This window comes from Streptomyces cylindrosporus (assembly GCF_022698165.1).
GTDB lineage: Bacteria > Actinomycetota > Actinomycetes > Streptomycetales > Streptomycetaceae > Streptomyces > Streptomyces cylindrosporus.
Genome location: NZ_JALDAY010000009.1, coordinates 281,320 through 394,893, shown reverse-complemented (window position 1 = coordinate 394,893; position 113,574 = coordinate 281,320). Strand labels below are relative to the sequence as shown.

General features: G+C 71.4%; 100 protein-coding genes (1 of these 100 only partly in view). 42 read left to right on the top strand and 58 right to left on the bottom strand.

Annotated elements, in window-relative coordinates; genetic code table 11:
• Positions 1–100 precede the first annotated feature (100 nt).
• On the top strand, positions 101–772 hold the full coding sequence (locus tag MQP27_RS30205) for a LuxR C-terminal-related transcriptional regulator (RefSeq protein ID WP_242769124.1): 672 nt from the start codon (positions 101–103) through the stop codon (positions 770–772).
• Between the two features lie 51 nt (positions 773–823).
• On the opposite strand, the gene MQP27_RS30200 is transcribed toward MQP27_RS30205, so the two are convergent.
• The gene (locus tag MQP27_RS30200) at positions 824–1,882 is read right to left on the bottom strand and encodes a glycoside hydrolase family 5 protein (protein ID WP_242769123.1); all 1,059 of its coding nucleotides are present in this window, start codon (positions 1,880–1,882) and stop codon (positions 824–826) included.
• Positions 1,883–2,080: 198 nt separating this feature from the next.
• Here MQP27_RS30200 and MQP27_RS30195 point away from each other — a divergent pair, with 198 nt between their 5' ends.
• Positions 2,081–3,130, top strand: coding sequence for a LacI family DNA-binding transcriptional regulator (locus MQP27_RS30195; protein ID WP_242769122.1), 1,050 nt, complete (start codon positions 2,081–2,083; stop codon positions 3,128–3,130).
• Here the strand turns inward: MQP27_RS30195 and MQP27_RS30190 are convergent.
• Positions 3,122–3,934, bottom strand: a complete 813-nt coding sequence (locus MQP27_RS30190) for an SAM-dependent methyltransferase (protein ID WP_242769121.1) — start codon at positions 3,932–3,934, stop codon at positions 3,122–3,124. The two genes, MQP27_RS30195 and MQP27_RS30190, sit on opposite strands and share 9 nt — an antisense overlap.
• Before the next feature lie 25 nt (positions 3,935–3,959).
• Here MQP27_RS30190 and MQP27_RS30185 point away from each other — a divergent pair, with 25 nt between their 5' ends.
• Complete coding sequence (locus tag MQP27_RS30185) at positions 3,960–5,411, top strand: PP2C family protein-serine/threonine phosphatase (RefSeq protein WP_242769120.1); 1,452 nt, start codon at positions 3,960–3,962, stop codon at positions 5,409–5,411.
• A gap of 2 nt (positions 5,412–5,413) precedes the next feature.
• On the opposite strand, the gene MQP27_RS30180 is transcribed toward MQP27_RS30185, so the two are convergent.
• Complete coding sequence (locus MQP27_RS30180; RefSeq protein WP_242769463.1) at positions 5,414–5,857, bottom strand: ATP-binding protein; 444 nt, start codon at positions 5,855–5,857, stop codon at positions 5,414–5,416.
• A gap of 238 nt (positions 5,858–6,095) precedes the next feature.
• On the opposite strand from MQP27_RS30180, the gene MQP27_RS30175 reads away from it, so the two are divergent.
• Genes MQP27_RS30175 through MQP27_RS30165 form a run of 3 tightly spaced genes read left to right on the top strand, consistent with a single transcriptional unit; the run spans position 6,096 to position 8,078 of the window.
• Positions 6,096–6,974, top strand: a complete 879-nt coding sequence (locus tag MQP27_RS30175; protein ID WP_242769119.1) for a Sco1979 family transcriptional regulator — start codon at positions 6,096–6,098, stop codon at positions 6,972–6,974.
• A complete protein-coding gene (locus tag MQP27_RS30170; protein ID WP_242769118.1) occupies positions 6,971–7,228 on the top strand; it encodes a DUF397 domain-containing protein in 258 nt (85 codons plus the stop codon). The genes MQP27_RS30175 and MQP27_RS30170 overlap by 4 nt, the downstream gene beginning before the upstream one ends.
• 43 nt (positions 7,229–7,271) lie before the next feature.
• Complete coding sequence (locus MQP27_RS30165; RefSeq protein ID WP_242769117.1) at positions 7,272–8,078, top strand: SAM-dependent methyltransferase; 807 nt, start codon at positions 7,272–7,274, stop codon at positions 8,076–8,078.
• Here MQP27_RS30165 and MQP27_RS30160 read toward each other — a convergent pair.
• The 5 genes from MQP27_RS30160 to MQP27_RS30140 all read right to left on the bottom strand — a co-directional run bounded on the left by MQP27_RS30160 (position 8,068) and on the right by MQP27_RS30140 (position 12,764).
• On the bottom strand, positions 8,068–8,688 hold the full coding sequence (locus MQP27_RS30160; protein WP_242769116.1) for a hypothetical protein: 621 nt from the start codon (positions 8,686–8,688) through the stop codon (positions 8,068–8,070). The genes MQP27_RS30165 and MQP27_RS30160 overlap by 11 nt on opposite strands.
• Complete coding sequence (locus MQP27_RS30155) at positions 8,685–9,551, bottom strand: carbohydrate ABC transporter permease (RefSeq protein ID WP_242769115.1); 867 nt, start codon at positions 9,549–9,551, stop codon at positions 8,685–8,687. Before MQP27_RS30155 ends, MQP27_RS30160 begins: the two co-directional genes overlap by 4 nt.
• Entirely contained in the window at positions 9,548–10,486 is a 939-nt protein-coding gene (locus MQP27_RS30150; RefSeq protein WP_242769114.1) for a carbohydrate ABC transporter permease, read from the bottom strand. Before MQP27_RS30150 ends, MQP27_RS30155 begins: the two co-directional genes overlap by 4 nt.
• Positions 10,483–11,766, bottom strand: coding sequence for an ABC transporter substrate-binding protein (locus MQP27_RS30145; RefSeq protein WP_242769113.1), 1,284 nt, complete (start codon positions 11,764–11,766; stop codon positions 10,483–10,485). The genes MQP27_RS30150 and MQP27_RS30145 overlap by 4 nt, the downstream gene beginning before the upstream one ends.
• 71 nt (positions 11,767–11,837) lie before the next feature.
• Positions 11,838–12,764 carry a DUF6807 domain-containing protein gene (locus tag MQP27_RS30140; protein WP_242769112.1) on the bottom strand — a complete coding sequence of 309 codons (927 nt, stop codon included), beginning with the start codon at positions 12,762–12,764 and terminating at the stop codon, positions 11,838–11,840.
• A gap of 95 nt (positions 12,765–12,859) precedes the next feature.
• On the opposite strand from MQP27_RS30140, the gene MQP27_RS51090 reads away from it, so the two are divergent.
• On the top strand, positions 12,860–12,985 hold the full coding sequence (locus MQP27_RS51090) for a hypothetical protein (protein ID WP_278196691.1): 126 nt from the start codon (positions 12,860–12,862) through the stop codon (positions 12,983–12,985).
• Positions 12,986–13,026: 41 nt separating this feature from the next.
• Here MQP27_RS51090 and MQP27_RS30135 read toward each other — a convergent pair whose 3' ends face one another.
• Both MQP27_RS30135 and MQP27_RS30130 read right to left on the bottom strand, forming a co-directional pair.
• Positions 13,027–14,646, bottom strand: a complete 1,620-nt coding sequence (locus MQP27_RS30135; protein ID WP_443735758.1) for a cellulase family glycosylhydrolase — start codon at positions 14,644–14,646, stop codon at positions 13,027–13,029.
• 184 nt (positions 14,647–14,830) lie between these two features.
• A complete protein-coding gene (locus tag MQP27_RS30130) occupies positions 14,831–16,039 on the bottom strand; it encodes a hypothetical protein (RefSeq protein ID WP_242769111.1) in 1,209 nt (402 codons plus the stop codon).
• A gap of 108 nt (positions 16,040–16,147) precedes the next feature.
• Between MQP27_RS30130 and MQP27_RS30125 the strand changes: the two genes are divergently transcribed.
• The gene (locus MQP27_RS30125; RefSeq protein ID WP_242769110.1) at positions 16,148–16,360 is read left to right on the top strand and encodes a hypothetical protein; all 213 of its coding nucleotides are present in this window, start codon (positions 16,148–16,150) and stop codon (positions 16,358–16,360) included.
• Positions 16,361–16,370: 10 nt separating this feature from the next.
• Here MQP27_RS30125 and MQP27_RS30120 read toward each other — a convergent pair whose 3' ends face one another.
• Entirely contained in the window at positions 16,371–16,970 is a 600-nt protein-coding gene (locus MQP27_RS30120; RefSeq protein ID WP_242769109.1) for a TetR/AcrR family transcriptional regulator, read from the bottom strand.
• Positions 16,971–16,992: 22 nt separating this feature from the next.
• Positions 16,993–19,053: a galactose-binding domain-containing protein gene (locus MQP27_RS30115; RefSeq protein ID WP_242769108.1), complete on the bottom strand. Its 2,061-nt coding sequence runs from the start codon at positions 19,051–19,053 to the stop codon at positions 16,993–16,995.
• A gap of 192 nt (positions 19,054–19,245) precedes the next feature.
• Here MQP27_RS30115 and MQP27_RS30110 point away from each other — a divergent pair, with 192 nt between their 5' ends.
• Positions 19,246–20,145, top strand: coding sequence for an aminoglycoside phosphotransferase family protein (locus MQP27_RS30110; protein ID WP_242769107.1), 900 nt, complete (start codon positions 19,246–19,248; stop codon positions 20,143–20,145).
• A gap of 7 nt (positions 20,146–20,152) precedes the next feature.
• Here MQP27_RS30110 and MQP27_RS30105 read toward each other — a convergent pair whose 3' ends face one another.
• Together MQP27_RS30105 and MQP27_RS30100 are read right to left on the bottom strand one after the other, a co-directional pair.
• A complete protein-coding gene (locus tag MQP27_RS30105; protein WP_242769106.1) occupies positions 20,153–21,409 on the bottom strand; it encodes an MFS transporter in 1,257 nt (418 codons plus the stop codon).
• Positions 21,410–21,439: 30 nt separating this feature from the next.
• Complete coding sequence (locus MQP27_RS30100; RefSeq protein WP_242769105.1) at positions 21,440–22,120, bottom strand: TetR/AcrR family transcriptional regulator; 681 nt, start codon at positions 22,118–22,120, stop codon at positions 21,440–21,442.
• Between the two features lie 53 nt (positions 22,121–22,173).
• Between MQP27_RS30100 and MQP27_RS30095 the strand changes: the two genes are divergently transcribed.
• Positions 22,174–23,289: an FAD-dependent oxidoreductase gene (locus MQP27_RS30095; protein ID WP_242769104.1), complete on the top strand. Its 1,116-nt coding sequence runs from the start codon at positions 22,174–22,176 to the stop codon at positions 23,287–23,289.
• Between the two features lie 5 nt (positions 23,290–23,294).
• On the opposite strand, the gene MQP27_RS30090 is transcribed toward MQP27_RS30095, so the two are convergent.
• Positions 23,295–24,773: a glutamate-cysteine ligase family protein gene (locus tag MQP27_RS30090; RefSeq protein WP_242769103.1), complete on the bottom strand. Its 1,479-nt coding sequence runs from the start codon at positions 24,771–24,773 to the stop codon at positions 23,295–23,297.
• A gap of 120 nt (positions 24,774–24,893) precedes the next feature.
• Here MQP27_RS30090 and MQP27_RS30085 point away from each other — a divergent pair, with 120 nt between their 5' ends.
• Together MQP27_RS30085 and MQP27_RS30080 are read left to right on the top strand one after the other, a co-directional pair.
• The gene (locus tag MQP27_RS30085) at positions 24,894–25,238 is read left to right on the top strand and encodes a cupin domain-containing protein (protein WP_242769102.1); all 345 of its coding nucleotides are present in this window, start codon (positions 24,894–24,896) and stop codon (positions 25,236–25,238) included.
• 145 nt (positions 25,239–25,383) lie between these two features.
• Positions 25,384–26,523 carry a S1 family peptidase gene (locus MQP27_RS30080; RefSeq protein WP_242769446.1) on the top strand — a complete coding sequence of 380 codons (1,140 nt, stop codon included), beginning with the start codon at positions 25,384–25,386 and terminating at the stop codon, positions 26,521–26,523.
• A 63-nt stretch (positions 26,524–26,586) separates the two neighbouring features.
• Here MQP27_RS30080 and MQP27_RS30075 read toward each other — a convergent pair whose 3' ends face one another.
• From MQP27_RS30075 to MQP27_RS30030, 10 genes are all read right to left on the bottom strand, one after another.
• Positions 26,587–27,189, bottom strand: coding sequence for a sarcosine oxidase subunit gamma (locus tag MQP27_RS30075; RefSeq protein WP_242769101.1), 603 nt, complete (start codon positions 27,187–27,189; stop codon positions 26,587–26,589).
• Positions 27,182–30,373, bottom strand: a complete 3,192-nt coding sequence (locus tag MQP27_RS30070) for a sarcosine oxidase subunit alpha family protein (RefSeq protein WP_242769100.1) — start codon at positions 30,371–30,373, stop codon at positions 27,182–27,184. The genes MQP27_RS30075 and MQP27_RS30070 overlap by 8 nt, the downstream gene beginning before the upstream one ends.
• A 23-nt stretch (positions 30,374–30,396) precedes the next feature.
• Complete coding sequence (locus MQP27_RS30065) at positions 30,397–31,629, bottom strand: sarcosine oxidase subunit beta family protein (RefSeq protein WP_242769099.1); 1,233 nt, start codon at positions 31,627–31,629, stop codon at positions 30,397–30,399.
• The gene (gene glyA / locus MQP27_RS30060; RefSeq protein WP_242769098.1) at positions 31,626–32,921 is read right to left on the bottom strand and encodes a serine hydroxymethyltransferase; all 1,296 of its coding nucleotides are present in this window, start codon (positions 32,919–32,921) and stop codon (positions 31,626–31,628) included. The genes MQP27_RS30065 and glyA overlap by 4 nt, the downstream gene beginning before the upstream one ends.
• Entirely contained in the window at positions 32,918–33,778 is an 861-nt protein-coding gene (locus MQP27_RS30055) for a bifunctional methylenetetrahydrofolate dehydrogenase/methenyltetrahydrofolate cyclohydrolase (protein ID WP_242769097.1), read from the bottom strand. Before MQP27_RS30055 ends, glyA begins: the two co-directional genes overlap by 4 nt.
• Before the next feature lie 22 nt (positions 33,779–33,800).
• Complete coding sequence (locus MQP27_RS30050; RefSeq protein WP_242769096.1) at positions 33,801–36,239, bottom strand: GcvT family protein; 2,439 nt, start codon at positions 36,237–36,239, stop codon at positions 33,801–33,803.
• 217 nt (positions 36,240–36,456) lie between these two features.
• Positions 36,457–37,428, bottom strand: coding sequence for an ABC transporter substrate-binding protein (locus MQP27_RS30045; RefSeq protein ID WP_242769095.1), 972 nt, complete (start codon positions 37,426–37,428; stop codon positions 36,457–36,459).
• A gap of 13 nt (positions 37,429–37,441) precedes the next feature.
• Positions 37,442–39,442: an ABC transporter permease gene (locus tag MQP27_RS30040; protein WP_242769094.1), complete on the bottom strand. Its 2,001-nt coding sequence runs from the start codon at positions 39,440–39,442 to the stop codon at positions 37,442–37,444.
• On the bottom strand, positions 39,442–40,530 hold the full coding sequence (locus tag MQP27_RS30035; protein WP_242769093.1) for a quaternary amine ABC transporter ATP-binding protein: 1,089 nt from the start codon (positions 40,528–40,530) through the stop codon (positions 39,442–39,444). Before MQP27_RS30035 ends, MQP27_RS30040 begins: the two co-directional genes overlap by 1 nt.
• Before the next feature lie 20 nt (positions 40,531–40,550).
• Complete coding sequence (locus tag MQP27_RS30030) at positions 40,551–42,020, bottom strand: aldehyde dehydrogenase family protein (RefSeq protein ID WP_242769092.1); 1,470 nt, start codon at positions 42,018–42,020, stop codon at positions 40,551–40,553.
• Between the two features lie 219 nt (positions 42,021–42,239).
• Here MQP27_RS30030 and purU (MQP27_RS30025) point away from each other — a divergent pair, with 219 nt between their 5' ends.
• Positions 42,240–43,112 carry a formyltetrahydrofolate deformylase gene (purU, locus tag MQP27_RS30025; protein ID WP_242769091.1) on the top strand — a complete coding sequence of 291 codons (873 nt, stop codon included), beginning with the start codon at positions 42,240–42,242 and terminating at the stop codon, positions 43,110–43,112.
• A gap of 60 nt (positions 43,113–43,172) precedes the next feature.
• Here the strand turns inward: purU (MQP27_RS30025) and MQP27_RS30020 are convergent, their stop codons facing one another.
• The 12 genes from MQP27_RS30020 to MQP27_RS29965 form a co-directional block, all read right to left on the bottom strand.
• Positions 43,173–44,012, bottom strand: coding sequence for a methylenetetrahydrofolate reductase (locus MQP27_RS30020; RefSeq protein ID WP_242769090.1), 840 nt, complete (start codon positions 44,010–44,012; stop codon positions 43,173–43,175).
• Positions 44,013–44,015: 3 nt separating this feature from the next.
• On the bottom strand, positions 44,016–45,686 hold the full coding sequence (gene betA, locus MQP27_RS30015) for a choline dehydrogenase (RefSeq protein WP_242769089.1): 1,671 nt from the start codon (positions 45,684–45,686) through the stop codon (positions 44,016–44,018).
• A 138-nt stretch (positions 45,687–45,824) separates the two neighbouring features.
• Positions 45,825–47,201 carry an aminomethyl transferase family protein gene (locus tag MQP27_RS30010; RefSeq protein ID WP_242769088.1) on the bottom strand — a complete coding sequence of 459 codons (1,377 nt, stop codon included), beginning with the start codon at positions 47,199–47,201 and terminating at the stop codon, positions 45,825–45,827.
• A gap of 86 nt (positions 47,202–47,287) precedes the next feature.
• Positions 47,288–48,211, bottom strand: a complete 924-nt coding sequence (locus MQP27_RS30005; protein WP_242769087.1) for a LacI family DNA-binding transcriptional regulator — start codon at positions 48,209–48,211, stop codon at positions 47,288–47,290.
• 42 nt (positions 48,212–48,253) lie between these two features.
• Positions 48,254–49,288 (bottom strand): chorismate-binding protein, encoded by a 1,035-nt coding sequence (locus MQP27_RS30000; RefSeq protein WP_242769086.1) that lies wholly within the window; start codon positions 49,286–49,288, stop codon positions 48,254–48,256.
• 24 nt (positions 49,289–49,312) lie between these two features.
• On the bottom strand, positions 49,313–50,176 hold the full coding sequence (locus MQP27_RS29995; protein ID WP_242769085.1) for a bifunctional 5,10-methylenetetrahydrofolate dehydrogenase/5,10-methenyltetrahydrofolate cyclohydrolase: 864 nt from the start codon (positions 50,174–50,176) through the stop codon (positions 49,313–49,315).
• A gap of 31 nt (positions 50,177–50,207) precedes the next feature.
• Positions 50,208–51,113: a formyltetrahydrofolate deformylase gene (gene purU / locus MQP27_RS29990; protein ID WP_242769084.1), complete on the bottom strand. Its 906-nt coding sequence runs from the start codon at positions 51,111–51,113 to the stop codon at positions 50,208–50,210.
• On the bottom strand, positions 51,110–51,982 hold the full coding sequence (locus MQP27_RS29985) for a methylenetetrahydrofolate reductase (protein WP_242769083.1): 873 nt from the start codon (positions 51,980–51,982) through the stop codon (positions 51,110–51,112). The genes purU (MQP27_RS29990) and MQP27_RS29985 overlap by 4 nt, the downstream gene beginning before the upstream one ends.
• A 122-nt stretch (positions 51,983–52,104) precedes the next feature.
• Entirely contained in the window at positions 52,105–53,448 is a 1,344-nt protein-coding gene (locus tag MQP27_RS29980) for an aminomethyl transferase family protein (protein ID WP_242769082.1), read from the bottom strand.
• 163 nt (positions 53,449–53,611) lie between these two features.
• Entirely contained in the window at positions 53,612–54,505 is an 894-nt protein-coding gene (gene folP / locus MQP27_RS29975; RefSeq protein ID WP_242769081.1) for a dihydropteroate synthase, read from the bottom strand.
• Positions 54,506–54,593: 88 nt separating this feature from the next.
• Entirely contained in the window at positions 54,594–55,994 is a 1,401-nt protein-coding gene (locus tag MQP27_RS51455; RefSeq protein WP_242769080.1) for an NAD(P)-binding protein, read from the bottom strand.
• Positions 55,995–56,263: 269 nt separating this feature from the next.
• Positions 56,264–57,610 carry an aminomethyl transferase family protein gene (locus MQP27_RS29965; protein ID WP_242769079.1) on the bottom strand — a complete coding sequence of 449 codons (1,347 nt, stop codon included), beginning with the start codon at positions 57,608–57,610 and terminating at the stop codon, positions 56,264–56,266.
• Between the two features lie 245 nt (positions 57,611–57,855).
• Between MQP27_RS29965 and MQP27_RS29960 the strand changes: the two genes are divergently transcribed.
• The 3 genes from MQP27_RS29960 (at position 57,856) to MQP27_RS29950 (ending at position 60,848) form a co-directional block, all read left to right on the top strand.
• Positions 57,856–58,470: a TetR/AcrR family transcriptional regulator gene (locus MQP27_RS29960; protein ID WP_242769443.1), complete on the top strand. Its 615-nt coding sequence runs from the start codon at positions 57,856–57,858 to the stop codon at positions 58,468–58,470.
• Between the two features lie 176 nt (positions 58,471–58,646).
• On the top strand, positions 58,647–59,558 hold the full coding sequence (locus tag MQP27_RS29955) for a LysR family transcriptional regulator (RefSeq protein WP_242769078.1): 912 nt from the start codon (positions 58,647–58,649) through the stop codon (positions 59,556–59,558).
• Between the two features lie 168 nt (positions 59,559–59,726).
• A complete protein-coding gene (locus tag MQP27_RS29950) occupies positions 59,727–60,848 on the top strand; it encodes an MBL fold metallo-hydrolase (RefSeq protein WP_242769077.1) in 1,122 nt (373 codons plus the stop codon).
• A 20-nt stretch (positions 60,849–60,868) separates the two neighbouring features.
• Here MQP27_RS29950 and MQP27_RS29945 read toward each other — a convergent pair whose 3' ends face one another.
• The 4 genes from MQP27_RS29945 to MQP27_RS29930 form a co-directional block, all read right to left on the bottom strand.
• On the bottom strand, positions 60,869–62,584 hold the full coding sequence (locus MQP27_RS29945; RefSeq protein ID WP_242769076.1) for a carboxylesterase/lipase family protein: 1,716 nt from the start codon (positions 62,582–62,584) through the stop codon (positions 60,869–60,871).
• Between the two features lie 84 nt (positions 62,585–62,668).
• Positions 62,669–64,066 (bottom strand): alpha/beta hydrolase-fold protein, encoded by a 1,398-nt coding sequence (locus MQP27_RS29940; protein ID WP_242769075.1) that lies wholly within the window; start codon positions 64,064–64,066, stop codon positions 62,669–62,671.
• A gap of 57 nt (positions 64,067–64,123) precedes the next feature.
• The gene (locus MQP27_RS29935) at positions 64,124–65,794 is read right to left on the bottom strand and encodes a carboxylesterase/lipase family protein (RefSeq protein ID WP_242769074.1); all 1,671 of its coding nucleotides are present in this window, start codon (positions 65,792–65,794) and stop codon (positions 64,124–64,126) included.
• Positions 65,795–66,068: 274 nt separating this feature from the next.
• Positions 66,069–66,860, bottom strand: coding sequence for an NAD(P)-dependent oxidoreductase (locus tag MQP27_RS29930; protein ID WP_242769073.1), 792 nt, complete (start codon positions 66,858–66,860; stop codon positions 66,069–66,071).
• A gap of 104 nt (positions 66,861–66,964) precedes the next feature.
• On the opposite strand from MQP27_RS29930, the gene MQP27_RS29925 reads away from it, so the two are divergent.
• From MQP27_RS29925 to MQP27_RS29885, 9 genes are all read left to right on the top strand, one after another.
• Positions 66,965–67,654, top strand: coding sequence for a GntR family transcriptional regulator (locus tag MQP27_RS29925; protein WP_242769072.1), 690 nt, complete (start codon positions 66,965–66,967; stop codon positions 67,652–67,654).
• Between the two features lie 86 nt (positions 67,655–67,740).
• On the top strand, positions 67,741–68,685 hold the full coding sequence (locus tag MQP27_RS29920; RefSeq protein ID WP_242769071.1) for a DUF6282 family protein: 945 nt from the start codon (positions 67,741–67,743) through the stop codon (positions 68,683–68,685).
• Positions 68,686–68,696: 11 nt separating this feature from the next.
• Positions 68,697–69,449, top strand: coding sequence for an ABC transporter ATP-binding protein (locus MQP27_RS29915; RefSeq protein ID WP_242769070.1), 753 nt, complete (start codon positions 68,697–68,699; stop codon positions 69,447–69,449).
• A complete protein-coding gene (locus MQP27_RS51450) occupies positions 69,446–70,306 on the top strand; it encodes an ABC transporter permease (protein WP_242769069.1) in 861 nt (286 codons plus the stop codon). The genes MQP27_RS29915 and MQP27_RS51450 overlap by 4 nt, the downstream gene beginning before the upstream one ends.
• A complete protein-coding gene (locus tag MQP27_RS29905) occupies positions 70,303–71,346 on the top strand; it encodes an ABC transporter substrate-binding protein (RefSeq protein ID WP_242769068.1) in 1,044 nt (347 codons plus the stop codon). Before MQP27_RS51450 ends, MQP27_RS29905 begins: the two co-directional genes overlap by 4 nt.
• A complete protein-coding gene (tcuA, locus tag MQP27_RS29900; protein WP_242769067.1) occupies positions 71,343–72,731 on the top strand; it encodes an FAD-dependent tricarballylate dehydrogenase TcuA in 1,389 nt (462 codons plus the stop codon). Before MQP27_RS29905 ends, tcuA begins: the two co-directional genes overlap by 4 nt.
• Positions 72,718–73,725: a tricarballylate utilization 4Fe-4S protein TcuB gene (gene tcuB, locus MQP27_RS29895; protein ID WP_242769066.1), complete on the top strand. Its 1,008-nt coding sequence runs from the start codon at positions 72,718–72,720 to the stop codon at positions 73,723–73,725. Before tcuA ends, tcuB begins: the two co-directional genes overlap by 14 nt.
• A gap of 1 nt (position 73,726) precedes the next feature.
• Positions 73,727–75,334: a thiamine pyrophosphate-binding protein gene (locus MQP27_RS29890; RefSeq protein ID WP_242769065.1), complete on the top strand. Its 1,608-nt coding sequence runs from the start codon at positions 73,727–73,729 to the stop codon at positions 75,332–75,334.
• Between the two features lie 29 nt (positions 75,335–75,363).
• Complete coding sequence (locus MQP27_RS29885) at positions 75,364–76,746, top strand: MmgE/PrpD family protein (RefSeq protein WP_242769064.1); 1,383 nt, start codon at positions 75,364–75,366, stop codon at positions 76,744–76,746.
• On the opposite strand, the gene MQP27_RS29880 is transcribed toward MQP27_RS29885, so the two are convergent.
• Positions 76,661–78,211: an MFS transporter gene (locus MQP27_RS29880; RefSeq protein ID WP_242769063.1), complete on the bottom strand. Its 1,551-nt coding sequence runs from the start codon at positions 78,209–78,211 to the stop codon at positions 76,661–76,663. The genes MQP27_RS29885 and MQP27_RS29880 overlap by 86 nt on opposite strands.
• 83 nt (positions 78,212–78,294) lie before the next feature.
• Here MQP27_RS29880 and MQP27_RS29875 point away from each other — a divergent pair, with 83 nt between their 5' ends.
• Both MQP27_RS29875 and MQP27_RS29870 read left to right on the top strand, forming a co-directional pair.
• Entirely contained in the window at positions 78,295–78,939 is a 645-nt protein-coding gene (locus MQP27_RS29875) for a TetR/AcrR family transcriptional regulator (protein ID WP_242769062.1), read from the top strand.
• 132 nt (positions 78,940–79,071) lie between these two features.
• Positions 79,072–79,818, top strand: a complete 747-nt coding sequence (locus tag MQP27_RS29870; RefSeq protein ID WP_242769440.1) for an IclR family transcriptional regulator — start codon at positions 79,072–79,074, stop codon at positions 79,816–79,818.
• Position 79,819: 1 nt separating this feature from the next.
• On the opposite strand, the gene MQP27_RS29865 is transcribed toward MQP27_RS29870, so the two are convergent.
• The 9 genes from MQP27_RS29865 to MQP27_RS29825 form a co-directional block, all read right to left on the bottom strand.
• Positions 79,820–80,950, bottom strand: coding sequence for an aromatic ring-hydroxylating oxygenase subunit alpha (locus MQP27_RS29865; protein ID WP_242769061.1), 1,131 nt, complete (start codon positions 80,948–80,950; stop codon positions 79,820–79,822).
• Between the two features lie 42 nt (positions 80,951–80,992).
• Positions 80,993–82,156: an NAD(P)/FAD-dependent oxidoreductase gene (locus MQP27_RS29860; protein ID WP_242769060.1), complete on the bottom strand. Its 1,164-nt coding sequence runs from the start codon at positions 82,154–82,156 to the stop codon at positions 80,993–80,995.
• Complete coding sequence (locus MQP27_RS29855; protein WP_242769059.1) at positions 82,153–82,515, bottom strand: bifunctional 3-phenylpropionate/cinnamic acid dioxygenase ferredoxin subunit; 363 nt, start codon at positions 82,513–82,515, stop codon at positions 82,153–82,155. Before MQP27_RS29855 ends, MQP27_RS29860 begins: the two co-directional genes overlap by 4 nt.
• Before the next feature lie 200 nt (positions 82,516–82,715).
• On the bottom strand, positions 82,716–83,348 hold the full coding sequence (locus tag MQP27_RS29850) for an MBL fold metallo-hydrolase (RefSeq protein ID WP_242769058.1): 633 nt from the start codon (positions 83,346–83,348) through the stop codon (positions 82,716–82,718).
• Entirely contained in the window at positions 83,348–84,433 is a 1,086-nt protein-coding gene (locus MQP27_RS29845; RefSeq protein WP_242769057.1) for an S-(hydroxymethyl)mycothiol dehydrogenase, read from the bottom strand. The genes MQP27_RS29850 and MQP27_RS29845 overlap by 1 nt, the downstream gene beginning before the upstream one ends.
• Positions 84,434–84,551: 118 nt before the next feature.
• Positions 84,552–85,463, bottom strand: a complete 912-nt coding sequence (locus MQP27_RS29840; protein ID WP_242769056.1) for a YceI family protein — start codon at positions 85,461–85,463, stop codon at positions 84,552–84,554.
• A gap of 25 nt (positions 85,464–85,488) precedes the next feature.
• Complete coding sequence (locus MQP27_RS29835) at positions 85,489–86,559, bottom strand: maleylacetate reductase (protein WP_242769055.1); 1,071 nt, start codon at positions 86,557–86,559, stop codon at positions 85,489–85,491.
• Positions 86,556–87,407 carry a dioxygenase family protein gene (locus MQP27_RS29830; RefSeq protein WP_242769054.1) on the bottom strand — a complete coding sequence of 284 codons (852 nt, stop codon included), beginning with the start codon at positions 87,405–87,407 and terminating at the stop codon, positions 86,556–86,558. The genes MQP27_RS29835 and MQP27_RS29830 overlap by 4 nt, the downstream gene beginning before the upstream one ends.
• 19 nt (positions 87,408–87,426) lie before the next feature.
• Positions 87,427–89,175 carry an FAD-dependent oxidoreductase gene (locus MQP27_RS29825; RefSeq protein ID WP_308290013.1) on the bottom strand — a complete coding sequence of 583 codons (1,749 nt, stop codon included), beginning with the start codon at positions 89,173–89,175 and terminating at the stop codon, positions 87,427–87,429.
• A 196-nt stretch (positions 89,176–89,371) separates the two neighbouring features.
• On the opposite strand from MQP27_RS29825, the gene MQP27_RS29820 reads away from it, so the two are divergent.
• Positions 89,372–91,153, top strand: coding sequence for a sigma-54-dependent Fis family transcriptional regulator (locus tag MQP27_RS29820; RefSeq protein WP_242769052.1), 1,782 nt, complete (start codon positions 89,372–89,374; stop codon positions 91,151–91,153).
• Between the two features lie 6 nt (positions 91,154–91,159).
• Here MQP27_RS29820 and MQP27_RS29815 read toward each other — a convergent pair whose 3' ends face one another.
• Both MQP27_RS29815 and MQP27_RS29810 read right to left on the bottom strand, forming a co-directional pair.
• On the bottom strand, positions 91,160–92,383 hold the full coding sequence (locus MQP27_RS29815; protein ID WP_308290012.1) for a hypothetical protein: 1,224 nt from the start codon (positions 92,381–92,383) through the stop codon (positions 91,160–91,162).
• A gap of 78 nt (positions 92,384–92,461) precedes the next feature.
• Positions 92,462–93,376 carry an expansin EXLX1 family cellulose-binding protein gene (locus tag MQP27_RS29810; RefSeq protein ID WP_242769051.1) on the bottom strand — a complete coding sequence of 305 codons (915 nt, stop codon included), beginning with the start codon at positions 93,374–93,376 and terminating at the stop codon, positions 92,462–92,464.
• Positions 93,377–93,626: 250 nt separating this feature from the next.
• Here MQP27_RS29810 and MQP27_RS29805 point away from each other — a divergent pair, with 250 nt between their 5' ends.
• Positions 93,627–94,337: a ThuA domain-containing protein gene (locus MQP27_RS29805; protein ID WP_242769050.1), complete on the top strand. Its 711-nt coding sequence runs from the start codon at positions 93,627–93,629 to the stop codon at positions 94,335–94,337.
• On the top strand, positions 94,307–95,401 hold the full coding sequence (locus MQP27_RS29800) for a Gfo/Idh/MocA family protein (RefSeq protein ID WP_242769049.1): 1,095 nt from the start codon (positions 94,307–94,309) through the stop codon (positions 95,399–95,401). The genes MQP27_RS29805 and MQP27_RS29800 overlap by 31 nt, the downstream gene beginning before the upstream one ends.
• Positions 95,402–95,408: 7 nt before the next feature.
• Here MQP27_RS29800 and MQP27_RS29795 read toward each other — a convergent pair whose 3' ends face one another.
• Both MQP27_RS29795 and MQP27_RS29790 read right to left on the bottom strand, forming a co-directional pair.
• On the bottom strand, positions 95,409–96,578 hold the full coding sequence (locus MQP27_RS29795; protein ID WP_242769048.1) for a PP2C family protein-serine/threonine phosphatase: 1,170 nt from the start codon (positions 96,576–96,578) through the stop codon (positions 95,409–95,411).
• A gap of 114 nt (positions 96,579–96,692) precedes the next feature.
• On the bottom strand, positions 96,693–97,451 hold the full coding sequence (locus tag MQP27_RS29790) for an IclR family transcriptional regulator (protein ID WP_242769047.1): 759 nt from the start codon (positions 97,449–97,451) through the stop codon (positions 96,693–96,695).
• Positions 97,452–97,645: 194 nt separating this feature from the next.
• On the opposite strand from MQP27_RS29790, the gene MQP27_RS29785 reads away from it, so the two are divergent.
• On the top strand, positions 97,646–97,885 hold the full coding sequence (locus tag MQP27_RS29785; protein WP_308290011.1) for a hypothetical protein: 240 nt from the start codon (positions 97,646–97,648) through the stop codon (positions 97,883–97,885).
• Positions 97,886–97,939: 54 nt separating this feature from the next.
• Positions 97,940–98,959 carry a LacI family DNA-binding transcriptional regulator gene (locus MQP27_RS29780; RefSeq protein WP_242769046.1) on the top strand — a complete coding sequence of 340 codons (1,020 nt, stop codon included), beginning with the start codon at positions 97,940–97,942 and terminating at the stop codon, positions 98,957–98,959.
• On the opposite strand, the gene MQP27_RS29775 is transcribed toward MQP27_RS29780, so the two are convergent.
• Entirely contained in the window at positions 98,942–102,865 is a 3,924-nt protein-coding gene (locus tag MQP27_RS29775; protein WP_242769045.1) for a glycosyl hydrolase, read from the bottom strand. The genes MQP27_RS29780 and MQP27_RS29775 overlap by 18 nt on opposite strands.
• Positions 102,866–103,069: 204 nt before the next feature.
• Between MQP27_RS29775 and MQP27_RS29770 the strand changes: the two genes are divergently transcribed.
• The 3 genes from MQP27_RS29770 to MQP27_RS29760 all read left to right on the top strand — a co-directional run bounded on the left by MQP27_RS29770 (position 103,070) and on the right by MQP27_RS29760 (position 106,361).
• Positions 103,070–104,407, top strand: a complete 1,338-nt coding sequence (locus MQP27_RS29770; RefSeq protein ID WP_242769044.1) for an MFS transporter — start codon at positions 103,070–103,072, stop codon at positions 104,405–104,407.
• Entirely contained in the window at positions 104,404–105,852 is a 1,449-nt protein-coding gene (locus MQP27_RS29765; RefSeq protein WP_242769043.1) for an L-fucose/L-arabinose isomerase family protein, read from the top strand. The genes MQP27_RS29770 and MQP27_RS29765 overlap by 4 nt, the downstream gene beginning before the upstream one ends.
• Positions 105,853–105,953: 101 nt before the next feature.
• Complete coding sequence (locus MQP27_RS29760; RefSeq protein ID WP_242769042.1) at positions 105,954–106,361, top strand: VOC family protein; 408 nt, start codon at positions 105,954–105,956, stop codon at positions 106,359–106,361.
• Here MQP27_RS29760 and MQP27_RS29755 read toward each other — a convergent pair.
• Positions 106,348–106,722: a hypothetical protein gene (locus MQP27_RS29755; RefSeq protein WP_242769041.1), complete on the bottom strand. Its 375-nt coding sequence runs from the start codon at positions 106,720–106,722 to the stop codon at positions 106,348–106,350. The genes MQP27_RS29760 and MQP27_RS29755 overlap by 14 nt on opposite strands.
• Positions 106,723–107,011: 289 nt before the next feature.
• Here MQP27_RS29755 and MQP27_RS29745 point away from each other — a divergent pair, with 289 nt between their 5' ends.
• Positions 107,012–107,812, top strand: coding sequence for an alpha/beta fold hydrolase (locus tag MQP27_RS29745; protein ID WP_242769434.1), 801 nt, complete (start codon positions 107,012–107,014; stop codon positions 107,810–107,812).
• Between the two features lie 58 nt (positions 107,813–107,870).
• Positions 107,871–108,734, top strand: a complete 864-nt coding sequence (locus MQP27_RS29740) for an HTD2 family dehydratase (protein WP_242769040.1) — start codon at positions 107,871–107,873, stop codon at positions 108,732–108,734.
• A 13-nt stretch (positions 108,735–108,747) separates the two neighbouring features.
• Here MQP27_RS29740 and MQP27_RS29735 read toward each other — a convergent pair whose 3' ends face one another.
• Positions 108,748–110,460 (bottom strand): IlvD/Edd family dehydratase, encoded by a 1,713-nt coding sequence (locus MQP27_RS29735; RefSeq protein ID WP_242769039.1) that lies wholly within the window; start codon positions 110,458–110,460, stop codon positions 108,748–108,750.
• A 50-nt stretch (positions 110,461–110,510) separates the two neighbouring features.
• Between MQP27_RS29735 and MQP27_RS29730 the strand changes: the two genes are divergently transcribed.
• From MQP27_RS29730 to MQP27_RS29715, 5 genes are all read left to right on the top strand, one after another.
• Positions 110,511–111,335, top strand: coding sequence for an IclR family transcriptional regulator (locus MQP27_RS29730; RefSeq protein WP_242769038.1), 825 nt, complete (start codon positions 110,511–110,513; stop codon positions 111,333–111,335).
• Positions 111,336–111,368: 33 nt separating this feature from the next.
• On the top strand, positions 111,369–111,497 hold the full coding sequence (locus tag MQP27_RS51075) for a hypothetical protein (RefSeq protein ID WP_278196688.1): 129 nt from the start codon (positions 111,369–111,371) through the stop codon (positions 111,495–111,497).
• An 11-nt stretch (positions 111,498–111,508) separates the two neighbouring features.
• The gene (locus MQP27_RS29725) at positions 111,509–112,543 is read left to right on the top strand and encodes a zinc-dependent alcohol dehydrogenase (protein ID WP_242769037.1); all 1,035 of its coding nucleotides are present in this window, start codon (positions 111,509–111,511) and stop codon (positions 112,541–112,543) included.
• A gap of 140 nt (positions 112,544–112,683) precedes the next feature.
• Positions 112,684–113,100: a GNAT family N-acetyltransferase gene (locus tag MQP27_RS29720; RefSeq protein WP_242769432.1), complete on the top strand. Its 417-nt coding sequence runs from the start codon at positions 112,684–112,686 to the stop codon at positions 113,098–113,100.
• 194 nt (positions 113,101–113,294) lie between these two features.
• Positions 113,295–113,574, top strand: partial view of an MFS transporter gene (locus MQP27_RS29715; protein WP_242769036.1) — the start only. The gene runs 887 nt beyond the window's last position; the window shows 280 of its 1,167 coding nt (coding positions 1–280); the start codon lies at positions 113,295–113,297; the stop codon falls past the right edge of the window.

The following is a 113,574-nucleotide window of genomic DNA, read 5'->3' as shown; positions in this document are numbered from 1 at the left end:
GTGATCGAGACCACAACAGAGACGGTGCCGTTTCGATAGCGGCAGGGCTATGCTGCTCTCTAGGTGAACGAAACCGTTTCGTTCAGAGGAGATGCACGCCATGACCTCCGTACTCGTCGTCCATGACCAGTCCCTGCAGCGCCTCGGCCTCCGAATGCTCCTCGCGGCCGAGCCCGATCTGATCGTCGTCGGCGAGACGGCGAGCGCGTTCGAGGCGGCCCGTATGGCCGCCGAGCTCCGGCCCGACGTGGTCGTGATGGGCGGCCGGGCCTCCGACGCGGACGGCGTCGAGGCGATCCGCCGCATCACCCGGCCCGCCGGGCCCGGCGACCACCGCCCGCGCCTGCTGGCGCTGACCCCGACCGACGACGAGTCGTACGCCTACGCCGTCCTGCGCGCCGGCGCCGGCGGCTTCCTCCTCCAGGACGCCACACCCCAGGAACTGTCCGCCGCCGTCCGGGTGGTGGCCGCCGGGGACGCCGTCATCACACCGGGCCTGACCCGCGCGCTCATCGAGACGGTCCGCGAGCAGAAGCCGCTGCGGCGGATCACGCAGGAGGTCGAGCTGCAGACGCTCACCCACCGCGAGCGCGACATCCTGACCGCGGTGGCCTCCGGCTGGTCCAACGCCGAGATCGGCCGGCGCCTGTCCATCGCGCCGACGACCGTGAAGTCCCACGTCAGCCACATCCTCGCCAAGATCGGCGCCCGGGCCCGGGTGCAGGCGGTGGTCTTCGCCTACGAGTCCGGGCTGGTGCAGCCGGCAGCCTGACGGCCGGTCACGGGGCCCACCCCCGTGACCGGCCGTCGGTCGGGATCGGGGTCAGGGCTGCTGGACGGGCTTGCCGCGCCCCCAGCCCCAGGCCAGCCGGTCCGCGCCGGACCGGTTCGTCGTCTCCAGCCACGGCCGGGAGGCGTCGCCGATGAGCTTCTGGATCGAGTACGTGTCGTCGGTGCGCAGACCCGGCCAGTACACCGAGCCCATCCCGAGCTTGCGGAAGGTGTCGGTGTCGGCCTGGATGAAGTTGATCGAGTTGTCGTCCGGGGCGGGCACGTTGTAGTTGAGGCCCGTCGTCATCGGGGCGCCGAACTCGTCCGCGACCGTCCGGCCCGCGCAGTCGCCGAGCCGCTCCTTCAGGTCGGACACCCACTGGTCGTAGGTGGCGTAGCTCTTCCAGAAGCCGTAGTGGTGCAGGGAGAGGTAGGTGCCCTTGAGGCGGGGGTCGGCGCAGACCGTGGTGACGTGGTCGTTGTAGCCGGCGCCGCTGACGAAGACGCGGTCCCGCGGCACGGACGGGTAGGTCGCCAGCCACTTCGCGGCGATGTCGGCCCACTGGGCGTCGGTGTAGCCGTGCGGCTCGTTCATCGGCTCGAAGTAGACCTTCGGGTCGTGCTTGTAGGCCTTGACCACGGTGTCCCACATGGGCCAGTAGGTGGTCTCGTCGTCGATGTAGCCGTCCTTCTTGTCGCCCGTGCCCTCCCAGTAGGACAGGATCACCTTGAAGCCCCGGTCGGAGGCCGCGTCGACGACCCCGCGGTACGACTTCCAGTAGGCGCCGTTCACCGTGTACGGGTTGATGGGCAGCCGCACGGTGTTGGCGCCGAGGTTGGCGCGGAACGCGGAGATGATGCGGCTCGCCTTGGCGTACGTCTGCGCGTAGCTGTCGGAGGTCGACAGGCCGGACAGCTGGAGGTAGTCGTCGGCGAAGTTGTCGCGCGGATCGGCCCAGTTGACGCCCCGGAACTGGCTCGTGCCGGCCGGCGCGGCGGCGGAGGCGGGAGTGCCGGTCAGGGTCGCACCGCCGACCGCGGCGATCGCGAGCGCCACACAGGCGGCGCGCAGCCGGGAGGTGGAGCGTCGGGGGGCGGGGGTCTTGCGCATCGACGTGCCCTTTCAAGAGGTGGCGGCTCTGCGTCGCGTATGTTTACGTAAACATCGAGGGCCTGCGGATCGGATGTTTACGTAAACTCGGCGGCGCCGGAATCCTGGCATTCGCCCCAGCGGCCGTCAAGGCTTCGCACGCGTACCATCCGGTGCACTGCGCAACAGGTCACCCGACTCGGCCCGAAGGAGGCACCAGTGGTGGAACGGGGCGGCTCCGGCGTCCCTGGCGGGCGCCGCAAGCAGCGGGTCTCCATGGCCGACGTCGCCAAGCTCGCGGGCGTCTCCTCGCAGACGGTCTCGCGGGTGTCCAACGGCCATGCCGGGGTGATCAGTTCGACCCGCGAGCAGGTGCTCGCGGCGATGCGTGAGCTGGGCTACCGGCCCAACAGCGCGGCGCGCGCCCTGCGTTACGGCCGGTTCAACACGATCGGCGTGATCCTGTTCAGCCTGGCCTCGACGGGCAACAGCCGTACCGTGGAGGCGATCGCCACGCACGCGGCGGCCGAGGGGTACGCGATCACGCTGATCCCGATCGACGTGCCGACCCAGGACAACGTGCTGGGCGCCTTCACGCGCATGGGCGAGCTGGCGGTCGACGCGGTGATCGTCATCATGGAGATCCATCTGGTCGACACCGGTACGGTCCAACTCCCGCCCGGGGTGCATGTCGTGGTCGTCGACTCGGACGCCGGGGACCGCTACAGCGTGGTGGACACCGACCAGGCGGAGGGCGCGCGCAAGGCCGTACGGCATCTGCTGGACCTGGGCCACCGGACGGTGTGGCATGTGACCGGGCCGGAGACGTCCTTCGCCGGGCAGCGCCGAACCCAGGCCTGGCGCGAGGTGCTTGAGGAGGCGGGCCGTCCGGTGCCGCCGCCGTTGCACGGCGACTGGTCGGCCGAGTCCGGGTACGCGGCCGGGCTCGCGCTCGCCGAACAGGACGGCTGCACCGCGGTGTTCGCGTCCAACGACCAGATGGCGCTGGGGCTGCTGCGGGCCTTCCACGAGCGCGGGCGCCGGGTGCCCGAGGACGTCAGCGTGGTCGGCTTCGACGACATCCCGGACGCCGCGTTCTTCGTCCCGCCGCTCACCACGGTCCACCAGGACTTCGCGGAGGTGGGCCGGCGCTGTGTGCGGGGCGTGCTCCAGCAGATCCGCACCGGGGACGGCTCCCCGCCGGGGACCGACCTCGTGCCGACGAGCCTGGTGGTCAGGGGGAGCACGGCGGCGCCACGGTCAGGGTGACTTCCGGCCGACGCCCGCGTACACCCAGTACTCGGCCGGGTTGTCCGGGATCACGTCGTCCGGGTCGGGGCGCCACAGCGGCACGTGCACCAGGCCGGGCTCGGCGAGCTCGAAGCCGTCGAAGAGGCCGAGGATCTCGTCGTAGGAGCGGGCGGTCACCGGGGAGGTGGCCCGGGAGCGGTACAACTGCCCCACCGCGGCCGCCGTGTCGGGGCGGTCCTGGTTCGTGGCGTGGGACATCGCCAGCCAGCCGCCGGCCGGGATCGCGTCCCGGAAGGCGGCCACGATGCCGGCCGGGTCCTCGTCGGGCGAGACGAAGTGCAGGATCGCGTTCATCAGTACGGCGACGGGCCGCTCGAAGTCGATCAGCTTGCGCACCTGCGGCGAGCCGAGGATGTCGGCCGGGCGGCGGATGTCGGCGTCGACGATCGCCGCGTCCGGGTTGTCGGCGAGCAGGGAGGCGCTGTGGGCCACGGCCACGGGGTCGTTGTCCACGTAGACCACCCGGGCGCCGGGGCTCGCCGTCTGCGCCACCTCGTGCACGTTGCCCTGGGTGGGGATGCCCGAGCCGAGGTCGATGAACTGGCGCACCCCGGCCGCGGCGAGGAAGCGCACCGCCCGGCCGAGGAAGGCGCGATTGGCGCGGGCCAGCGTGCGCACCTGGGGGTCGATGGCGGAGAACGCCGCCACGGCCTCCCGGTCGATCGCGAAGTTGTGCTGCCCGCCCAGCATGGCGTCGTACATCCGGGCCACGCTCGCCTTGTCGGGATCACTTCCCTGCCCCGGACCTGCGAAGTCGGGCATTCAACATCCCTTCCTGCGCCGGACATTGACGCATCATCATATAGTTGCGTGCGACGCGCGGCGCGGCGCGCCAGTTGCCCCGCCGCGCGGCCGGCCCCCCACCCGGAAAGGCACGACCCTGCGGAACGAACCGCGCAGCCGCACCGACATCCCGGCCACCGCCCGGCCCTCGCCGAGCCGGCCGGCCTTCTCCCCCGCCGCCGACATACTCGGCTCGGAGCTCGATCTGCGCCTGACCGGCGACCGGATCACGGCCGCCCTCACGCCCGCGTTCTGCGACGCGGCCTCCGTCTATCTCCTGGAGCGCTGGCGGCGCGAGGAGAACGCGTACCTCACCGCGGACCCGCCCCGGATCGAGGTGCACCGGCTGGCGCTGCGGCTGGGCGCGGCCGGGAAGGAGGACTGGGAGAAGGTCCTCCCGGTCGGCGAGGTGATCGTCTTCCCGCGCGGCACCCCGCACGCCCGCGCCCTCGCCTCCGGGCAGGCGCAGCTGCTCGACACCGTGGACACGATCACGGTCGAGCGCCTCCTGGCCTCCGGCGACGTGGGCGCGCGCCTGCACGACCTGCTGCTGGTGTCCTCGTTCCTCGTCGTGCCGCTGCGGCTCGGGGAGACCACGATCGGGTTCGTCGTCTGCACCCGCGGCCCGGACCGCAAGGCGTTCCTGCCCGAAGAGGTGGCGGCCGTCGAGGAGTTGGCCGCGCGGGCCGCCGTCGCGCTGGACAACGCCCGCCGCTACGAGCGCGAGCGGCGCACCGCCCTCGCCATCCGCGACAGCCTGCCGCACGGCACGCACCAGGAGCTCGCGGGCTGCCGGGTCGCCCATGGTTCGCTGCCCGCCGGGCCGGACACCGTCATCGGCGGCGACTGGTTCGACGTGCTGGAGCGGCCCGGCGACCGGGTCAGCCTGATCGTCGGCGACGCCATGGGGCACGGCCCGGAGTCCTCCGTGGCGATGCTCCAACTGCGCACCGCGGTAAGGGCGTTGGCGAGCCTCGACATCCCCGCCGCCGATCTCGTACGACGCCTCGACGCACTCGCCTGCGACACCCCGGGCGCCTCCTTCGCGACCTGCATCTACGCCGAGTGGGACGCTGCCCTGCACACCTGCACCCTGGTCGGGGCCGGGCACCCGCCCCCGCTGCTGCGCGGCCCGGACGGGCGCAGCGCGCCGGTACCGCTGGTCGGGGCGGGGCTGCCCCTCGGGCTGGGCACGGGTCACTACGAGGCGACCGTGCTGACCGTGCCGGAGCCCGCCCTGCTGGTCCTCTACAGCGACGGCCTGGTCGAGTCCCGCGACGCCGACATAGACCAGGAGATCGCCCGGCTCGCCCGCGCGCTGGACGAGGCCGCCGACGGAGACGGGCAGGACGCGCTGCCCGAGCTGTGCCACCACCTCCTGCACGCTCCTTCCGACGCGGCCGGCGGGGACGACCGGACGCTGCTGCTCGCCGAGCTGACGCCGGCGCGGGGCTGAACTCAGGCGGTCGTCAGGGTGGCCCACACGGCGTTGCCGCCGGTGAGCCGGGAGCGGTCGACGCCCCAGGTGTCGGCGAGCTGCTCGACGAGCAGCAGGCCGCGCCCGCCCTCGTCGTCGGGGCCCGGTTCGCAGCGGGGCAGGCCGCCGCCGCTGTAGTCGTGGTCGTGCACTTCGAGCCGGACGCGGCCGTCGCCGACGAGCCCGATGCCGCACAGGATGCGTGCGCTGAGGGTGTGGCGGACGGCGTTGGTGGCCAGCTCGGACACGAGCAGCACGGCGTCCGCGCACAGGTCGCGCGGCAGCCGCCAGCCGGTGAGGCGGGCGTCCATGGAGCGGCGGGCGGTTCTGACGCTGGACCGGTGCGCCGGGAGTTCGAGCCAGTGGGTGAGGTCCGGGCTCGATACGTCTAAGAGCTGCGGGGAGGAAGTCGTGTGGGGGGACACGGCGGTGCCTTCCGTGGGGGTCGAGCGGGCGCAGTCGGAAGCGGGCGTGAGCAACGGGGCAGCAGGGAAGGGGTGTTGCAGGTGATCGCCAAAACGATTCACGCAAGTAACTATGCTCTCACCCAAGTTCAAGCTGCAACCAGCTGCCTGATAATTTCATCGGGCCGGTATCTCTCTGGCGACTTCACCAAGTCGCCTTCAGACTCTTACCGGTGACAGCCCCTCAGGAGGTTTCGGCGTGAGCGAGAGTCGTCCGGTCACGGGCAGCGGCAGCAGCGCACCCACGGTTCTGCGCATGATCCTCGGCCGTCGGCTGCAGGAGCGGCGGCAGGGCGCGGGCGTGTCCCTGGAGGACGCCGCCAAGGCCCTGCGGGTGACTCCGCTGACCATCCGCCGCCTGGAGAAGGCGGAGGTCGGTCTCAAGCCGCTCTACGTCGAGAAGCTGCTGGAGACCTACGGAGCCGACCGACAGGAGACGGCCGAGTTCGTGGAGTTCGCCGAGCGGGCCAACGAGCCCGGCTGGTGGCACACGTACCGGGACGTGCTGCCCACCTGGTTCAGCGCCTACGTGAGCCTGGAGACCGGGGCGAAGACGCTGCGCACGTACGAGCCCCACTACGTCACGGGACTGCTGCAGACCCCGCGCTACGCGAGCGCGGTGCTCGGCGGCGGCTTCCCGAACGACAGCGACGAGGACCTGCGGCGCCGCGTGGACCTGCGGTTACGACGTCAGGGTCTGCTGGAGAGACCCGACGCGCCCACGCTGTGGGTGGTGATGGAGGAGGCCGTACTGCACCGCGTGGTCGGCGGCCCCGAGGTGATGCGGGAGCAGATCGAGCGGCTCCTGGAGGTCTCGGAGCTGGAGCACGTCAGCGTCGACGTGGTGCCGTTCACGGCGGGCGCCCATGTCGGCGCCTGCGCCCCCTTCACGTACTTCCGTTTCGAGGAGCCGGAGTTGCCGGACGTCGTCTACACCGAGGTCCTCTCCGGCGCGATGTATCTGGACCAGCGTTCCGACGTCGTAGCCCATCTCGAGGCGCACAGCCGGATGTCCCTGCTGACCTCCGACGCGCAGAGCCGGGCACTCCTGGACCGCATGCGCAAGGAGTACTCATGACCACGATCGACGGCAGCTTCTACGTCTACAACGGCATGCCCGCCTCCGACCTCGGCGAGCACGGCTGGGAGTCTCCGTGGAGCGGCCCCAACGGGGGCCAGTGCGTACAGACGAAGCAGCTCGCCGACGGCCGGGTGGCGCTGCGCCAGTCGACGGACCCGGCAGGTCCCGCCCTCATCTACACCCCCGAGGAGATCGCCGCGTTCGTCGCGGGGGTCAAGCGGGGCCTGGCCGACCACCTCACCACCGGCTGACTTTCTCTCCTCTCCCCCCACGCACACCTCCGAAAGGGACAGCATGACCAACTCGCCCGCCGCGCGGGACATCGACACCAGCAGGCCCCATTCCGCCCGGATGTACGACTACTACCTCGGCGGCAAGGACCACTTCGACGTCGACCAGCAGGCCGCCGGGAAGGTCGCGGAGGTGTTTCCGGCCATCTTCGTCTGCGCCCGGGAGAACCGCGCCTTCATGCACCGGGCCACCCGCGTCCTCGCCAAGGAGCACGGCATCCGCCAGTGGCTGGACATCGGCACCGGCATCCCCACCGAGCCGAACCTGCACCAGGTCGCCCAGGCCGTGGTCCCCGACGCGAAGGTGGTGTACGCCGACAACGACCCGCTCGTGCTGAAGTACGCGGAGCGCCTGATGCGCAGCACGCGCGAGGGCCGTACGACGTACATCCACGCCGACTTCACCGAGCCCGAGGCCATCCTGGGCGCCCCCGAGCTGTCCGAGGCGCTGGACCTGACCCAGCCGGTGGCGCTCTCCCTGAACGCACTGCTGCACTTCATCCCGGACGCGTGGGGCCCGTACGACATCGTTGCCCGGCTCCTCGACGCCCTGCCCTCGGGCAGCGCGCTGGCGCTGAGCCACTGCACACCGGACTTCGACCCGGAGACCTGGCAGAAGCTCGTCGACATCTACATCAGCGCCGGGACCCAGGTCCAGGTCCGCTCCAAGGAGGAGGTCGGCCGCTTCTTCGAGGGGCTCGACCTGCTCGACCCGGGTGTCGCCGTCGGCCACCGCTGGCGCCCGGACGAGGAGCCGACGGCCACCGACGCCGAGGTCAGCCTGTGGACCGCGGTGGGCATCAAGCCGTAACTCCCTTGCGGTGACGCTGCCTTGAGCCCTGGCGCACATCGACCGCGGTGAGCGCCAGGGCGAGCGGGCCGGGTGCCAGGAAGGCCAGGGGTACGAGCATCCAGGCACACAGGGCCGCGGTCGCCACGGCGAGCAGCACCAGGGCGCTGCCGCCCGGGTCGCGCACGGTGGCGCGGGCGGCCTCGCGCAGGGCGGCCGACCAGTCGGTGAGCGACTCGGGGCGGGCGCAGGCCCGCAGGGCCACGACACCGGCGCTCGCGCCGATCGCGGCGGCCAGTGTCGCGAAGGCCGGCGCGCCCGGCAGTCCCACCCGGGCCAGCGCCAGGTCGGCGGCGAGCAGCAGCGCGCCGACGAGGGCGACGAGGCCCGCCGCCAGGTCGCCGGTGCGGATCCGGTGCCGTAGCAGCGTGACGTACTGCCCCGCGGTGGCCGGCCGGTCCTCCCCCGCGCCGCGGAGCACCGCGCAGGCCGTCGACAGTGCGGCCGGGGCGGTCACCAGGGGGAGGCAGGCCACGGTGGTGGCGAGGCCGACGCTGAGCGTGTCGGCGAAGAGGGTCATCCGCGGGCCGAAGACCTCGCCCGGCTCCCGTGCTCCGCGCATGGCGCTCATCCCTTCAGTCCCGAACTGGCCATGCCCTCCACCAGGAAGCGCTGGAAGGCGAGGAAGAACAGCACGATCGGCAGCAGGGCGATCACCGACATGGCGAACATCGGGCCGAAGGCCGACTGGCTGGAGGCGTCCACGAAGGAGCGCAGGGCGAGGGTGAGGGTGAACTTGTCCGGGTCGAAGAGGTAGATGAGCTGGGTGAAGAAGTCGTTCCAGGTCCAGATGAAGGTGAAGATCGCGGTGGTGATCAGGGCGGGCCGGGTGAGCGGCAGGATCACCTTGTAGAAGCTGCGGAAGGGGCCGCAGCCGTCGATGCGGGCCGCCTCCTCCAGCTCGCGCGGCAGGCCGCGCATGAACTGCACGATGAGGAAGACGAAGAACGCCTCCGTGGCCAGGAACTTGGGCAGGATCAGCGGCCAGTAGGTGTTCACCAGGCCGAGCTTGTTGAAGATGATGTACTGCGGGATCAGCACCGCGTGGTGCGGCAGCATGATCGTGGCGATCATGAAGGCGAACAGCGGGCCGCGCATCCGGAAGCGCAGGCGCGCGAAGGCGTAGGCGGCCAGGGAGCAGCTGATGACGTTGCCGAGAACCGCGCCGCCCGCGATCAGCAGGGAGTTGCCGAGCAGCCGCCAGATGGAGACGTCGTTGACTCCTTCGAAGGCGGTCTTGTAGTTGGACCACTCCAGGTGGCTGGGCAGGAGGTTCAGGCTGGCGATGACCTCGTTCGCGGGCTTGAGGGAGGTGGCGAGCAGCCAGGCCAGCGGGTAGAGCATGACCAGCAGGGCGGCCAGGCAGCCGAGGTGCACGGCGACGCGGCCCCACCGGATCGGCTTGCGGGGCACGGCAGTTGAAGCGGTTGTCATCGGTCCCCCTCGGAGGCGTAGAAGACCCAGGAGCGCGAGGTGCGGAACAGCACCGCGGTGACGGCGCCGATCACGATCAGCAGCACCCAGGCCATGGCGGAGGCGTAGCCCATGTGGGAGGCGACGAAGCCGCGGTCGTAGAGGTAGAGGGTGTAGACGAGGGTCGAGTCGGCGGGGCCGCCCTTGCCCGCGCTGACGGCGAAGGCGGGGGTGAAGACCTGGAAGGCCTGGATGGTCTGCAGGACCAGGTTGAAGAAGAGCACCGGGGACAGCATCGGCACGGTGACGGACACGAACTGCCGCCATTTCCCTGCCCCGTCGACGGCCGCGGCCTCGTACAGCTCGGCCGGGATCTGCTGGAGTCCGGCGAGGAAGATGACCATGGGCGCGCCGAACTGCCACACCGTGAGCAGGGCCACGGCGAGCAGCGCCCAGCCGGGCTTGTTGATCCAGCCGCCGCTGCCGGTCAGGTGGTCGACCGTGCCGCCGTCGTTGAACAGCGCCCGCCAGACGAGGGCGATGGACATGGAGGCGCCGAGCAGCGAGGGCGCGTAGAAGGCGGAGCGGTAGAAACCCTTGCCGCGCCGCATGTTCTTCAGGGCGAGGGCGACGACCAGGGCGAGGGCGAGTTGCAGGGGTACGGCGATCACGACGTACGTCAGGGTCGTGGTGACCGAGCGCCAGTAGCGCGGGTCCTCGGTGAACATCTGCGTGTAGTTGCGCAGACCCACCCAGCGCGGGGCGTTGAACAGGTCGTAGTCGGTGAAGGAGAGGTACAGCGACACGGCCATGGGCAGCAGGGTGAGGACGGTCGCGCCGAGCACCCAGGGCGAGAGGAACACCCAGGCGGCGCCCTCCCGTTGACGTTTCGGGCGCTTCCCCGGCGGGGCCGTCGTCGCGGGCACGGGGACCGCCGGTGTCTGTGTCGTCGTCATGACCTCAGCTCCGCCTTCGCCTCGGTGACGTAGTTCTCGGCCGCCTCGCGCGGCGACATCCGCTCGTACGACACCTGGTCGTAGTCGCGCTGGAAGGTGGTCTGCAGGGCGTTGTCGCCGGAGGGCGGGGCCTGCGGCGGGTCCTTGAGGGTGCCCTCCAGGGAGGACTGGAAATCGGAGACCGTCTTGTCGAAGTCCTTGAGCTCGGAGGCGGTCTGCTTCCTGATCGTCTCGTTGACGGGGATGCCGCGGGTGGCGCCGAGGATCTTCGCTGCTTGGTCGTCGTTGAGGAGGAAGTCGACGAGCGCGGCGGCCTGTTCGGGGTGACTCGTGTGAGCGCCGATGCCGAGGAACATCGACGGTTTGAAGTACTGGCCGGGCGTGCCGTCCTGGCCGGACGGCATGGGTGCGAGGGTGACGCCGGTGGGGACGAGGGCGAGGTAACCGCTGGACGGGGCGTCCCAGTTGAAGTCGGCGGTGGCCTTGCCGCGGCCGAGCGGGGTGTTCTCGACGGAGCCGTCGAGCTGGGTGGTCTGTTCGGCGGGCGAGACGACACCCTCGCGTCGCAGCCTGTCGGTGAACGTCCACCACTTGGTCAGGTCGTCGGCGGTGAAGCCGAGTCGGTTGTCCTTGGTGTAGAGGGCCTTGCCCTGGCCGCGCAGCCACACCTCGAAGGCGTCCTCGCTCTGGCCGGGGTCGACGGAGCCGGGCCTGCCTGTCTTCTCGGCCAACTCCCGCATGGCGTCCGCCCATTGGCTCCAGGTCCAGCTCTTCCCCGGGAGCGGGACGCCCGAGTCCTTCCACGCCTTGGTGTCGTAGACGACGGTCTCGGTGCCGCGGCCCTGCGGGATGGCGTACTGCCTGCCGTTCACCCGGCCGGTGGCGAGCAGGCCCGTGTCGATCTCGTCGGTGTGCAGGGTGTCCTCGACCTTGCCGAGGTCGAGGAGGACGTGTCCGGAGGCGTACTGGTCGATCTGGCGGTAGTCGAGCTGCATCACGTCGGGGGCGTCGCCGCCCGTGGCCTGGATGGCTAGCTTCTGCTTGTAGGCGTCGTAGCCCGAGAACGATGTCTGCACCCGCACGTTCGGGTGCTCCTTCTCGAACAGCGCGACGGCCTGCTCGGTGCGTGCCGCGCGGTCGGGGTTGCCCCACCACGTGTAGCGCAGCACGACCTTGCCGCCGCCGGCCGACTCCCCGGATCCCCCGCAGCCGGCCAGCACCGCGCACAGCGCGAGCGCGGCGGCCGACGCGCAGAACCCCTTTGTCCTGTGTCCGGGCATGCCGAGGTCACCTCTCCTCTCCTCGGATCGGTCTGTGGGAAGGCCCCGCTATCGGCGGGGCCGGGCCTCGTTCACCACGGCAGGCCGTCGAGGTGGGCCGCGACGCGGTCGCGGTCCCAGGCGCCGTCGGCGACGAGGATCCGGTAGCGGTAGGCGAAGGAGGCGCCCGGTGGCAGCGCGAACTCCTCGAAGAACGCCCAGGAGAAGGCGACCGTCGGGATGGGTTCCGAGCGCACGAACCAGTGGGACTCGTGGATTGCCGTACCGGCGTCGAGGTTGTCGGGCGCGTGCGCGAAGACCAGCGTGGAGTGGCCGTCGACGTCGTCGTGCTCGGCGGTGTACGCGATCCAGGGGCCCTGACTGCCCATCAGTTTGTCGGCGTCCGCGTCGGACTCGGGGGCGTGGACGGTGCCGCCGGTGAAGTCGCGCGGGCCGCGCCACTGCAGGCCGGTGTATCCGGCGAGTTCGCGGCCCTCGGTGGTCGGGGAGCCGAAGACGAGCGGTTCGTCGCGGATGTTGGTGAGCCGGATCGACCAGTCCAGGGCCCAGGCACCGGCCTCCTCGTCGACGGAGTGCACGGCGATGCCGCGGCTTTCGCGGGCCCACTCCTCGCCGCCCGCGGCGATCCAGGTGAGCTCCTCGGAGAAGGCGAGCCGGTCGTCCTCGACGGTGAAGTCGCCGAAGCGGTCGTGTCGCATGGAACCGACTCGGTCCGGCAGCCGCACGTAACCCTGCCCGTGGACATAGCAGTTGCCGCCCCAGAAGTTCTGGCCGGACAGATGGCTCGCGGTCATCTGCAGGCCCTTGTGCCAGCGGTGGTCGCTGGGCCGGTAGCCGGTCACGGTGCGCCCGGCGAGGGTGCGTACCGGGTGCGCGTACGGTTTGCGCGCCTCGAACGGGTCGGGGTCGGGGCGGTAGACGTACCGGAAGATCTCGGTGCCGTCCGTCGCCGCGACCCCGACGTGGTCACCGTAGGCGTGAGTGACTCGGATGCCCATGCGCGCTCCTCGGGGGCCAGTGGGGTGGTCTCCGTGCATGCCGACGCAGGCCAGAAAGCGCTTGCGCCTGGAAGGCGACCCTAGGCTTCCGGGGAATGTCAGGACAACCCCTGTGCACCTGTGGAAGGCACGCCGGTCGCCCGCTGAGGGAGCACCGCACGACCATGGCCCTGTATCTGGCCTGTCTCGCGGACCAGCTGGCCGGGGGCGGCGAGGAGTAGTGACCGGCGGGGGCGGACTCTCCTCCCGCCGGTCGGTCACATCAACTCGCCTTGCATGCGCTCCCGTTGAGCGTGAACGCGGTCGGAGCCGTGTTGCTCGACCCCTTGCTCGCGATGAACCCGACGGTCACCGAACCGGCCGCCGGGATGGTCGTCGTGTAGGAGGCGGGGGTGACCTTCACCGCTCCGCCGTCCTGCGCCGCGGTGCCGCCCCACATGTTGCTGATGCTCTGCCCGTCGGCGAAGGCGAAGGCGAGCGTCCACCCGTTGATCGCGGCGGTGCCGCCGTTCCCGATCGTCAACTCGCCCTGGAAACCGCCCGGCCACTCCCCCACCACCCGGTAGCCGACCGTGCAGGACAGGGCCGGGGCCTTGCTCGTCGTGACGTTCACGGTGGCCGAGCGGGCCGAGCGGTTGCCGGCCGCGTCACGGGCGTAGACGGCGAACGTGTACGTCGTCTCGGCCGTGAGCCCGGTCACCGTGGCGGAGTTGCCGGTGGCGGTGGCGACCCGGGTCTCGGCGCCGTCCGCGACGCGCACGACGTCGTAGCCGGTGACGCCGACGTTGTCGGTGGCGGCGGCCCAGGTGAGGGTGGCGGACGTCGCCGTCACGGAGGAAGCGCTCGGGGTGCCGGGGGCGGTCGGCGCCTGGGAGTCGCCGGAGCCCGAACCGGCGTAGACCGTGGCTTCCTTGGCGGTCTGCGCGATGCCGTTCGCGCCGTTGAAGGCCCGCTGCCCCCACGAACTGAGCTGCGTGGGATCGAAGTTGAGGGCGAGGTCGAGGATCGGGTCGGTGTTGCCGCTCCAGGACCAGGCCAGGTAGCCGAGCTTCAGCTGCTGGGCCGTGGCCATCATGGTGTCCTCGTCCGGGTCGCCGTACTGGTCGGCGGGGCCGCCGAACTCGCCGATGAGGATGGGCAGTCCGGCGTCGACGAAGGCGTTGAGATAGTCGGTGACCTCGGCCGCGGTGTCGAAGACGCTGTACATGTGGATCGAGAAGATCAGGTTGCCGGTGGGGTCGGCGGCGTAGACCGACTTGGCGTTGGCCCGCATGACGCCCTGCCAGTCCTGGCCCCAGTTGGGCGCGTCCACCATGAGCAGGTGCTCCAGGCCGGCGTCGCGGAGCTTCTTCACGGCGGCGATGGTGGGGGCGGTCCAGCCGGCCGGATCGGTGTTGCCCCAGGGCTCGTTGCCGATGTTGATGGCGATGTAGTTCTCCTGGCCGGCGAGGACGTCCTTGAGGCCGATCCAGTAGTCGGCCGCCTCGTCGAGCGTGCCGGCCGCGCTGTCCTCGCCGTAACCGGTGGTGTCGTGGACCTCCAGTACGCAGATGAGCCGGTCGGCCTTGCACTGGGCGATCACGTCCGCCACGTCCGCCGCACTGTTCGCGCTCCAGCGGTGGCCGTCGGCGAGGACGACCCGGACCGTGTTGGCGCCGAGCGCCTTGATGTCGGCCAGCGACTGCTTGGTGCGGCCGGGGTACCAGGTGTGGGCGGCGTTGACCCCACGCATCACGAAGTCGTTGCCGTTGCCCTCCAGCAGCCGGCCCCCGCTGATGTGCAGCCCGGTGGCGAGGGCGCCGGACGACCGGGCCTGGGCGGAGACGGGGAAGGCCACGCCGGTGAGGACGAGCCCGAGCAGGGTCGCGAGGGCGGTCAGCAACCCGAGTAACGAGTGCTTTCGTGCCGTATTACTTGTCGTGCTTCTTGTCGTGCTTCTTGTTGTTCTCACTACGGCTCCAAGGAGTGAGTGCCAAGAAGTTCAGGGGATGGGAGCGCTCCCATGAAGCCACCTCGTCGAGTACACGTCAAGGCTCTGGGCTTGGCTCGGGCGCTCGGGCCGGGAGTCAGGAGAGGCCGAGCAGCGAGGCCAGCGTTCCGGTGAAGGCGGTCGCCGAGCGGTCGGCGTGCTCACGGATCCGTGCGGCGACGGCGTCCGCTCCCCCACCCTCCACGAGCTGCACGAGCCGGTCGAGGCGGCGCTCGTGGCCCTGCGCGGTGTCGGGGGCGGTGGTGAGGTAGAAGTCGGCCGCGTCGTAGGCGAGGTGGAAGACGTGCTTCTTCACCTGGCTCAGGGTGAGGTAGTCGTCGTGGGTGGTCGGGACCGGCTCGGGGGCGCCGACGCACAGGACCGGGGTGCCGGTGCCCCAGGCGTTGACGGCCAGGTGGTAGGTGTCCGTGATGATCAGGCGGTAGCGCGGGAGGACGCCGAGCAGGTCGCCGACGGTGGGCGTGCCCGGGCGGGCGGCGATGTCGCCGGCCTGCGCGGGGATGTCCCGGTCGAACCAGGGCAGCCACTCCAGCGGGGCCCCGAAGCGGTCGGAGACCTTCCGGCAGAGGCCGGGGAGCCAGTCGGGGATGGTGGAGCGGGCGCCGAGGAACACGCCGATCGCGCCGCCGTCCGGGACCTGCCGGGACCATTCCGTGGCCGGCAGGTGGCCGAGGTCGCCGGGGCGGGACAGCAGCGCCGCGTCCGAGCCGAAGTACTCGGTCGCAGGGTCCCTGCGCAGGTGTGCGATCTTGGCGGCGGAGAGCGGCTCGCGCATCCAGACCCGGTGGCTGCGCGTCATCAGGCGCGTGAACAGCGGGCCGTACTCCTTGTCCTCCAGGTCGGACTGCGTGTTGTGCAGAATCGTGCCGCCGTAGCTGAGGGTCCGGGAGAGGAGCTCGTCGGGCTGGTCGGAGAGCAGCAGGGTGCGGTGCAGCTGGGCCCGGGCGATGTCGCGGTCCTCTGCGAAGCCGAAGTCCAGCAGGCGGTTCGTGGCGTCCTGCTCCATGTAGTGCCGGGCGTGCAGGAAGTCGCCCCAGAAGACGACGGCGTCGTGCTCGCGCAGCTCGTCGAGGTGGTCGAACAGGGAACGGAAGCGGAACGGGAAGTCGGTGCCCTTCGCGCCCTCCCGCAGCTCGACGGTCTCCGGCAGGTGCAGGGTGTACCAGTTCGCGTCGACAGCGCCGCCCATGCGCCGGCGCAGGGACTCGAACGCCAGGTCCACCGTCAGCATCCCGGTGTTGCGGTATCCGATGTTCGGCGCGGTGATGACGGCGACGCGTGCCATGTGGCCCTTTCTCCCAGCCGGTGCGGGCACCGTCCGAGTGCCGCGCGGATCTTCGGCCAACCTACAGGTCGGCGGGGGCCGGCCGGTGCCCCGCCCCCGGGGAACCGATTGATCGCCGCGGACGTCCTGACGTACATGGCGCAGGGCGGAAGCACGATGGGCGAGGAGCCGACGTGGGCGGAGCTTCTGCTGACCTTCGCGATCGCGGGGGCGGTGCCTGTCGTCGTGGGCGGGACGGTGCTCCTCTCCCTGTTCGGCCTGACGATGTGGGTGACCGCGCCATTGCGGCGCCGCAGGCGTCCACCCGCGTCCGGCGGCTGACCGGACTGGCTCAGGCCCCGTCGTGCACCAGCCCCGCGACATGGGCCGTCACCGTGTCGAGGATGTCGGTCCAGGCCGACTCGTCGCCCAGGACGAGGTAGTTGAGGGTCAGCCCGTCGGTCATGGCGGCCAGGTAGCGGGCCAGCACCGAGACCGGGACCTGGAGGCGGAGGTGCATGCCGGTGCGCAGCTCGTCGATGAGGTCGGCGTAGGCGTCGACGTACAGCTCGTACTGCCGGCGGGCCAGGTGTTCGAAGCCGGGCTCGCGCAGGGCGTACTGCGTCAGTTCGTAGGTGAGCATGTGCTCGTCGGGGTGGGCGCGAACGTGGTCCCAGTACGCCTGGAACCCCGCGCGCACGGTGTCCACCAGCGTGTCCCTGGGCTTCAGTGCCTCCTTCACCACCGTCACCGAGTGGTCGGTGAGGGTAGTGATGACGGACTCGACGAGGGCTTGCTTGGAGTCGAAGCAGTAGTGGAAGACGCTCAGGGACACGCCGGCCTCGGCGGCGATGGACCGGGTCGTCGTCCTCGCGACGCCGTCCCGGGCCATCGCCCTGATCGCCGCCTCCGTCAGCTGTCTGCGCCGCTCGGCCGACGGCATGCGTGCCATGTGTGTCCTCGGGTCGGGTGCGTCAGGCGCTGTGGACGCCCACTTCGTAGAGCGAGTATCCCCAGTCCGTGCCGCGGTCGAGGCCGTGTACGCGAACGTAACGGGCCGGTGTCCCGCTGAACTTGGCCGTGTCCAGGCCGCCGTCGCCGGAGGTGGTGGACCAGACGGTCTGCCAGGTGGAGCCGTCCGTGGAGAGCTCGATCCGATACGACTTCCCGTACGCCCGTTCCCAGTCCAGCGTCACCCGGGAGACCAGGTTGGTGGAGCCGAGGTCGACCTGCCACCACTGGTCGTCGCTCCAGTCGCTGGCCCAGCGGGTGCTGTCGTCACCGTCGACGGCACGGCCCGGCTGGTAGCTGGTGAAGGGGTTCGACTCGGACGAACTGGCCGTCGCCGTCCGCCCGTTGGCCAGATTCACCGAGGCCTGGTGCTGCTCGGTCGCGCCCCAGGTGTCGAGGTAGGACTCGGCGCCCCGGAAGAGGTCGTCGACGACGTCCTGGCCGCCGACCTTGCGGATGTCCTCGATCCAGTCCGGGATCATGCCGACCATCGCGGCGCCGTCGGTGTTGTAGTCGAAGGTGCGCTCGCCGCTGGTCTGCCTGTCGATGACGGAGCCGCCGTCGACGCTCTTGAAGGGGTACGTCACCTTGTTCGCCGTGTCCGCGCCGCGCGGGGCGGGGTGGTCGCCGATGCCGTTGAAGTCGGTGCCGAAGCCGTAGCCGACGCCGTACTTGTCGCGCAGCGCCTTGGTGCGGGCGGCCTCCGCGACGAAGCCCTCGGAGCCGTGCATGTACTGGGCGACGAAGCCGCCGAGCGAGTAGACCCGCTCGGTCCAGTTCAGGTCCATCCAGCTGTGCGAGGAGAGCACACCGGGGTAGGAGTCGGCCTCGAAGATGTCCAGCGCCTGGCCGACGGCCTTGACGCTCATGTGGTCGATCTCCAGCATCATCTTGCGCTTCTCCATGGCGTGCACGGCGTACTCGCCGAGTTCGGTGAGCCCGCGCTTGTTGCACTGCGCGTCCGAGTCGTACGAGGGGACCTCCACGCCCGCCGGCAGGTCGTCCTCCGCCTCGGAGGTGGCGTTGCCGATGGGGTTGTCGTGCTGCGGGCCCGTGCACTTCTCGGTCTGCCAGAAGGTGCCGGTGGACAGGAACTGCCCGACGTTGATGGCCGTTCCGAGACCGCCCGAGTCGAAGCGGACGCCGCACAGCGCGTTGTCGAACTTGTGGCACAGGAACATCGAGCGCACGCCCAGCGAGTACAGCTCGTCCAGCCCCTTGTCGATGTCGGCCTTGCTGCACTGCGGGATGTCGAGGATCTGCTTGCAGCCGAAGGGCTCGGAGGTCTCCACACCGAGGATGACGGCGAGCTTGCCCTGCTTGATGACCTCGCGTGCCTGCGCGCTGTCGGTGACGATGCGGAACCAGCCCTTGCCGGTGCCGCCGTACATCTTGTCGATGTAGTCCTGGAGCGCGTACGTCATCCTGGCCTGCAGCCGGATCGAGGTCATCTCGTCGCAGCCGCGGTCCTTGAAGGGGTAGACCGAGCAGATCACGCCGTTGGTGACGAGGTCGTTGACCAGCACGCGCTGGCCGCCGCGCCAGGCCCGCTCGATCCAGGCGTAGTAGTTGGCCTGGTGGGTCATCGAGTCGTACGCCGGCCAGTCCTTGAAGGTGGGCCAGCCCACCGGGTCGTGCTTGCCGTCGCCGCCGTGGGTGATGTAGTCGAAGATCGCGAGCGTGCCGTCGGGGTAGTGCTCGGGACAGTCCTTGAGCGCGTCGGCGACTCCGGCCTCGGAGAAGACCTTGCCGCAGATCAGTCGCCCGCCGAAGGCCTCGTTGGAGAACAGGTGGTTGTGCGCGTCGACGAACCCGCGTACCTCGCCTGCGGAGTTGGTGCCCGTGAAGGGCTCGCCGGTGACGTTGACCTGGACGTCCGGGGTGGGGCGCGCGGTCGGGTTCCACCAGTCGGTGCCGGCCGCCGAACTCGGCGTGGGGCCGAGGACCACGGCCAGCACCAGGAGGAGCAGCGACACCACGGTGACGTTCTTTCGTCTGCGGTACGAGCGTCGGGTCTGCGTCACTGCCCACGTCCCTCGGTCGGCGGGATCGCGCGGTTGACCAACCCATGAGGTTGTCATGACCTGCGCAAGATATGCGACGAGGATCGGGGCGGGCGCCTTCCGAGTCAAGGGTCCGGGACGCTTGACCTGATAAATGGGCGCCGCCGAAAAACGATTGACGTGCGCCCGCGCCCAGCGGTCGGATGACACCCCATGACCACAGGCCGGCTCCATCCCGACCAGCACCCCGTCGACGAGGACATGGTGCGGCGGCTCGTCGCCGACCGGTTCCCTCGGTGGGCGGAGCTGCCTGTGCGGCGCTTCCCGTCCGGCGGCACGGTCAACGCGATGTACCGGCTCGGCGAGGACATGGTCGTACGGCTGCCGCTGGTGGCGGGCGGCGCGTCGGACGTGGCCCTGGAGCGGGAGTGGCTGCCGCGGCTCGCGCCCCTGCTGCCGACAGATGTGCCCGAGGTGCTCGCGGCCGGGGAGCCCGCGGCGGGGTTTCCGTGGCCGTGGTCGGTGTACCGGTGGCTGGCGGGCCGGAATCCCGAGGCGGGGGCATTGGCCGAGCCCCTGCAACTGGCCCGGGATCTGGCGGAGTTCGTCAGGGCGATGCGGGGTGTGGGGCTGCCGGGCGCGCCGCGGGCATACCGGGGCGGGCCGCTGGTCGAGCTGGACGCGGAGACCCGGGCCGCCATCGAGGAGTTGCGCGGGATCCCGGAGGAGGGGGTCGACTGCGCTGCGGTGGCCGCCGTATGGGATGACGCGTTGCGGGCGCCGGGCTGGGACGGGGATCCGGTGTGGCTGCACGCCGATCTGATGCCGGGGAATCTGCTGGTGGAGGGGGGACGGCTCACCGCGGTGATCGACTTCGGGTGCATGGGCGTGGGCGATCCGGCCTGTGACCTGTTCCCGGCGTGGAATCTGCTCACCGCCGACGCGCGGGCGGTCTTTCGCGAGGTGCTCGGCGTGGACGAGGCGATGTGGCGGCGCGGGCGGGGGCGGACGTTGTCGCAGGCGGTGATCGCGCTGCCGTACTACCGGAAGACGAACCGTGCGATGGCCGACAACGCGAGGTTCGTGATCCGGGAGGTGCTGGGCGACAGCTGAGAGGCCATCAGCGCTCGGACAGGACAACCGCCTTGCGGATTCCGGGACTCGCGGTGGCGATGACCGCCACGAGCAGGCCGAGCCCCGACAGGGCGAGGACGGCGACCCTGGGACCCATGCCGTCCAGCAGCACCCCGCCGATCAGCGAGCCGAGCGGAATGGCGCCCCAACTCACCAGCAGAACAACGCTCTTGACACGTGCGAGCATGTGGTCCGGGATGACCTTGTACTGGTAGCCCATGACGACCACGTTCCACACGGGGCCCACGAATGCCATCGCCGCCACCAGAGGTCCGAGAGCCAGCGGAGTCGGCACTGCGGCGATCGGGACGAGCAGGACGGCCCACAGCCAGGTCACGCCGATCGCCACGGTCCTGGGTGGGAGCCGGCGCTGGATCCACGGCGCGGCGAAGGCCCCGGCCAGGCCCCCGCAGCCGAAGAAGCCGAGCACCGCGCCGGTGATGCCGGCGGAGGCGCCCAGGTGCCGGGCCAGCACGATCAGTACGAGGGTCAGCGCCTGGAACATGACGTTGGCGAGGGCGGAGCAGACGACGCTGACCCGGATGAACGGCTGCCCGACCAGCCACCGAACGCCGGCACCCACCTCGCGCCACCAGGGAGCCGCGGGCCCGGTGCGCCGGACCCGGAGATCCGCGCGGATGCAGGCGAGAGTGGCCAAGGAAGCCACGTACGACAGCGCGTCGGCCAGGAAGGGCAAGGCGTGCGAGACGCCGTACAGCAGGCCGCCCAGGGGTGGGCCGGCGAGGCCTGCGCCCCGGGACTTGGCCTCCTGCTGGGCGAGCGCCGGGGTCAGCTGCTCGGGGCTGACGAGCGAGGGCAGGACGGACTTCTCGGCCACGCTGAAGAAGACGAAGCAGGTACCGCCGGCGAACCCCGCGACCAGCAGCCAGGTGTAGGTCAGCCGGTCCAGCCACAGCGCCACCGGGATGCTGCCCAGCGCCAGGACGCGGACCGCCTCGCACCACAGCATGACGCGCCGGCGGTCCAGGCGGTCGAGAACCGCCCCCGCGGGCAGGTAGAAGAGCAGATACGGCAAGGTGGCCACGAACCCGGCGACACCGGCCCGGCCCGGTGAGCCGGTCATGGCCAGGACGAGCAGTGGTACGGCGACGGTGGACGTGCGGGTGCCGAGGACCGAGAGCACCTGGCCGGACCACAGCAGGACGAAGTCCCGGTTGCGCCACAGGGATTCGGGCGCCGCCTCCGCGTCCCGGGGCACGGGCCCGGCATTCGTCTCCGCCACGTGCCCTCAACTCCCGTATGTCCCGGGGAACTACGTCAGTCTGGCGGCCACGGCGTCCAGGATCCAGTCCAGGCCGGTCACGAAGGACGTCTCGGCGTCCACGTCCGTGGCGTCGTGCACGAACCTGCTCAGCGCCGGGAATCGGCCCGTGGCCAGCATCTTCGTCACATGCGGGCCGGAGGCGCGCCGCCAGTCGTCCTTGGACATGCCGGTGGCGCGCTCGGCCCGCAGGCTCGCGATCTCGCGCCTGAGCGCACCGATGACGTAGGCGCTGACGGTGTCCACGGCGCGCACGACGGTGTCGATGTCGGCGAGGCCGTCCAGGGCGGCCAGCTTGGCCTCGGTCACGGCGAGGCCGTTCGGGCCCAGGGTCGGGCGGCCGCCGAGCAGGTCGGCCAGCCACTCGTGCCGGAGAACGGTCCGCCTGGTGCGGAGGGCGAGGACGCGCTGCGCCTCCCGCCAGTCGCCGGGCAGTTCCTCGGGGAGGATCTCGGCCTGCACCTCGTCCACCATGAGGTCGAACAGGTCCTCCTTGGTGGCGATGTAGCCGTACAGCCGCATCGGTCCCGCGTTCAGTCGGGCGGCGACCTTGCGCAACGACACCGCCTCGAGGCCGCCCTCGTCGGCCAGCGCGACGGCGGCGGCGACGATCCGCTCCCGGTCGAGCGGCACGGGGCGAGCCGACGGCTCCGGCCGGTCCCACACAGTCATGGACACATCGTACTGTTGCGATGCGGCGCATCGGGTCAATACAGTGTATCGACATGAGACATCGTATCGCCGTGGTCGGCGGCGGCCCGGCCGGCCTCACCTTCGCCCGTGTCATGCACCGCCATGGCCACCCCGTCACCGTCCTCGAACGCGACGCGGGGCCCGACGCGCGCCCCCCGGGCGGGACGCTGGATCTGCACGAAGGGCTGGGCCTGCTCGCGCTGGAGAAGGCGGGGCTGGCGGCGGAGTTCGAGGCGCTGTCGCGCCCCGAGGGGCAGGCCATGCGCATCCTGGCCCCGGACGGCACCGTCCTGCGCGACTGGCGGCCCGATCCGGACGAGCGGGCCAATCCCGAGATCGACCGCGGACAACTCCGTGACCTGCTGATCGGCCCGCTCGACGTGCGGTGGGGACGGGGGGTGACGCGCGTGGTGCCGGGGAGCAGGGACGGCGCGCGGGTCGAGTTCACGGACGGGCGGCAGGAGACGTACGACCTCGTGGTCGGCGCGGACGGCGCGTGGTCCCGGGTCCGTGCGGCGCTCTCGCCGGTGACACCGCACTACACCGGCGTCACCTCGGTGGAGACCTCCCTGGACGACATCGACACCCGCCACCCCGATCTCGCGCGGCTGATCGGCGACGGCTCCCTGTCCGTGTACGGCGTGAACCGCTCCCTCACCGCCCAGCGCAACAGCGGCGGTCACGTGAAGGTGTACGCCAAGTTCCGCGCGCCGCTGGACTGGCACGCGGATCTGGACCTGGCGGACGCGGAAGCCGTGCGGTCGAGCCTGCTCGCCCTGTTCGACGGCTGGGCCGCTCCCGTCCTCGAACTCCTCCGCCGCGGCACCACCTTCGTCCACCGCCCCATGCACACGCTGCCCGTGTCCCACACCTGGACCCACGTCCCCGGAGTGACCCTCCTGGGCGACGCCGCCCATCTGATGCCCCCGTTGGGCGTGGGCGCGAACCTCGCCATGCTGGAGGGCGCCGAACTCGCCGAGGCCGTCGCCGGCGGACCCGAAGATCTGGACGGGACCGTCCGCGCCTTCGAGGAACGGATGTGGCCGCGCGCCGGGAAGTGGGCGGAGTTCACGACGGCCGGTCTGGAGCGCCTGGTGAGCCCCGACCCGGCCGAGGCCATCGCCGTCTTCGACCGGGTCCAGGCGTAGTCCGGTCAGTCCACGGGCCAGGTGTGCGCGGGCGCGTTCAGGTGCATGTAGTCCTTGTACGTCGTGGTCATCCGCCGCAGTGCCTCGCGGCGGTCCGAGGTCGCCGTCTTCTCCAGGTGGTGGACCGTCTCCGCTTGCCACAGGGCGCCGTTGCGGGCGGTGACGCAGCGCTGTTCGATGATGCCGAGCATGGGTTCGCGCCAGGTCGCGTCGAGGCCGGCCAGCTCCAGGCCGCGGTGGGCCAGCGGCAGCAGGCGCCGCAACACCAGCTCCGTGACCGGGACTTCGCCGACGCCGGGCCAGTAGAGGCGGGCGTCGATGCCGTCGCGGGCCGCGGTGTGCAGGTTCTCCTCGGCGACCGAGAAGGACATGCGGGTCCACACCGGGCGGTCCTCGTCGACCAGGGCGCGGGTGAGGCCGTAGTAGAAGGCGCCGTTGGCGATGATGTCGGCCACGGTGGGCCCGGCGGGCAGGACGCGGTTCTCGATGCGCAGGTGCGGGCCGCTGTCGGTGACGGCGTACACCGGGCGGTTCCAGCGGTAGATCGTGCCGTTGTGCAGGGTCAGTTCGCCCAGTTGTGGGACGCCTCCGGTGTCGAGGGCCTCCTGCGGGTCCTCGTCGTCGCACAGCGGGAGCAGAGCCGGGAAGTAGCGGACGTTCTCCTCGAAGAGGTCGAAGACGCTGGTGATCCAGCGCTCTCCGAACCACACCCGGGGCCGTACCCCTTGGGCCTTGATCTCCTGCGGGCGGGTGTCGGTGGCCTGTTCGAAGAGGGGGATACGGGTCTCGCGCCACAGCTCCTTGCCGAAGAGGAAGGGCGAGTTGGCGGCGAGGGCGGTCTGGACGCCCGCGATCGCCTGGGCCGCGTTCCAGTAGTCCGCGAACTCCTTCGGGGCGACCTGGAGATGGAACTGGGTGCTGGTGCATGCGGCCTCGGGCGTGATGGCGTCGGCGTACATCGACAGCCGCTCCACGCCGTCCACCTTGATCCGCAGGTCCTCGCCGCGGGCCGCGAAGATCTGCTCGTTGAGGAGCTTGTAGCGCGGGTCGCCGGACAGGGCCGCCTCGCCGACGTCCGTCTCCCACAGCGTCGGCAGGATGCCGATCATGATCAGGTGGGCGCCAACGGCAGCGGCCCGCTCCTCGGCGTGGTTGAGCGCGTCGCGGATCGCCTGCTCCCAGGCGCCCGGCCCACCGGTGGTCAACTCGCGGGGCGGGACGTTGATCTCCAGGTTGAAGCGGCCCAGCTCGCTCGACCAGGCCGGGTCGGCGATCGCCTGGAGCACCTCGGTGTTGCGCATCGCCGGACGGCCCTCGCCGTCCACCAGGTTGAGCTCGATCTCCAGCCCGACCTGCGGGCGCTCGCTCTCGAACCCGGACTCGCGGAGCATCTGCGCCAGTACGTCCAGGCAGGTGTGCATCTTGTCCCGGTAGCGCCGGCGGTCCTCCCGCGTGAACACCAGGGCAGGCACATCACGTCCCATCGGGCCCTCCCGAGTCCCCTCGGCGGTCGCCTCTCGTCCCAGAGTCCCACCACCCACACACCCCGGACAAGGCGTCCCGGCTGTGCTGAACTGGGTCGACACCACGAAGGGGCACCGCCGATGAGCAGACCGCAGTCCGAGTTCCACCGTCCCGCGGCGCCCTGGCTGCGGCCGCCCGGGGCTCCCGAGGGCGTCTGGGAGCAGCTGCTGGCCGATGATCCGGAGACCGGGGACGCGACCGTGCTCCAGCGGTACGAGCCGGGGACGGACACCAGCGCGCAGGGTGCCGTGCGGCACGACTTCCACGAGGAGGTCTACCTCCTCGACGGCTCCCTCACCGACCTGCGCCTCGGCGAGACGTTCACGGCGGGCATGTACGCCTACCGGCTTCCGGGCATGGAGCACGGGCCGTGGACGAGTGCGGAGGGTGTGCTGATGCTCGTCCGGCGGGCCGGTGAGGCGTAGACCAGTCCCGCGATTGGCATGGACCTGTCCATGATCAGTGGCTATGCTCGGCCGCGCAGGTGATGAGAGCGCTCTCAAGTTCTGCTGTTCCACCCCCACCTCGCTGGAACAACGAAGGGGCACTCCCTTGAGACGCACAACAGTCATGCGCACCGCCCTGTCCGCGCTCCTCCTCCTCGGCAGCTGGGCGACCGCGAGCGCGTTGCCCGCCTCCGCCGCCGACTCCCCCGCCCACACCGCGAAGACCGCGGCACCCGCGTCCGGCGCGCTCGTCTCCGCGATGCAGCGCGACCTCGGCCTCACCAAGGACCAGGCACTGGCACGGCTCGCCGCCGAGAAGACGGCAACTGCCGTGGAAACCAAGGCGAAGCGCGCCGCCGGATCCTCCTACGGCGGCTCCTGGTTCGACGCCGGCAGCGGCAGACTGACGGTCGCCGTCACCCGCAGCGCGAACACCGAGGCCGTCCGCGCGACCGGCGCCACCGTACGCCTGGTCGAGCACAGTGCACGGGAACTCGACGCGACGAAGGCCCGCATCGACAAGCTGCCCGCACCCAAGGGCATCGGCAGCTGGTACGTCGACCCGAAGGCCGGCTCGGTCGTCGTGGACGTCGTCGCCTCACACCGCGCTGACAACGATGTCCAGGCCTTCCTGGCCCGCGCCCGCGAGGCGGGCCCGGTGAAGGTGCGCCAGACCGACCACACACCCAGCACCCTCGCCGCCGGGACCGTCGGCGGCGACCCCTACTACACGGGCAACGTCCGCTGTTCCATCGGCTTCTCGGTGTACGGCGGCTTCATCACCGCCGGGCACTGCGACCAGCACACCGGCGCGGTGTACGGCTGGGACGGCTCCTACGTCGGCAACTTCCAGGGCTCCTCGTTCCCGGACAACGACTACGCCTGGGTGAACGTCGGCAGCGGCTGGTGGACCGTGCCCGTGGTGCTCGGCTGGGGCACCGTCTCCGACCAACTGGTCCGCGGCTCGGCGGAGGCTCCCGTCGGCGCCTCCATCTGCCGCTCCGGCTCCACCTCGCACTGGCACTGCGGAACTGTCCTGGCCAAGAACGAGACCGTCAACTACAGCCAGGGCGCGGTGTACCAGATGACCAAGACGAACGTCTGCGCCGAGCCCGGTGACTCCGGCGGCTCCTTCATCAGCGGCGACCAGGCGCAGGGCGTCACCTCCGGCGGCTGGGGCGACTGCACCTCCGGCGGCGAGACCTGGTTCCAGCCCGTCAACGAGATCCTCAACCGTTACGGGCTGACCCTGCACACCGCCTGACACTCACAACGGGGGGCGCCTGACCGGCGGTTGCCCGTCAGGCGCCCCTCCCGCGGCGACCGCTCACACGTATTCGGTCGCCGCGTCCAGCAGCCAGTCCGTCAGATAGCCGGCGAAGGAGGAGCGCACCAAGACCCAGAAGCCCGCCCGGGGTTCGTCGCGCGAGACCAGCACGACCTGGGTGCGGCCCAGCGTGGTCTGGGCGCAGCGGCCCGGGGCGAAGGCCCGGGGGTGCAGGTCGAGCGAGCAGCCGTGCGCGAGGAGGTCGCGGGCGCGCTCACCCGCGACCAGGAGGGTCGTGCGCTGGGCGGAGACGTCGGTGACGGACACCGGCTCGTCCCCGGCGGCCTCCCTGACGCTGCTCTCCAGGTCCCGCTCGGAGCCGGGCGGCCCGACCAGCAGCCACTCGTCCGGACCCAGCCAGAGCGCGGTCAAGTCCCCTGCGCGTACGACGGTGTTGGGTTCGAGCGGCAGTTGCAGGCCCAGTGCGAGGCCGACCGCGTCCGCGGCCGGGCCCTTGGCGTCGAGGCGGACGTCGAGCTGGGTCAGGAAGGGGAGTTCGGCCAGCCGTACCGCTCCCCGGGAGCTGCGGGTCGCGTCGGCCAGCCAGCCGGCGGCGTGCGCCAGGGGGCTGCGGGGCCGGGCGGTGAGTGCGGTGTCAGCCATCGCGGCGGGCTCCCTCGGGGTCGTAGAGGACGGGGCTTGCGACGGTCACCGGGACCAGCCGGTCGCCGACGGGCGCGTACAGGCGCTCGCCGATGCGTTCCCGGCCGCCCTTGATCAGGGCGAGCGCGAAGGTGCGGCCGAGGGCGGCGCTGCGGTAGCTGGAGGTGACGTGGCCGAGCATCGGGACGGGCGGGGCGGGCAGTTCGCTCTCGGCGACCAGGTGGGTGCCTTCGGGGAGGAAGGTGCCGGGGTCCTCCGGGAGCAGGCCCACCAGGTGCTTGCGGTCGGGGCGGACGGTGTCGGCGCGGGCGAAGGAGCGCTTGCCGATGAAGTCCGGCTTCTTCTTGGAGACCGCCCAGCTCATGCCGAGGTCCTGCGGGGTGACCGTGCCGTCGGTGTCCTGGCCGATGATCGGGTAGCCCTTCTCGGCGCGCAGGACGTGCATGGTCTCGGTGCCGTACGGGGTGATGCCGTACGGGGCGCCCGCCTCGTACAGCGCCTCCCAGAGGGTGCGGGCCTCCCACGGCGACACGTTGATCTCGTAGGCGAGTTCGCCGGAGAAGCTGATCCGGCAGACGCGCGCCTCGATGCCGGCGACGGTCGTCTCGCGCCAGGCCATGAAGGGGAAGTCGTCGTTGGCAACGGCGAGTTGAGGTGCGAGCGAGCCGAGAACCTCACGGGACTTCGGGCCGACCAGGGCGACGGTGGCCCACTGTTCGGTGACGGAGGTGCAGTGGACCTTGAGCTCCGGCCACTCCGTCTGGAGCCATTCCTCCATCCAGTCCAGCACGGCCGCCGCGTTGCCGGTCGTCGTGGTGACCAGGAAGCGGTCCTGGTCGAGGCGGATGACCGTGCCGTCGTCGAAGACCATGCCGTCCAGGCGGCACATCACGCCGTAGCGGATCATGCCGACCTTCAGGGTGGACATCATGTTGGTGTAGAGCCGGTCGAGGAACACGGCCGCGTCCGGGCCCTGGACGTCGATCTTGCCGAGGGTGGAGGCGTCCATGAAGGCGACGCCCTCGCGGGCGGCGGCGCACTCGCGCAGTACGGCCGTCTCCATGTCCTCGCCGTCCCGGGGGTAGTACCAGGGGCGCTTCCACTGCCCGACGTTCTCGAAGAGGGCACCGTGGCCGACGTGCCACTCGTGGAGCGCGGTGGTGCGGACGGGGTCGCTCAGCGCGCCCCGGTCGCGGCCGGCGAGGGCCGCGAAGGAGACGGGGGTGTACGGCGGGCGGAAGGTGGTCGTGCCGAGCGCGGAGATGTCCACGCCGAGGAGTTCCGCGACGATGCCACTGGCCAGGACGCCGGAGGTCTTGCCCTGGTCGTTGGCGGTGCCGGCCGTGGTGTAGCGCTTGGTGTGCTCCACCGAGCGCATGCCGGCGCCGGTCGCGCGTGCCAAGTCGTCGACGGTGACGTCGCGTTGGAGGTCGACGAAGCGCGGGGCGCCTTCGCGGCCGGGGACACCGAAGACGTGCATCGGCGGGGTGGGCCGCGGCCCGGCGGGGACCTGCGGGAGGCGGACCGCATGCGGGGAGTAGCCCTCGGCCGCCATGGCGCGGGCGCCGGCCGCCGCGCCCTGGGCGAGGACCCCGGGCAGGTCGAACACGCCGGCCGCGCTGCCCGCGACCTCGACGGCCTGGCGGCAGGTGTCGGGCACGAAGGTGCCGAGTTCCTCGTCGTACCGGAGCTTGCCGCCCGCCTGGCTGAACAGGTGCGCCACGGGGTTCCAGCCGCCGGAGACGAGCAGCAGGTCGGTGGCGAACTCACGTCGGCCCGTGGTCTGCCCGTACGGCGCGACGGCCACGGCGGTGAGCCGCTGTACGCCCTCGGTGCCGGTGACGGCGTGCCCCGGCAGCACCTCGATGCCGGCCGCGCGGGCCCGGTCCGCCCACTCGCCCGGGGCGGGGCGGGTGTCGACGATCGCGGCGATCTCCACGCCGGCCGTGTGCAGGTCCAACGCCGCTGCGTACGCACTGTCGTTGGTGGTGAAGACGACCGCGTGGCGGCCGGGGAGGACGCCGTGGCGGTTCACGTACGTGCGGGCCGACGCGGCCAGCATCACGCCGGGGCGGTCGTTGTCCGCGAAGGCGAGGGAGCGTTCGTGGGCGCCGGTGGCGAGGATCACCCGGCGGGCGCGGATGCGGTGGACGCGTTCGCGGGAGACGTGCTGCGGGGCTGCGGCGCCGAGGTGGTTCGTGCGGCGTTCGACGGCGAGGAGGTGGTTGTCGTCGTAGTAGCCGAAGACGGTGGTACGGCGGAGGACGCGGACGTCGGGGGCGGCCTCCAGGTGGGCGGTCATCTCGGCTGCCCAGTCCGGGAGTTCGCCGGTTCCGGGGAGGCTGCCGCCGAGCTCGGGGTGGTCGTCGGCGAGCACGACCCGGGCACCGGTCCTCGCCGCCGCGGTCGCCGCCGCGAGGCCGGCCGGGCCCGCGCCGACGATCAGCAGGTCGCAGTGCGTGTGTACGGCGTCGTAGCGGGCCGGGTCCGGTTCGGTGGCGAGGCGGCCCTGGCCGGGGAGGCTCGTGGCGACCAGGCCGTCGTAGAGCTCGACGGTGGTGGCGGGGAGCATCGGCTCCGGGAAGGGGGCCTCGATCTGGACGACCGCGTTGGGTTCCTCCGGGCCGGCGGAGAAGATGCCGCGGGGGCGGCCGAGCTTGATGCTGGTCGCTGCGGCGATGACTCCGTTGGCCAGGAGGGCGGAAGCGAGGGTGTCTCCTTCTGCGCCCTGGTATTGGGTGCCGTCGAAGGTGAAGGTGAGTGGGCGGGTGCGGCGCCGTGCCGGGGGCTCCGCCCCCGCGCCCCCGAACGGCCCTGAAGGGGCCTCGTCCTCAAACGCCGGACGGGCTGGATGTGCCGGACGTGGCTGAGAAGTGACCGGAACGGCTGAAAAATCCTCCCGTCGCTCAACAGTCCCCGGACGTTCCTCCCCCGTCCGGTACACCGCCATGATCTCGTTCGTCGACGTGTCCCGTACCGCGTTGAACCAGCGTCGGCAGCCCGCCGTGTGGCTCCAGCGTTCCGCGAACGGGCCCTTCGGGTTGGCCCGGAAGAAGAGGTACCTGGCCCACTCCTCGTCCGTCAGAGTCGACGGGTTCTCCGGGTACGGCACGTGGGCCTGGCCGCCGTAGTGGAACTCGGCCTCGTCGCGCGGGCCGCACCACGGGCAGGGGATCAGCAGCATGTCGTTCGGCTCCTTGGGGATCCCTAGTGGGCCACCGCGGCCGCGCCGTGCTCGTCGACGAGCGCGCCGGTGGTGAAACGGTCGAGCGAGAAGGGGGCGTTGAGGGGGTGCGGGGTGTCGTGCGCGATGGTGTGGGCGTAGACCCAGCCGACCCCGGGGGTGGCCTTGAAACCGCCCGTCCCCCAGCCGCAGTTGAGGTAGAGGTTGTCCACGGGGGTCAGGCCGACGATCGGTGACGCGTCGGGGCTTACGTCGACGATGCCGCCCCAGGTGCGCAGGACGTGGGCGCGGGCGAAGACCGGGAAGAGCTCCAGGGCCGCCGACATCTGCTCCTCGATGATGTGGAACGCCCCGCGCTGCGTGTACGAGTTGTACGCGTCGATGCCCGCGCCCATCACCAGCTCGCCCTTGTGGGCCTGGCTGACGTACACGTGGACGGCGTTGGACATGACGACCGTGGGGTGCACCGGTTCGAGCAGTTCCGAGACCAGGGCCTGCAACGGGTGGCTCTGGAGCGGGAGTTCGATGCCGGCCATGGCGGCGAGGACGGAGGTGTGGCCGGCTGAGCACAGGGCCACCTTGCCGGCCGCGATGGGACCCAGGTTCGTCCGGACTCCGATCACCCGGCCGCCGACCACGTCCAGGCCGGTGACCTCGCAGTTCTGGATGATGTCGATGCCCGCGGCGTCCGCCGAGCGGGCCAGTCCCCAGGCCACGTGGTCGTGCTTGGCGATGCCCGCGCGGGGCTGGTAGGTGCCGCCGAGGACCGGGTAGCGCACGTCCGGGGAGGTGTTGACGATCGGGCAGACCTCCTTCACGCCGTCCGCGTCCAGCCACTCCGCGTCCACGCCGTTGAGACGGTTCGCCTCGACGCGGCGGACGCTGTCGCGGACGTCCTGGAGGCTGTGCGCCAGGTTCAGGACACCTCGCTGGGAGAAGAGGATCGGGTAGTCGAGCTCGTCCGCCAGGCCCTCCCAGAGCTTGAGCGCGTGCTCGTAGATGCCGGCGCTCTCGTCCCAGAGGTAGTTGGAGCGGATGATCGTGGTGTTGCGGGCCATGTTGCCGCCCGCGAGCCACCCCTTCTCCAGCACGGCGACGTTGGTGATGCCGTGGTTCTTCGCGAGGTAGTGGGCGGTGGCCAGGCCGTGTCCGCCGCCGCCGACGACGACGACGTCGTACGAGCGCTTCGGCTCGGGTGTGCGCCACAGCCAGTCGGGGTGTTCGGGGAGCTCGGCGCCGGGGGTGCGGGGGGTCATCGGGCGTCTCCGGCTTCTGCTGCTGCCTGTGACAGGTGCGGGTAGAGCGGGTGCTTGGCGGCGAGCGCCTCGGTGCGGGCGCGCAGCGCCGCGGTGTCCGGCTCGGGTTGGAGGGCGAGCGCGATCACGTCGGCGACCTCCGCGAAGTCCTCCTCCGTGAAGCCTCGCGTGGCCAGCGCCGGGGTGCCGATGCGCAGGCCCGAGGTGACCATGGGCGGGCGCGGGTCGAAGGGCACCGCGTTGCGGTTGACGGTGATGCCGATCTCGTGGAGGAGATCCTCCGCCTGGCGGCCGTCCAGCGGGGACTCCCGCAGGTCGACGAGGACCAGGTGGACGTCCGTGCCGCCGGTCAGCACCTGCACGCCGGCCGCCTCGGCGTCGGGCCGGGTCAGGCGCTCGGCGAGGATGCGGGCGCCGGCCAGCGTGCGGGCCTGGCGCTCGGCGAACTCCGGGGACGCGGCGACCTTGAAGGAGACGGCCTTCGCGGCGATGACGTGCTCCAGCGGGCCGCCCTGCATGCCGGGGAACACCGCCGAGTTGATCTTCTTGGCGAGGTCGGCGTCGTTGGTGAGGATCACTCCGCCGCGCGGGCCGCCGAGGGTCTTGTGGGTGGTCGTGGTGGTGACGTGGGCGTGCGGTACCGGGCTCGGGTGCAGCCCGGCTGCGACCAGGCCCGCGAAGTGCGCCATGTCGACCATCAGCAGCGCGCCGACCTCGTCGGCGATCCGGCGGAAGGCGGCGAAGTCCAGCTGCCTGGGGTACGCCGACCAGCCCGCGATGATCATCTTGGGGCGGTGTTCCTTGGCGAGGCGCTCGACCTCGTCCATGTCGACCAGGTTGTCCGCCTCGGACACGTGGTAGGGCACGACGTTGAGCATCTTGCCGCTGTAGTTGATGCGCATGCCGTGGGTGAGGTGGCCGCCGTGCGCGAGGTCGAGGCCGAGGACGGTGTCGCCTGGCTGCAACAGGGCGAAGAAGACGGCGGTGTTGGCCTGGGCCCCGGAGTGCGGCTGCACGTTGGCGAACCCGGCCCCGAAGAGGGACTTGATCCGCTCGATCGCCAACCGCTCGGTGACGTCGACGTGTTCGCAGCCGCCGTAGTAGCGGCGGCCGGGGTAGCCCTCGGCGTACTTGTTGGTCGCGACCGAACCCTGCGCCTCCATGACGGCGGTGGGCGCGAAGTTCTCGGAGGCGATCATTTCGAGGGTGGACTGCTGGCGGTGGAGTTCGGCGGCGAGGGCCGCGTGGACCTCGGGGTCCAGCTCCGCCAGGGGGGTGTTCAGCGCGTTCATACGGCGGTCGCGTTCCTCTCGGCGGCCTCGACGACGTTGGCGAGCAGCATCGCCCTGGTCATGGGGCCCACGCCCCCGGGCATCGGGGCGATCCAGCCGGCGACCTGGGCGGCCTCCGGGTGGATGTCGCCGACGAGCCCGTGCTCGGTGCGGGTGATGCCGACGTCCAGGACGGCCGCGCCGGGGCGCAGCATGTCCTTGGTGATCAGTCCGGGCGAGCCGGCGGCCGCGACGACGATGTCGGCCTCGCGGACATGCCAGGCCAGGCCCTTGGTGCCGGTGTGGCAGAGGGTGACGGTGGCGTTCTCGGAGCGGCGGGTGAGCAGGAGGCCGATGGGGCGTCCGACGGTGATGCCGCGCCCGACCACGCAGACTCGGGCCCCGGCGATCGGCACCTCGTACCGGCGCAGGAGTTCGACGATGCCGCGTGGGGTGCACGGCAGCGGCGCCTCGGTGCCGAGGACGAGGCGGCCGAGGTTGACGGGGTGCAGTCCGTCGGCGTCCTTGGCCGGGTCCATGCGGGCGAGTACGGCGTTCGCGTCCAGGTGTGCGGGCAGCGGGAGTTGGACGATGTAACCGGTGCAGGCGGGGTCGGCGTTGAGCTCGTCGACGACGTCCTCGACCTGCCGCTGGGTCGCGTCGGCGGGCAGGTCCCGGCGGATGGAGGCGATGCCGACCTGGGCGCAGTCGCGGTGCTTGCCGGCAACGTAGGCACGGCTGCCGGGGTCGTCGCCGACGAGGACCGTGCCGAGGCCGGGCGGGCGACCGCCGCCGACCGCCAACTTGGCGACGCGCTCGGCGAGTTCACGCCGGATGTCGGCGGCGGTGGCCTTGCCGTCGAGGAGTTGTGCGGTCACCGGCCTTGCTCCTTCCCGGGGGTCAGCCACGGAGGCGGGACATCGTCGGGTCGAACAGGGGCTCCTCGGCCACGACCGCCTCGACGCGCTGGTCGAAGTAGCCGATGTGGAGCGTCGTGCCGGGGGTGGTGAGTTCCGTCGGCAGCCAGGCGTACGCGATGCCCTTGCCGATCGTGTAGCCGTAGGCCGCGCTGGTGACGTACCCGACGGCGCGATCGCCGTCGTACACCGGCTCCTTGCCCATGACGACCGACCGTGGGTCCTCGATCGTCAGGCAGGTGAGCCGGCGCCGGACGTCGGCCTTGCGGCGTTCCAGCGCCGCCTTGCCGATGAAGTCCTCCTTGTCGAGCTTGACCGCGAAGCCGACGCCGGCCTCGTACGGGTCGTGCTCGTAGGTCATGTCGGTGCCGAAGGAGCGGTAGCCCTTCTCCAGGCGCAGGCTGTTGAAGGCGCCGCGGCCTGCGATGACGCCGCCCAGCGGTTCGGCCGCCGCCCACAGTGTGTCCCAGAGCTTCTGGCCCAGGTCGGCGGTGGTGTACAGCTCCCAGCCGAGCTCACCGACGTACGACAGCCGCATGGCCGTCACGGGGACGGACCCGATGTTTGCGCGCTTGGCGCGGAAGTACTTCAGGCCGTCGTTCGAGAAGTCCTCGTCGGCCAGGGGCTGGAGGACCTTGCGGGCGAGCGGGCCCCACAGGCCGACGCAGCAGGTGCCCGGCGTGATGTCGCGGACCTGGACCGTGCCGTCGGCCGGCAGGTGGCGGCCGAACCAGTCGAGGTCGAGGTTGCCGTTCGCGCCGACCTGGAAGAGGTCCCGGGCGAGCCGGGCCACGGTGACGTCGCTGCGGATGCCGCCGTCGTGGTCGAGCAGCAGGGTGTACGTCACCGAGCCGACGGACTTGGCGACCTTGCCGGTGACCAGGCGCTCCAGGAAGTCGGCGGCGCCGGGGCCGGACACTTCGAGGCGCTTGAGGGCCGTCATGTCGTAGAGGGCGACGGTCTCGCGGGTGGCCTGGGCCTCGGCGCCGACGATCGGCGACCAGAATTGCGCCGCCCAGTCGTTGGGGGTGGGGATCGAACGGCCCTCCACCAGGGCGGCGTTGGCCTCGTACCACTGCGGGCGCTCCCAGCCGTTCGCCTCCAGGAAGAACGCGCCGTGCTCCTGCTGGCGGGCGTGGAAGGGGCTCTTGCGGATCGGGCGCGGGTCGCCCGACGGCTGGAGGGGGTGGAGGATGTCGTAGACCTCGACGAAGTTCCGGCAGTCGCGGGCCAGGACGTACTCGGGGGTCAGCTGGTGCGGTTCGAAGCGGTTGACGTCGCACTCGTGCAGGTCGAAGGAGGAGCAGTAGCCGTCGACCAGCCACTCGGCCATCGCGCGGCCGACGCCCGCGGAGTGGGTGACCCAGACCGCCTCGGCGACCCAGAAGCCCTTGACGTCCGGGGACTCGCCGAGGAGCGGGAAGTTGTCGGTGGTGAAGGAGAACAGGCCGTTGATGCCCTCCTCGACCTTCGCCTCCTGGGTGGCGGGGAGCAGGGACTGGGTCTCGGCCCAGGCGGGCGCGAAGTCGTCCTCGGTGAACTCCAGGACGGAGGGCATCTGCTCGGCCTCGTCGAACGAGAGGATCTCGTCGGCGGTGATCGGCATCGGGCGGTGGCCGTAGTAGCCGATGCCGATGCCGTCGAAGCGGTCGCGGTAGTAGAGGTCGGCGTCCTGGTGGCGCAGGATCGGCCGGACGGCCTCCTCGGTCTGGCCGGCGAGCGCGGGGATCGGGCCGGTCCAGGCGAGTTGGTGGGCGAGCGGGGTCAGCGGGAGGTTCATGCCGGCCATGCGGGCGATCTTCGGGCCCCAGATGCCGGCGCAGCACACGACGATGTCGGCTTCGAGGTCGCCCCGGTCGGTGCGGACGCCGGTGACCTCGCCGTCGGCCCGGAGGATGTCGAGGACCTCGTGGCGGGGCAGGAAGGTCACGCCGCGCTCGGTGGCCCGGCGGATCTGCGCCTCGACGGCGAGGACCGCCTTGGCGAGGCCGTCGGTGGGGACCAGGAGGCCGCCGAGGACCTTGTCGCGGTTGACCAGCGGATGCTGCTCGACGCACTCGTCGGCGGTCAGCAGACGGGCCTCGACGCCCCAGGCGGTGATCCAGCCGTGGCGGCGGTGCAGTTCCGCGAGGCGCTCGGGGGTGGTCGCCACTTCGAGGCCGCCGACCTGGAGGAAGCAGGGCTTGCCGTCGACGTCGAGGGAGCAGAACTTCTCGACGGTGTAGCGGGCCAGCTCGGTCATGGTCTTGGAGGAGTTCGTCTGGAAGACCAGGCCCGGGGCGTGTGAGCTGGAGCCTCCGGTGGCCGGCAGCGGGCCCTGGTCGACCACGGTCACTTCGGTCCAGCCTCGCGCGGAGATCTCGTCCGCGAGGGCCGCTCCCACGACGCCCGCTCCGATGATCACCACTCGGGGTCCCGCCATCGCCGCACCTCCGAAATCAAAACCGGCCAGTTGCTTTGTGCGCAACGCGATTCAGGTTGCGCAACTCAGCGTGCCTGTCCCGGGGAGGGGGTGTCAAGGGGTCCGTGACGTCGGAAAACGCCCGGAAACACGGGCCCGGACACGGCAATGCCCGGCGGGCGGCACGCGAGGACGCGTGCCGCCCGCCGGGCATGTTCGACCGGCCTGCCCGACTCGGCTACTTGAGCCAGGCGTCCACCTTGTCCTTGTTCGCGTCGACCCACTTCTTGGCCGCCGCGTCGTCCGACATCTTGTCCTGGGCGATGTACTTGGCGACCTCGTTCTGGTCGTCGTTCGTCCAGTTGAAGTTCTTCACCAGGTTGTAGGCGGGGCTGCCCGACTTGGCGAACTTCGCGCTGACGATCTTGTTGAGGTTGTAGACGGGGTAGTCGCAGGCGACCTTCGCCGCGTCCGCGTCACAGCCGTCCTTGTAGGCCGGCAGGCTGACCTTCTTCAGCGGCACCTCGGACAGGAACCACTGGGGCTCGTAGAAGTAGCCGATGACCCACTTCTTGTTCTTCTCGGCGTCCCGGAAGGACTGGATGAGCGCGGTCTCGCTGCCCGCGTACACCACCTTGAAGTCCAGCTTGAGGTTCTTCACCAGGGCCGCGTCGTTGGTGACGTACGACGGGTCGCCGTCCAGGAGCTGACCCTTGCCGCCGGACTCGGAGGTCTTGAAGTTGGCGGCGTACTTGTTGAGGTTCTTGTAGTCGAGGATGTCGGGGTGCGCCTTGGCCAGCCACGGCGGCACGTACCAGCCGATGATTCCCTTGTTGCCGGTCTGGCCGGCGTCCACGGCGGTCTTCTGCTCGGTGATGTACTTCTTCACCAGGTCGGCGTGGCCCCAGTTCTCCAGGATCGCGTCGACCTCGCCGGTGCCGAAGCCCTGCCAGGCGATCTCTTCCTTCAGGTTCTTCTTGTTCACCTTGCAGCCGAGGCTGTGTTCCGCGACGTACGCGACGACCGCCGCGTCGGCCTCGTAGCCCACCCAGGGGTTGACCGCGAGGTTGAAGGTGCCGCACTTGCCGGAGCTGCCGCCCGAGCTGCCCGAACCCGAGGAGGTGTCGCCGACCTTCGCACCACCGCACGCGGTGAGGGTGAGGCCGAGGACGGCCAGGCCGGCCGCGCCGGCTCGCCAGTGTCTTGCCATGGTGTCGTGCTCCTTAAGCGCTCGCGCGTCGCGCCGCTGCCTGAGTGATCCGGTCGAACATGACTCCGAGCAGTACGATGGCGAGTCCTGCCGCCAGCCCCTTGCCGTACAGCTCGCCCTGCGAGAATCCGGCCACGACGTCGTAGCCGAGAGCGCCTGCTCCTACCAGGCCGCCCACAACAACCATCGACAGCACGTAGATCAGGCCCTGGTTGGTGGCGAGTGTCAGGGCACTGCGTGACATCGGCAGTTGGACCTTGGTGATGATCTGCCAGGTGTTGCACCCGGCCGAGGTGGCCGCTTCCACGGTGGTCTCGGGCACGGCCCGGATCCCGTCGGCGATGATCTTCATGGCAACGGGCGCCCCGTAGACGATCGCGGCGACGATGGCCGTGAAGCGGGTGGCGCCGAACAGCGCGAGGAACGGCACGAGATAGACGAACGGCGGCATGACCTGGGCCGCGTCCAGGGTCGGCCGGATCGTCCGGTCCACGAGCATGCTGCGGCCCATCCACACGCCGAACACGATGCCGAGGATCATCACCAGCACGGTGGCGACGAGCGTGGAGGCCAGCGTGGTCATCGCGTCCGACCACACGCCGGTGGCGACCAGCAGGCCCACGCACACGGCCGTGGTGACCCCGGACTTCCAGCCGCCCAGCACCACCGCCAGCGCGACCAGCACCGCGCCGACGAGCCACCAGGGGGAGTCGGTGAGCAGGGTCTGGAACGGGTTGAGCAGGCCGTTGGTGATGACGTCGCGGATGGTGTTGGTCAGGCCCGACAGGTGGTCCTGCGCCCAGTTGGTCGCGGTGTCGGCGGCGCTCGCGATGTGGCTGCCGACGGTGCCGTCGCCGGGGAAGTCGGCCGCCCACAGGTAGGTGTGCGAGAGGTAGATCAGGACGGCGGTGACCGCGGCGCCGGCGCCCAGCAGGGGGCGGCGCCACTTCGTGAAGTCGTGCGTGGACCTGCGGGCGTTCTCCTCGCGTGCGGCGGCCGCGGTGGTGACGCGGTCCAGGACGATCGCCATGACGACGATGGCGAGGCCCGCGTTGAAGGCGGTGCCGACGTCGAGGGACTGGAGTGCCTGGATGACGTTGGCGCCGAGGCCGGGTGCGTTGATCAGGGCGGCGATGGTGACCATGGCGAGGGCGGCCATGATGGTCTGGTTGACGCCCATCACCACGGTCCGCTTGGACATCGGCAGCAGGACCTTCAGCAGCGACTGGCGGCGGGTGGCGCCGAGGGAGTCGGCCGCCTCGACCGTGGTCTTCGAGACGTTGCGGATGGCGTGCGCGGTGATGCGGATCGTCGGCGGGGCCGCGTAGATCACGGTGGCGATGGTCGCGGAGGCGCCGCCGATGAGGAAGAACAGGGTGAGCGGCGCCAGGTAGACGAAGGTGGGCATCGTCTGCATGAAGTCCAGGAACGGCGTCATGATCCGGTTGAACCGGTCCGAGAGTCCGGCCCACACGCCGAGCGGGATCGCGAACAGCAGCGCCACGAACACCGCGGAGAGGGTGAGGGCGAGGGTGTCCATGGACTCCTGCCACAGCCCCTGGAGCCCGAAGAAGGTGAAGCCGGCGACGGCCAGCAGGGCGACCCGCCAGTTGCCCACGGCCCAGGACACGTAGCCGGCCAGGCCGACGACGCCGAGCCAGCCGATCTGCGGGACCGGGCGGGTCCCTGACGGCTGGGAGATCAGGTGCTGGATGAAGGTCACCAGGTTGTCGATGACCAGCCGGATCTCGTTGAAGAAGTACAGGAAGAGCGGGTTGGAGTTGCGGTTGGCGCCGATGGAGTCGTTGAAGTCGTTGATCCAGCGGTGCAGATCGGTGAGGTCGGCGGCCGCCAGGGACAGCGTCTGCCTGCCCCGCAGTACGGCGAACAGCACCAGCCAGACGACGAGGATCGCGCCGACCACCATCCAGCGGCTGACCTTGCGCTCGCTCTTGACGGGCGGCGCCGGTTGCGCGGCCTCCGTCTGCTCGGGTTTCTCTATGGCGACGGTCATCACACGGCGCCTTCCTGCCCGGCGACCACGGCGAGGATCTCCTCGTCGCCGACGATGCCGAGCAGCTTGCCGTTCTCGACGACCTTGACCGGCTTGTCCGCCGCCAGGACGACGCGGGTGGCCTCCTTCACCACCACGTCCGGGCCCAGCTCGGGGCCCTCCAGGTCGTCGCCGTCCTCCGGCGCGCGCATGATCCAGCGCAGGGTGAGGACGTCGCCGCGCGGCACGTCCTTCACGAACTCGCGTACGTAGTCGTCGGCGGGGGCGCCGACCAGTTCATCGCCGGTGCCGCACTGGACCATCTTGCCGTCGCGCATGATGAGGATGCGGTCGCCCAGCTTGAGCGCCTCGGAGAGATCGTGGGTGATGAACACCATGGTCTTGCCGACCTCGTGGTGCAGCCGGATGACCTCGTTCTGCATGTCACGCCGGATCAGCGGGTCGAGCGCGGAGAACGGCTCGTCGAAGAAGAGGACGTCCGGGTCGCCCGCCAACGCCCTTGCCAGGCCCACGCGTTGCTGCATGCCGCCGGAGAGCTGGTCGGGGTAGGAGTTCTCGTAGCCGGACAGGCCCACCAACTCGACGACCTCCAGGGCCCGTTTGGTGCGCTCCGCCTTGCCCATCCCGCGGATCTCCAGGCCGAAGCCCACGTTGTCCACGACCCGGCGGTGCGGCAGCAGCCCGAAGTGCTGGAAGACCATGGAGAACTTGCTGCGGCGCAGCTCGCGCAGGTGCTTGTCGTCGCACTGGCGGATGTCCTGGCCCTCGAAGACGACCTCGCCGGAGGTCGGTTCGATCAGCCGGGTCAGACATCGCACCAGGGTGGACTTGCCGGAGCCGGACAGGCCCATGACGACGAAGACCTCACCGGGCGCGACCTCGAAGCTGACGTCGCGCACGGCGGCGGTGCATCCGGTGCGGTCCATGAGCTCCCGGCGGGAGAGGCCGCACAGTTCCTCCGATTGCGGCACCCGGTCGGCCTTCGGCCCGAACACCTTCCACAGATTGCGCACGGATATGACCGGAGTGCCGTCCGAGTCCTGGGGCGTGCCGCGCCGCTGCGGCACCTCGGTCTGTGTGGGGGTCACGATCGACCTCTTTTCGGCGTTCAGCCGCTGAACCAGCGCTGCGGCCGGGGTTGGATGTTCTGCCAGACGTGTTTGGGCTCTCGGTACTCGTTCAGGCCGGTCGGTCCCAGCTCCCGGCCCGTGCCCGAGTGCCCGAAGCCACCCCATTCGGCTTGCGGTACATAGGGGTGGTAGTCGTTGATCCACACCGTGCCGTGGCGCAGCCGCCGGGCGACCCGCTGGGCCTTCCCGGCGTCCTGGGTCCAGACGGCCCCGGCGAGTCCGTACTCGGTGTCGTTCGCGATGCGTACGGCGTCGTCCTCGTCGGTGAAGCGCTCGACGGTCAGCACGGGCCCGAAGGACTCCTCGTGCACCACGCGCATGTCCTGCGTGCACTCGTCGAGGACGGTCGGCGGGTAGTAGTGGCCGTTCGCGAGCGCCGGGTCGTCGGGCCGGGCGCCGCCGCAGCGCAGCACGGCGCCCTCCGCGAGGCCGGCCGCGACGTACGCCTCGACCTTGGCGAGGTGCTGGGCGGAGATCAGCGCGCCGGTCTCGGCCTCGGGGTCGAAGGGCCCGCCGAGACGGATCCGGCGTGCGCGGCGGACGACCTCGTCGACGAACCGGTCGTGCAGGGAGTCCTCGACGATCAGCCGGGCGCCGGCCGAGCAGACCTGCCCGGAGTGCAGGAAGACGGCGGTGAGGGCGAAGTCGACGGCGGTCTCGAAGTCGGCGTCGGCGAAGACGACGTTCGGGTTCTTGCCGCCGAGCTCCAGCGCGACCTTCTTCACGGTCGCCGCCGCGGTGGCCATGATGCGCTTGCCGGTCTCCAGGCCGCCGGTGAAGGACACCATGTCGACGTCCGGGTGCTCGGAGAGCGGGGCGCCCACCTCGGGGCCGGTGCCCAGGACGAGGTTGGCGGCGCCCGCCGGCAGCCCGGCCTCCTCCAGCGCCCGCATCAGCAGGACGGAGGTGGAGGGGGTGAGTTCACTGGGCTTGAGGACGATCGTGTTGCCCGCGGCGAGCGCCGGGGCGACCTTCCAACTGGCCTGAAGCAGCGGGTAGTTCCACGGGGTGATGAGTCCGCACACGCCGACCGGCTCGTACACCACCCGGCTCACCGCGTCGTCGCGGCCGGTGTCGATCACGCGGCCCGCGTCGGTGCCGGCGATGCCGCCGTAGTAGCGGAAGCAGGAGACGACGTCGGCGATGTCGTACTCGCTCTCCACCAGCCGCTTGCCGGTGTCCAGCGACTCGGCGCGGGCGAACTCCTTCGCGTCGCGCTCGATCAGGTCGGCGGTGCGCAGCAGCAGGGCGCCGCGCTCGCGCTCGGGGGTGCGCGGCCAGGGGCCCTCGTCGAAGGCGCGGCGGGCGGCGGCGACGGCCGCCTCGGTGTCGGGACGGGTCCCTTCCGCCACGGTCGCGCTGAGCGAGCCGTCGGCCGGACATCGGATCTCGCGGCGGCCTCCGGCCACCGGTTCCCGCCATTCACCGTCAACGTACAGGTCTGCCACGAGCCAAGCCCTTCAGCCGAAAAGCGTTGCGCATCATGCATCCAATTGCTTGTGGTGGAACACCCTGGCGAATGACCGGACAATCGTCAAGGGGTTGGCGGATGACGATTTCGCCATGCGGGCAGTTGCCCGCCCACCCTTGACCCGGGGCGCGCCCCGAGCCGACCATGTTGCGTATCGCTCACCCAGTTGTGCAATACGCACCGACGGAGGCCGCATATGTCCCCTCGACCTCAGCCCGGCCGTGAGTTCGTCCTCACTCTCTCCTGTCCCGACAGCGCGGGACTGGTCCACGCCGTGAGCGGCTTCCTGGTCCGCAACTCCGGCAACATCCTGGAGAGCCAGCAATTCGATGATCGTCTCCAGGGACGTTTCTTCATGAGGGTCCACTTCGACGTTTCCGATCCAAACGCGAATCTGGAAAATCTGCGTTACCGGTTCGGCCCCGTCGCCGAGGCCCACCACATCACCTGGACCCTCCGGGACGCCTCGACGCCGACCCGGACGCTGATCATGGTGTCCCGGTTCGGCCATTGCCTGAACGACCTGCTGTTCCGGCAGCGTACGGGCTCCCTGAACATCGAGATCCCCGCGATCGTCTCCAACCACCGGGACTTCGAGGGGCTGGCCGAGACGTACGGCATCCCCTTCCACCACGTCCCGGTCACCAAGTACACCAAGGCCGAGGCGGAGGCGCGCCTGCTGGAGCTGGTGCGCGAGCTGGACGTCGACCTCGTGGTCCTCGCCCGCTACATGCAGATCCTCTCCGACGACCTGTGCAAGCAGCTGGAGGGCCGCGCGATCAACATCCACCACTCCTTCCTCCCCAGCTTCAAGGGCGCGAAGCCCTACGACCAGGCCTACGACCGAGGCGTGAAGCTCGTCGGCGCGACGGCGCACTACGTCACCTCCGACCTCGACGAGGGCCAGATCATCGAGCAGGACGTGGTCCGAGTCGACCACTCCCTCGACCCCGGCGAACTGGTCACGGTCGGCCGGGACGTCGAGGCGCAGGTCCTGGCGCACGCGGTGAAGTGGCACAGCGAGAGCCGGGTGATGGTGGACGGCAACCGCACGGTGGTCTTCCGCTGAGCGACCCACCCAGGAGGGGCGGACCGGGATCCCCGGCCCGCCCCTCCCTGTATACGGCGGTCAGCCGCCGAGCCGGTCGATCATCGCCCGGCGCCAGCGCTCCGTCTCGGCGATCTGGTTGAAGGTGAACAGGTGCAGCCCGGCCACGCCCGCCGCAGGCGCCGTGAGCGCCGGTCCCGCGCGCTCCAGCAGCCGCTGCGGCGCATAGCCGCCCGGCGCCGCGAACCGCAGGAACCAGGACGCGTGCTTCGTCAGGAACCGCGTCGACTCCCCCACCCCGATCTTCGTGGCCATCGCCAGCAGCTTCGTCCGCTGCACGGGCCCGGCGACACCCACGTACACGGGCAGGGTGACCTCCCGGCGCCGTATCCGCGCGATCCACTCCCCCAGCACCCGAGGGTCGAAGCAGAGGTTGCTCACGATGTACGTGGCATGCGCGCGCTTGTCCCACATGGCCTGGACGGTGACGTCGTCGTCGATGAGCGGATGGCTCTCCGGGTAGCCGGTGATGCCGACGTGCGCGAAGGGGCCGCCCAGTTCGGTGAGCGTGCGCAGCACCGGCAGGGCGCCGTCGTAGGCCCCGGCCGGCGGGTCGGCGTCACCCGCCGGGACGAACACGTCGTCCACGCCCGCCTCGCGCAGCCGGGCGGTGACCTCCTTGACGTGCACCTCGTCCCGCAGCAGCCGCGCGGGCACGTGCGGGACGACACGGTAGCCGTGCGCGGCCAGCCGCTCGGTGAGGCGGAGCGTGGGCTCCAGGCCCTTGACCGGTGACGCGGTCACGGTGACGACGACGTCGCGCGGGACACGGGCGAGGACCCCGTCCTCGGTGGCTTTCGCCGGCAGCACCTCGTAGCGGACGCTCTCCAGCAGCGCCCGTAGCCCTGTCGCGGCGGCCAAGGTCTACCCGGCCTGCTTCTGGGCGTCGCGGTGGCGGTAGTACGCGGCCTTCGACGGCGCGAGGGGCTCCTTGCCGAGGATCAGGTCGGCGGCCTTCTCGGCGATCATCATCACCGGGGCGTAGATGTTGCCGTTGGTGACGTACGGCATCACCGACGCGTCCACCACGCGCAGCCCCTCGACGCCGTGCACACGCATGCTGGTGGGGTCGACGACGGACATCTCGTCGGTGCCCATCTTGCAGGTGCAGGAGGGGTGCAGTGCGGTCTCGCCGTCCTTGGCGACCCAGGCGAGGATCTCCTCGTCGGTCTCGACGGACGGCCCGGGCGAGATCTCCCCGTCGTTGTAGGGGGCGAGCGCGGGCTGGTTGAGGAGCTTGCGGGCGACCCGGATCGCCTCGACCCACTCTCGGCGGTCCTGCTCGGTGGAGAGGTAGTTGAAGCGCAGCGCCGGGTGCTCGCGCGGGTCCTTGCTCCTGATCTTCACCGAGCCGATGGCGTCCGAGTACATGGGTCCGACGTGCACCTGGTAGCCATGGCCGCCGGCCGGCACGGAGCCGTCGTAGCGGACCGCGATGGGCAGGAAGTGGAACATCAGGTTGGGGTAGTCCACCTCGTCGTTGCTGCGGCAGAAGCCGCCGGCCTCGAAGTGGTTCGTGGCGGCCGGGCCCTTCCGGAAGAGCCACTGCAGCCCGATGAAGGGCGCCCGCCACTTCGCCAGGTACGGCTGCATGGAGACGGGCTGCTTGCAGGCGTACTGGATGTACACCTCCAGGTGGTCCTGCATGTTCTCGCCGACGCCCGGCAGATCGTGCACGACGTCGATGCCGAGGGCGCGCAGTTCCTTTGCGTTGCCGACACCCGAAAGCTGAAGCAGCTGCGGGGAGTTGATTGCGCCGCCGCACAGGATGACCTCCTGGGCGCGGACCTGCTGGGGGGCGCCCTTGCCGCGCTGGTACTCGACGCCGACGGCCTTCTTGCCCTCGAAGAGGACGCGGGTGACCAGGGCGCGGGTCTTCACGGTCAGGTTGCGGCGCTTCCTCGCCGGCTTCAGGTACGCCTTCGAGGCCGAGAGGCGACGGCCGCGGTGGACGTTGCGGTCGAACTTGGCGAAGCCCTCCTGCCGGTAGCCGTTGACGTCGTCCGTCGGGGCGTATCCGGCCTCCTCGGTGGCCTTGAGGAAGGCACCGAAGAGCGGGTTCGTGGCGGGGCCGCGCTCCAGGACGAGGGGGCCGTCGTGGCCGCGGAACTCGTCGTCGGGGTCGGCGGCGAGACAGTTCTCCATGCGGCGGAAGTAGGGGAGGCAGTGCGCGTAGTCCCAGGTCTCCATCCCGGGGTCGGCGGCCCAGCGCTCGTAGTCCATGGGGTTGCCCCGCTGGAAGATCATGCCGTTGATGCTGCTGGAGCCGCCCAGCACCTTGCCGCGGGCGTGGTAGACGCGCCGGCCGCCCATGTGGGGCTCGGACTCGGACTCGTACTTCCAGTCGTAGAAGCGGCTGCCGATGGGATACGTCAGCGCCGCGGGCATGTGGATGAAGACGTCCCACGGGTAGTCGGACCGGCCTGCCTCCAGGACCAGCACGCTGTTCGCCGGATCCGCGGAGAGCCTGTTCGCCAGTGCGCTGCCGGCCGAACCGCCGCCGACGATGACGAAGTCGTATTGCAGGGGAGCCATGGTGCCTCGTCTCGCTCGCGCCGTAGATACGCGACGCATGCTAATACCAGTAGCGCTATACGCACTAGGTTGCGAGCAACGCAACTTACAAGGCCATCGTTTCGCTCCGGTTACCTGCGGCGGTGCGGCTGGCGCGGCTCAGACCTGCGAGGACGGCGGCGCGGACACGTCGGTGCGCCGCCGGTCCGGCTTGAACGGCAGCGCCGTCACCGTCGCCCTGACCTCGCGCTGCGCGGTGCCCGGCCGGCCCCACAGCACCCGTACGTCCGTACCGGGCGCCGCGTGGGCGGGGTCGATCACGCACAGGGAGATGGTCGACCGCAGGTTCACGCTGACGGTCCGGCCGGTGGACACGCCCACCCGCCGGCCGCCGGCGAGCACCTGGTCGAACACCGGGCCCCGGCCGCGCGGCAGCTCCATCGGGTCGGGCAGGTCACCCCCGCCGAACGGAGCGGCGAGGATACCGGCGACGTCCTCGGCGTTCCAGCGCAGGCCCACGAGGGTGCGCTGCGGTTCCCCCTGGGCGGCGTCGGCGGCCAGCGCGTCCCGGCCCTGGAAGTCACGGTCGGGAAGGCCCTTGCGGAAGCCCCAGCCCAGCTCTCCCGGCTTGCGGAAGTAGTCGGTGACGCCGCCCTCCGGCACGAAGCTGCCACCGGGGATTCCCCTGCGGAACTGCCGCGGCGCGCCGGGCGTGAGAATGGAGGCCGGGAGGTAGTCGAGGCCGTTCGTGGCGATGCCCGCCTCGATGTGCTGCACCGGCTGGGACCTCAGCCCCAGCTGCCGGATCCCGAAGCGCTCGCCGGCGGTGACGGTGGCCGACCAGATCTCGTTGGCGTGCTCGCTGGGGCCGTGCAGTTCGTAGCCGAGCTCGCCCGAGATGCCCGTGCGCAGGACCCGGACCGGGACTCCCCCGATCTTCGACATACGGCTCCGGCTGAAGGCGATGTCGCGCAGGCTCTCCCCCGTCAGCGCCTCCAGCGTGCCCAGGGCCGCCGGGCCCTGGACGCCGAAGATGAACCGGTCGGGGCTGACGTCCTGCACCTCCGCGTCCCAACTCCCCTGGCCCAGCTGCCAGATGAGCCAGTCCCCGCTGCCCGCCGTGTACAGGAACTCCTCCTCGTCGAGGCGGCACACGATTCCCTCGGAGGCGACCCAGCCGTTCTGGTCGAGCTGGACGTGGTGCTTGATCTGGCCCAGCTCGAAGCGGGACAGGTCCCGCATGCCCAGCCAGCCGAGGAAGGCCCGCGCCTCCCGCCCCCGGACGACGACCTTGTGCAGGGACGACCAGTCCCCGACGTAGCAGGAGGTGACGTGCGCGCCGCACTCCTCGACCCAGTTGGTGTATTCGAGCGGCAACAGCGTCTGGGCGAAGTAGCCGTAGGCGCCGGGAGCGTTGCTCTTGTCCTGGGCCGCGGCGGCCGGGCTGAAGTACGGCGGCCGTTCGGCGACGAAGGGGGCGTCCTGCATCCGCAGGACCGCTTCGTACGTGCTGCGCTGTGCCTCGGCGATGCCCATGGGGGCCTCCATCCGGTGGTGAAGAGGTGACTGAATCGATTAAGCGACAGGGGTGGCTGTGCGCGGTGCGCCATCCCTGAGTGCGGTCAGACCGACGCGCGGGCCACGATGTGTCCGGGCACGGGCGCCAGTCCCCCGCTGTCGATGCCCAGGGCGTTGCGGGCGGCGATCCGGCCGAGGATCTCGGCGTCGATGTGGACCGTGGTGAGCGCGGGCGTGGACAGGGAGCCGTGCTCGGTCTCGTCGAAGCCGATCACGGCCACGTCCTCGGGCACCCGGCGTCCGAGGTCGCGGCACGCGGTCAGGGTGCGCAGGGCGATGTCGTCGTCGAAGGCGGCCACGGCGGTCACGTCCGGGTGCTCGGCCAGGAACGCCTCGACGGCGACCGCGCTGGCCTCCCGGGGCCGGGGCACGACGAAGCGTTCGAGGGGCGGCAGCCCCAGACGCCGGGCGGCCTCCCGGGCGAAGCCGAGGCGGGCCTCGGTCAGCGGGAACTCGTGGTCGGGCAGCGCCATGGCGATCCGGGTGTGCCCCCGTTCGGCGAGGTAGGCGATCTGCAGGGACGCGTTGGCGGCGAACCCGTTCTCCCAGTCCTCGGGGGGCTCGAGTCCCTGCATGTAGACCTCGCCGAGCCGCAGCACGGCCCTCGGCGCGATGGCGTCGAGGATCTTCTGCGTGGACTGCGGTGCCCCGTGCCCGTGGCGGACCAGGAGGACGTGGTCGTGTTCGGCCAGTTCCTCGTCCAGGCCCTGGACGTAGCTGCGGGAGAAGTTGCCCTCCATCCCGTGGTCCACGTGGAGCACCACGATCCGCGAGGACCCCTCGCGCAGGGCGCGGGCGATGCCGTGCACGACGTAGCCCAGGTCGTGGGCGGCGTCCAGGACGCGCTGCCGGGTCGCCGCGGAGATCGTCTGCCGTGGGTCGTCGTTGAGGACGAAGCTCACCGTCGCCCGGGACACGCCGGACGCCTTGGCCACGTCGTTCAACGTCACCCGGCCTGAACGACCCATGCCGGCACACCCCTCTCAAACGATCAAGCCTGAACGACCAGCCTACGGGAGCGGATCCGGATGTCCCACCGACGCGATGGCCAGCAGCCGGCGTGCCTTCAGCTCCGTCTCCTCCCACTCCCGCTGCGGGTCCGAGTCCCAGGTGATGCCGGCTCCGGTGCCGAACTTCAGGAGTCCTTCGGCGCGGTCGATCCAGAAGGTGCGGATGCCGACGGCCAGTTCGCCCCGTCGGCGGTCGGCGTCGACCCAGCCGATCCCACCGCAGTAGGGGCCGCGGGGGGCCGTTTCCAGGGCTTTGATGATGCACAGGGCACTCTCCTTCGGTGCGCCGGTGACGGAACCCGGCGGGAACGTCGCCGCCAGCAGCTCCGGCCAGCCCACGCCGTCGCGCAGTCGCCCGCCGACCGTGGAGACGAGGTGGACGAGGCCGGGGTGCTTCTCCACGACGCACAGGTCGGGCACGGTCACGGAACCGGTCGCGCAGACGCGGCCGAGGTCGTTGCGGACCAGGTCGACGATCATCACGTTCTCGGCGTGGTCCTTCTCCAGCAGGTCCGCCTCGGTGCGGCCGGTCCCCTTGATGGGTCCCGACTCCACGCACCCGCCATCGCGACGGAGGAAGAACTCCGGCGAGGCGGTCGCCACCTCCACGCCGTGCTCCGGGAGCCGGACGACACCGGCGTACGGCGCCGGGTTGTGCCGTGCCAGGAGCCCGGCGAGGGCGGCCGGGTCGGCACCGGGGTCGACGGGAGCGGACAAGACCCGGCACAGGTTCGCCTGGTAGACCTCACCGGCCGCGATGTGCTCGCGGATGCGGGTCACTCCCTGCTGGTACGCGGCACGGTCGAGCGAGGTGGACCAGGCGTCGGCGGGCGGTCCGTGCCACAGCGCCGCCGGAAGGTCGCGGTCACCCGCCCGTCGTACGTCGCGGAAGCGGGCGCAGGTCAGCCGGCCCTCGAAGTCGGCGACCACGGCCCAGAAGCCCTCGGAGTCCAGCGCCGCCGGGTCCGAGGTTACGTCGACGAGACCGGTGGCGAGGCGCCCGCCGAGCCGGGCCATGGGCGGCGGTCGGTCCATCGCGTGCCTCCTGTCGGTGTCCGGTCACGCCGCCACGGCCTCGCGTTCGGCGCCCCACCGTGCGGCACGCAGCGTGTTGACCAGCAGCATGGCGATGGTCATGGGGCCCACGCCGCCGGGCACCGGGGTGATGCGGTCGGCGATGCCGTCGAGTTCGGCGGAACGGACGTCGCCGGCCAGTCCGGAGGGCGTGCGGTGGATGCCGACGTCGATGACGACCACGCCGGGGCGGACGTGTTCGGGGCCGACGAGTCCGCGCACGCCGGTGGCGACCACGACGATGTCGGCGGCCCGGGTGACGGCCGCGAGGTCGGTGGTGTGCTCGTGGGCCACCGACACGGTCGCCCCGCGGCTGAGCAGGAGCTGGGTCAGGGGCTTGCCGACCAGCTCGCCCCAGCCGACCACCGCGACGTTCGCTCCCCTGAGCGGGATGTTCTCGGCGTCGAGCAGTTCGAGGACGCCGCTGGGGGTGCAGGGCCGCAATCCGCGCTCGCCGCGGGCGAGTCGGCCGGCGCTGGCGGTGGTCAGGCCGTCGACGTCCTTGGTGACGGGGATGCGGTTGATGAGCGCCATCCCGTCGAGGTGCCGGGGCAGCGGGAGTTGGAGCAGGATGCCGGAGACCTCCGGGTCGGCGGCGAGGGCGTCGATCACCTCGGCCACGTCGTCGTGGGTGGCGTGGTGGGGCAGATGGCGGTGGAAGTCGCGCATGCCGGCTTCCTTGATGGCCCGGCGTTTGGCGGCGACGTAGACGGCGCTGGCCGGGTCGTCGCCGACGAGGATGGTGGCCAGCCCGGGGACCGTCCCCGAGAGCGCGGCGGCGGCGACCTCTTCGGCGACCTGCTGACGGATGCGCCGGGCGATCCGGCTGCCGTCGATGGTGGTTGTCATGGTGGCGAACCGTTTCTCGGGGCCGGCCCCGTCAGGCGAAGACGATGGTGTGGTTGCCGTCGCGGATGACCCGGTCCTCGGCATGCCACAGCACCGCACGGGAGAGCACCGCGCGTTCCACGTCGGCGCCGCGGCGGGTGAGGTCGGCGGCGGTGTGGGCGTGCGTGACACGGACCACGTCCTGCTCGATGATCGGGCCCTCGTCGAGGTCCTGGGTGACGTAGTGCGCGGTCGCGCCCACCAGCTTCACGCCCCGCTCCTTGGCCTTGGCGTAGGGGCCGGCGCCGATGAAGGCGGGCAGGAAGGAGTGGTGGATGTTGATGATCGGCACGCCGACGTCCTCGATGAAGGCGCCGGAGAGGATCTGCATGTAACGGGCCAGCACGACGAAGTCGACGTTGCCCTTCAGCAGCCGCAGGTGCTCCGCCTCCGCGGCGGACTTGTCGGCGCCCTGGCAGGGCACGTGGAAGAAGGGGATGCCGAACGAGCGGACCTCCTCGGCCACATCGGGATGGTTGGAGATCACCATCGCGACGGTGACCGGGAGTTGGCCCTGGCGGTGGCGCCACAGCAGGTCGAGCAGGCAGTGGTCGGACTTGGACGCGAAGATCGCCACCCGCTTGGGCACCGACAGGTCGCGCAGGGTGTAGCGCAGCCCGAACCGGTCGACCAGCTCCTTGTCCAGATCGGCCCGCAGGGCGGGCAGCTGGGCCTGGAGGCTGTCGAGGCCGAAGACGGTGCGCTGGAAGAAGGCGCCGCCCTGCGGATTGTCGGAGTACTGGTCGAGGGAGACGATGTTCGCGCCGTGGCCGCTGAGCACCGAGGTCACGGCCGCGACGATGCCCGTCGCGTCGGCACCCTGCACGATGAGGCAGGCCTGCTGCGCGGTCGCCCCGCCCGTCGACGTACGGGCCGGAGCGGTTTGCGTGAGGGTCATGCTGCGCTGTCCTTCCGGAAGCGGGCGGCCCACTCGGAGGTGGCCCTGAGCCCGCCGAACGTATAGAAGTGAATCTTCAACTCCCCGTGCCGAGCGGGGTCGTAGGCGGCCGCGAGGTCGCGCAGGAAGCGGTCCGGTCCCGCCGTGCCCATCAGGTTGGTGATCGAGAACCCGTATTTCCTGACGACGGAGGCGCTGGTGCCGACGCCGAACCGGGCGGCGTACGACATGAGCCGGCGCACTCCGGCCGGGCCCGGGACGCCGATCCTTACGGGGACCGAGATGCCGCGCCGCCGGACCTCCTCGACCCAGGCCAGCACCGGGTCGACGTCGAAGCCGAACTGCGTGATGACGCTGCCCTCCAGCGGCTGCGCGGCGAGGGCGGCGTGCTTGCCCTGCAGCGCCGACCACAGCGTCGGGCCGTCGATGGCGGGATGGCCCTCCGGGTATCCGGTGATGCCGACGTGCCGTACGCCGTACTCCTGCAGCAGTCCCGTGTCGATCAGGGACAGCGAGTCGGCGTAGGGGCCCTCGGGGTAGGCCGGGTCGCCGCCGACGAGGAAGACGTTGTCGGAGGTGCCGTCGGCCTGCAGGCCCGCCAGGAACCGCTCGAAGTCGTCGCGCGAGCCGAGCCGGCGGGCGGATATGTGCGGCACGGGGACGAAGCCGAGCCGCTTGACCGCTCTGGCCGCCGCCAGCCGCATCTCCAGGTCCTCGTTGCCGAGGAAGGTGACATTGATCCGGGTGCCCTGGGGGATGGAGTCGCGGGCCTCCTCCAGTTTGGGCACGTCCTTGCCGGTCATCTCCAGGGAGAAGTCCTCGAGGAGTGCGGTGCCGACCGCTGTCCGTACCGTGTCGGTGGGGTTCATCTCTTGCGTCTCGCTTTCTCGCCTGCCGGGGCCGGGTCCACGGGCCCGGCCGGGGGCACCGCCGGCGGACCCGTCGACCTGGTGCGGACGTCGGGTCCGGGCGGTGCGGTGGGCGGTTTGTGTCAGCGGTTACGGCGGTAGAGGGTCCGCGCGTGCTCGTTGAAGGGCGACGGCTGCACGGTGGCGCGGATGCGCGGGAAGCCGAGGTCCGCCTCGGGGTCGGTGCCGGAGCCGGGGTGCTCGCCCCAGACGACGGTGACCTCGGTGCCCGGCGCCGCGTGTTCGGCGTCGATGAGGGTCTGCGCGAGGACCGTGCCGACCGGGTCGATCGAGGCGCTCTGCATCGTCATGCCGACGAGACCGGTGGCGGACTCGACCCGGTGCCGGGCGTAGGAGAGGACGAAGCCGGGGTCCTGTCCCTCGCCGAGGACCGTGCGCACGTCCTCGGGGTCGAGGACGAGGGTGACCTTCCTGCGGCGCGGCTCGTCCTTGGCCTTCAGCAGGGCGTCCCGGCCCACGAAGTCGTGGGCGAAGTGGATCAGCTTGCCGTAGCCGAGCTCGTACGGGGAGACGTAGTAGTCCTCGATGTCCTCCGAGAAGAGGCTGCCGTTCAGCGGGCGCTTGCCCTCGATGCCGAACAGGGGCAGGTGCGCGCGGTATTCCGCGAGCTCGGGGTCGGTGTAGATGCCGGGAACCGGCGAGGGGATCCAGCCGCTCTCCACGCTCGGCGTGGCGTAGGCCAGCGCGCCGACCTGGATCAGGCCGAGCGGCTCGCCCGCCTTGAGGAACGCCTCGTGGACGTGACCGGCGTGCTCCCACGGGCCGATGAACTCGAAGCCGGCCTGGCCGGCCATGCCGTGGCGCAGCGCGCGGAACGCGCGCCCGTCGAGGGTGACCGGGGTGGAGTGGAAGAACTTCGTCTCCGGCAGCGGCCCGCCGAAGACGTTCTCCACCAGCTCTGCGGCGAGCGGGCCCTGGATCTGGTAGCGGAACAGCTTCGGGTCGCCGCCGCCGGGGCGGAAGGCGGAGGAGGCGTCGGTCTCGAAGGCGACGTCGTAGCCGCCCTTCTCCGCGTGGTACTGCACCCAGTGCTGGGCGGCGGGGATGCCGGAGAGCAGGTACTTGTTCTCGCCCTCGCGGGCGAGGATCCCGTCGGTGACGATGTTGCCGCGGGAGGTGACGGGCACGTACTGCTTGGCCTGTCCGATCGCGAACTTCTCGAAGTTGTTGACGCCGTGGTCGGCCAGTACCCGGGTAGCGTCCGGACCCTCGATCCACATGTCGTACATGTGGTGCGAGAGGTTGAGGAGGGCCACGCCCTCGTGCCAGGCGGCCTGCTCCTGACGCCAGCCCGTGTACTCGCGCTCGACCACTTCCGGCGTCCACGGCTCGGCGTTCGGCTGCCACAGCAGCCTGATCGGCGATCCGGCCTTGTCGATGCCGTCCTGAAGGGAGGGGATTGCCATTGCGGCTCCTTGTTCTGCGCTGAACACCGGATAACTAGATCGATTTAGTTGACGACAAGAGTGGGCCGACGGGCGACGAGAACGACTCAAGGGGGAACTAAAACGATCTAGCGAACGCTATCAAAAACCGCCCGGCCCGGCTAAGGCCTCGGGCGTGCAACCTTTATGTGCAATCCCGGTACTCGACATAGGCGGCCGCCATGCGCACCGCGTCGAGGCTCGCGGGAACGTCGTGCACACGGACGCAGAACGCGCCCCCGGCGGCGGCGAGCGCGGAGACGGCGGCCGTCGCCACGTCACGCCCCGCGGGCGGCACGTCGCCGGCGCCCGTCCCGGTGAGGGCGGCGCCGATGAACCGCTTCCTCGACGCGCCGACCAGGACCGGAAAGCCCAGCTTGCGCAGTCTGCCGAGGCCGGCCAGCAGGGCCCAGTCGTGCTCGGGGCGCTTGGCGAAGCCGAGTCCGGGATCGAGGGCGATGCGTGAGGGGTCGACGCCGGCTTCCGTCAACTGCCAGACACGGGCGCCGAGTTCGGCCATGACGTCGGGCACCACGTCGTCGTACCGCGCGTGGCGGTCCATCTCCCGGCTGGGCGCGCGCCAGTGCATGGCGACGTACGGAACGCCCGCCGCGGCGACGGTCCGCGCCATGGCCGGGTCGCCCAGGCCGCCGCTGACGTCGTTGACCAGACGCGCGCCCGCCTCGACCGCGGCGCGGGCCACGGGTGCGTGCATGGTGTCGACGCTCACCCACACTCCGGCCCGGGCGAGTTCGCGGACCACCGGCAGGGTCCTGGCCAGTTCCTCGTCGAGGCACACGGGCCGCGCTCCCGGCCTGGTGGACTCGCCGCCCACGTCGACGATGTCCGCGCCCTGGGCGGCGAGTTCGAGTCCGCGGTCGATGGCGTGTCGGTTGTCGGCGTACAGGCCGCCGTCGGAGAAGGAGTCGGGCGTCACGTTCAGGATGCCCATCACCAGGCAGCGGCCCGGACGGGGAAGTCCGTCCGGGGGCGCGAGGGTTCTCGACCGCTCTGGAGCGGCGCTTTCCATGGTCGGCATCAGCGGCAACCTCCTTGATCCCGGGTCCCTCGGGAAAGGAATGCGAAATCCATTGAGTGGTGAGGGTACTGGATATTGCTTAATCGTTCTAGTTGCGGATTGTGATCGCTCTTCCGGGCGGCCACGGGAGCGCAGCCGTGGGGCCGGCGGGCGGATGCGCGCAGCGGGCCCGGTCCCTGGGCACGCCGGTGCTGAAGGTGTCGTCGGGGCTCTGCAGGTGGATGTGTCCCTGATGGGCGACCACGCCGGCCACCGGCTCGCCGCGGAGCCGGGCGACGACGTAGGCGGCCGCCATGCCAGTGACGTCCCTGATGGTGCCCATGGGCAGCAGGGAGCGGGTCTCGGCGATGGCCTCGTGCTCGCCCGCCCTGATCAGCACCCGGGTGTGGGCCGCGACCCCGTGCGCGGCGATGGCGACGGCGATGTTGTCGAGGTCGTCGGAGCCGACCGCGGCGAGTGCGCGCGCGTGGCCGAGCCGGAGCCGCTCCAGCACCTGGCGGTCGACGCCGTTGCCGGTCATGACGGGTACGCCCAGGCTGCGGGCGAGGCGTGCGGCGGAGGCCTGCGGATCCCGTTCGACTCCGACCACGGGCACGCGCAGGGCGCGCAGTTCGACGCACAGCCGCATGCCCACCTGCCCCATGCCGACCACGATGACGTGCCCGGAGCGCGGCAGGGTCCGCGGTCCGACGAGTCCGATCAGCCGCGGGCCGAGCATCCGCTCCACCGCCCCGGCGGTGAACAGCGCGGTGAAGGCGACGGTGCTCAGCATGGCGAGCGCGGCGAGCACCTGGTATCCGTGGGCCTCTTCCGGGGCCACCGCGGGGCCGACCCCCGCGACCACCCGTGCCGCGTCGAAGAACGCCTCCGCGGGTGGACGGCCGTGCCCGGCCAGCCAGGCCCAGTCACCGGCGAGCACCGCGAGAACGGCGAGCATGCCGACGACCAGCAGACGGGTGCCCGCGTCGTGGGGCCGCAACTGGCGCAGGGCCCAGCCGGCCCGCTCCCGCCACCGTGCCCGCGGCCGGGGCCGCCAGTCCTCGGTGTACAGCGTGTCCTGGCTCTCGCGGACGGCCCGGATCCGGTCCCCGTGCCGCTGCACCGCGACGACGGCCGGGTCCAGGCAGGGTCCGGCGAGCGCCGGTGCCACGAGGTCGGCGGGCGAGGTGACCTCGCACCGCGGGAGCAGACGGCCGAGTTCGTCGGCCACCGTGCGGTCGAAGACGGTGGCGACCAGCGGGGTCGTGGGCGAGAGGTGGGCGACGGCCAGGGCGTAGCGCAGCGCGGCCACGTCGTCGTGCAGGAGGACGGCGACGCCGCTCGGGCGTCTGCCCAGCGCGGCGCGGAGGTCCTCGTCGCGGGGCCGTGCGAGGTGTTCGGCCGTGTGCGGCCCGTCGTGCAGCGTGGCGCACACCCGGCTCGCGAGGTGCGTCTCGCCGATGACGACGTAGTGGTGGGTGGTGGCGATGCGTGCCGGAGGTGTGGTCACGGTCGTGGGTGTCCTGCCGTAAGAGGGCCTGGGAGGGAGGCCTCGCCGCGTCCGGGCAGGCCGTACACCGGGTCGGTGTGCGGGGCTTCGGTGTGCGCCCGTCGTCGATGGCGCCGGGCGGTCGCTGAGGGCGAGGTCGTTCGATCACTCTTGCGGTAGGGCGATGGTAGGGGCGCCGGGCGCGCACCGCGCGGAATTTAATCTTGCGTGCGCTCGGCCCACGGGTCCCCGGGAGCGGCCCGGGGACCCGTGCCGTGACGAGGGTGTCGTCAGTGCTTGTCGCTCGCGAACGGCCTGCGGGAGATGGTCGCGCGGATGGTGGTCTGCGTGTGCCGCTCCACTGACGGGTTGGCGGAGCCGCCGTCGGGTTCGCCCCAGACCAGGTCGACCTCGCGGCCGTAGCCCACCTCGTCCGCGTCGATCATGCAGACGGAGATCCAGCCGCGGACGTTGGCCGAGTAACTGCACAGCGTCGACAGCCCGATGAGCCTGCCGTCGGCCTCGACGCGGTCGAACTGGGAGGCCGAGTAGAACGCGGCGGGCGTCTCGATGTACTTGAAGCGCCGGTCGCCCTGCTCGTACATGCTGGCGTAGACGCGGGCGACGTCGTCACGGTGCCAGGACAGCCACACCTTCTTGCGGTGCTTGCGCCCACGCATCGCCTCCAGGGCCTCACGGCCGATGAAGTCGTGGTCGAACTTCAGGATGTGGCCGTAGCCGAGGTCGTACGGGGTGACGTAGTAGTCCTCGACCTTCTCCGGGACGAAGCTGCCACCGGTCGACAGGTTCGCCTCGAAGGTGCGCGTGCCCAGCCACTCGCGGTACGGCTTCATGCTCTCGCCCGAGTAGACGGCGGGCACGGTGGAGGCGATCCAGCCCGACTCCGTGGCCACCGAGGCGTAGGCGCGGCCGCCCACCTGACGGATCCCGTAGGGCTCGCCGGCCTCCAGGAGCGTGTCGCGGATGCCGTCGATGTCGGCGTAGGGGCCGAAGAACTCCAGGCCCGGGAAGCCGGACATACGGTGGTTGAGGGCGGTGACCTCGTACTTGCCGATGTTGAAGCGGCCCATCGAGAAGAACGGGATGTCCGGCATGGGGCCGCCGTTGACCTCCTCGAAGATGCGGGCCGCGTGCGGGCCCTGCAGCTGGAGGCGGTAGAACTCGCGGCCGCCCGGATTCTGCGCGGTGCGCTCGTCGCGGCGGAGGGTGACGTCGTAGCCACCGGTCTCGGCGTTGAACTGGACCCAGTTGAGGGCCGGCGGCCGTCCGACGAGCCGCACCAGGTTGTCGGCGAGGCAGAACAGGATGCAGTCGCCGATCTGGTAGCCGTCGTGGTTGACGGCGATGAACTGCTTGGCCTGCATGGGGCCGAAGCCCTCGAAGCTGTTCGCGCCGAGCTCGGAGAGCAGCCGGTAGCAGTCCGGGCCCTCCACGGTGAGGTCGGTCATGTGGTGGGAGAGGTCCATCAGCGCGGCGGTCGTACGCCAGCTCTCCTGCTCGTCACGCCAGTTGGTGAACTCGGCGCGGATCGGGAAGGGGTACGCCCCCGACCGCCCGCCGCGCAGCAGCGCCAGCGGGCCGCCGGCCGCGCGGATCTCGTCCTCAAGGTGTGCCATGTGCTTCCTCCATGTCATGCCGGCGCAGCCGCGCGCGCTTGGACAGCGGGTGGGAGAAGAAGGTCTTCGGCTCGATGTACGCATGCGGTACGGCAGGGCGACGCCCCGACCAGCAGCGGTACTGTACGGTACAGTACAGTTCATGGAAGGGCAGGACAAGAGGCGGTGCGCGGGCAGCCGGAACGGACCGGACCGGCGCGCCCACCAGGCGGGAAGCGGCTTATACGATGTCGACCGTGCAGAGGATGAGGGCGGCGGACCGGCGGAAGCTGATCCTGGAGGCGGCCGGCGAGCTGTTCATCGCCAAGGGCTACTCGGGTGTCTCGATGGAGGACGTCCTGGCCAGGGTCGGCGGCTCCAAGGCCACGCTGTACCGCCACTTCGCCGACAAGGCGGCGCTGTTCCAGGCCTCGGTGGAAGCCCTGTGCGACGAGTGGTCCAAGCCGGTGCACTCCTTCAGGCCGCCCGACGCCGACCTCGCCGCCACCCTGACCGCACTCGGCGGACACTTCGCCGACCTGGTCCTGACCCCGCAGGCCATCGCCCTGCACCGGCTGGTCACCGCGGAGTCGGAGCGGATGCCGGAGGTCGGCCGGGCCTTCTTCGAGCACGGCCCGGCCACCGGCCAGGGCATCCTCGCCGGCTATCTGCGCCAGGCCCACGAGGCCGGCGAGATCAGCGTCACCGACCCGCTGCGCGCCGCGGCCCAGCTGTACCAGGCGATGCTGGGCGACGCGCAGATGCGGCTGCTGACGAACTCCCCGCACAAGCCCGACGACGCGGAGGTCCGGGAGAGCATCGCGCTCGCGGTCCGGGTGTTCCTGCACGGCGCGGCCACGCGGCCCGCCGTCACGAAGTAGTACGGCTACGGCCGGCCACTGGGACGATTCCGCACTCTCGTGCTCACCCGAGGCACTCTGCTAGCGTCGAACTTAATCGTTCTAGTACAGCGGGTGCTCCAGTACCTCAGTACCTCGCAACTCATGTGCCGCACGGCCGGAGGGACGCCCGAGCCGTGGCCGGCTGGAGGACTTCCATGGACCGCATGCTTCTGATGCGCAGTTTCGTCACCGTCGCGCAGCTCGGCAGTTTCAGCGGGGCCGCCCGGGCACTGGGCTCGTCCGGCTCCCTCGTCTCCCGCCATGTGGCGGAGCTGGAGCGGCAGATCGGGGTGCGCCTCGTCAACCGCACCTCGCGTTCGGTGAGCCTCACCGAACCGGGCCTGCGCTACTCCGAGTTCGCCGCCCGCATCCTCGCCGAGGTCGACGCCGAGGAGGCCCTGATCGGGCAGCAGCACGACCGGGCGGAAGGCGCTCTGAACGTCATCTGCCCCAAGTGGATCGGGAGCCTGGACGTCGGTGACGCCATCGCCGCCTTCGCCGCCGCGCACCCGAAGATCGCCGTACGGTTCGAGCTGGGCGGGCTGTCGGAGCGCACGTACGACTTCCTCGACAGCGGCTTCGACGTCGCCCTGCACACGCGCGACCTGCGCGACTCCCGGGTGCATCTCAGGAAGATCGCCTCGCTTCCCTTCACCCTGTGCGCGTCGGGGCGGTACGTGAAACGGCACGGCACGCTCGACGACCCCGGGGACCTGGCCGCGCACGACTGTCTGGTGCACGTGAACGAGCCCGTGTGGCGGCTCGGGCACGGGTCGACGTCGAGCCTGCACAAGATCCGGAACGTGGCGTTCTCGTCGAACTCCTACATCGCCCTGCAGAAGGCCGCCGTCCAGGGCCGCGGCATCGCCCTGCTCCCCCAGCGGTCGGCGTACGAGGACCTGGTCTCCGGCGCCCTTCAGGTCCAGCTCCCCCAGATCCCCGTCCCGGACCGCCCGCTGTACGCGATCTACGGTCCCGGCCGGAGCGTGCCGCGGAAAGTCGTCATCCTGCTGGAGTTCCTCACGCAGTGGTTCAAGGAGAACCCCATCCCCGCGCTCGTGGCGTGACGTGGCGGATCAGCACTTTTAGGTTGCGCGGCGTGCTCTCCCCCTGCGTGCCGGCGGCGGGCAGCATTCCGCCCACTGATCGCGGTCGTAGTACCAAGCGCGTCGCAGAGGAGCCGCCCCGTCATGTGCCGAGCCCAGGAAAACGAACAGCCGAACCAGGATCAGGGAGTGGTCCCGTCACGAGGCGAGGAGCAGTGCACCTCCCGCAGGGCGCTGCTGAGCGCGGTAGCGGCCTCGGCCGTCGCGGCCACGCCCTTGCTCGCGGCGATGCCGGCCGCGGCCGCGACCGCCTCCGACGCCTCCGACGCCTCCGACGCGGACCTGAGCCTGGTCCTGCTCGGCACCAACGCCGGACCGCCACCCCTGGCCGACCGGTACGGCATCTCCTCCGCGCTGGTGGTCAACGGCAAGACCTACGTCATCGACTGCGGCCGCGGAGCCGTCACCCAGTACATGCGCGCAGGCCTGTCCCTGCCCTCCCTGACCGGCATCTTCCTCACCCACCTGCACGCCGACCACATCGTCGACTACTACGCCTTCCCCCTGCTGGCCGCCGGCGCCGCCGGCACCCAGGGCTTCCAGACCACCGTGTCCGTCCACGGCCCCGGCTCCGCGGGCATCGCCTCCACCGTCACCGGCGCCCCCGGCACCGTCCCCGGCACCGTCGAGATGACGAAACTGGCCGGCCAGGCCTACGCCGCCTCCCCCACCTTCTTCATGACCGAACACGCCGGCATCGACCCCGCCACCCTCCTCGACGTCCACGACGTCCTGCCCCCGGACACCACCGGCGCCTCCGCCACGAACACCGCGCCCGCCATGCAGCCGTTCACCGTCATGGAGGACGACAACGTCAAGGTCACCGCCATCCTCGTCCCGCACGGCGCCGTCTACCCCGCCTACGCCTACCGCTTCGACACCGACCACGGCAGCGTCGTCTTCTCCGGCGACACCGCCCCCACCCCCAACATCATCACCCTCGCCCAGAACGCCGACGTCCTCGTCCACGAAGCCGTCTACCCCGACGGACTCCTCGGCCTCGGCCTCCCCCAGGCCCTCGTCGACCACATCCTGGCCACCCACACCGACGTCGCGAAACTCGGCGCCATCGCCGCCGCGGCCAACGTCGACACCCTCGTCGCCACCCACCTCGGCCCCGGCGACCCCGCCACCGTCCCCGACACCACCTGGCGCCGCCTCCTGCGCACCAGCGCCAGCAGCGCCGGCTACAACGGCCGCATGATCCTGGGCAGCGACCTCCTGCACCTCCCCGTGAAGCACCGGGGGTAGCCGGGCGGCGGCCGGGCCGTCTACCAGGCGTCCTGTGTGGCGAAGTACCGCCTCCAGAAGTCGACCTTCTCCGGCGACGCCACCCGCATCGGCCCGTAGTGCTCGCCGATCTCCATGACCGTGGGTGAACCGGGCCGGTACGCGGGCCAGTTGGGCAGACCGCGGCCGTTCGGATCGCCGGTGGAGACGTAGTTGGCCAGGTAGGAGGAGAGGGTGTCGGCGATCTCGCGGTCCTGGTCGGTCCAGGGCTGCGTGTCCGGGTAGAGGTTGCCGAAGAAGTAGACGATCTCGGAGCCGTGGTACGCCCCGCGGATGTCGTGGTCGGAGCCCGGCGGGCGGTGTGTCCAGAAGTACGTGTACACCGGGCGGTCGGCGCCCTTCGTCCATTCCCGGCCCCACAGGTACGTCGAGACACGCGAGTTGTCGCGGACCGCGTCGTTGCTGGCGAGCGCGGCCTCGTCGTCCGTGCCGGCCGGGTACAGGGTGAGGAACTCGTCGGCCATCGCGTCGAACTTCCGCCGCGCGGCGCTCACGTAGTCGTCGAGGGTGACATGGACGGGCGGGGCGCCGGGGCGATCCGGGTAGCCGGCCTCGCGCCAGTAGGCGAAGGCCGTCTCCGGTACCGCCCCGCTCTCGTCGAGGTTGTTGCCGGCCAGGTACCAGACGTCGTTCTGCGCCCGCGCCTCGTACGTCCGCTGGTAGCCGGCCGGCAGGACCCGGCCGTCGACCACGGGCCTGAACAGCGGTGGTTTCGCGACGGACTTGGTGTCCACGGTCTCGTCCTTGAGCGAGGCTCCGTCCGTGAAGTCCTGCCACGGCAGGGCGCGGAGCTCCGCCAGTGTGCTCGCGCCTTTCGAGGCGGCGTAGGCGGGGCCCTGTTCCAGGGCCGTCTCCATGTTCCGCAGTGACACGCCCAGGTAGCGCAACTCGGGGTCGCGCGGATGGCGGACCTGGCTCTCGGCGACGGAGCGCCGGAAGAGGCCCGTGGCGAGCGGGGACATGGACAGCATGTCGGTGGAGCCGGCACCGGCGGACTGGCCGCCCACGGTGACGCGGCGCGCGTCGCCGCCGAACGCCGCGATGTTCCGCCGTACCCACTTCAGGGCCGCGATCTGGTCGAGCAGGCCGTAGTTGCCCGACACTCCGTGCGGGTCCTCCGCGCTCAGTTCGGGCGTGGCGAGGAAACCCAGGGCGCCGAGGCGGTAGTTGATGGTGACCACCACGATGCCCTTGGCGGCGAGGACCGAGCCGTCGAAGCTCGGGTCCGAACCGGTCCCGGCCGAGAATCCGCCGCCGTAGAGCCAGACGTAGACGGGGCGCCGCTCCCGGCCGCTCCTGGCGCCCGTCCAGACGTTGAGGTTGAGGCAGTCCTCGCTCATCGTGAGGGTGGTCGACGCCTGCGGCGGGGCGTCGCCGAAGGTGTCGGCCCTGCGGACGCCCTTCCATCGCGGTGCCGGCTGCGGCGGGCGCCAGCGGTTGCGGCCGGCCGTGGTGGCCGCGTACGGAATTCCCTTGAAGACGGTGACGCCGGCCGCCGCGGCGGGGACCCCGGAGACGAGGCCGGTGTCGATCCGCACCGGCCCTTCCCGAAGCGACTCCGCCGCGGGCGCGGACTGCGCGCCGACCGCGTCGAGGAGGACGGCGCCCGCGGCGACGCCGGCGGTGCGGCCCAGGAAGTCCCGTCGGCGGAGCGACGAGTCCGAGGGGAGGGGGTGTTGGTTTTCGGGCATGGTCATTCCGATCTCCTGACCGGTGGGGGGAAGGGGGATGGTGGGAGGAGCGCTGTGGGGGTCGGGTGCGTCGGGGGCGTCGGTGCGGATTCAGCCCGTCACCGGCGGGAAGAACGCGGTTCGGGTGAGGAAGTCCCTGATCAACTGGCGCCAGACGAACCACTCGTGGCCGCCGTTGACGAAGTCCGCGGTCAGGCCCACGCCCTTCTCCGCCAGGGTGGAGACGACACGGGCGTGGTAGGAGTGACCCGCTCCGTGCACGCCGCCGGGCGTGACGCTCGGTTCCTGCCAGCCGCCGCCGACGAAGACTCCCGTCTTCTTGATCGCCGCCACCTGCGCGTCACTGATGTCCGACGCGTCCGGGACGGTGAAGGGAGCGATGACGCCCGGGCTCAGGACCCCGTAGTAGCCGAACCGGTCGGTGTGCCGGAACAGCAGCGACATGGCGATCGAGCCGCCGAAGCCCTGACCGCCGACGGCCCGTTGGGAGGCGGCGGTGGAGACGTGGTAGTGCGACTCGACGTAGGGGATCACGTTGTCCGTGAGGTTGGCGTCGAAGGCCGGATAGCCCGTGGAGTCGTCCGTCTCCCCGAGGGAGTTGGGCATCACGACCACCATCGGCTGGATCTGTCCGGTGTCGATGAGGTTGTCCAGGATGGCGGCCACATCGCCCTGGGTGCTCCAGTCCGTCTCGTTGTCGCCTCCGCTGAACAGATAGACCGTCGGGTACGGCTTCGCGCGGTGCGTGTCGTAGCCGGGCGGTGTGTAGACGGCCAGGCGGTTGGTGCCCGCGGGAATGATCGGGCTGGACGTCGGATAGGCGACGTCGGCGAGCCCGCCCCGCCGGCCGACGGCCTGGGCCTGCCAGGCCTGGTCGACGGTCCCGAACTCGGGGTCCGAGGGGACGTAGACCTGGCTGAGGGCCTGGACCGAGCCGGTGGTCTTCCCGTTCCTGGTGTTCCAGGGCGGGTTGCCCGGATCCGACACCTCGGTGCAGCCGGTCTGGGTCGGGCTGGAACAGTCCACGTAGAAGCCGTAGTTGAAGACGCCGGACGGCAGCGGGACCGTGTAGGACCACACGCCGGTGCGGGGGTTCTCGGTCATGGCGGCGACCGGCCAGTTGGCCGCGGAGGAGTTCGGGGAGCCGATGGGTATGTCGCCCGGTTTCCACTGCGCGGGCAGGATTCCGGGGGTGGTGATGGTGGTGTCCTTGTCGCCGGTCAGGGCGGAGAGCTCGTACGGGTCGGCGAAGTACCACTCGCCCTTGATCCGGACGCTGGTGGCGTCGGGAGCCTTGAAGCGGAACGTGACCCGGTAGCCCGTTGGGCCGGTTCCGGTGTGGACGACCTGCGGGGCGAGACGCTGTGCGGTGTCGGCTTTCCTGCTCGCGTGCGCCGCGCTGCCGCCCGCGGTGAGGACGAGCACGGCGGCCAGGACCGCGAGGGTGCGCAGTGCCGCTGGTGCGCGGCGCACGACGAAGAAGGGCATGGTGAAGCAACTCCCAACGGCGGAGCGGGAATTGGTGGTCCGGTGTGATCGTTCTCGTCAGCTCGGCAGGCTCGCCCAGAAGTCGAGGTCGTGCTCGGCGGCGAAGCCGTCGGTGACCTTGGAGCAGGCCGCCGGGGCCCGGTTGCTCGACGGGTCGGTGTCGCAGGCCTTCAGGGACATCAACTTCCCTGTGCTCGCGCTGTACTTGGGCCAGTCCGGCGTACGTGCCCCGTTGGGGTCGCCGTCGGCGGCGAACCGCCCCCAGTACGTGATCATCTGGTGGGACAGCTCCAGCTGGTCGTCGTCGTAGGGCAGGGTCTGGCCGAGGTAGTCCCAGATGTAGCCGAGGTCGTCGACGTGGACGGCGCCGCCGAAGGGGAAGTCGCGTGCCGTCTCGCTCTTCTGCTGGATGCGGAAGATCGATGTGAAGTGCGGGGTGTCGCTCTCGGCGAACTCGTAGGCGTAGGTGGGCACATACTTCGACAGCGAGCCGAACAGCTGCTGCCGGGTGTAGGAGGTGGAGCCGTTCTGGACGGCGGTCCAGGCCTCGCCCGGGGTGGCGTACGCGCTGAGCGGGTACTCCGCCAGGACCTTGTCGGCGTTCGCCCCGTAGGTGGCGCGCACCTGTTGCTCGTACTGGGCGGCGGTCATGGGGTTGCCGAGGTAGTCGTAGTTCTGGAAGGTGAACAGGCCGCGCTCGCTGTTGGTCTGACCGAGCATCACCGGGACGCGGTTGAAGTTCCCGGTCTGTACGGCGGTCGCGGGGTTCACCGGGAAGGCGGTGCCGCCGACGGAGGGTGAGACTCCTGCCTTCTTCTGCGCGGCGAGGAGATCGGCGGCGGACGTGGCGCGCAGACAGGCCAGGACGTCGGAGGCGGTGTCGCAGCCGACGGCCTTCACGAACGCCGCGCTCTGCGTCTGCCCCGCGGCCGCCGTCTGCAGGCTGCAGCCGCCGCTGACGATGACGGCGTGCGTGAACAGGCCCTTGGCGGTGGGCGAGGCGAGCTCGTCACAGACCGCGCTCCCGCCGGCGGACTGCCCGGCGATGGTCACATTGCCCGCATCGCCGCCGAACCGCGAGATGTTGGTGCGCACCCAGCGCAGGGCGGCCTGCTGGTCGAGCAGCCCGTAGTTGCCGGGGCCGTTCCCGCTCTCGGCCTGCAGCTGGGGGAGGTTGAGGAAACCCAGCGCGCCGAGACGGTAGTTGACGGTCACGACGATCGCGCCGGTCTGCTCGACGAACCTGCGCGGGTCGGTGTCCTGGCCCGCGCCACCCGTGTTGCCGCCGCCGTGGATCCACACGACGACGGGGGCTGCCGCCTTGGCGTGGTCGGGGACGTACACGTTGAGGGCGAGGCAGTCCTCGCTGGTGATGGTCTTCTCGTAGCCGGGGTCCCAACCGCTGTTCTGGGCACAGCGGTCGGCGAACGCGGACGCGTCGCGCACGCCCGACCACTTGGCCACGGGCTGCGGGGACCTCCAGCGGTTGCGGCCGACGGGATCGGCGGCGTAGGGGATGCCGAGCCACTGGTCGTAGCCGGTCCGGCTGTCGCCGCGGACTTTGCCGGCGTCCGTCCGCACCACCAGCGAAGAGGGGTGCGCGGAGGCGGCGGGCTGGGCCGCGGCCTTCAGGGCGTCTGCCGCGACCGGGGACAGCAGTCCCAGGCCGAGCACACCGACCGCGGCCAGAGCGACGGCGAGTCTGCCGGACGGTTTCGTTCTGATCATGGGTTCCCAGCTCCTGACTTCGCGATCGGGAACGGTGAACTGCCGTGGGGGGAGAGCGGAGGCACCGCGTGAACGTAACCGCCCAGCAATATTGTGCGCAATATGCGCGACACAGATTGTCCAACACTCTTGTGCGGCCGAGCGCTTGAGTCCCCGAGATTCGACTCGATTTCCTGCACACGTCTTGCAGGCCTACGCCGACAGCGTTACGTTCCCTGCAAGTCTTGTCAGACAATCCAGGTACCGCTCTTGCAGAGTTGATCCTGACGGTCCCTCACTTCGGCGGCGCGGACAGCCGTCGCAGAACGTCCCGGCCGGCCGTGGCGACCAGCGGGGGCACACCGAGGTCGTCGAGCATGTCGGCGGCGGCCTGCATCTCCACGGTCCGGCGTACCGCGTGCCGGCGGCTGCCGTCGACCATCCGGTCCACGGTCGAAGCGTCCGCCCGGGTCAGCTCCTCGGCGACGACCTCGCGCAGCCAGTCCTCGCAGCCGGCGGCCCGGGCCGCGTCGAGGGCCTCGACCACAGCTGCCGCGAGGCCCTTGTAGAAGACGCTGCGCAGCAGCTTGCGTTCGGCGGCCAGACCGGCCGGGCCGTCCAGGACCTCGATCCGCGCACCGAGGGGGCGAAGCAGCGTGGCACAGCGTTCGGCGTCCGGGCCGGAGACCAGCATCGGGGTGCGCAGCCCCCTGCCGGGCACGGTCGCCATCAAGGAGACGTCGGCGAATCCGATGCCGGCGTCCGCGGCGATCTCCCCGAGGCGCCTCTTCAGCGCGGGGGCGGCGGTGTTGAGGTCGGCCCAGAGGCAGCCGGGGGACGTTCCGGCCAGCCCCGCCCGCAGGGCGTCCACCGCGTCCGAGGCGCTGTTGACGCTCAGTACGAGGTCGCAGCCCAGGGCCGCCTCCGCGTCACCGCCGGTGTCCACCACGCCCGGCGGCGCCGGCACCTTCGGGTCATGGCCCCTCACATGTGCGCCCGCCGCGGCCAGGTCGGCCGCGATGGCGCCACCGGCCTCCCCGAGACCCAGTACGGCGATGCGCGGACCCTCGGTGGCGACGGTTTCCACGGACGGTGCTCCTCGTCCTCGTGCGCGGCGGGGGCGCCGCACTGCCGGAGAATTGGTAACAATATTGTCGCCATTCAGGGGGTCCACAGGAAAGAGGGGGTCACGTGTCGGGTACGCACCATGTCCCGTCCCAGTCCGGCCCGGTCGTCGAGGCCATCCGCGCGGCGATCGTGAGCGGGGACTACGTACCGGATCAACGGCTGGTGGAGACGGATCTGTCGGAGCGGTTCTCGGCCAGTCGCGGAGCCGTCCGCTCGGCGCTGCTCCAGCTCGGCAACGAAGGGCTGGTGGAGCGCGTCCCGCACCGCGGGGCCAGGGTCCGGGCGGTGCCCCTGGCCGAGGCCATCGAGATCCTCGAGGTGCGGATGGCGGTCGAGGGGCTGTGCGCGGCCAAGGCCGCGCAGCGGGTGACCGAGACGGAGATCGCCGAACTGCGCGGGATACGCGAGGGGATGGCCGCCGCGGTCGAGTCCGGTGCGGTGATGGCCTATTCGGAGCTCAACAACCGGCTGCACCGCCGCATGCTGGAGATGAGCGGACAGCGCACGGCGGGCGGGGTGATCGAGCGGTTGCGCGGCCAGGCCGTCCGCCACCAGTTCCGGCTCGCCATGCAACCGGGGCGGCCCTCCGTCTCGCTGCCCGAACATCTGGCGATCATCGACGCCATCTGCAGTCGCGATCCCGCGGCCGCCGAGGAGGCCGCCCGGCAACATCTCGGCAGCGTGATCCGGGCCCTGCGCGGTACGGCCGCGCCGGGGCCCGGCACGGCCGTACCGGACTCCGGAACGTCGTAGCGGAACACTTTCTGCGCAACCCATTGACGATACGGCGGTGATTGTTAACAATCCGGTTCACTAAATTGGCGACAGGGAGTTCGGAAATGACCGATCGACCAGCCACACATCCGACACCGTCGGACCACGCCCGCACACTCGTCGCGGGAGCCTACGACATCCATGTGCACATCGCGCCCGACCTGATGAAGCGGCGCATCGACGACCTGACGCTCGCGGCCCGCTTCGCCGAGGTCGGTCTGTCGGGGTTCGTGCTCAAGTCGCACTACGTGCCCACGGCGGAGCGGGCCGAGGTGGTCCGGACCGCCGTACCCGGCTTCGGCGCGGTCGGCGCGATCACCCTCAACGGCTCGGTGGGCGGCATGAACCCGATCGCCGTGGAGATCGCCGGCCGCGGCGGGGCGCAGTTCGTCTGGTTGCCCACCGTGGACAGCGCCAACGAGCGGGCCTGCACGGCCGCCGGCCCGGAGGGCGCCACACCGCCCATGTGGGTGCAGTTACAGGAGGAGTTACGGGCCGCGGGCATGACGGCCGACCCGGTGGACGTCCTCGCGCCGGACGGCAGTGTGCTGGAGGCCACCCGGCAGGTGCTCAGGGTGATCGCCGCCCACGACATGACCCTGGCGACCGGCCATCTCGGCTCCGACGAGATCGCCGCCGTCGTGGACGCGGCGGCCGAGGAGGGCGTACGCCGGATGGTGATCACCCATCCGGAGTTCACCTCCCAGCGGGTGGACGTGGAACGCCAGCGCCGACTCGCCGCCAAGGGCGCCCTGTTGGAGAGGTGCTTCACCACCCCGTACACCGGCAAGGTCTCCTGGGAGGTGTGGCTGGAGCACATCCGGGCGGTCGGCCCGGAGCACTCCGTGCTCTCCAGCGACCTCGGACAGCCCTTCAACCCCCCGGTGGAGGACGGCCTGGCGCTGCTGGCCGACCGGCTGCTGGCCGCGGGCTTCAGCGAGCACGAGATACGGACCATGGCCGTGGACAACACCGTCTGGCTGGCCGGGGCGACGAAGGACCGGCGCTGACGATGGGCGCCGTGCTGGAAGTCACCCGGCTGACCAAGCAGTTCGTCAAGGGCGACATGGGCATCCTGGCGCTGCGCGACCTGAGCCTCGGGATCGAGGAGGGCTGCTTCGTCACCGTGCTCGGCCGCAGCGGCTGCGGCAAGTCGACCCTGCTGAACATGATGTCCGGGCTCATGCCGCCCACTTCGGGTGCCGTGACCTACCGGGACGCGCCGGTGACCGGCCCGCGGACCGAGGTCGGCTACCTCACCCAGTCCGACACCCTGATGCCCTGGCGCGACGTGGTCCGCAACGTCGAGATGCCCATGGAGATCAAGGGAGTCGACGCCAAGGAGCGCCGCGAGCGCGCCACGGACCTCGTCGAGCGGGTCGGGCTCACCGGGTTCGAGCGCCACTACCCGCGCGAACTGTCCGGCGGTATGCGGCGTCGGGCGAGCCTGGCCCGGATGCTCGCGGGCGACCCGGAGGTGCTGCTCCTCGACGAGCCCTTCGGCGCCCTGGACGCACAGCTCCGCTTCGTGCTGCAGGCCGAGCTGCTGCGGCTGTGGCAGGGCAGCGGACAGACCGTGGTGTTCGTGACCCACGACATCGAGGAAGCGCTGCTGCTCGGCGACCGGATCGTGGTGCTCGGCCGGATCGGAAAGGTGCTCCTGGACAAGGAGATCGATCTGCCCAGGCCGCGCGACGCCGACGAACTGCGGGTGGACCCGCACTTCGTCAGCCTGCACAAGGAGATGACGGCGGCGCTCCGGGAGGCGCAGTGAAGACGGTCGACGAGCAGAAAACCGTGAACGCCGAGCGGACGACAGGGCAGTCGGTCACCGTCCCGCTGAACCGCGGCTGGTGGGAGAAGCACGGCCGTACGGTGGTCGTCTGGGGCGGCCGGCTGGTCCTCTCCGTGGTACTGCTGGTGGCCTGGCAGCTGTGCGCGGGCCGCGTGTTCGACCTCACCTTCACCAGCCGGCCGCTCGACGTGGCGCGACGGCTCGGGGACTGGCAGCGCGACGGCCTGCTCTGGTCCAACACGTGGGTCACGCTCAAGGAGGTCCTCCTCGGGTTCGCGCTGGGCGCCTCGACCGGCGCGGTCACCGGGTTCGTCCTCGCCTCCCTGCCGACCTTCTACCGCGTGGTCGACCCCTTCATCGTGGCGCTGTACTCACTGCCGAAGGTGGCGCTGGCGCCGCTGTTCATCGTCTGGTTCGGCATCGGCCTGCAGATGAAGGTGCTGCTCGCCGCCGTCACCGTGTTCTTCCTCGTGTTCCTCAACACCGCCGTGGGCGTGCGGGAGGTGGACCGGGGACTGATCGACGCCGTACGGCTGATGGGCGGCCGCCGCCGTGACGTCGTGCTGAAAGTCGTCCTGCCCGCCTCGATGACCGGGCTGCTCACCGGGCTGAAGGTCGCCGTCCCGTACTCGCTGATCGGCGCGGTGATCGGCGAGCTGGTCGCGTCCAACCGGGGGTTGGGCTATCTGATCAGCGACGCGGCGGCCAACTTCGACACGGCCGGAGTCTTCGCGACGCTCGTGGTCCTCTCCGTGATCGCGACCGTCCTCAATCTGTTCGTCAGTCTCATCGACCGCAGGGCCAACCGCTGGAAGCCACTGGAGGGCCGGAAATGACACGCGTGGAGATGAACCGCCGGCAACTCGTCAAGGGTCTGCTGGCGACCGGTGCCGTCGCGCTGGCCGGTACGGGCTGCGGCGGCGAGTCCGCCGGTGCCACGGCGGTCGGCAAGCTGTCGGTGGGGCAGGTCAGCCAGTCGATCGCCTTCTTCCCGCTGTTCGTGGCGACGAAGAAGGGCTACTTCAAGGACGAGGGCGTCGCCTTCGACGACCCGCCCGTCCTCGGCAACGGCTCCAAGGTGGCCGCCGCGCTGAAGTCGGGCAGCATCCAGGTGGGCGGCGGGGTGATGACCGACGTCTTCAAACTGTCGGAGATCGAGGACGACATCCGGCTGGTCGCCGACCTGGTGGACAAGTACTACATCGACATCATCACCGGGAAGAAGTTCAAGGGCGCCGCCGTCAGCGCCTCGCTCGACGAGCGGACCAAGTCGCTCAAGGGCAGGAAGATCGGCATCACCGGCCCGGGCAGCGGCACCGAGGCCCTGGTCATCTACCTCTTCGCCAAGGCCGGCCTCGACGCGAAGAAGGACGCCGAACTGGTCAACCTCGGCAGTGAGCCCACCGCCGCGCTCGGGGCACTGAAGAACGGCCAGGTCGACGCCCTGTCCTTCGCCCAGCCGCTGGCCCAGCAGGCGGAGGCGGCCGGCACGGGCACCCTGTACATCTCCCCCTGCCGGGGCGACATACCCGGCCTGGTCGACGTCTCCCACGGCGTCTTCTTCACCACTCAGAGCGTGCAGAAGAAGAAGGCCAAGGAGATCGCCGCCTTCCAGAGAGCTCTGGTTCGGGCCAAGAAGGACATCCGCGGCAACGACACGGCCGAGGTCAAGAAGCTGCTGGCCGAGTACCGCAGCGGGATGCCGGACGCCACCCTGGAGGCGCTCCTCCCGCTGCTGAAGAGCGAGATCCCGGCGACGAACGCCTTCAAACGCTCCTCCTTCGACGCCGCGGTCACCTTCCACAAGTCGGCCGGCCTGATCACCAAGACGCCCGACTACGACCGGCTCGTCCCCTCGAATCTGCGCGAGACGTGAGCACCGACGTCCTGGTCGTCGGCGGTGGCAACGCGGCCCTGGTGAGCGCGCTGTCCGCCGCCGACGCCGGAGCCCGGGTACGCCTGCTGGAGCGCGCCCCCGCGCACTTCCGCGGCGGCAACAGCCGGCACACCCGCAACATCCGGTGCGCACACGACACCGGCGACGAGTTCACGACCGGCCCCTACCCCGGCGCCGAACTCCGGCGCGATCTCGGCGGAGTCGGCGACGGACCGAGCGACGAGCGGCTCGCCGAGCTGACCGTGCGCGAGTCGCGGTCCGTGCCGGCCTGGATGACCGCCCACGGCGCCCACTGGCAGCCCGCCCTGTCCGGCACCCTCAACCTGGCCCGCACCAACAGGTTCTTCCTCGGCGGCGGCAAGGCACTGCTCAACTCCTACTACCGCACCGCCGAACGGGCCGGGGTGACCGTCGAGTACGACACCCAGGTCACCCGCCTCGAATGGACCGGCGAGACCTGCACCGCCGCGCACACGGCCGACGGGCGCCGCATCCCGGCCGCGTCCGTGGTCTGCGCGAGCGGCGGCTTCGAGGCGAACCTCGCCTGGCTCGGTCGCTATTGGGGAGAGGCGGCCCAGGGCTTCCATGTGCGCGGCCCCTCGTACAACGACGGCCGTGTACTACGGGAGTTGCTCGACGCGGGCGCCCAACGGGCGGGCGAGGAACGCGGGTTCCACGCCGTCGCCGTGGACGCCCGCGGCCCGAGGTACGACGGCGGGATCGCCACCCGCATCGACGCCATCCCCTTCGGCATCGTGGTCGACCGGGACGGCCGCCGCTTCCACGACGAGGGTGAGGACATCTGGCCCAAGCGGTACGCCAGTTGGGGACGGAACATCGCCCTGCGCCCTGGCCAGATCGCCTACGCCCTGTGGGACGCGAAGGTGCAGGGGTCCTTCCTGCCGCCCATGTACGGCCCCTACACGGCGGGTTCGGTCGAGGAACTCGCCGAGACGCTCGGCCTCGACGGGCGGGCCGTCGCCGAGACCGTCGGCGCCTTCAACACGGCCGTCGACCGCGGCGGCCCGCCCTCCCGGACCTTCACCATGTCCCGGCCGGACGGCAGGCGCACCGCCGGCCTCGACCCGCCGAAGAGCAACTGGGCACAGCGCCTGGACACCCCGCCCTACTACGCCGTACCGATGCGGCCCGGCGTCACCTTCACCTACCTCGGCGTCGCGGTCACCGACCGGGCGCGGGTACGGCGGGTGGACGGCGGGGTCTTCGGCAATGTCTTCGCCGCCGGGGAGATCATGTCCGGGAACATCCTCTCCACCGGCTATCTCGCCGGGTTCGGCATGACCATCGGGACCGTGTGGGGGCGCATCGCCGGACGGGAGGCGGCCCGCCATGCCCTTGGATGACCTCTTCGACGAGGCCCGGCGCCAGCTCACCGTCTGCAACTCCTGCCGCTACTGCGCCGGTTACTGTCCCGTCTGGCCCGCCCTGGAGCTGCGGCCCGCGCCGGAGCGGCGGGACATCACCCACCTCGCCAACCTCTGCCACGACTGCGGTGACTGCCTCAGCGCCTGCATGTACGCCCCGCCGCACGAGTTCGCGGTGGCTCCCCCGAGCGTCTTCGCCGACGTGCGCAAGGACACGTACCGCCGCTACGTCTGGCCGCGCCGCGCGCCGGGGCGGCTCGGCACGGGCATCGCCTTCGCCGCCGTGTGCCTCGTACTCGCCCTGCTGTCCCGCCTGTTCACCGGCCGGTGGTTCGGCGCGGCGGACCGGCCCGGGGACCCCTACGAGGTCCTGCCGCACGTCCCGCTGCTGATCGCCGTCGGAGTACCGGGCGTCTGGGCTCTCGCCGTGTTCGGGTGGGCCGCGCTGCGGTACTGGCGCGACATCCACGGCCGCCTCGCCGACCTGTTCCGGCCCCGGGCGTGGCGGACCACGTTCGTACAGGCCGTGCAGTTGCGGCACATGGAAGGGGGCGGCGCGGGTTGCGAGGTGCCCGGCCGGCGCGGATTCCATCTGGTGCTCCTGTACGGCTTCGGGCTGTGCGCCGTCTCGACCACGGCGGCGGCGCTGCTGCAGAACGTGCTGGGCGCGCAGCCGCCTTACTCCTGGGTGTCCGTGCCCGTGATCAGCGGCGGCGTCGGCGGAATCGCCATGCTGGTGGGCGGGACCGGGTTGTGGGTGCGCGGCGGTGGCAGCGGATTCCTGTGGTCGCTGCTGGTGCTCGCCGCCACCGGGATGCTCACCCTGCTCCTGCGGGAGACCGTGGCCTTCGGGCCGCTGCTCCTGCTGCATGTCGCCGCGGTGGTCACCGCCTTCGGGACCGCCCCGTACAGCAAGTTCGTCCACTGGATCTTCCGGATGCTGTCCATCCACCACGACAACCTGGAGCGATGACATGGGCAACACCGCGGCGCTGGTGGCCGAGCACGTCCGTGCCTCGGGGGCCCGGTTCGTGTTCGCCTACCCGGGCGATCCGATCATCGAGCTGATGGAGGCGATGCGTGCCCTCGACGTCGAGGTCGTGCTCGGCAGCCGCGAGGGCACAGCGGTGTTCATGGCCGAGGCGCACGCGATGGTGACCGGGCGGCCCGGTGTCTGCCTGTCGACGCTGGGGCCCGGGTCCACCTCCATCGTGAACGGGGTGGCCGCCGCGACCTGGGACCGGGTGCCGCTGCTCGCGATCTCCGGGCAGATCGACGCGGGCCGCGAGGACCTGGTCACGCATCAGGTCGTCGACCACAAGCTGCTGTTCTCGCCGGTCGCCAAGTGGGCCGGACGCATCCACCCCCGGTCCGTCGACGCGGTGCTGCGCAAGGCGCTGCGCCTGGCCGTCGCCGAGCGGCCGGGCGCCGTCCATCTCACCGGCTCGGCCGAGACGTTCGCCGCCCCCGCACCGGACGTCGCCGTCAAGTCGCCGCCGCTCGACGGGGCTTCGGGAGGGGTACGGGTGCAACGGGCCGCCGGCGGTCCGGATCCCGCGGCACTGCTGCGGGCGGCCCGGCGCCCGGTGCTGCTGGCGGGGGCCGCCGCGACCCGGTGCGACGCGACCGAGGCCCTGACCCGGCTGGCGGAGAGCGGCGGCTTCCCCGTGGTGGTGTCCCCGATGGCCAAGGGCGTGTTCCCCGAGGATCACCCGCTCTTCGCCGGTGTCCTCGACATGGCGTGCAACCAGGTGCTGTGGGACTTCCTCGCGGACAGCGACCTGGTCGTCGCCGCCGGATTCGACCCGGTCGAGCTGATCCGGCCGTGGTCCCTGGCGGTACCGGTCCTGCACGTCGACACCACGCCCAACGTCGACCAGGTCTACCCCAGCGACTGCGAGGTGGTCGGGGACGTCTCCGCGAGCCTGGACTGGCTCGCGCACGGCCTGCGGGGCGAACCGCGTTGGCGGGAACGGGACATCGCGGCCCATCGCGAGCGGCTGCGTGCGGCCTACTACTCGGGCCGCGTTCCCGGTCGCCTCAACCCCACCGACGTCATCGACGTCGTACGCGCCGCCGCTCCCCCCGAAACGGTCGTCACCTGCGACGTCGGCTCGCACAAGCTGCTCGTCGGCCAGGGCTGGCGGGCCCGCCGGCCGCGGAGCGTCCTCATGAGCAACGGTCTGTCCTCGATGGGCTTCGGGCTGCCCGGGGCCGTCGGCGCCCAGCTCGCCCTCGGCGACGTCCCGGTCGTCGCGCTGGTCGGGGACGGCGGCTTCGCGATGGCCGCCACCGAACTCCGGCTCGCCGCGGCACGCCAACTGCCCCTGACGGTGGTGGTGTTCGTCGACGGAAGCCTCAACCGCATCGAGCTCAAACAGCGGGCGCTCGGCTATCCCGGCACGGCAACCAGGCTGGATGACATCGACCTGGTCGCGCTCGCGGGCTCGATGGGATGCGACGGGGTGCGGGTGAGCTCGGTGGCCGAGCTGGAGAAGGCCACGGCCGGGTTGGGCGCACCGACCGGGCCACTGCTCATCGAGGCGCGGATCGAACCCGCCCAGTACGAGGCGCAGTTCTGACAGTTCCAGCAGCTCTCGAAGGAGCCGGTATGACGGTCGTGGAGCAACTGGCCGAGTTCGCGGTCGCTCAGCGGGCGACGCCGCTCGCCGGGAACGTACGGCACGCGGCGGTACGCGCGGTCGTGGACTGGGTGTCGGCCACGGTCCCGGGCGCCGCCACCCCGGCCGCCCGCGCGCTGACCGAGGCACTCGCCCCCGGCCCCGGGCCGGCCCGGCTGATCCCGTCGGGACAGGCCACCGACGTGCGCACGGCCGCGCTGCTCAACGGCACCGCCGCGCACGCGGCCGAGCTCGACGACATCTACCGGGACGCCTTCTACCACCCGGGTGCCCCGACCATCGCCGCGGCCTTCGCGGTCGCCGACCAACTCGACTGCTCCGGCGAGGACTTCCTCCGCGCGGTGACCATCGGGTACGAGACCGGCGCGCGGATCGCGCTCGCCGCGGGGCCGGAGCACTACCGCCACTGGCACACCACCGGGACGGTGGGCACCTTCGGCGCGGCGGCCGCGGCGGCCGAGCTGCTGCGGCTCGACGCCGACCGGTTCGCGGGCGCGCTGGCGCTGGCCGCGACCATGGCCGCGGGGCTCCAGCAGACCTTCCGCTCACCGTCCACGGGCAAGCCGTTGCACGCGGGGCACGCGGCCGAGGCCGGGGTGGTGGCCGCGCTCGCCGCCGGGAAGGGGCTCGCCGGCGCCCTGGACGTGCTGGAGGGGCCGGCCGGCTTCGGCGTCGCGACCGCAGGGATCAGCGGGTTCTCGGTCTCCGGCCTGGGAGATCCGTTCTGCGTCACGGCCACGACGGTGAAGTACCACGCCTGCTGCGGCCACACCTTCGCCGCGATCGACGCCGCCCTCCGGCTGCGTGCCGAGGGCATGCGCCCGGAGGAGATCACCGGAATCGAGATAGAGACCTACGAGACGGCCACCCGCGTCGCGGGCCGCACCGATCCCGCCGGGCCCGACGAGGCCAGGTTCAGCCTGGCCTACACCGTGGCCGCCGCCCTGGTGCTGGGCGCCGTACGGCTGCACGCCTTTGCGCCCGAGGCGCTGCACGACCCCGTGATCCGGACCCTGATGGCCCGCACCACGACACGGGTAGACCCGGAGCTGGACCGCCTCGCCCCCGGCCGCCGGGCCGCCCGGGTCCGCGTCACCGACCGGCACGGCACCGTGCGCGATCGGCTGCGGCTGACTCGCAAGGGCGACCCCGACGACCCTTTGAGCGACGACGAGTTGAGGGAGAAGTTCGACGAACTGGTACCGGCGTTCCTCGGCCGCCCGCGCGCCGGGTCGATCGCCGGCACGCTGTGGAGACTGCCCGCGCTCAAGCGGATGAGCGATCTGGACTGGGGGCCTGGTCCGCCGCTTTCTCCGGCAGGTCGAGGCTGCTGCGCAGGCGGACCGGCTTGAGCAGGACGGCGGCGACGACGGCGAGTACGGCAGCGGCGGCCGCGAGCAGGAAGACCTGGGCCGTCGCGTCGCCGTAGGCGACCTGGACGACCTCCCGCGCGGTGCTGCTGTCCGGGGACACGCCGGCTGCGGCGGTCCCCTTCGCGATCGCGTCCTGGACGTGGCGGGCGAGTACGGCGCCGAGGACGGAGACGCCGATCGTGCCGCCGAGGGAGCGGAAGAAGGAGACGGTGGAGCTGGCGGCGCCGACGTCCTTGAGCTGGACGGTGTTCTGCACCATGAGCACGAAGTTCTGCAGCGTCATGCCGACCCCCATGCCGACGCACAGCATCGACGAGCCCAGGAAGATCATGGAGGTCCGGTGGTCGATGACGCCCAGTCCGGCGCAGCCGGCCGTGAGGAGTACGGCGCCGGTGACGACGAAGGGCTTGATGTGCCCGGTGCGGCTGATGAGCCGGCCGGCGATCGTGGAGGCGATCAGGATGCCGGCCATCATCGGGATCGTCAGCAGGCCGGCCTCGGTCGGCGTGCGGCCGCGGCTGAGCTGGAAGTACTGGCTGAGGAAGACCGAGGCGCCGAACATGGCCGTGCCGACGGAGAGGCTGCCCAGGATCGCCAGGGCGGTCGTGCGCTGCCGCACGATGGCGAGCGGCACCAGGGGCTCGGGGGCGCGGGACTCGACCCACACGGCCGCGGCGATCAGGGCCAGTCCGCCGGCCACCATGGCCGCGGTCTGCCAGGAGGCCCAGGCGAAGGAGTTGTCGACGAAGGACACCCAGATCAGCAGCACGCTGACGCCGGTGGCGATCAGGGCGGCTCCCAGGTAGTCGATCTTCACGTTCTCCCGGCGCAGGACAGGCAGGTTCAGCGTCCGCTGGAGCAGCAGGAGGGCGAGCAGGGCGAGCGGCAGGCCCAGGAAGAAGCACCACCGCCAGCCCAGCCACGAGGTGTCGACGACGACGCCACCCAGCAGCGGGCCGCCGATGGTGGACGTGGCCGTGACGCTGCTGAGGTATCCGCTGTAACGACCGCGTTCGCGCGGCGGGATCATGGCCGCGAGCACGATCTGGACGAGCGCCTGAGCTCCTCCCACGCCGACGCCCTGCAGGGCGCGGGCGGCTATCAGCTGCCCGGCGGTCTGGCTTATCCCGGAGGCCAGGGCGCCCAGCATGAAGAAGGCCATGGCGGCCTGGACCAGGGTCTTCTTGCTGAAGAGGTCGGCGAGCTTGCCCCAGATCGGCGTCGTCGCCGTGGTGGTGAGGAGGGTCGCGGTGACGACCCACGTGTACTGGGTCTGGGATCCGTGCACCGCCCCGATGATCTTGGGCAGGGCGCTGGAGACGACCGTACTGCTCAGGGTCGAGACGAACAGGGCCAGAAACAGGCCGCTGAGGGCTTTCAGCACCTGGCGGCGGGACGCGGGCGACAGGTCCGTGGGACTCGACTCGTTCACTGCGGTGCTCATCAACCGGCTCCAGGCGAAGCAGCTCCTCGCTATACACGATGTATAGCGACATCGGTTCACCATACACGGCGTATGGTGAGCCCATGAGCCGCTCCGCCCCGCAGCAGACCGCCCCGCCCCGCAGGAACCTGCGTGAGGAGCAGAAGAGCCTCACCCACCGCCGGCTGCTGGAGGCGGCCGTGACGGTGTTCGACGAACTCTCCTTCCTGGACGCGCGGATGGAGGACATCGCCCGGGCCGCGGGGGTCACCCGGGCCACCGTCTATGCCCACTTCACCGGCAAGGCCCAGATCGTCGACGCCCTCGTGGAGCGTGTGTACGAGTTGCGGGAGGAGGCGTACGCCGAGCTGGCCGCCCTGCCCCGGTGGACCCCGGCGGGCATCCGGGCCTGGCTCGACGGCGCGGAGAGCCGATGGCGGGAGATGGCACCGATCCGCCGGGTCGCCAACGCGGCCGCACCGACGGCCCTGCGCAGCATCAACGACGGCCGCGCCCAGTACGTCGAGGCGCACGAGCGCTATGTCGGCCTGCTCATCTCGGACCCGGAGCGCTGGCGGGGCGTCGACCCGGCGGAGGCTCGCCAGCGGGCGCTGATGGCGGTGCTGCAGACCGAGTCGTTCTTCTCGGCGTGGATCGCCGTCGGCCTGCCGGTGGACACGGCCGATCCGCTGCACCTGCTGGCCGACTCCCTGGGCCACCTGCTCGGGCCCGCGCTGGCGGACGCATGAATCGACCGTTACCAGGGTAAAAGCCCTGGTCAGAGTCGCGAGAGTAAACAGCTTGTACCGTACTACGCGTATAGTTTCGTTGTGAGCAACCACAGCCAAGACACCGAAACGTCAAATTCGCAGGCCGGCGGAGTGCAGTCGGTCGACCGAGCCATCAGCGTCCTCGAGATCCTGGCCCATCGTGGTGAGGCCGGCGTCAGTGAGGTGGCCGCCGAGATCGATGTGCACAAGTCGACCGCGTTCCGGCTGCTCGGCGCCCTGGAGGCGCGCGGTCTGGTGGAGCAGGCGGGCGAGCGCGGCAAGTACCGGCTCGGCTTCGGCATCGTGCGCCTGGCCGGCGCGGTCACCGGACGCCTGGACATCACACAGCAGGGCCGCCCGGTCTGCGAGCGTCTCGCCGAGGAGATCGGCGAGACGATCAACATCGCTGTGATGCAGGAGCACTTCGCGATCAACCTGTACCAGGTGCGCGGCCCGGCGGCGATCGCCGCGCACAACTGGGTCGGTGAGCTGACCCCGTTGCACGCGACGTCCAGCGGCAAGATCCTGCTGGCGCATCTGCCCGCCAAGGAGCGGACCGCGCTGCTGGCGGAGGCCGGCCTGAAGAAGGTCACCCCGCACACCATCACCGCGAAGGCGAAGCTGGAGAAGAACCTCGCCGAGGCGCTGGAGAAGGGTTACGCCTTCACCCTGGAGGAGCTGGAGATCGGCCTGCACGCGATGGCCGCCCCGGTCCGCAACCAGGACGGCGAGGTCGTCGCCGCGCTGAGTGCCTCCGGACCCTCGTACCGCTTCACCGAGGAGCGGCTGCACGAGCTCGCCCCGGTGCTGCTGAAGGGTGCCGAGGAGATCAGCCACCGCATGGGCTACCTGGGCTGAGTCATCCCTGGGCGATGCCCAGGCGCTCGTTCACCCAGTCGTGGAAGGCACCGATGTGGTGCTCGCTGGGCACCAGCACGCCGCCCTTGGCGTACATACGGGAGCTCATGCCGGGCTGGGTGCGCTCGCACGCCTCGAAGTCCTGCCGGTTGACCCGGTCGAAGAGCTCCACGGACCGGCTCACGTCCTTGCCGCTCTCGACGACGTGCGGGAGATACAGCCAGTCGCACTCGACGATCGTCCGGTCGACGGCCACCGGGTACATGCGGTGGAAGATCACGTGGTCGGGCACGAGGTTGATGAACACCTGCGGTTTGACGGTGATCGCGTAGTAGCGGCGGTCCTGGTCCTCCGCCACGCCCGGGATGCGGTCGAGGCCCTCGCTGCCGTCGACGGTGAAGCCCTGCACCTCCTCGCCGAACTCGGCGCCGTGGCCGACGTAGTACTGGGCCGCGTAGCCGTCCGCGAACTCCGGGAGCACCTCGGTCAGTTCGGGGTGGATCGTGGCGCAGTGGTAGCACTCCATGAAGTTCTCGATGATGAGCTTCCAGTTGGCCCGCACGTCGTAGACGATCCGCTTGCCGACGGAGAGGTTGTCGATGTCGTAGTGGTCGATCGACTCGACGTCGCCCAGCCGCTCGACGACCGCCCCGATCACGTCCTCCTCGAAGGAGGGCGGGTTCTCCGCCAGGCACACCCACACATAGCCGAGCCATTCCCGCACGGCGACGCTCGCCAGGCCGTACTCGGTGCGGCCGACGTCGGGCATCTTGGTCAGGTTGGGCGCGGCGACGAGCTTGCCGTCCAGGCCGTAGGTCCAGGCGTGGTACGGGCATTGGAAGGCGCGCTTGACCTCGCCGCTCTCCTCGGTGCAGAGCTTGGCGCCGCGGTGCCGACAGACGTTGAAGTAGGCGCGGACGCTGTTGTCCCTCGCCCGGGTGAGGAGGATGCTCTCGCGGCCCACGTCGACGGTGCGGAAGGCGCCGGGCTTGTCCAGTTCGGAGGCGCGTGCCGCGCAGAACCACATGGTCTCGAATATGCGCTCCTGCTCCTGGGCGAAGACGCCGGGATCCGTGTAGGAGGAGCCGGGGAGGGTGGCGATCAGGCTGTCCGGCAGGCTGGTCGAGGTCACGGTGCGCTCCTCGGGAACGTCGGGGAGGGGTCAGGAACAGGGTTACGACGTCACGGCGGCGAGCTGCTTGCGCAGGCGCGTGAACAGGCGGGGCTGGTTCATCCCGAGCACCGCGACCGGCTGACCGGCGCGCCGGTACACGGCGAGGACGTTGCGGTCGTCCGCGGTGCCCTCCTCGACGGTGACGCTGTCGGCGCCGCCCGCGTGGCCGGCGAACTGGATCTTCACGCCGTACTGGTCGGACCAGAAGTACGGCGGCCGGGGCACGCCCGGTTCCACCGCGCCGCCCGCCAGCAGGGTGGCGATCGCGGCGTCCGGCCGCTCGCGGGCGCCGGTCCAGTGCTCGACGCGGCGGTGCAGGCCGGCCCGGGGGTCGTACCAGTTGGCGCAGTCGCCGACCGCGACCACACCGGCCAGGCTGGTGCGGCCGTCGGCGCCGCACTTCACGCCGTTGTCGAGTTCGACGCCGGACCCCTCCAGCCACTCGACGCACGGCCGAGCGCCGACGCCGACCACCACGATGTCGGCGGGGACGGTCCGGCCGTCCTCCAGCAGGACGGCGTCCACGCGGGTCTCCCCGCCCAGTCCCTTGACGCCGACCCCGCACAGCAGCCGTACACCGTGGTCGGCGTGGAGGCCGGAGACGACGGCGCCCATGGTCTCGCCCAGGGGGCCGGCGAGCGGCGTCGGGGCCGCCTCGACGACCGTTACATCCAGGCCGAGGGTGTACGCGGTGGAGGCGACCTCGGCGCCGATGAAGCCGCCGCCGATCACCACCAGCCGTCCCCCGCGGGCGAGTTCGTCGCGCAGGGCGCGGGCGTCGTCCAGGGTGCGCAGGGTGTGGACGCCGGCCAGCCCCTCGGAGCCGGGCAGGGTGCGGGCCGCGGCGCCGGTCGCGATGACGATGCCGTCGGCGCGCACCTGGCGCCCGTCGGCGAGGCGGACGGCACGGTCGGCACGGTCGAGGCCGGTGGCGCGGGCGCCGAGCAGCCACTCGGCGCCCAGGTCCTCGCCGTCCGACTCCAGCACCAGGTCCGCCTCGCCGAGCGTGCCGGCCAGGAACTCCTTGGACAGCGGCGGCCGGTCGTACGGGCGGTGCGGCTCGTCGCCGATGACGACGAGCCGGCCGTCGTACCCCTGCTTGCGCAGCGAGCGCGCCGCCGACAGTCCCGCCAGCGACGCGCCCACCACGGCGACGGTCCTCACGCGGGACCTCCGGCCAGCCGGGAGGCGACGCAGGGGGGCAGGTTGGGCGCGTCCGTGGACACCTGCACGTAGATCGTCCCGTCCTCGATCACGACTTCGTGCGTCCGCACCGGCAGCTTGGCCGGAGGGGCGTCCACGGCGCCGGTGCGCAGGTCGAACTTCGAGGCGTGCAACGGGCATTCCACCTCACAGCCCTCCAGCCAGCCGTCGGCGAGCGACGCGTCCTGGTGGGTGCAGGTGTCGTCGATGGCGAAGACCTCGCCGTCGTCGGTGTGGAACACCGAGACCGGCGGATCGATGTCGAGCCGGATGGCCTCGCCTCGCGGGAGATCCGCGAGACGGCACGCGGGAATCATCATGACACCTCGGTGCGTATAGCGAAACGGATTGCGGTAAGCGCAACATCAGTCTGAGGTCGGCCCAGAACCCTTGTCAAGGAGTTCCGAGGCCCGGATGACCCCCACCAATCGTTGCTTGTAACGCAACCAACATCGCGATAAGCAACGCGAAGAGGGCAGGGGTCGGCACGGGAATCGGTGCCTTTGTGCAGGTCGGCCCGTCAGTGGCCGCGGGCGAGCCAGTCCGGGAGCCCGGGCGCTTCCGCGCCGATGGTCGTCGTGTCCCCGTGACCGGTGTGCACGACGGTGGCGGCGGGCAGCGTCAGCAGCCGTTCCCGGATGGACTCGATGATGGTCGGGAAGTGGCTGTACGACCTTCCCGTGGCCCCCGGTCCGCCCGAGAAGAGCGTGTCGCCGCTGAAGAGCGCGGTGAGCGCGGGCGCGTACAGGCAGACCGCGCCCGGGGCATGGCCGGGCGTGTGCAGCACGGACAGTTCCGTCCCCGCGACCACCAGGATCTGCCCGTCGGCAAGTTCGGCGTCGGGTGCCCGGTCGGGGTGGGTCTGCTTCCACAGGGGCAGGTCGTCGGGGTGGAGCAGCACGGGGGCGCCGACCCGTTCGGCGAGTTCCGGTGCCGCGTCGATGTGGTCGTCGTGCGCGTGGGTGCACACGATGGCCCTGACGCGCCGTCCGCCCACCGCCCCGGCGATGGCGTCGGCGTCATGGGCGGCGTCGATCACGATCACCTCGTGGTCGTCGCCGACGATCCACACGTTGTTGTCGACGTCCCAGGTGCCGCCGTCCAGCGAGAAGGTCCCCGAGGTCACCAGACGTTCGATGCGGGCACCCGCCATCACAGCACCACCACCGAGCGCAGTACGTCGCCGCCGTGCATCCGCTCGAAGGCCTTCTCGACCTCGTCGAGGGCGATGGTCTCGGTCACGAAGGCGTCCAGGTCGAGGCGGCCCTGGAGGTAGAGGTCGATGAGCATCGGGAAGTCGCGGCTGGGCAGGCAGTCTCCGTACCAGGACGACTTCAGCGAGCCACCGCGCCCGAAGACGTCGAGCAGCGGCAGTTCCAGCTTCATCTCCGGCGTCGGCACACCGACGAGGACGACGGTGCCGGCGAGGTCGCGGGCGTAGAAGGCCTGCTGGTACGTCTCCGGGCGGCCGACCGCCTCGATGACGACGTCGGCGCCGAACCCGCCGGTCAGCTCCTGGATCGCCGCGACCGGGTCGCCCTCGCGCGAGTTGACCGTGTGGGTGGCGCCCAGCTTCTGGGCGGTGGCGAGCTTGCGGTCGTCGATGTCGACGGCGATGATCTTCGCCGCGCCCGCGAGGTTCGACCCGACGATCGCCGCGTCGCCGACGCCGCCGCAGCCGATGACGGCGACCGAGTCGCCGCGGCCGACGTTGCCGGTGTTGATCGCGGCGCCGATGCCCGCCATCACGCCACAGCCCAGCAGACCGGCCGCGGCCGGCGAGGCCGCCCGGTCCACCTTGGTGCACTGCCCTGCGGCCACCAGCGTCTTCTCCGCGAAGGCGCCGATGCCCAGCGCCGGCGAGAGCTCCGTACCGTCCAGCAGGGTCATCTTCTGCTTGGCGTTGTGCGTGTCGAAGCAGTACCAGGGCCGCCCGCGCAGACAGGCCCGGCACTGCCCGCACACCGCACGCCAGTTGAGGATCACGAAGTCACCGGGCGCGACGTCCGTGACCCCCTCCCCCACCGACTCCACCACGCCCGCGGCCTCGTGCCCGAGCAGGAACGGGAAGTCGTCGTTGATGCCGCCCTCGCGGTAGTGCAGGTCGGTGTGGCAGACCCCGCAGGCCTCGACCTTGACCAGCGCCTCGCCCGGACCGGGGTCGGGCACGATGATCGTTTCCAGGCTGACGGGGGCGCCCTTCGCGCGTGCGACGACGGCACGGACCTGATGAGACATGGCCACTCCTCGACTGGTACGAGACCTGAGTCCGATGTTGCTCATTACGGCACGCAGAGCACGTGCCGCAACACAGCATCGTGGAGGGCAGACCGGGGGTCAAGGACGGGGAACGCGCCTACTCCGGGGGCGTGGGAGTGTCGTGGGTGCGGTACATCGCCTGGACGTCCAGCTCCAGCTGGACCGTCGGACCGACCACGGCGATACCGCGCGCCAGCATGGACCGCCAGTTCAAGGTGTAGTCCTCGCGGTGCAGCTCGGCCTTGGCGAGGGCGGCGCAGCGCAGTTCCTCGCCGTAGCCGCCGTTGACCATGCCCAGGTAGGTGGTGTCCAGCGACACCGACCGGCTCACGCCGTGCATGGTCAGGGTGCCGTTGAGGGACCACTTGCTGCCGCCCCGGTAGGCGAAGCGGGTGCTCCTGAAGTCGATGTACGGGAAGTTGTCGACGTCGAGGAAGTCGGCGGAGCGCAGGTGGGCGTCGCGGGTGTTGTTGCCCGTGGTGATGCTGGACGCGTCTATGCGGACGTGGACACGGGAGTCGGCGACCTCCTGCATGACCTGGATGCCGCCCTCGAAGCGTTCGAAGCGGCCGTGCACATTGGCCATGCCGACGTGCTTGGCGATGAAGCGGATCGCCGTGTGCGGCGGGTCGAAGAGCCAGGTGCCGGGTACCGGGAGGTCGGCCTGCCGGCCCGGCTGGAGCCATACGCGCTGCGGGGCGGCACCGGCGTCGGCGGCGACCTCGATGGTCTCGCGGTGCGGCTCCAACCCCTCCGCCAGGACCATCAGGCTGTAGGCGCCGGGCGGCAGCACGGCCATGAACAGGCCGTACGGGTCCGTGGTGCCGCGGGCCGAGACCTGGTGGCTGCGCAGTTCCGTCACCGTCACGTCGGCGCCGCCCAGGGGCTGGTTCACCGGGTCCAGGACCTCGCGGACGACGACACCCGCGCCGGCCGGGACGGGAAGCGTGAGGCCCGCGGCGCTTCCGGGGGCATTCCTGAGGCGCCGCCGGAGCAGTCCGAGGGGCATGGTGTTCACCTTTCGGTCTCGTCGGTCAGTACGTCGTGTGCGGCCGGAGGCCCCGGTGGGCGGCCTTCAGTACGTCGAGTACGCCCTCCGTGGTGACCGGCCGCGGGTTGGGGTACGTCTGCCTGGTCGCCTCGCGAGCGGCCTGCGCCAGGTCGGCTTCCTCGATGCCGAGTTCGGCCAGCGAGCGGGGCGCACCGAGGCGGCCGGCGAGATCCCACAGGGCACCCGGGGCGTCGTCCGTGTCGAGGGCCCGGCCGAGTGCCGCCATGGCCTCGGGCGCGGCGGGCGCGTTGTGGGCGAGGGCGTACGGCAGGACGACGGTGTGGGTGTCGGCGTGCGGGAGGCCGAAGGTCCCGCCGAGGACGTGGCAGAGCTTGTGGTGCAGGCCCATGGTGGTCGCGCCGAGCACGGCACCGCACAGCCAGGCCCCGTAGAGGGCACCGCCCCGGGCCTCCACGTCCCGCGGGCTTGCTGCCAGTTCGGGCAGGGCACGCGTCACGGCGCGTACGCCTTCCTCCGCGGTCAGCGCGACCAGCGGTGAGACGTCCGGCGCGTACAGGGCCTCGGCCGCGTGCGCCACGGCGTTGACGCCGCTGGTGACGGAGAGGCCGACCGGGAGGGAGAGGGTGAGCTCGGGGTCGTAGACGACACTGCGCGGCAGCACGGACGGGTCGCGGCCGGTGCGCTTGGCGCCGTTCTCGGTCAGGCCCCACACGGGGGTCATCTCGGAGCCGGAGTAGGTGGAGGGCACGGCGATCAGCGGCAGTCCGGCCCGCAGGGCGAGCAGCTTGCCGAGCCCGATCGCGGAACCGCCGCCCACGGCCACACACCCGTCGGCGCCCAGGGAGCGCGCCACCTCGACGGCCCGCTCGGCGACCTCCACGGGCACGTGCATACGGGCCTCTGCATGCACCCCGGCACACGCGTCGCCCAGCGCGTGCGCGACGGACCGGGCGGTGTCCGCGCCCCGGGGTCCGCTCACCACCAACACCCTTCGCAGACCCAGGCGTTGGACCTCGTCGGGCGTGGCGGTCGTGGCGGCGCCGGGCCGCAGGACGACCCGCATGGGCCGGGTCTCGTGCACGAACTCCCTCATGACCGGCCCGGGTTGAGCACGAGGTCGAAGCGGGCGTGCCGGAACGGGTTCGGGACGCCGAACTCCCGTGCCAGGGACGGGTCGTCGGTCTCGGCGAAGTCCTGCACCAGGCTCTCCTTGACCGCGAACACGGCGTCCGAGTCGAGGTGCTCGCTGCCCGCGACGAAGATGTGCGTGGTGACCGGCACATGGCCTGCCGCCGAGGCGATGAAGTGGATGTGGGCCGGGCGGTAGGGGTGGCGACCGGTGGCCTTGAGCAGGTCACCGACCGGGCCGTCCGTCGGGATGGGGTACGGGCTCGGCACGCAGGTGCGGAACCAGAAGCGGCCCTCGGCGTCGGCCGTGAACAGTCCGCGCCCGTTGCCCGCCGGCTGGACCTCCGGCTGCTGGACGTCGTAGAAGCCCTCGGCGTTCGCCTGCCAGACGTCGAGGAGCGCGCCCGGCAGCGGAGTGCCGTCCAGCGAGAGCACGCGCCCACTGACCACGCACGGTTCGCCGCCGCCCACCAGGTCGATGTCCGCGCCGAGTTCCCGGACCGGGGACTCGGTCATGTGGAAGGGGCCGAGGACCGTGCTGTCGGTGCCGTGCTCGTCGGCGTTGATCGTCTCGACGAGCATGGAGACGCCAAGCACGTCCGACAGGAGCACGAACTCCTGCCGGGTGTCGGTGCAGGTCTGCCCGGTCGCCGTCAGGAAGTCGATCGCCCGCTCCCACTCGGCCATCGTCGGCTCGGTCTCGCGGACGAAGGCGTGCAGATGGCGGGTGAGGGAGGCGAGCAGTTCACGCAGGCGCGGGTCGGTCGTGTCCTTGAGGCTGTCGACGACGGCCTCGGTGAGGTCGGTGGTCATGCGCGGGCGCTCCTTCCGGTCAGGCGTGCCCGAGAATCCGCCGGACCGCGTCGGCCAGGATCCGTTCGGCGTCCTCGGCTGCCGTCGGGTACCGGAAGGCGACGTAACCGTCCGGGCGTACGAGCAGGGCTCCCCCGTCGGCCACCTCGCTCAGCCGCGCCCAGTCGCCGTACGGGTCCTCGTACTCCTGGCCGGGCCCGATGACCACCGTGGCGATCTCCAGGTCCTGGGCCTCGGCGGCCCGCAGCCAGCTCGTCCCGCCGACACCGGTGATCAGGGTGAAGCGGCCGTGGCCGACGGTGTCGAGGGTGGACAGGGTGCGGGTGCCGGCGGTGATCCAGGCGTGCGGGAGCTTGGCGCCGGGGCGGGAGGTGGGCTGGTGGTGGAGTTCGGGGTCGCGGTCGAAGCCGGGGTCGGCGGTGCCGTCGGGGACGATCGCGGCGGAGGTGTAGCGCTGGTTGAGGTCGACGCCGTGCGCGTTGAACTCGTACACCTTGAAGGCGATCGCCTCGCGCAGCCTGGCGCGCTGCTTCTGGGCGGCCTCGGTGTCGTCCTTGCGGGCGGCGATGTTGGCCCACAGCTGCTCGGGGGTCTGCGGGGACAGGCCGTCGAGGGCCTCGAAGATGGGGGCGGTCTCGCCGATGGACTTGTTGGCGCGGGTGACGATCTGCCGTCCGATCGGGGCGCGTTCGGCGGTGTAGGTGTCCAGGAGTCTCGGGGAGGCGGTGCCGTCGAGGACGAGCTTGAGCTTCCAGGCCAGGTTGTAGGAGTCCTGGATGGAGGTGTTGGAGCCGAGGCCGTTGGACGGCGGGTGCCGGTGCGTGGCGTCTCCGGCGCAGAAGACGCGGCCGTTGGAGTAGGTCTCGGCGTACATCTCGTTGACGGTCCAGGCCGAGGACGACTTGATGGTCACCGGGATGTCGTCGTCGCCGATCAGCTGGCGTACGACGGACTCGGCGTACTCGGTGGTCAGGTCGGGGGCGCCGGCCGTGACGTCGTAGCCCCACACGATCAGCCACTCGTTCCAGGGGCGGACGCAGCGCACGAGGCCGGCGCCGATGCCGCCGACGGTGGCGCCGGGGGCGAGCACCCAGTAGAGGGTGGACGGGCGGTGGGCGGTGTACTTGCTCAGGTCCGCGTCGAAGACGATGTTGATGCTGCCGGCCACGCCCATCTGGCCGCCCATCGGCAGCCCGGCGTCCTCGGCGACCTGGCTGCGGCCGCCGTCGGCGCCGATCAGGTACTTGGCGCGGATGGTGTACTCGTCGCCGCGCAGCCGGTCCTCGACGGTGACGGTCACGCCGAAGGCGTCCTGGACGAACGACTTGTAGACGGTGCTGAAGCGCAGCTGCGTGCCGCGCGCGACGGCGGCGTCGATGAGTACGGGCTCCATGAGGTGCTGGGGCATGTCGCACATACGGGAGGGGCTGGCGAGTTCGTGGGCGGCCTGGACGAGCGGGTCGTTTCCCCAGGAGCGGACCCGGCCGAGCTCCTCGCCGGCGAGGCTGGTGCAGAAGGTCGTGTTGCCCATCAGGTGCTGCGGGGTCGCCCTGGCGATCACCTCGTCCTCGACGCCGAGGTCGCGCAGCACCTCCATCGTCCGCTGGTTGGTGATGTGCGCGCGGGGCGTGTCGGCGAGGCGCGCATAGCGGGTGACGACGATGTTCGGCACGCCGTAGGCGCTCAGGGCGAGCGCGGCGGAGGCGCCGGCGGGGCCACTGCCGACGATGAGCACGTCGGTCACGACATCGGGCTCGACGGTGTGCACGGGAGACGCTCCAGGGAATGAGGACAGGCACCGACTGTTCAAGATCATGTGGCCGGGGACGGGGAGCCGGGTGTCTCAATACGAGACAGTGCGCCCGATCGGCACGAGACGGTGCGGCCGATCGGCACAAGACGGGGCAACTGATCGGCGCCGGGTTGTTGCTTGTTCAACCGTTCCCGGTAGGCTGAGCGGTGCCGTGACCACCGCCGAGCTCCCCTCAGTCCGCCCCACGCTCGCCTCCCTGCGCAGGGCCCGCGAGCTCTTCCTGCTGGGGCGGCCACTGCCGGACGGCGTGCCGGAGGAGATCGTCGCCGCCTGGAAGCGTGCCCGGTTCTTCGGCGTACGACACGACGGGGCGGGCACGTCTCAGCTCACCCGGCGAGCACCCGAGTCACCGCTGCTGACCGCGGCCCGTCCCGTCCTCGACCGCGTCGCGCCCACCCTCGGCACCGGCCGGGCGTCCCTGGTCCTCACGGATCATCGGCTCCGGGTGCTGTGGGCGGCCGGACTGGGGCCGGGTGCTCCCTGCCCCGACCTCTCCGAGCAGGTGGTCGGCCACAACAGCGCCGCCGTCGCCCTGCACACCCACCGGCGCGCCGAGGTGCACGGTCCCGAGCACTTCCTCGACCTGTGGCAGGACGTCTCCTCGGTGAGCGTGCCGGTACGGGCGCCGGAGACCGGTCAGTTGCTCGGCACGGTGACGGTGGCCTGCCCGCTGTGCGCCGAGTGCGGCCCGCATCCGGGGGCTCCGCTGGCGGAAGCCACGGCGAGTGCGGTCGAGGCGGAACTGCTCGCGCGGTCGCGGGCGGCCGAACGGGTGCTGCTGGACGCGTACTTGAGGGCGGTGGGCGAACACGGTCGCGCGGTCGTGGCAGTCGACGGCCGCAGCCGCCTGGTCAGCGAGGCAGCCGGGGAGGTGCTCTCGCCGGAGGGGCTGGAGGCGCTGGAGCGGGGTGCGGTCGGTCTGGTCCGGGACTTCGGCGTTGCGCCGGCCGCCGGCCCGGCGGCGGGTCGGCACCCCGACGGCCCGGGAGCCGCGCTGCTCCCGGCGCCCGCGTCCTCGTACCGCATCCGGCTCCCGGCCGGTTCCGGGTGTACGGCGGCGACACTCACGCCGGTCCTGCATCACGGCTCGGTCGTGGGTGCGGTCGGGGTGCTGGATCCGGTGGGGCATCCGCCCGTCACGTCCACCGCGCCGAACGTGGCGGGCCTGGCCGGGCGGTCGGTGCCGTGGCGGCTCGCGGTGGGCCGGGCGGCGGAGCTGGCGAGGTCACCCGAGCCTCTGCTGCTGGTCGGCGAGCGCGGCACCGGGAAGACGTCGCTCGCCCGGGAACTGGCCGCGGATCCGCTGGTCGTGGACGCGGCGGAGACCGAACTCACCGCGGAGACGGACGAGTTGGCGCACGGACGCCCCCTGCTGATCCGTCACGTCGAACGTCTCGCGCAGGCGGACACGGCCACTCTCAACACCCTGCTGGACGAGCGTCCCGGGGCGCCTCTCCTGGTCACCTACACACCGGGAACACCACCGGGCCCCTGCCTCAAACGCCTCCTGGACACCCTGGCGGCCCGCTCGGTCACGCTGCCCTCGCTGCGCGAACGGCCGGACGACATCCGGGAGTTGCTGTCGGCCCTCGCCCCCAGGCCCGAGCCGGGACGTCCGCCGCTCACCTGGACGCTGGACGCGCTGCGCGCCCTGGAGCAGCACCCCTGGCCCGGCAACGTCACCGAACTCGCCCACCTGGTACGGGCGTTGGCCGAGCACCGCCGTACGACCGGCCCCGTCGGGCGGGCCGAGCTGCCGGACCCGGTGCGCGAGGGGCCGGCGCCCCGTCCGCTGAGCCCGATGGAACACGCCGAGCGCGCCGCCATCCTGGACGCCCTGCGCCTGCACGGCGGCAACAAGGCCCGCGCCGCCGCCTCGCTGGGCATCGCCCGCGCGACGCTGTACCGGAAGCTGCGCGGGTATCGGGGCTGAGCCCCTTCAGGACCGGCTGCGGTGCCCGGCGTTCACCGTCGCTCCGGGGGCCGCCCGCAGGACCTGCCCCGGCGCCGGTGTCCCCCGGCGCCTGCTGCGGGGTGTGCGTTGCGGCCAGCACAGGACGTAGGCCGCCGAGCCGACCGCGAAGGCGAGGCGGATGAGGCCCTGGGTGCGGTCGGAGGGGATCAGCAGGGCGCTGCCGTACAGCGAGATCAGCGCGATCCAGCTGACCCACGGGACCAGGCGGCGCTGGCCGATCGAGTCCCAGATGAGGGTGCCGAGGAGGACCGAGGCGTTGTAGTACGTGTACACGCTCGGGTCCAGGACGATGCGGGCGTCGGCGGCGAGCAGCACGACCGCGGGCCAGCGGTGGCGCCGTACCGCCAGAGCGCCCAGGGCGATGCCGAGGAGCATCTGGGCGGGGCGGTCCCACCAGGGGGTGGCCGCGTCGTGGACGCCGAACCAGCGCAGGGACGACGCGGGCTGGTTGGGGATCGTGAAGCGGGCGGCGGCCAGCGTGTCGAGGTGGGTGAGGTAGAAGGGGAGCCAGGCGGCGGCCACGAGGCCGAGGGCCCATGCGGCCGAGCGCAGCCGGGCGGGCCGCGGCAGGGCGAGCAGGAGGGGCAGGAAGCCGACGGCCCACGGCTTCGAGTCCACCGCGAGGGCCAGGAGGACGCCCACCGCCGTAGCCCGGCCGCGCACCAGCGCTCGTACCGCGAGCGTGGTGAAGAACAGCGCCAGTACGTCGTCGAGGTGGGCGAAACGGACCGCGACCTCCACCCACATGGGGATGAAGGCCGCCCCGGCGATCAGCACGCGCTGCTGAAGTCGCCTGTGGTTGAGGCCCGTTCCCCGGTAGTGGTCCGCGGCGGCGCGGCCGACCAGGACCAGCATGTACAGGCCCAGGCCGGACATGAACGCGTCGGCGAGCTTCTCGCCCAGTACGGCCGGGAACGGCGCGAACAGCGCGGCGACCAGGAAGCTGACCGGGCCGATCTGCAGCTCGGGGTGGTTGGCGTAGAGCGCGAGGCCGCCGCCGGGGATCTGGTTGAAGAGGAGTTGCTGGCCGGTTCTCAAGTAGTGCCAGGACACGGCTCCATGGCGTTCGGCCACGAGGAACCAGAGGGCTGTCCACAGGATGAGCAGCGCGTTGTGCCGGCGCAGCGGATAGGGGCCGATCCGCACCCCGCCCCTGGGCACGGCGCCGGCCGTATCCCGCTTCCGCACTTCCCGTCCTTTCCCTCCGACATCCGGAAAGAGGGGGTCGCGGGGCTGTGGGTTGCTTGTGCGGAGGTAAGGAAGCGGTCAGTGCGCGGCGAACTGGACCTTGGTCGGCTGCACGACGTTCGGGCGGACGGCGATGCCGTTCACGGTGAGTTGCTGACCGTAGATGTCGGTGATCCTGATCGCGCCACCGCATCCGGCGCCGTCCTCGGACAGGAAGTAGTTGTAGTCCTCCCGCTTCAGCGAACGCCAGACACCACCGCTGCTCACCTCCAGCCGCGCCAGCGGATTGCGGTGGCCGATGACCTGGATGCCGCACCAGTACTGCGTCGACCCGGTCTTGTAGCGGATCGACAGCGGGCCGAGGCCGCTCGGGCTCGCCAGTTTCCAGGTGATCGGGATCCGGCCGGCCGACGGCGCCGCGAGCTTCGCGAACGCCTGTGCGCTCAGGTCGATCTGGCCCGGGGCGCAGTCTCCCGGGCATTCGTTGGTGATGCGGACCGTGATGGAGGCGCCGTTCGCGGCGCTGACGACCACGTACGCGCCGCAGGCTTTGGAGCCCTCGTAGTCGGCGGTGTTCATCGCGCCCGTCATGACGTCGCCGCCGGCGTCGTAGAGGCAGGCGCCGCTGCCGTCGGCGTCGTAGAAGGTGGCGACGCCTTGGTAGGTGACGCCGGGGCGGATGCGTCCCGCCAACGGCGCGCTGCCGGAGGCGGGTTGGGCGGCGGTCGTGGCCGTCGGCTTCGCCGACGCGGTGGTCGCGGAGGCGGACGGCTTCCGCTCGGTGGCCTTGGCCGAGGGTTTCGGTGATACGGCGGTGGCGTCGGCGGACGCGGACGGGGAGGTCGTCGCGGCCGGGGCGGAGGCGTGCCTGCTCGCGGCCGGCGTCGCGGCGGTGTCCCTCGCCTCGGACTTGCGGCCGGTGAGCAGGACCGCGGTGAGGGAGGCGACGATGAGCACCGCGGCCGCCGACAGGAACAGCCACCGTCTGTGCACCGGACCTCCTCGACGACCGCGCCCCTGGGGCGCGAGTGACAAGGGAAGCGATCGTGCCAGACCCGGGAACACGGCGGCAAGCCCGGTCTCGGAGTGCGGGCGCGGCCCCGTCCGCTCCCGAAACTTTCGTGGAAGCCGGGCGCTCTTTCGCGGGCGGGAGCGGCTGACGCATCCTGTCATCCGGTCCGCGCTGCTCACCGGCCCGAGGACCGCCGAACCGACCGGGGCGTGCGCCCCACGAAGGAACGACATGACGCGCAAGCAGGCCCTGGTGGTCCGAGGCGGCTGGGAGGGCCACGAGCCGGTCCGGGCAACGGAGTTGTTCCTGCCCTTCCTCCGCGGCAACGGCTACGCCGTCCGCGTCGAGGAGTCGCCGGAGGTCTACGCCGACGCGGCCGCGATGGCCGGCACGGACCTCGTCGTGCAGTGCGTGACGATGTCGGAGATCACCGGCGAGCAGGTGGCGGGGCTGAGCGCGGCGGTCGCGGCGGGCACCGGCCTCACCGGCTGGCACGGCGGCATCTGCGACTCGTACCGCTCCTCCTCCGACTATCTCCACCTGGTGGGCGGGCAGTTCGCGACCCACCCCGGCAAGGAGCCCTGTGAGCGCGCGGGAGGCCAGGAGGACAACTACCTGCCGTACGCCGTCGAGTTCACCGAGGCCGGCCGTCAACACCCGGTCACCGCGGGGGTCGAGGACTTCGAGTTGTGCACCGAGCAGTACTGGGTGCTGCACGACGACCTCATCGACGTACTCGCCACCACCACGCATCCCGCCCGGCCGTGGCAGCCCTGGCACCGGCCGGTGCGCTCCCCGGCGGTCTGGACCCGGCGGTGGGGCGCGGGGCGGATCGTGGTGACGACGCCGGGGCACAGCCTCGACGTCCTGGAGAACCCGAACGTCCGTACCGTCATCGAGAGGGGCATGCTGTGGGCGACGCGCACCGTGTCGGCGTCGTAGGTCTCGGGGTGATCTCCCGCGCGTACCTGGACACGCTCGTCGGCCGTCCCGCCGTACGGATCACCGCGGTCGCCGACCTCGACGCGTCGAGGTCGGCCGCCGTGGCCGCGGGGCTGCCGGGCGTCGAGGCGCTGTCCGTCGGGGAGTTGCTGAGCAGTCCGGACGTGGACATGGTGCTCAACCTCACTGTCCCGGCGGCGCACGCCGAGATCGCCCTGGGCGCGATCGAACACGGCAAGCACGTCTACGGCGAGAAACCCCTCGCGGCGACCCTCCCCGAGGCGCGCGCCGTCATGGCGGCCGCCGCCGAGGCGGGCGTCGGCGTCGGCTGCGCCCCGGACACGGTCCTGGGGACCGGGATCCAGACGGCGCGGGCGGCCGTGGAGGCGGGCAGGATCGGGCGTCCGCTGTCCGCGTCGGCCGTGATGGTCACGCCGGGCCACGAACGCTGGCATCCCAACCCCGACTTCTACTACACGACCGGCGGCGGCCCGCTGCTGGACATGGGGCCGTACTACCTCGCCTCGCTGGTCCATCTCCTGGGCCCGGTACGGGCCGTGATCGGCGCGGCCGGCCGGCTGCGCGCCGAGCGCGTCATCGGATCCGGCCCGCGCGCGGGCGAGCGGATCCCCGTCGAGGTGGACAGCCATGTCTCCGGCGTGCTGGAACACGTCGGCGGAGCCCTGACCACGATCACCACGAGCTTCGACGGCGTCGCCACCACGGCCACGCCGATCGAGGTCCACGGCGAGACCGGGAGCCTGGCGGTGCCCGACCCGAACCACTTCGCGGGCGAGGTACGGCTCTTCGCGCTCGACGACACCGAGTGGCGCACGCTGCCGCCGTCGGCGGGTTACGTCGACGGCGGCCGGGGCGTCGGGCTGCTGGACTTCGTCGCGGCGGACGCACGCCGGGCACCTCGCGCGAGCGGTGAACTCGCCCTGCACGTACTGGAGACGATGACCGCGCTGCTCCGCTCGGCGGAGGAGGGGCGCCGCATCGAACTGACGACGTCGGTACGGCCGCCCGCTCCCGTTCCGCTGACGGCGCCCGGGGACTGGTGAGCCGGGGTCACACGGCCTCGGCGGTCTGGTCCCCGCTGTCGCGCGCCGCCTCGGCCACCGGGTGCGGAACGATCGTCCTGGGGACGTCCGGCTCGGCGGCGGCCGGCTTGCGGATCAGCAGCAGCGCCGCGTCGTCGTGGAGCCGGCCGCCCACGTGGGCGAGGAGTTCGTCGTGGAGGGCGGCGAGGGTGTGGGCCGGGTCGTCACAGGCGTGCCGGGCCAGGCCTTGGTGCAGGGGGTAGAAGGCACGGCCGCGGTCGCGCGCCTCGGTGACCCCGTCCGTGTAGAGCAGCAGCTGGTCCCCGTCGGCGAAGGGCAGGACCTGCAGGCCGGGCGTGTGCCCGGTGAGTGCGCGCAGGCCGAGCGGCGGGGCGGGGTCGACGGGCTCCACCGCCGTGACGGCCCCGGAGGCACGGACGAGCAGCGGGGGCGCGTGTCCGCAGTTCACCACCTCCAGGTGGCCCGGCCGCGGGTGTCCGGCGACCACGGCGGTGACGAAGTCGTCGCCGCCGAGGTTGCGGGCCAGGCTGCGCTCTATCCGGTCGACGACGGCGAGCAGGTCGGGCTCGTCGTACGCGGCCTCGCGGAAGACGCCGAGCACCAGCGCGGCGGTGCCCACGGCGGGCAGGCCCTTGCCGCGCACGTCGCCGACGATCAGCCGGACGCCGTACGGGGTCGGGATGAGCGCGTAGAGGTCCCCGCCGATCCTGGCCTCGGCCGCCGCGGCGCTGTAGCGGACGGCGACCTGGAAGGGGCCGACCCGCTCGGGCACGGGCACCAGCAGGGCGTGCTGGGCGGTCTCGGCGACCGAGCGGACCGCCGCGAGGACGCGCTCCCGGCGGGCGCGCAGCAGACAGGCCAGTCCGCTCGCCAGGGTCACGGCGAGCAGGGCGGACAGTACGGCCGCCAGCTCGCGGACCGGAACCCCGTCGCGGGCGCCGAGCAGCGCCCCCAGCAGGACGGCGAGCAGACCGACGCAGGCGACACCGCGCGGGCCGTTGGTGCTGGCGGCCAGGGCGGGTCCGGCGGCGAGCAAGGGGAGCCACATCATGCCCGCCCCGCCGACCAGGTCGACGAGCGCGACGGCGCAGACGATCAGCACGGGCAGCAGTGGCGTCCCGGCGGCCAGCCCCGCGGCGGCACAGCTGCCACCGCTGTCTCGTCGAGCCCGACTCATAGTGCGTGCGCAGTCCTCACCTGTGTCCGGGCCGCTCCGCACGGGACGCGTTCCCGAATTGCCTGTTTCCTCCAGGAAACGTGTTCGACCCGGCGGGTCACAAGGAGCGGGATTTCAGATAGTGAGCGAGAGGCTTCGGGTCACCCGGCTCGCGGTGGGGAGCAGGCGGGCCCGGACCTCCGGCAGCGTGGCGAGCCGGTCCGCGGGCAGGGAGACGCCGAGCGAGCCGATGGTGTCCCCGTGGTAGACGGGTACGGCGACGCAGACCGTGCCGAGCGTGTACTCCTCCAGGTCGGTGACGGCCGGGGCCAGGGGCGGGTCGTCGAGGCGGCGGAGCAGCTCCGGCAGGCTGGTGACGGTCCGGGGGGTGAGGTCGGCGAGGTGGTGCCGGGAGAGGTAGTCCTTGCGGGCCTCGTCGTCCAGTTCCCGCAGCACGGACTTGCCCAGCGCGGTGGCGTGGCCCGCGTCCTCGAAGCCGACCCAGAGGTCGACGCGGGGCGCGCGGGGGCCGTCGACGATCTCGGCGACCCGGATCTCGCCGTCCTCGAAGAAGGTGAGGTAGGCGGCGGCGCCGAGCTCGTCGCGCAGGGCGGCGAGGGTGGGCCGGACCCGGCTGAGCAGCGCCTGCCCGCGGCCGTCGGACCGCAGGGTCTGCAGCTTGTCGCCGAGCACGAACCTGCCGCCGTCCAGTTTCCGCAGGTATCCGTCGTGGACCAGCGTGCGCAGCAGGTGATAGGCGGTGGCCAGCGGCAGCCCGGCCTCGCGCGCCAGCTGTTTGGCGGGCGCGCCGCTCTCGTGCGCGCTCACCGCCTCCAGCAGCCGGAAGGCCCGCTGGACGGAGGTGATCAGCGTAGGACCGTCACGCGCACCCATGCGTCCAGCGTGCGCCGGGGCGCCGGACGGGGCAACGCGAACACGGTCCCACGCCCCTCTTTCGGTGCGCGCGTGGACAGGCCCGCGGCTGCCGGGGCCTGCCGTGGGAGGACGGCGCTCACTACCGCCGTACTACTCGCCCGCGCCCGCTTCGGTCCTGCGGTGGAGACCAACCGCCCCGCACTGTCGCTACCTTGAGCTCACACCGCGCCTACCTGGACGGCACCGAGCTGCGGCTGAGCCCGAAGGAGCACGCCCTGCCGGCCTTCCTCACCGAGACCGAGCGGGTGGACAGCCTGGTGATCGCCCTGCGGCACAAGCTCGGCGAGGCCCTGTCGATCCAGGCGGTGCGGGGCGTCGGCTTCCGGCTGGGTGTCAGATCCTCCCGTCCGCTGCCGACGGAAAACGATGCAAGCCCGGCCGGGGTACACTGACCTCGCCTACGAGGACCACGTCGTGCCTGGTCGCGCGGCTGTCACAGCGAGGGGGTGGACGCCATCCCGGTTCGCCCCGCCCGAATTCAGGACGTCGCGGCCGCCGCCGGCGTCTCGGTGTCGACGGTGTCGAACGTGCTCAACCGCCCGGAGCGGGTCAACGCCCGCACCGCCGAGCGGGTCCGTGAGGCGGTCGCCGCCCTCGACTACGTCCCCCACCCCGGGGCCTCCGGACTGCGCACGGGGCACTCGTCCTCGATCGGGCTGGTCCTGCCCGACGTGACGAACTCCTTCTACGCCCGCATCGCCCGGGGCGCCGCGGACGCGGCCTACGACCACGGCTACTCGCTCGTGCTCTGCCACAGCGGGGACGCCCCCGAGCGCGAGCAGGGCTACTTCACCATGCTCGTCCGGCAGCGCGCGGTCGGTGCCGTCGTGGTCCCCCTCAGCGCCGACCCCACCCGGCTCGACCGGCTGCGCGAGCGGGGCATCCCGCTGGTGCTGGCCGACCGGGCGATGCCGGCGCAGGACGGCTGCTCCGTGTCCGTCGACGACATCGCCGGTGGGCGCATCGCCGTGCAGCACCTGCTGGAGTGCGGGGCCCGCGACATCCTCGTCGTCAACGGCGAGCGCTCGATACGGCAGTGCGCCGACCGCTACCAGGGCGCCCGGCAGGCCGTGCGCACCCGGCGCGAGGCGAGCCTCGGCCAGGTGGTCGCCGAGGAGATGACGGTGGCGTACGGCATGGAGATCGCCGGCCGGCTCGACGACCTGCCCGACGGGGTCTTCTGCACCAACGACTTCCTCGCCGCCGGCCTGTGCCGCGGCCTGGCCGAGCGGGGCGTGAAGGTCCCCGAGGACGTACGGGTGGTGGGCTACGGCGACCTCGACATCGCCAGCTTCGTCGGCACGACCCTGACGACCGTCCGCCAGCCCGTCGAGGAGCTCGGCCGGGCCGCCGTGGAGATGCTCCTCGACGAGGTGGAGGCGCGCGCCGAACACGCCCACGAGACAAGGGTGTTCGCGCCCACGCTGGTCCTGCGGGACTCCACCGGCTCACTCCCCGGCATCTGAGGCCGGGATCAGGAGCGTCACCGGCCCCAGCAGCCCCGACGAGCGCTGCGCGTCGAACGCCCAGGCGGTCGGGGTCGCTTCGGCCAGATACGGCGCCAGCGTGTTGTGGACGGTCACCTCGACATGAACCCTGCGCCCCGCGACCCCGCGCAACTCGAAGCGGTAGGGCGCGCAGAACGCCTCGCCGACGGACTCCCCGTCGACCCGAACCTCACAACTGCCGCGCACCCGCCCCAGGTCCAGCACCGGATCCGCCCCCGCGGGCACGTCGAGATCACGTGCGTACGTCACGCCACCGCTCCAACTCCCCAGCCCCAGCGACCGCCAGTCGCCGAGCGGCAGCGGCGCAGGTACGGTACGGACGCGCACGGGCCCCCGCCAGGCGGAGCCGCCTCGCAGCACGGCCGTGGGTTCGGTGACGACCTCGATCTCCGTTGGCTCCGCCACTGGTTGACGGAGATTCACCTTCTGTCCGTCCAGCGCGAGTTCGCCATCCGCCGACCTCACCACTGCCGGGAGCGCCAGCGGCAGGTCGAGTGACACGGTGCCCGGCGGCACGGTGAAGCGGAAGCGCTGGGCGCGCCCGTGGACGCCGTCCGTGCAGCGCAACGGGAGTACGGGGTCGCCGAGCGCGGGCTCGCCGGTGAGCCACTCGGTGTGCGGCAGCGGGTGAGGGCGTACCGCGGCGTGGCAGTGCTGCAACTCCCCCCACCTGCCCTCGTGTTCGACGGTACGGCCGCGCCACTCCCCCGTCTCCGCCGCCCAGCCGGCCCCGCTGACCAGCGCGACGGGCTCGGCCTCCGCGACGAGGTCGACGAAGACGGCGTCCCGTGCGGTGACGCTGTCGGCCACGACGTCGAGGGTGTGATCGCCCGCCCCGAGGGGGAGTTCGTGGCGGAAGAACATCGGGACCGCGCCCCAGTCGGACTCGTAGTACTCGGCCTTCTCCTGCCGTGCCACGACCTCGCCGTCGAGCAGTACGGTGACGCCGACGGCGGCGCCCACGACGAGCACGGCCGCTGTCCCGGCCGTGGTGCGTACCGTGCCGTGGTAGGTGACCGTGCCTTCCGGTCGTACACCTTCGGGCAGGCACATGAACTGCGGGCGGGGCGCGAACGCGTCCGGACGGGACAGGCAGAACCAGCTCCCCAGCGGGGTTCCGGCGGCGCCCGAGATGGTCCGGAGCCGGTTCTCGGCGTCGGACAGCTCGTACTCGAGGACGTTGCGGGCCCGTTCGACGTCCACGCGGGCGGAGGCCAGGAAGCCGCCGGTCGTGTCCAGTCGACTGCCGTTCCACCACAGGCGTTTCACCGCCGCCGCGCCCACGTGGAGGTCGGCGGGCCCGCGGTGGTCGGTCTCGACGATCGTCCGGATCCGGGCGACGGTCCCCTTGCCCGGTACCGGGACATGGACGAACTCCTCGGTCACCAGCCCCTTGTTGCCGAGCAGACCGTACGGCTCCGGGTGTCCGCGGCTCGACGAGTGGAGCGAGACACCCCAGTCCGCGGGCGCCAGTTCGGACTCACCGGCCAGGATCCGCTCGACGCGGGCGCTGTCCAGGGGAGCGGGGGCCTGCGCCGCGGGCACGGGCGGCAGGACGCGGACCCGGTTGCCGTACGTAACTCGCGTCCGTTCCCAGGGGCGGTCGCCCTCGGTCCACGCCATGGTCCAGATCTGCGGTTCGGCGACGGACGTTCCGGCGGGCAGTGCCAGGTCGCCCCAGGTGTTGTCCAGGGTGGGAGTGAGGCTGCCCTGCCAGCCGGTGGAGAGGCCGACGGTCGCCGAGGGGCGGAGTGGATCGGCGGGCCCGCGGTCCGTCGGGGGGCCTTCGCGCCAGACGACGAGGGCGGCCGGGGCGCCGTTCAGGGGCACCTCGATGGTCGATACGCCGTCGGCGACGCTGACGTGCGCGGTTTCGCGGGTGCCCGTCGCGGGGTTCCAGGTCTCGGCCTCGGCGACGGGGGCGTGGACGGTGACGGTGGAGGTGCGGGCGTAGCGCGCGGGGTCGATCTCGTGGTGGCCTTTCGGCGGATGGGTGCGGGCGTCGGGGAAGGCCCCGGTGACGAGGGCGACGGCGGTGTCGCCCTGCCGCCTGACCAGCAGGGGTACGTCTCCCGTCGCGTAGCCGGCGGCATCGGCGACCGTGGTCGCGGCGGTCTCGGCGTCGGGCACCCGCTCGATACGGGGATGGGCCGTCAGCGCGGCCACGACGGAGTCGTCGCCGGACGCGCCGGACGCGTGGGCCGGCGGCCGGCCGACGACCACCACCCGCCCGCCTGCGTCGAGGAGTTCGGCCAGCCGGCGGGCCGTCTCCTCCTCCAGGACGCTCGCCGACGGCAGGACGACCGCCGTGTAGGCGAGGTCCCTGACGCGCAGGGCGCCGTCGTCGGTCTTGGCGCCCTGGATCGAGGCGTCGTCGATGACGTCGAAGGCGACGCGGTGGCGGTCGAGGGTGCCGATCCTCGGCCGGAGCCAGTTGTTGGTGCCGCACAGGTCCAGGTAGTGGCGCTGGGTCTCGTCGACATCGGCGTACGCGTCGCCGAGGCGGCCGTCGCCGAAGTGCTTGACGGGGGCGTCCAGCGGGATGAGCGCCTGCATGGTGGCGGTCGGGTGCAGGACCGCCACGTCGGCGCTGTAGGTGCCCCAGGACATCAGCGAGCAGATGCGGGCGACGGCCCGGGAGAACGCGGGGTACTGCTGCCAGTAGGGCTGGCGCCAGTCGGTGGAGGGGGGAGCCCACTCGAACCAGCCGCCCGCGGTGCCGAAGTAACTGGCGTGCGGGTTGTAGAGGTTGGCGCCGCTGCGCAGGAACGGCAGCAGCCAGTCGTAGGTCTCCTCCAGGGTGCCGCCCCAGCCGGAGGAGTGGAACGCCTCGATCCAGACGCGCTCGTGGCCGTAGAGGTGGGCCATGGAGGAATGGACCTTGGAGTCACCGTGGTGGTCGCTGCCGGCGGCGCCGTACCAGCGGTGGGTGCGGAAGTAGTCGGTGTAGATCTGGGTGGACTGGGCCGGGTGGCCGGAGCGGGCGGGGTGGCTCTGGTCGCAGCCGAGGAGCATGCCGCGTTCGTCGTGCCAGGCGGCGAGCGGTTTGAACAGGGCTTCTTCGGTGAGTTCGGCGCGTACCGCGTAGTAGTCGGCGCGGATCTTCGCCGCCCGGGAGGTGCGGCCGGTGTCGTGGAAGAGGGCCGGCAGGTGGTCGAGCAGGTCGTAGCCGCGGCGGGCCAGGAACTCCTCGGGGAAGCGGCGGGTCCAGGAGTTGGTGCCGGGGAGCTCGTCCTGGAAGCTTCCGCCGATGACGTTGCCGAGGAACTCGGGGACCCGGCGGTCGAACTCGTGGTGGACGGCGTCCATCAGGCGGTGAACGGCCTGCGCGTCCAGGTAGTCGAACGCGGTGGGTACGGCGGTGACCAGCTGCACCTCGCCGTCCTCGGAGGCCGCCGCACCGGCGGGCAGGCGTCGGCCGTCCGCGGAGTACGCGCCCAGGAGGGTCCCCGAACTCCCCGAGGAGAAGGCCCCGTTGACGGCCTTGCGGGAGCGCAGGGCGAGTCCGGCCGCCTCCGGATACCGGCGGGTGACGGCACCCTGGACGTTGGCGCCGGAGAACCCGAGCTGGTCGTAGAACCACAGGCGCATGCCCAGGTCCCGGGCGAGTTCGCAGGCGTCGGTGAAGCGGGCCCACCACTCCTCGCCGAACCAGGCGGGCTCGTCGGCACGGGCGCCGAAGCTCGGGCCGGCCGGCGCCAGGTTGATCACGACGAGGTTGTGGACGCCACCCTCGGCGAACCGCCGCATCTGCCAGGCCAGCCGCTCCCGGGTGACCCTCGCACCCGACCACCACCACAGCGGAGTCGGGCCGAAGTCCCGGGGCGGGTCGTCGAACAGCTGCTGCAGCGCGGACGAGATCACGGGTGCGGTCCTTCCGACCATCGATCAAAACGTTTTACGCCATCCGGTCGTCAACCTTCTCGAATGGTCGCACCGGAGCCGGGAGGCGGGAAGGAGTGCCGCGTCTCCTTGCTGCAAATGGGCGCAGGAGGGGTTGTTGCAACGTTTTTCGAGGCCTATATTCACGGCCACTGTTCACCGTGAACCGGCCGACGGAGTCGCATCATGGTCCGAACCCCGACTGCTCCCGAGCGATCGGAACCACCCATCCCCTGGCGGTTGTGGAAGGTCGCGGCCCTGTCGGGCATGGCGTCCTACCTCGACGCCGCCCTCATCGTCAGCATCGCCGTCAACCTGGCCATCTACCGCGACAGTTACGACATGGGCGTGTGGATGGCGGGCGCGATCAGCGCGATCGTCACCGGCTGCATCGCCGTCGGCTCCCTGGTCGGCGGACGGCTGGCCGACATCTTCGGGCGCCGCCGCGTCTACAACTGGGACATCTTCTGCTACGCGGTCGGCGCGGTCGTCATCACCCTGGCGCCGAACGACGTCGTGCTGTTCGTCGGCGTGCTCGTGGCGGGCCTGGCGGCCGGTGCCGACCTGCCGACGTCCCTGGCCGTCGTCTCGGACGCGGCGCCCGCCGAGGGCCGGGCGCGCCTCGTGTCCTTCACGCAGGTCATGTGGGTGGCGGGCATCGTCGTCGTCATCTTCCTCGGCTACCTCCTCTCCGACACGGGCATGACCGGGGCGCGCGTCATCACCGGACATCTGGCCATCGCCGCGCTGGTCACCTGGCAGCTGCGCTCCCGCCTGGAACTGGCCGACGAGCCCTCGGACGCGGAGGTCGCGCGGGAGGCCGCCGCGCTGGCCGCGCCGCGCGGCATCGAGCTCAGGAACGTCGTGAACCGCGCCGCGCTGCTGCCGATGGCCGCGACCTTCGCCTACTACGTCACCTGGGGCATCGGCGCGAACACCTTCGGGCAGTTCGGCACCTATCTGCTGGTGACGGTCAGCGGTGCCTCGCAGTCCCTGGCCACCGGGATCAACCTGGCCTTCCTGCCGATCGCGCTGGTGCTGACCTTCGTCTTCGTGCGCATCGCCGACACGCCCTGGCGCGACCGGCTGTTCTACGTGTTCACCGTCGTGCAGATCCTCGCCTTCTGCGTCGCCTCCCTCACGGCCGGCGCCCTCGTCGGCATGCTGGTCTTCTTCGTGCTGTACCAGATCTCCAACCCCTTTGCCGGGGAGGCCAGTTACAAGGTGTGGTCGCAGCTCACGCTGCCCCCGGACACCCGCGGCACCACGCAGGGCCTCACCTACGCCCTGTCGCGCGGGGTCTTCGCGGGCGTCGCGTTCGTCACGCCCGCCCTGATGGAGTACAGCGCCTCCGCCCTGCTCTGGTCGATCACCGCCTGCATGGCGGCATCGGCGGTCGCGGGCGTGTACGTCATCCGTGCCCTCGTCCGGCGCTCCCCCGGCGCCGCGACCGCCCCGGCGGTACCGGGTGTCACCAGGGCGGGCCTCCCGAGCGGACCTCCGAAGGAGCACCCAGCGTCATGACAACCGCCGAACCCTCCCTGTCCCTGGCGGAGTTGCTCCCTCCGGTGCCCCGCCGCCGTACCCGCGTGGGCCTGGTGGCCGGCGGACTCGGCACGTACTGGCCGCAGTTCCCCGGCCTGCTGCCCCAGTTGAAGGAGTCGGCCGCGTACGTCACCGAGCGCCTCCGGGCGATGGACGCCGAGGTGACCGACGCGGGCTTCGTGTCCGACGCGCAGGAGGGCGCGGTCGCCGCCGAGCAACTGCGGCGCGCGGACTGCGACTTGATCGTACTGTTCCTGACGACGTATCTGACCTCGTCGATGGTGCTGCCGATCGCGCGGCGTGCGCACACCCCGGTGCTCGTCATCGACCTGCAGCCGTCCGAGCGGATGGACCACGCCACCTTCGACACCGGGGCCTGGCTGGCGTACTGCGCGCAGTGCTCGGTGCCGGAGGTCGGCAACGTGTTCCGCCGGGCCGGCATCCCCTTCCGGTCGGTCTCGGGCTGGCTGCGGCAGGAGTCCGCGTGGCGGCGCATCGAGCAGTGGATCCGCGCAGCGCACATCCGCGCGGCGCTCCGGCACGCCCGGCACGGGCTGATGGGCCATCTGTATCCGGGCATGCTGGACGTGTCCACCGATCTGACGCTGCTGCCCGCCACCTTCGGTTCGCATGTCGAGGTGCTGGAGTTCGACGATCTGCGGCACCGGGTGGAGCGGGTGACCGAGGCGGAGATTCGCGAGCGGATGGCGCTGGCCCGGCAGGTCTTCACCCTCGACGACAGCGTGGTGGACGAGGACTTCGCGTGGGGCGCGACGGTGTCGGTCGCACTGGACCGCCTGGTCGAGGACTTCGGCCTCGACACCCTGGCCTACTACCACCGCGGCCTGGACGGAGAGCTCCACGAGCGGCTCGGCGCGGGCATGATCCTGGGCGCCTCCCTGCTCACCGCCCGGGGCGTACCCGTCGCCGGTGAGTACGAACTGCGTACCAGTGTCGCCCAGTTGGCCTCGCAGAGCGTCGGCGCCGGGGGCTCGTTCACCGAGATCCAGGCGCTGGACTTCGAGGACGGCGTGGTGGAGATGGGCCACGACGGGCCCGCCCACCTGGCGGTCAGCGCCCGCGACCCGCTGCTGCGCGGGCTGGGCGTCTACCACGGCAAGCGCGGCTGGGGCGTCAGCGTCGAGTTCGACGTCCGGCACGGGCCGGTCACCCTGCTGGGCCTGGGCCAGGACGCGGACGGCAGCCTGTCGTTCGTCACGTCCGAGGGCACGGTCGTCCCCGGCCCGCTGCTGGAGATCGGCAACACCACCAGCCGCGTGGACTTCGGCCGGGACCCGGGAGAGTGGGTCGACGCGTGGAGCGCGACGGGCGTGGGCCACCACTGGTCCCTCGCCCTCGGCCACCGCACGGCCGACTTCCGTGCCGCGGCGAGCCTGCTCGGCATCGACCATCGGGAGGTGTGAGCCGGGGGATTGAAGTTTCAAGCACAGGTCGGCAGGCCGTTGTCAGTGGCCCGCGCTACTGTGCACGAATCGGACCATTCCCACACCCTCTGGAGGTTCGCATGGCCTCGCGACTCAACCCGTACATCAGCTTCGGCGGCGATGCCCGCCAGGCTCTGGAGTTCTACAAGGACGTCTTCGGCGGCACGCTGACGCTCAACACCTTCGGCGAGTTCGGCCAGAAGGACGCCCCGTTCGCCGACAAGATCATGCACGGCATGCTGGAGACCCCGAGCGGCTTCACCCTGATGGGCGCCGACAACCCTCCGGGTATGGACCGCACGGTCGGCAACAACATCACGGTGAGCCTCAGCGGTGACGACGACGCCGAACTGCGCGGCTACTGGGAGAAGTTGTCGAGCGACGGCACGGTGGCCGTCCCCCTCGACAAGCAGATGTGGGGCGACGTGTTCGGCATGTGCACCGACCGCTTCGGCATCCCCTGGATGGTCAACATCAGCCAGTCCTAGAGCCGGCCGCGACCGCGAGGCCGAAGCCGATCAGCACGAGACCCGTCGTGCGCCCGAGCGCACGACGGGTCCGCGGCTTGTCGAGGGCCTGCCGGGCGCGGGACAGCAGGAGCGCATGGCCGCCCAGCCAGGCGAGGGTGGGGAGCAGGCCGGTGTAGAGGACGCCGGCGTCCTTCGGGGCGGGAGCGGTCGGGCGGTGCTGCCAGAGCGACCGCGTGCCGAGGAACACCAGGTAGATCGCGCCCAGGAGCCTATAGTCGTCGGAAAAGCCGACCGTTCTAGGTCGCTCCGCACCGGCGAGAAGGGCGGGCCGTCCATGTACGACCTGCGCCGACTGCGGCTGCCGCGCGAGCTCAAGCACCGCGGCACGCTCGCGGCCGTAGCCGCCGCCCTGTCGTACGCCCCCTCCTCCGCCTCCCAGCAGCTCCCCCTCCTGGAGACCGAGGTCGGCGTTCCACTATCGCCTCGCTCCAGACGGCGGCCCTGGCGCTGGTCCCGACCGCGCTCGGCCCGCTGCGCGAGGAGCACCCGCAGCTGCACGTCCACGTCACTCACCGGGAACCGGAAAAGGCCCGCCCCCCTCCCTCCCTCCCCTACAGGCCCGCGACTTCGACCTGGTCCTCGCCGAGGCGTACCCCGGAGACGAACCGATGACCGACACCGCCCACCGGCGACACGCGCTCGCGTACGCCCAGGACGGCACCGCACTCGCGTACCAGGTCGAAGGGGACGGACACCCCCTCGTACTGCTCGCCGGGCAGGCCAACAACCACCGCTGGTGGGACGGCGTCCGCGCGGACTTCCACGCCACGCACCGCACGATCACCATGGACCACCGCGGCACCGGCGACAGCGGCAAGCCCCTGGAGGGCTACTCCACAAGGCAGTTCGCCCAGGACGTGATCGCGGTCCTCGACGACCTGGGGATCGAGCGGGCCGACGTGTACGGAACCTCGATGGGCGGCCGGATCGCCCAGTGGGTCGCGGCCGACCACCCCGGACGGGTCCGCCGACTGGTCCTGGGCTGCACCTCCCCCGGCGGCCCGCACGCCGTCGAACGGGACGCCTCCGTCCGGCGCACCCTCGCCCAGCCGGATCCGCGAGCCGTCCGCGAGACGCTGATCGACCTGATGTACACGCCGGAGTGGGCGGCCGCTCACCCCGGCCCGTACACCACGCTCGGCGATCCCCACATGCCCGCGCACGCGGTCCGCGGCCACCTGGTGGCGAGCAACCGGCACGACGCCTGGGAGGTGCTGCCGGACATCGCCGCCCCGACGCTGATCCTCCATGGCGACCAGGACCGGCTCACCCCGGCCGACAACGTGCCCCTGCTCGCCGCCCGCATCCCCGACGCCCGTACGCACGTCTTCCCAGGAGCCCGCCACGCCTACTTCGAGGAACGCCGGCCGGAAGCCGCCACGCTGGTGACGGATTTCCTGCGCGACTGACGCCCCCCCCAACGCGACGACCGATCAGCCCAGCCCCGCCCCGGAGGACACGAAGCCCATGCCCGCCCCTCTCGCCTCCCACGTGGAGTCCTGGCATCCGGAACCGGTCACCGACCAGGACGCCCTGCCGCCCGGCCCGGCGGCGGCCCTGTCCGCGGTCCTCGACCTGCCCGGGGCCGCCGCCGGGCACGGTGACCCGCTGCCGCCGCTGTGGCAGTGGCTGTACTTCCTGCACTGGGCCCCGCAGCAGGCACTCGGCCCGGACGGACATCTGAGCGACGGCCGCTTCCTGCCGCCGATCCCCGAGCGCCGGCGCATGTTCGCCGGTGGCCGGTCCGAGATCTTCGAGCCCCTGCGCCTGGGCGAACCGGCCCGGCGCGTCAGCAGTCTGGCCGCCGTCACCCCCAAACAGGGCCGCAGCGGCGAGCTGCTGTTCGTCACCGAACGCCAGGAGTTCCGGCAGCGCGGCCGGACCTGCCTGGTCGAGGAGCAGGACATCGTCTACCGGTCCGGCGAGGGCTCCGCGCCGAGCCATCCGGCCACGCTCGACGACACCGCCGTACCGGACCCGGAAGGTCCGTGGCAGCTGCGCCTGCAGCCCGACGAGCGGCTGCTGTTCCGGTTCAGCGCGCTCACCGCCAACGCCCATCGGATCCACTACGACAGCCCGTACTGCCGTGCCGTCGAGGGCTATCCCGGCCTTGTCGTGCACGGGCCGCTGCTGGCGCTGCTGATGCTGGAACTGGTCCGCCGCGATGCCCCGCGGCGTCAAGTGCGGTCGCTGTCCTACCGGTTGCACCGGCCGGCTTTCGTCGGCGAGCACCTCCTCGCCGACGGCGTCCCCTCCGACGGGCAGGCCCGACTGCGTGTCGCCACGCACCGCGAGCCTCGGCACGCCACCGCCGAGGTGACCTTCGGCTGAGCCCCGGCGGTGGTCAGTGCGACTCCCGGCTGACCTGCGACCCGCTGGAGCCGACCAGGAAGTCGAGGTCGGCGCCGGTGTCGGCCTGCAGGACGTGGTCGACGTAGAGGCGTTCCCAGCCGCGCCGGGGGTCGGCGAAGGCGGTGACGGTGGCCTTGTCCGGGGTTCTGCGGGCGAGTTCGGCGGCGGGGACGTCCACGTCGATCCGGCGGGACTCGACGTCGAGGACGACGAAGTCCCCGGTGCGCACCAGCGCGAGCGGGCCGCCGGCCGCGGCTTCCGGGGCCACGTGCAGGACGACCGTGCCGTACGCGGTGCCGCTCATCCGGCCGTCGCAGACGCGGACCATGTCACGGACGCCCTGTTCGAGCAGCTTCCTGGGCAGGGGCATGTTCGACACCTCCGGCATGCCCGGATAGCCCTTGGGTCCGCAGCCGCGCAGGACCAGCACCGAGTCGGCGTCGACGTCCAGGTCCGGGTCGTCGATGCGGGCGTGGAAGTCCTCGATGGAGTCGAACACGACGGCCCGGCCCCGGTGCCGGAGCAGGTGCGGGGATGCGGCGGCCGGTTTGATCAGCGCTCCGTCCGGGGCGAGGTTGCCCCGCAGGACGGCGATGCCGCCCTCGGCGACCAGCGGCTCGGCACGGGTGCGGATGACCTCGGTGTCCCAGATGGGGGCTTCTTCGAGGTAGTTGATGAGCGGCTCGCCGGTCACGGTCAGTGCGTCGGGGTCCAGCAGGTCGCGCACCTCGCGCAGGACGGCGAGCAGGCCGCCGGCGCGGTGGAAGTCCTCCATGAGGAAGCGGCCGGCCGGCTGGAGGTCGACGAGCACCGGGACGCGGGAGCCGACGCGGTCGAAGTCGTCGAGCGACAGGTCGATCCCCAACCGGCCCGCGATCGCCAGGAGATGGACCACCGCGTTGGTCGAACCGCCGACGGCGGCCAGCGCCACGATCGCGTTGTGGAAGGACGCCGCGGTGAGGAAGGTGCCCGGCCGCCGGTCCGCCCCGACCATGTCCACCGCGAGCCGCCCGGCACCGTGCGCCGCCTGCAGAAGTCGGCTGTCGGGAGCGGGAGTTCCGGCCGTGCCGGGGACGACCGTGCCCAGGGCCTCGGCCACCAGGGCCATCGTCGAGGCGGTCCCCATGGTGTTGCAGTGCCCGCGGCTGCGGATCATCGCCGACTCGGAGCGCGTGAACTGCTCCTGCGAGAGCGTGCCGGCGCGCACCTCCTCCGACAGCCGCCACACATCCGTACCGCAGCCCAGCGGTGTGCCGCGGAAGGTCCCGGTCAGCATCGGGCCGCCGGGCACCACCACCGCGGGCAGATCGACCGAGGCCGCGGCCATCAGCAGCGACGGGATCGTCTTGTCGCAGCCGCCCAGCAGGACCACGCCGTCGATGGGGTTGGCCCGCAGCATCTCCTCCGTGGCCATGGCCGCCATGTTGCGCCAGAGCATGGCGGTGGGCCGTACGTTCGTCTCGCCGAGCGACACCACGGGCAGGTCGAGGGGGATCCCGCCCGCCTCGTACACGCCGTCCCGGACCGAGCGGGCGACCTCGTCGAGGTGCGCGTTGCACGGGGTGAGATCGGACGCGGTGTTGGCGATGGCGATCTGCGGCCGCCCGGTGAAGGCGTCGCCGGGCACGCCCCGCCGCATCCACGCCCGGTGGATGTAGGCGTTGCGGTCCTGGCCTCCGTACCACTGAGCGCTGCGGAGCGTCACCCTTGAGCCCCTTCCGACAATCGGTACGACGGTCTAGGTTCTGGAACGTCATGGAGCATACGCAGGCGTACGACGGACCGACAGACCCCGGCGAGGACGGCCCGACGGGCGCCGGGAGCAGCCGACTTGTGGGGTCGGACCGGGTGCTCGCGGTCCTGAAGGAGCTGGCGCGCCATCCCGACGGGGCGGGCCTCGACGAGCTGACCCGGGTGATCGGCAGCCCGAAGCCGACCGTGCACCGCGCGCTGGGCGCGCTGCGCCGGGCGGGGCTGGCCGGTCAGGACGGCCGCGGCCGCTATCTGCTCGGCGACGAGTTCCTGCGCATGGCCTTCGCCCATCACGAGGCCCGGCCCGATCACGTACGGATCCGCCCGGTGCTCGACGCGCTGGCCGACCGGTTCGGCGAGACCGCGCACTACGCGGTGCTGGACGGCCGTGAGGTCGTCTACCGCGCCAAGGTCGATCCGGCCACCGGCGCCGCGCGGCTCACGTCGACCATCGGCGGGCGCAACCCCGCCCACGCCACGGCCGTCGGAAAGCTGCTGCTGGCACGGCAGTTGGGGTCGCAGCAGGAGGTCGAGGCGTGGATCGGCGAGGCCCGCTTGGAGCGCCGTACGCCTCGGACCCGGTGCACCGCGGCCGACCTGTGCCGGGAGCTGGAGGCCACCCGCGAGCGGGGCTACGGCGTCGACGACCAGGAGAATGAGCCCGGGGTCACCTGCCTCGCCCTGCCCGTGTTCCTCACCTCGCCCACGACACCCTCCGGCGCGGTCAGCGTCAGCGCGCTCGCCTACCGGACGCCGCTGGCCGATCTCGTCAACGCGCTCGACGAGATCCGCGCCCTCCTCGGCCCCCTCGCCGGACCCCGCACCTGAAACCCCGACCCTGGAGACAGCACCGTGCACCTCATGCGCATCGGCGCCCCCGTCGCCGAGAAGCCCGTCGCCCGTATCGACGACGAGACCTACGTCGAACTCTCCGACGTCGTACCGGACTTCGACGGCACTCAACGCCGGCGCGTGCTCGCGCCCCGGTGAGCGCCCGCCGCATGCGCGCCTTCGTGCTGACCTCCCCCGGTGCCTGGGAGGTCCAGGAGCTCCCGGCGCCGGTGGCCGGGCCCGGTGAGGTGGTGGTCGACGTCGAACGCGTCGGGGTGTGCGGCACCGACGTCGAGTTCTTCACCGGCGCCATGGCCTACCTCCACCAGGGCCACTCCGCCTACCCGATGCGGCCGGGCCACGAGTGGGCCGGACGGGTGGCGGCGGCCGGTGAGGGCGTCGACACCCGCTGGCTCGGCCGTCGAGTCATGGGCGACACGATGCTCGGCTGCGGCAGTTGCCGCCGCTGCGTGCTGGGCCGGCAGCACCTGTGCGAGAAGCGGCGCGAAGTCGGCATCCGAGGCGGCCAGTCGGGCGCTCTGGCCGAGCAACTCGCCGTACCCGCCTCCTCGTTGCACGCCCTGCCCGACTCCGTCGACCCCGTCCTCGGCGCCCTGGTGGAGCCGGGCGGCAACGCCCTGCGCGCCGCACGGGCCGCCGCACCGCGCCCCGGCGACCGTGTCCTGGTCCTCGGCCCTGGCACGATCGGCCTGCTGGTCGCGATGTTCCTGCGCGCCGCCGACGCGGAGGTGCACCTGATGGGTGCGACCGAGGACTCGCTCGTCTTCGCCCGCGGCCTGGGCTTCGAACACGTATGGCCGGAGGGCTCCGTCCCGGACCTGCCCTTCGACGCCGTCATCGACGCCTCGAACGCCGCCCATCTGCCGGGCAGCGCCTTGGAGTTGGTGGAGCCGGGCGGCCGTCTCGTCTACATCGGCCTGGCGGGCGAACCCAGCCGGATCGACACCCGCACCCTCGCCCTCAAGGACGTGACGGCGGTGGGCATCCTGTCCGGCTCCCCCGGCCTCGACGCCACCATCCATGCGTACGCGACCGGCACGGTCGACCCGCGCCCCCTGGTCGCCGCCACCGTGGGCCTGACGGAGGTCGGTCCCGTCCTGGCGGGCGAGCGCCCGCCCGGCGCCGGCCTGGGACCCAAGATCCACGTCGATCCCCGGCCCAGCATGGCCACAGGGCCGCTATGAGCGACTGCGATACTTCGATCATGGAAACCATGGATACGGCCGCGCAGGCCGACGACGGCATAGGCCCCGGCCCGGCACCAGCACGGGCCGACTCGGACGGCCCCCTCGCTTGGACCCTGCGTCCCGCGCGGCTGTCGGACATGGAGCCGATCGTCGAGCTGCGGGCGCTCGTGATGCGCCCGGACCTGGAGCGACTGGGCCGCTTCGACGAGCACCGGGTCCGCCAGCGGTTCCGCGACTCGTTCATCCCCGAGCACGCGTCCGTCATCCTGGTCGACGGCGCCTTCGCGGGCTGCGTCGCCCTGCGCCCGGCCGAGGACGAGCACTGGCTGGAGCACTTCTTCATCACGCCCGAGGTCCAGGGCCGGGGCCTCGGATCGGCGGTCCTGCGAACCCTCTTGAAGCAGACCGACGCCGACGGCGCGACCGTCCGCCTCAACGTCCTTCAGGGCAGCGCCGCGCGCCGCCTGTACGAGCGCCACGGTTTCACCCTGGAACGGGAGGACCCCGTGGACGTGTTCATGGTGCGCCGACCGAGCCGAGGCCGCAGCTTCTGAGGGACCGGGTCGGCCGCACACCCAGCGAGATCCGTTCCCTCGTCGAGTGATGACCCCTGACGCATGCTCGCCCCGGCCCCGCCCGGCCGCCCGACGCAACGTCCTCGCGCACGCCACAACCCCTTGCCCCGTCCACCCCCCGCACCTAGCCTGAGTTTGTGCCGCTAATAAACAAAGCCCGAACGCACAGCGTCGTGCCGGGCGACGCCCTCACCCGGCTCCGAGTCGCGATCACCGTCTTCTTCGCCCTGGACGGCTTCATCTTCGCCGGATGGGTCGTCCGCATCCCCGCGATCAAGGAGCAGACCGGCGCCTCCGCCAGCACCCTCGGGCTCGCGCTGCTCGGGGTCTCCGCCGGGGCGGTGATCACGATGATGCTCACCGGGCGGCTGTGCCGGCGCTACGGGAACCACCAGGTCACCGTCGTCTGCGGCATCCTGCTCTCCCTCAGCGTCGCCCTGCCCCCGCTCACCC

Coding starts and splice junctions, on each gene's coding strand:
- MQP27_RS30205 (WP_242769124.1), top strand. CDS start 101: ATGACCTCCGTACTCGTCGTCCATGACCAGTCCCTGCAGCGCCTCGGC.
- MQP27_RS30200 (WP_242769123.1), bottom strand. CDS start 1,882: ATGCGCAAGACCCCCGCCCCCCGACGCTCCACCTCCCGGCTGCGCGCC.
- MQP27_RS30190 (WP_242769121.1), bottom strand. CDS start 3,934: ATGCCCGACTTCGCAGGTCCGGGGCAGGGAAGTGATCCCGACAAGGCG.
- MQP27_RS30170 (WP_242769118.1), top strand. CDS start 6,971: ATGACCACGATCGACGGCAGCTTCTACGTCTACAACGGCATGCCCGCC.
- MQP27_RS30165 (WP_242769117.1), top strand. CDS start 7,272: ATGACCAACTCGCCCGCCGCGCGGGACATCGACACCAGCAGGCCCCAT.
- MQP27_RS30160 (WP_242769116.1), bottom strand. CDS start 8,688: ATGAGCGCCATGCGCGGAGCACGGGAGCCGGGCGAGGTCTTCGGCCCG.
- MQP27_RS30155 (WP_242769115.1), bottom strand. CDS start 9,551: ATGACAACCGCTTCAACTGCCGTGCCCCGCAAGCCGATCCGGTGGGGC.
- MQP27_RS30150 (WP_242769114.1), bottom strand. CDS start 10,486: ATGACGACGACACAGACACCGGCGGTCCCCGTGCCCGCGACGACGGCC.
- MQP27_RS30145 (WP_242769113.1), bottom strand. CDS start 11,766: ATGCCCGGACACAGGACAAAGGGGTTCTGCGCGTCGGCCGCCGCGCTC.
- MQP27_RS30140 (WP_242769112.1), bottom strand. CDS start 12,764: ATGGGCATCCGAGTCACTCACGCCTACGGTGACCACGTCGGGGTCGCG.
- MQP27_RS51090 (WP_278196691.1), top strand. CDS start 12,860: ATGTCAGGACAACCCCTGTGCACCTGTGGAAGGCACGCCGGTCGCCCG.
- MQP27_RS30130 (WP_242769111.1), bottom strand. CDS start 16,039: ATGGCACGCGTCGCCGTCATCACCGCGCCGAACATCGGATACCGCAAC.
- MQP27_RS30120 (WP_242769109.1), bottom strand. CDS start 16,970: ATGGCACGCATGCCGTCGGCCGAGCGGCGCAGACAGCTGACGGAGGCG.
- MQP27_RS30110 (WP_242769107.1), top strand. CDS start 19,246: ATGACCACAGGCCGGCTCCATCCCGACCAGCACCCCGTCGACGAGGAC.
- MQP27_RS30100 (WP_242769105.1), bottom strand. CDS start 22,120: ATGACTGTGTGGGACCGGCCGGAGCCGTCGGCTCGCCCCGTGCCGCTC.
- MQP27_RS30095 (WP_242769104.1), top strand. CDS start 22,174: ATGAGACATCGTATCGCCGTGGTCGGCGGCGGCCCGGCCGGCCTCACC.
- MQP27_RS30090 (WP_242769103.1), bottom strand. CDS start 24,773: ATGGGACGTGATGTGCCTGCCCTGGTGTTCACGCGGGAGGACCGCCGG.
- MQP27_RS30085 (WP_242769102.1), top strand. CDS start 24,894: ATGAGCAGACCGCAGTCCGAGTTCCACCGTCCCGCGGCGCCCTGGCTG.
- MQP27_RS30080 (WP_242769446.1), top strand. CDS start 25,384: ATGCGCACCGCCCTGTCCGCGCTCCTCCTCCTCGGCAGCTGGGCGACC.
- MQP27_RS30075 (WP_242769101.1), bottom strand. CDS start 27,189: ATGGCTGACACCGCACTCACCGCCCGGCCCCGCAGCCCCCTGGCGCAC.
- MQP27_RS30070 (WP_242769100.1), bottom strand. CDS start 30,373: ATGCTGCTGATCCCCTGCCCGTGGTGCGGCCCGCGCGACGAGGCCGAG.
- MQP27_RS30065 (WP_242769099.1), bottom strand. CDS start 31,629: ATGACCCCCCGCACCCCCGGCGCCGAGCTCCCCGAACACCCCGACTGG.
- glyA (WP_242769098.1), bottom strand. CDS start 32,921: ATGAACGCGCTGAACACCCCCCTGGCGGAGCTGGACCCCGAGGTCCAC.
- MQP27_RS30050 (WP_242769096.1), bottom strand. CDS start 36,239: ATGGCGGGACCCCGAGTGGTGATCATCGGAGCGGGCGTCGTGGGAGCG.
- MQP27_RS30045 (WP_242769095.1), bottom strand. CDS start 37,428: ATGGCAAGACACTGGCGAGCCGGCGCGGCCGGCCTGGCCGTCCTCGGC.
- MQP27_RS30040 (WP_242769094.1), bottom strand. CDS start 39,442: ATGACCGTCGCCATAGAGAAACCCGAGCAGACGGAGGCCGCGCAACCG.
- purU (WP_242769091.1), top strand. CDS start 42,240: ATGTCCCCTCGACCTCAGCCCGGCCGTGAGTTCGTCCTCACTCTCTCC.
- betA (WP_242769089.1), bottom strand. CDS start 45,686: ATGGCTCCCCTGCAATACGACTTCGTCATCGTCGGCGGCGGTTCGGCC.
- MQP27_RS30010 (WP_242769088.1), bottom strand. CDS start 47,201: ATGGGCATCGCCGAGGCACAGCGCAGCACGTACGAAGCGGTCCTGCGG.
- MQP27_RS30005 (WP_242769087.1), bottom strand. CDS start 48,211: ATGGGTCGTTCAGGCCGGGTGACGTTGAACGACGTGGCCAAGGCGTCC.
- MQP27_RS30000 (WP_242769086.1), bottom strand. CDS start 49,288: ATGGACCGACCGCCGCCCATGGCCCGGCTCGGCGGGCGCCTCGCCACC.
- MQP27_RS29995 (WP_242769085.1), bottom strand. CDS start 50,176: ATGACAACCACCATCGACGGCAGCCGGATCGCCCGGCGCATCCGTCAG.
- purU (WP_242769084.1), bottom strand. CDS start 51,113: ATGACCCTCACGCAAACCGCTCCGGCCCGTACGTCGACGGGCGGGGCG.
- MQP27_RS29985 (WP_242769083.1), bottom strand. CDS start 51,982: ATGAACCCCACCGACACGGTACGGACAGCGGTCGGCACCGCACTCCTC.
- MQP27_RS29980 (WP_242769082.1), bottom strand. CDS start 53,448: ATGGCAATCCCCTCCCTTCAGGACGGCATCGACAAGGCCGGATCGCCG.
- folP (WP_242769081.1), bottom strand. CDS start 54,505: ATGCCGACCATGGAAAGCGCCGCTCCAGAGCGGTCGAGAACCCTCGCG.
- MQP27_RS29965 (WP_242769079.1), bottom strand. CDS start 57,610: ATGGCACACCTTGAGGACGAGATCCGCGCGGCCGGCGGCCCGCTGGCG.
- MQP27_RS29960 (WP_242769443.1), top strand. CDS start 57,856: ATGAGGGCGGCGGACCGGCGGAAGCTGATCCTGGAGGCGGCCGGCGAG.
- MQP27_RS29955 (WP_242769078.1), top strand. CDS start 58,647: ATGGACCGCATGCTTCTGATGCGCAGTTTCGTCACCGTCGCGCAGCTC.
- MQP27_RS29945 (WP_242769076.1), bottom strand. CDS start 62,584: ATGACCATGCCCGAAAACCAACACCCCCTCCCCTCGGACTCGTCGCTC.
- MQP27_RS29940 (WP_242769075.1), bottom strand. CDS start 64,066: ATGCCCTTCTTCGTCGTGCGCCGCGCACCAGCGGCACTGCGCACCCTC.
- MQP27_RS29935 (WP_242769074.1), bottom strand. CDS start 65,794: ATGATCAGAACGAAACCGTCCGGCAGACTCGCCGTCGCTCTGGCCGCG.
- MQP27_RS29920 (WP_242769071.1), top strand. CDS start 67,741: ATGACCGATCGACCAGCCACACATCCGACACCGTCGGACCACGCCCGC.
- MQP27_RS29905 (WP_242769068.1), top strand. CDS start 70,303: ATGACACGCGTGGAGATGAACCGCCGGCAACTCGTCAAGGGTCTGCTG.
- tcuB (WP_242769066.1), top strand. CDS start 72,718: ATGCCCTTGGATGACCTCTTCGACGAGGCCCGGCGCCAGCTCACCGTC.
- MQP27_RS29890 (WP_242769065.1), top strand. CDS start 73,727: ATGGGCAACACCGCGGCGCTGGTGGCCGAGCACGTCCGTGCCTCGGGG.
- MQP27_RS29885 (WP_242769064.1), top strand. CDS start 75,364: ATGACGGTCGTGGAGCAACTGGCCGAGTTCGCGGTCGCTCAGCGGGCG.
- MQP27_RS29880 (WP_242769063.1), bottom strand. CDS start 78,211: ATGAGCACCGCAGTGAACGAGTCGAGTCCCACGGACCTGTCGCCCGCG.
- MQP27_RS29875 (WP_242769062.1), top strand. CDS start 78,295: ATGAGCCGCTCCGCCCCGCAGCAGACCGCCCCGCCCCGCAGGAACCTG.
- MQP27_RS29855 (WP_242769059.1), bottom strand. CDS start 82,515: ATGATGATTCCCGCGTGCCGTCTCGCGGATCTCCCGCGAGGCGAGGCC.
- MQP27_RS29850 (WP_242769058.1), bottom strand. CDS start 83,348: ATGGCGGGTGCCCGCATCGAACGTCTGGTGACCTCGGGGACCTTCTCG.
- MQP27_RS29845 (WP_242769057.1), bottom strand. CDS start 84,433: ATGTCTCATCAGGTCCGTGCCGTCGTCGCACGCGCGAAGGGCGCCCCC.
- MQP27_RS29840 (WP_242769056.1), bottom strand. CDS start 85,463: ATGCCCCTCGGACTGCTCCGGCGGCGCCTCAGGAATGCCCCCGGAAGC.
- MQP27_RS29835 (WP_242769055.1), bottom strand. CDS start 86,559: ATGAGGGAGTTCGTGCACGAGACCCGGCCCATGCGGGTCGTCCTGCGG.
- MQP27_RS29830 (WP_242769054.1), bottom strand. CDS start 87,407: ATGACCACCGACCTCACCGAGGCCGTCGTCGACAGCCTCAAGGACACG.
- MQP27_RS29805 (WP_242769050.1), top strand. CDS start 93,627: ATGACGCGCAAGCAGGCCCTGGTGGTCCGAGGCGGCTGGGAGGGCCAC.
- MQP27_RS29795 (WP_242769048.1), bottom strand. CDS start 96,578: ATGAGTCGGGCTCGACGAGACAGCGGTGGCAGCTGTGCCGCCGCGGGG.
- MQP27_RS29790 (WP_242769047.1), bottom strand. CDS start 97,451: ATGGGTGCGCGTGACGGTCCTACGCTGATCACCTCCGTCCAGCGGGCC.
- MQP27_RS29770 (WP_242769044.1), top strand. CDS start 103,070: ATGGTCCGAACCCCGACTGCTCCCGAGCGATCGGAACCACCCATCCCC.
- MQP27_RS29765 (WP_242769043.1), top strand. CDS start 104,404: ATGACAACCGCCGAACCCTCCCTGTCCCTGGCGGAGTTGCTCCCTCCG.
- MQP27_RS29760 (WP_242769042.1), top strand. CDS start 105,954: ATGGCCTCGCGACTCAACCCGTACATCAGCTTCGGCGGCGATGCCCGC.
- MQP27_RS29745 (WP_242769434.1), top strand. CDS start 107,012: ATGACCGACACCGCCCACCGGCGACACGCGCTCGCGTACGCCCAGGAC.
- MQP27_RS29740 (WP_242769040.1), top strand. CDS start 107,871: ATGCCCGCCCCTCTCGCCTCCCACGTGGAGTCCTGGCATCCGGAACCG.
- MQP27_RS29730 (WP_242769038.1), top strand. CDS start 110,511: ATGGAGCATACGCAGGCGTACGACGGACCGACAGACCCCGGCGAGGAC.
- MQP27_RS51075 (WP_278196688.1), top strand. CDS start 111,369: ATGCGCATCGGCGCCCCCGTCGCCGAGAAGCCCGTCGCCCGTATCGAC.
- MQP27_RS29725 (WP_242769037.1), top strand. CDS start 111,509: ATGCGCGCCTTCGTGCTGACCTCCCCCGGTGCCTGGGAGGTCCAGGAG.
- MQP27_RS29720 (WP_242769432.1), top strand. CDS start 112,684: ATGGAGCCGATCGTCGAGCTGCGGGCGCTCGTGATGCGCCCGGACCTG.